The organism is Sphingopyxis italica, from assembly GCF_011926545.1.
GTDB classification, from domain to species: domain Bacteria; phylum Pseudomonadota; class Alphaproteobacteria; order Sphingomonadales; family Sphingomonadaceae; genus Sphingopyxis; species Sphingopyxis italica.
On sequence record NZ_JAATIT010000004.1, the window covers coordinates 224560 to 337167 of the forward strand.

Annotated in this window: 109 protein-coding genes and 1 pseudogene (2 of these 110 cut by a window edge); 48 read left to right on the forward strand and 62 right to left on the reverse strand. The window is 66.5% G+C overall.

Annotated elements, in window-relative coordinates:
- Together GGR90_RS15465 and GGR90_RS15470 are read right to left on the reverse strand one after the other, a co-directional pair.
- Window positions 1-549, reverse strand: partial view of a Ppx/GppA phosphatase family protein gene (locus tag GGR90_RS15465; RefSeq protein WP_381448616.1) — the 5' portion only. The gene continues 540 nt to the left of window position 1, outside the view; only the first 549 of its 1089 coding nucleotides appear in the window; the start codon lies at window positions 547-549; the stop codon falls past the left edge of the window.
- 188 nt (window positions 550-737) lie between these two features.
- A complete protein-coding gene (locus tag GGR90_RS15470) occupies window positions 738-1139 on the reverse strand; it encodes a glycine zipper 2TM domain-containing protein (RefSeq protein WP_209023802.1) in 402 nt (133 codons plus the stop codon).
- 163 nt (window positions 1140-1302) lie between these two features.
- Here GGR90_RS15470 and GGR90_RS15475 point away from each other — a divergent pair, with 163 nt between their 5' ends.
- Window positions 1303-2316 carry an esterase-like activity of phytase family protein gene (locus GGR90_RS15475; protein ID WP_167922294.1) on the forward strand — a complete coding sequence of 338 codons (1014 nt, stop codon included), beginning with the start codon at window positions 1303-1305 and terminating at the stop codon, window positions 2314-2316.
- 24 nt (window positions 2317-2340) lie between these two features.
- On the opposite strand, the gene rpmB is transcribed toward GGR90_RS15475, so the two are convergent.
- Window positions 2341-2634 (reverse strand): 50S ribosomal protein L28, encoded by a 294-nt coding sequence (rpmB, locus tag GGR90_RS15480; RefSeq protein WP_167922295.1) that lies wholly within the window; start codon window positions 2632-2634, stop codon window positions 2341-2343.
- Between the two features lie 154 nt (window positions 2635-2788).
- Here rpmB and tadA point away from each other — a divergent pair, with 154 nt between their 5' ends.
- Window positions 2789-3244 carry a tRNA adenosine(34) deaminase TadA gene (gene tadA, locus GGR90_RS15485; RefSeq protein ID WP_167922296.1) on the forward strand — a complete coding sequence of 152 codons (456 nt, stop codon included), beginning with the start codon at window positions 2789-2791 and terminating at the stop codon, window positions 3242-3244.
- A 186-nt stretch (window positions 3245-3430) separates the two neighbouring features.
- Here tadA and GGR90_RS15490 read toward each other — a convergent pair whose 3' ends face one another.
- The gene (locus GGR90_RS15490; RefSeq protein ID WP_167922297.1) at window positions 3431-4135 is read right to left on the reverse strand and encodes an NAD-dependent deacylase; all 705 of its coding nucleotides are present in this window, start codon (window positions 4133-4135) and stop codon (window positions 3431-3433) included.
- Window positions 4136-4261: 126 nt separating this feature from the next.
- Here GGR90_RS15490 and dapB point away from each other — a divergent pair, with 126 nt between their 5' ends.
- The 3 genes from dapB to GGR90_RS15505 all read left to right on the forward strand — a co-directional run bounded on the left by dapB (window position 4262) and on the right by GGR90_RS15505 (window position 7182).
- Window positions 4262-4996 (forward strand): 4-hydroxy-tetrahydrodipicolinate reductase, encoded by a 735-nt coding sequence (gene dapB / locus GGR90_RS15495; protein WP_167922298.1) that lies wholly within the window; start codon window positions 4262-4264, stop codon window positions 4994-4996.
- A complete protein-coding gene (nth, locus tag GGR90_RS15500; protein WP_167922299.1) occupies window positions 4993-5649 on the forward strand; it encodes an endonuclease III in 657 nt (218 codons plus the stop codon). The genes dapB and nth overlap by 4 nt, the downstream gene beginning before the upstream one ends.
- A gap of 159 nt (window positions 5650-5808) precedes the next feature.
- Window positions 5809-7182 (forward strand): M20/M25/M40 family metallo-hydrolase, encoded by a 1374-nt coding sequence (locus tag GGR90_RS15505; protein ID WP_167922300.1) that lies wholly within the window; start codon window positions 5809-5811, stop codon window positions 7180-7182.
- A gap of 111 nt (window positions 7183-7293) precedes the next feature.
- Here GGR90_RS15505 and GGR90_RS15510 read toward each other — a convergent pair whose 3' ends face one another.
- Window positions 7294-7890 carry a TetR family transcriptional regulator C-terminal domain-containing protein gene (locus GGR90_RS15510; RefSeq protein ID WP_245198720.1) on the reverse strand — a complete coding sequence of 199 codons (597 nt, stop codon included), beginning with the start codon at window positions 7888-7890 and terminating at the stop codon, window positions 7294-7296.
- Window positions 7891-7923: 33 nt separating this feature from the next.
- Between GGR90_RS15510 and GGR90_RS15515 the strand changes: the two genes are divergently transcribed.
- From GGR90_RS15515 to GGR90_RS15525, 3 genes are all read left to right on the forward strand, one after another.
- Complete coding sequence (locus GGR90_RS15515) at window positions 7924-9105, forward strand: aromatic ring-hydroxylating oxygenase subunit alpha (protein ID WP_167922302.1); 1182 nt, start codon at window positions 7924-7926, stop codon at window positions 9103-9105.
- Window positions 9106-9204: 99 nt separating this feature from the next.
- Entirely contained in the window at window positions 9205-10425 is a 1221-nt protein-coding gene (locus tag GGR90_RS15520) for an FAD-dependent oxidoreductase (RefSeq protein ID WP_167922303.1), read from the forward strand.
- Window positions 10422-12026 carry a phytoene desaturase family protein gene (locus GGR90_RS15525; protein ID WP_167922304.1) on the forward strand — a complete coding sequence of 535 codons (1605 nt, stop codon included), beginning with the start codon at window positions 10422-10424 and terminating at the stop codon, window positions 12024-12026. Before GGR90_RS15520 ends, GGR90_RS15525 begins: the two co-directional genes overlap by 4 nt.
- Here the strand turns inward: GGR90_RS15525 and GGR90_RS15530 are convergent.
- The 6 genes from GGR90_RS15530 to GGR90_RS15555 form a co-directional block, all read right to left on the reverse strand.
- Window positions 11988-13244, reverse strand: coding sequence for an amino acid permease (locus GGR90_RS15530; RefSeq protein ID WP_167922576.1), 1257 nt, complete (start codon window positions 13242-13244; stop codon window positions 11988-11990). The two genes, GGR90_RS15525 and GGR90_RS15530, sit on opposite strands and share 39 nt — an antisense overlap.
- Before the next feature lie 58 nt (window positions 13245-13302).
- Window positions 13303-15729, reverse strand: coding sequence for a TonB-dependent receptor (locus tag GGR90_RS15535; protein WP_167922305.1), 2427 nt, complete (start codon window positions 15727-15729; stop codon window positions 13303-13305).
- 141 nt (window positions 15730-15870) lie between these two features.
- Complete coding sequence (locus GGR90_RS15540; RefSeq protein ID WP_167922306.1) at window positions 15871-17712, reverse strand: tetratricopeptide repeat-containing sulfotransferase family protein; 1842 nt, start codon at window positions 17710-17712, stop codon at window positions 15871-15873.
- 10 nt (window positions 17713-17722) lie between these two features.
- Window positions 17723-19336, reverse strand: coding sequence for a thioredoxin domain-containing protein (locus GGR90_RS15545; RefSeq protein WP_167922307.1), 1614 nt, complete (start codon window positions 19334-19336; stop codon window positions 17723-17725).
- Window positions 19337-19391: 55 nt separating this feature from the next.
- Window positions 19392-20795, reverse strand: coding sequence for a M48 family metalloprotease (locus GGR90_RS15550; protein ID WP_209023803.1), 1404 nt, complete (start codon window positions 20793-20795; stop codon window positions 19392-19394).
- 116 nt (window positions 20796-20911) lie between these two features.
- Entirely contained in the window at window positions 20912-23569 is a 2658-nt protein-coding gene (locus GGR90_RS15555; protein ID WP_209023804.1) for an Rne/Rng family ribonuclease, read from the reverse strand.
- Between the two features lie 559 nt (window positions 23570-24128).
- Here GGR90_RS15555 and GGR90_RS15560 point away from each other — a divergent pair.
- From GGR90_RS15560 to GGR90_RS15590, 7 genes are all read left to right on the forward strand, one after another.
- Window positions 24129-25082 carry an N-acetylmuramoyl-L-alanine amidase family protein gene (locus tag GGR90_RS15560; protein WP_167922308.1) on the forward strand — a complete coding sequence of 318 codons (954 nt, stop codon included), beginning with the start codon at window positions 24129-24131 and terminating at the stop codon, window positions 25080-25082.
- Between the two features lie 80 nt (window positions 25083-25162).
- Window positions 25163-26416, forward strand: a complete 1254-nt coding sequence (locus GGR90_RS15565) for a D-arabinono-1,4-lactone oxidase (RefSeq protein ID WP_167922309.1) — start codon at window positions 25163-25165, stop codon at window positions 26414-26416.
- Window positions 26413-27558, forward strand: coding sequence for a DSD1 family PLP-dependent enzyme (locus GGR90_RS15570; RefSeq protein WP_167922310.1), 1146 nt, complete (start codon window positions 26413-26415; stop codon window positions 27556-27558). Before GGR90_RS15565 ends, GGR90_RS15570 begins: the two co-directional genes overlap by 4 nt.
- A complete protein-coding gene (locus GGR90_RS15575) occupies window positions 27555-28181 on the forward strand; it encodes a TetR/AcrR family transcriptional regulator (RefSeq protein ID WP_167922311.1) in 627 nt (208 codons plus the stop codon). The genes GGR90_RS15570 and GGR90_RS15575 overlap by 4 nt, the downstream gene beginning before the upstream one ends.
- A gap of 59 nt (window positions 28182-28240) precedes the next feature.
- Window positions 28241-30757, forward strand: coding sequence for a penicillin-binding protein 1A (locus GGR90_RS15580; RefSeq protein WP_167922312.1), 2517 nt, complete (start codon window positions 28241-28243; stop codon window positions 30755-30757).
- Between the two features lie 84 nt (window positions 30758-30841).
- Window positions 30842-31969 carry a peptide chain release factor 2 gene (gene prfB, locus GGR90_RS15585; RefSeq protein ID WP_167922313.1) on the forward strand — a complete coding sequence of 376 codons (1128 nt, stop codon included), beginning with the start codon at window positions 30842-30844 and terminating at the stop codon, window positions 31967-31969.
- Window positions 31969-32691 carry a class I SAM-dependent methyltransferase gene (locus GGR90_RS15590; protein ID WP_167922314.1) on the forward strand — a complete coding sequence of 241 codons (723 nt, stop codon included), beginning with the start codon at window positions 31969-31971 and terminating at the stop codon, window positions 32689-32691. The genes prfB and GGR90_RS15590 overlap by 1 nt, the downstream gene beginning before the upstream one ends.
- A gap of 145 nt (window positions 32692-32836) precedes the next feature.
- Here the strand turns inward: GGR90_RS15590 and GGR90_RS15595 are convergent, their stop codons facing one another.
- From GGR90_RS15595 to GGR90_RS15630, 8 genes and pseudogenes are all read right to left on the reverse strand, one after another.
- Window positions 32837-33211 (reverse strand): DsrE family protein, encoded by a 375-nt coding sequence (locus GGR90_RS15595; RefSeq protein WP_245198721.1) that lies wholly within the window; start codon window positions 33209-33211, stop codon window positions 32837-32839.
- Complete coding sequence (locus tag GGR90_RS15600) at window positions 33190-33942, reverse strand: molybdopterin-synthase adenylyltransferase MoeB (RefSeq protein ID WP_167922579.1); 753 nt, start codon at window positions 33940-33942, stop codon at window positions 33190-33192. Before GGR90_RS15600 ends, GGR90_RS15595 begins: the two co-directional genes overlap by 22 nt.
- Window positions 33939-34487, reverse strand: a complete 549-nt coding sequence (gene dut / locus GGR90_RS15605) for a dUTP diphosphatase (RefSeq protein WP_167922315.1) — start codon at window positions 34485-34487, stop codon at window positions 33939-33941. Before dut ends, GGR90_RS15600 begins: the two co-directional genes overlap by 4 nt.
- Window positions 34450-35817 carry a bifunctional phosphopantothenoylcysteine decarboxylase/phosphopantothenate synthase gene (locus GGR90_RS15610; protein WP_167922316.1) on the reverse strand — a complete coding sequence of 456 codons (1368 nt, stop codon included), beginning with the start codon at window positions 35815-35817 and terminating at the stop codon, window positions 34450-34452. The genes dut and GGR90_RS15610 overlap by 38 nt, the downstream gene beginning before the upstream one ends.
- 97 nt (window positions 35818-35914) lie before the next feature.
- Complete coding sequence (locus GGR90_RS15615; protein WP_167922317.1) at window positions 35915-37027, reverse strand: hypothetical protein; 1113 nt, start codon at window positions 37025-37027, stop codon at window positions 35915-35917.
- Window positions 37024-37293 (reverse strand): annotated as a pseudogene (locus tag GGR90_RS15620) (GtrA family protein); the annotation flags it as partial. The gene GGR90_RS15615 and the pseudogene GGR90_RS15620, both read right to left, overlap by 4 nt.
- Window positions 37294-37394: 101 nt before the next feature.
- Window positions 37395-38939, reverse strand: coding sequence for a 2-polyprenylphenol 6-hydroxylase (gene ubiB / locus GGR90_RS15625; protein WP_167922318.1), 1545 nt, complete (start codon window positions 38937-38939; stop codon window positions 37395-37397).
- A complete protein-coding gene (locus GGR90_RS15630; protein WP_167922319.1) occupies window positions 38936-39673 on the reverse strand; it encodes a class I SAM-dependent methyltransferase in 738 nt (245 codons plus the stop codon). The genes ubiB and GGR90_RS15630 overlap by 4 nt, the downstream gene beginning before the upstream one ends.
- Before the next feature lie 92 nt (window positions 39674-39765).
- Between GGR90_RS15630 and mutM the strand changes: the two genes are divergently transcribed.
- The 4 genes from mutM to GGR90_RS15650 all read left to right on the forward strand — a co-directional run bounded on the left by mutM (window position 39766) and on the right by GGR90_RS15650 (window position 43284).
- Window positions 39766-40578, forward strand: coding sequence for a bifunctional DNA-formamidopyrimidine glycosylase/DNA-(apurinic or apyrimidinic site) lyase (gene mutM, locus GGR90_RS15635; protein WP_167922320.1), 813 nt, complete (start codon window positions 39766-39768; stop codon window positions 40576-40578).
- A gap of 189 nt (window positions 40579-40767) precedes the next feature.
- Entirely contained in the window at window positions 40768-41031 is a 264-nt protein-coding gene (gene rpsT, locus GGR90_RS15640; protein WP_056344834.1) for a 30S ribosomal protein S20, read from the forward strand.
- Between the two features lie 502 nt (window positions 41032-41533).
- Entirely contained in the window at window positions 41534-42895 is a 1362-nt protein-coding gene (gene dnaA, locus GGR90_RS15645; RefSeq protein ID WP_167922321.1) for a chromosomal replication initiator protein DnaA, read from the forward strand.
- Window positions 42896-42957: 62 nt separating this feature from the next.
- On the forward strand, window positions 42958-43284 hold the full coding sequence (locus GGR90_RS15650) for a hypothetical protein (RefSeq protein WP_245198725.1): 327 nt from the start codon (window positions 42958-42960) through the stop codon (window positions 43282-43284).
- Window positions 43285-43379: 95 nt separating this feature from the next.
- Here GGR90_RS15650 and GGR90_RS15655 read toward each other — a convergent pair whose 3' ends face one another.
- From GGR90_RS15655 to secB, 4 genes are all read right to left on the reverse strand, one after another.
- Window positions 43380-44069: a DUF4136 domain-containing protein gene (locus tag GGR90_RS15655; protein ID WP_167922323.1), complete on the reverse strand. Its 690-nt coding sequence runs from the start codon at window positions 44067-44069 to the stop codon at window positions 43380-43382.
- 172 nt (window positions 44070-44241) lie between these two features.
- Window positions 44242-45249, reverse strand: a complete 1008-nt coding sequence (trpS, locus tag GGR90_RS15660; RefSeq protein ID WP_167922324.1) for a tryptophan--tRNA ligase — start codon at window positions 45247-45249, stop codon at window positions 44242-44244.
- 13 nt (window positions 45250-45262) lie between these two features.
- The gene (gene murJ, locus GGR90_RS15665; protein WP_167922325.1) at window positions 45263-46840 is read right to left on the reverse strand and encodes a murein biosynthesis integral membrane protein MurJ; all 1578 of its coding nucleotides are present in this window, start codon (window positions 46838-46840) and stop codon (window positions 45263-45265) included.
- Window positions 46841-46867: 27 nt separating this feature from the next.
- Entirely contained in the window at window positions 46868-47383 is a 516-nt protein-coding gene (secB, locus tag GGR90_RS15670; RefSeq protein ID WP_167922326.1) for a protein-export chaperone SecB, read from the reverse strand.
- Between the two features lie 248 nt (window positions 47384-47631).
- Here secB and GGR90_RS15675 point away from each other — a divergent pair, with 248 nt between their 5' ends.
- Genes GGR90_RS15675 through GGR90_RS15685 form a run of 3 tightly spaced genes read left to right on the forward strand, consistent with a single transcriptional unit; the run spans window position 47632 to window position 50201 of the window.
- Window positions 47632-48294, forward strand: coding sequence for a Tim44/TimA family putative adaptor protein (locus tag GGR90_RS15675; RefSeq protein ID WP_167922327.1), 663 nt, complete (start codon window positions 47632-47634; stop codon window positions 48292-48294).
- Between the two features lie 4 nt (window positions 48295-48298).
- Complete coding sequence (gene mltA / locus GGR90_RS15680; protein ID WP_342449953.1) at window positions 48299-49624, forward strand: murein transglycosylase A; 1326 nt, start codon at window positions 48299-48301, stop codon at window positions 49622-49624.
- 1 nt (window position 49625) lies between these two features.
- Window positions 49626-50201 (forward strand): Smr/MutS family protein, encoded by a 576-nt coding sequence (locus GGR90_RS15685; protein ID WP_167922328.1) that lies wholly within the window; start codon window positions 49626-49628, stop codon window positions 50199-50201.
- On the opposite strand, the gene dapE is transcribed toward GGR90_RS15685, so the two are convergent.
- Window positions 50198-51331 carry a succinyl-diaminopimelate desuccinylase gene (dapE, locus tag GGR90_RS15690; protein WP_167922329.1) on the reverse strand — a complete coding sequence of 378 codons (1134 nt, stop codon included), beginning with the start codon at window positions 51329-51331 and terminating at the stop codon, window positions 50198-50200. The genes GGR90_RS15685 and dapE overlap by 4 nt on opposite strands.
- 96 nt (window positions 51332-51427) lie before the next feature.
- Between dapE and GGR90_RS15695 the strand changes: the two genes are divergently transcribed.
- From GGR90_RS15695 to sdhA, 4 genes are all read left to right on the forward strand, one after another.
- Window positions 51428-51895, forward strand: a complete 468-nt coding sequence (locus GGR90_RS15695; protein ID WP_167922330.1) for a cupin domain-containing protein — start codon at window positions 51428-51430, stop codon at window positions 51893-51895.
- A gap of 301 nt (window positions 51896-52196) precedes the next feature.
- Complete coding sequence (gene sdhC / locus GGR90_RS15700) at window positions 52197-52646, forward strand: succinate dehydrogenase, cytochrome b556 subunit (RefSeq protein ID WP_167922331.1); 450 nt, start codon at window positions 52197-52199, stop codon at window positions 52644-52646.
- A complete protein-coding gene (sdhD, locus tag GGR90_RS15705; RefSeq protein WP_167922332.1) occupies window positions 52639-53043 on the forward strand; it encodes a succinate dehydrogenase, hydrophobic membrane anchor protein in 405 nt (134 codons plus the stop codon). Before sdhC ends, sdhD begins: the two co-directional genes overlap by 8 nt.
- A gap of 1 nt (window position 53044) precedes the next feature.
- Window positions 53045-54847 carry a succinate dehydrogenase flavoprotein subunit gene (sdhA, locus tag GGR90_RS15710; protein ID WP_167922333.1) on the forward strand — a complete coding sequence of 601 codons (1803 nt, stop codon included), beginning with the start codon at window positions 53045-53047 and terminating at the stop codon, window positions 54845-54847.
- A 24-nt stretch (window positions 54848-54871) separates the two neighbouring features.
- Here the strand turns inward: sdhA and GGR90_RS15715 are convergent, their stop codons facing one another.
- From GGR90_RS15715 to leuC, 5 genes are all read right to left on the reverse strand, one after another.
- Window positions 54872-55165 (reverse strand): hypothetical protein, encoded by a 294-nt coding sequence (locus GGR90_RS15715; protein ID WP_167922334.1) that lies wholly within the window; start codon window positions 55163-55165, stop codon window positions 54872-54874.
- A gap of 60 nt (window positions 55166-55225) precedes the next feature.
- Window positions 55226-55450: a DUF167 domain-containing protein gene (locus tag GGR90_RS15720; RefSeq protein WP_342449954.1), complete on the reverse strand. Its 225-nt coding sequence runs from the start codon at window positions 55448-55450 to the stop codon at window positions 55226-55228.
- A gap of 65 nt (window positions 55451-55515) precedes the next feature.
- A complete protein-coding gene (locus GGR90_RS15725) occupies window positions 55516-56511 on the reverse strand; it encodes an NADPH:quinone oxidoreductase family protein (RefSeq protein ID WP_167922335.1) in 996 nt (331 codons plus the stop codon).
- Between the two features lie 31 nt (window positions 56512-56542).
- Complete coding sequence (leuD, locus tag GGR90_RS15730; RefSeq protein WP_167922336.1) at window positions 56543-57133, reverse strand: 3-isopropylmalate dehydratase small subunit; 591 nt, start codon at window positions 57131-57133, stop codon at window positions 56543-56545.
- The gene (gene leuC / locus GGR90_RS15735; protein ID WP_167922337.1) at window positions 57130-58560 is read right to left on the reverse strand and encodes a 3-isopropylmalate dehydratase large subunit; all 1431 of its coding nucleotides are present in this window, start codon (window positions 58558-58560) and stop codon (window positions 57130-57132) included. The genes leuD and leuC overlap by 4 nt, the downstream gene beginning before the upstream one ends.
- Window positions 58561-58729: 169 nt before the next feature.
- Here leuC and GGR90_RS15740 point away from each other — a divergent pair, with 169 nt between their 5' ends.
- Complete coding sequence (locus GGR90_RS15740; RefSeq protein WP_167922338.1) at window positions 58730-59248, forward strand: sterol desaturase family protein; 519 nt, start codon at window positions 58730-58732, stop codon at window positions 59246-59248.
- Here GGR90_RS15740 and GGR90_RS15745 read toward each other — a convergent pair.
- The 7 genes from GGR90_RS15745 to GGR90_RS15775 all read right to left on the reverse strand — a co-directional run bounded on the left by GGR90_RS15745 (window position 59245) and on the right by GGR90_RS15775 (window position 64972).
- Window positions 59245-59925, reverse strand: a complete 681-nt coding sequence (locus GGR90_RS15745) for a glutathione S-transferase family protein (protein WP_167922339.1) — start codon at window positions 59923-59925, stop codon at window positions 59245-59247. The two genes, GGR90_RS15740 and GGR90_RS15745, sit on opposite strands and share 4 nt — an antisense overlap.
- Window positions 59913-60893: an NAD-dependent epimerase/dehydratase family protein gene (locus GGR90_RS15750; protein WP_167922340.1), complete on the reverse strand. Its 981-nt coding sequence runs from the start codon at window positions 60891-60893 to the stop codon at window positions 59913-59915. Before GGR90_RS15750 ends, GGR90_RS15745 begins: the two co-directional genes overlap by 13 nt.
- Window positions 60894-60961: 68 nt before the next feature.
- Window positions 60962-62242 carry a serine hydrolase domain-containing protein gene (locus GGR90_RS15755; protein ID WP_167922341.1) on the reverse strand — a complete coding sequence of 427 codons (1281 nt, stop codon included), beginning with the start codon at window positions 62240-62242 and terminating at the stop codon, window positions 60962-60964.
- A 79-nt stretch (window positions 62243-62321) separates the two neighbouring features.
- Window positions 62322-62771, reverse strand: a complete 450-nt coding sequence (locus tag GGR90_RS15760; RefSeq protein ID WP_167922342.1) for a hypothetical protein — start codon at window positions 62769-62771, stop codon at window positions 62322-62324.
- Window positions 62764-63399, reverse strand: coding sequence for a CoA transferase subunit B (locus tag GGR90_RS15765; protein WP_167922343.1), 636 nt, complete (start codon window positions 63397-63399; stop codon window positions 62764-62766). Before GGR90_RS15765 ends, GGR90_RS15760 begins: the two co-directional genes overlap by 8 nt.
- A complete protein-coding gene (locus GGR90_RS15770; protein WP_167922344.1) occupies window positions 63399-64262 on the reverse strand; it encodes an HAD family acid phosphatase in 864 nt (287 codons plus the stop codon). The genes GGR90_RS15765 and GGR90_RS15770 overlap by 1 nt, the downstream gene beginning before the upstream one ends.
- Entirely contained in the window at window positions 64262-64972 is a 711-nt protein-coding gene (locus GGR90_RS15775) for a CoA transferase subunit A (RefSeq protein ID WP_167922345.1), read from the reverse strand. The genes GGR90_RS15770 and GGR90_RS15775 overlap by 1 nt, the downstream gene beginning before the upstream one ends.
- Before the next feature lie 90 nt (window positions 64973-65062).
- On the opposite strand from GGR90_RS15775, the gene GGR90_RS15780 reads away from it, so the two are divergent.
- Window positions 65063-65956: a LysR family transcriptional regulator gene (locus GGR90_RS15780; protein WP_167922346.1), complete on the forward strand. Its 894-nt coding sequence runs from the start codon at window positions 65063-65065 to the stop codon at window positions 65954-65956.
- Here the strand turns inward: GGR90_RS15780 and GGR90_RS15785 are convergent.
- Together GGR90_RS15785 and GGR90_RS15790 are read right to left on the reverse strand one after the other, a co-directional pair.
- A complete protein-coding gene (locus tag GGR90_RS15785; protein WP_167922347.1) occupies window positions 65948-66598 on the reverse strand; it encodes an HAD-IA family hydrolase in 651 nt (216 codons plus the stop codon). The genes GGR90_RS15780 and GGR90_RS15785 overlap by 9 nt on opposite strands.
- A gap of 198 nt (window positions 66599-66796) precedes the next feature.
- Window positions 66797-67903: a DUF2855 family protein gene (locus tag GGR90_RS15790; RefSeq protein ID WP_167922348.1), complete on the reverse strand. Its 1107-nt coding sequence runs from the start codon at window positions 67901-67903 to the stop codon at window positions 66797-66799.
- Window positions 67904-67959: 56 nt separating this feature from the next.
- On the opposite strand from GGR90_RS15790, the gene GGR90_RS15795 reads away from it, so the two are divergent.
- Window positions 67960-68343 (forward strand): DUF488 domain-containing protein, encoded by a 384-nt coding sequence (locus tag GGR90_RS15795; RefSeq protein WP_167922349.1) that lies wholly within the window; start codon window positions 67960-67962, stop codon window positions 68341-68343.
- A gap of 33 nt (window positions 68344-68376) precedes the next feature.
- Here GGR90_RS15795 and GGR90_RS15800 read toward each other — a convergent pair whose 3' ends face one another.
- Together GGR90_RS15800 and GGR90_RS15805 are read right to left on the reverse strand one after the other, a co-directional pair.
- The gene (locus GGR90_RS15800; protein WP_167922350.1) at window positions 68377-69066 is read right to left on the reverse strand and encodes a VIT1/CCC1 transporter family protein; all 690 of its coding nucleotides are present in this window, start codon (window positions 69064-69066) and stop codon (window positions 68377-68379) included.
- Between the two features lie 9 nt (window positions 69067-69075).
- Window positions 69076-69996: an SMP-30/gluconolactonase/LRE family protein gene (locus tag GGR90_RS15805; RefSeq protein WP_167922351.1), complete on the reverse strand. Its 921-nt coding sequence runs from the start codon at window positions 69994-69996 to the stop codon at window positions 69076-69078.
- A gap of 46 nt (window positions 69997-70042) precedes the next feature.
- On the opposite strand from GGR90_RS15805, the gene GGR90_RS15810 reads away from it, so the two are divergent.
- On the forward strand, window positions 70043-70642 hold the full coding sequence (locus GGR90_RS15810) for a TIGR02466 family protein (protein ID WP_167922352.1): 600 nt from the start codon (window positions 70043-70045) through the stop codon (window positions 70640-70642).
- Window positions 70643-70779: 137 nt separating this feature from the next.
- The gene (locus GGR90_RS15815; RefSeq protein WP_167922353.1) at window positions 70780-72213 is read left to right on the forward strand and encodes an NAD-dependent succinate-semialdehyde dehydrogenase; all 1434 of its coding nucleotides are present in this window, start codon (window positions 70780-70782) and stop codon (window positions 72211-72213) included.
- 24 nt (window positions 72214-72237) lie between these two features.
- On the opposite strand, the gene GGR90_RS15820 is transcribed toward GGR90_RS15815, so the two are convergent.
- The 3 genes from GGR90_RS15820 to GGR90_RS15830 form a co-directional block, all read right to left on the reverse strand.
- Complete coding sequence (locus tag GGR90_RS15820; protein WP_167922354.1) at window positions 72238-73608, reverse strand: hypothetical protein; 1371 nt, start codon at window positions 73606-73608, stop codon at window positions 72238-72240.
- A 67-nt stretch (window positions 73609-73675) separates the two neighbouring features.
- Complete coding sequence (locus tag GGR90_RS15825) at window positions 73676-74440, reverse strand: SDR family oxidoreductase (RefSeq protein WP_167922355.1); 765 nt, start codon at window positions 74438-74440, stop codon at window positions 73676-73678.
- Window positions 74437-74820 (reverse strand): dihydroneopterin aldolase, encoded by a 384-nt coding sequence (locus GGR90_RS15830; protein WP_167922356.1) that lies wholly within the window; start codon window positions 74818-74820, stop codon window positions 74437-74439. The genes GGR90_RS15825 and GGR90_RS15830 overlap by 4 nt, the downstream gene beginning before the upstream one ends.
- A 90-nt stretch (window positions 74821-74910) precedes the next feature.
- On the opposite strand from GGR90_RS15830, the gene GGR90_RS15835 reads away from it, so the two are divergent.
- From GGR90_RS15835 to GGR90_RS15850, 4 genes are read left to right on the forward strand one after another with little or no spacing between them, the layout of a single operon-like run.
- Window positions 74911-75414, forward strand: coding sequence for a GNAT family N-acetyltransferase (locus GGR90_RS15835; protein ID WP_167922357.1), 504 nt, complete (start codon window positions 74911-74913; stop codon window positions 75412-75414).
- A gap of 44 nt (window positions 75415-75458) precedes the next feature.
- Window positions 75459-76043 carry a DUF1285 domain-containing protein gene (locus GGR90_RS15840; protein ID WP_167922358.1) on the forward strand — a complete coding sequence of 195 codons (585 nt, stop codon included), beginning with the start codon at window positions 75459-75461 and terminating at the stop codon, window positions 76041-76043.
- A complete protein-coding gene (locus tag GGR90_RS15845; protein ID WP_167922359.1) occupies window positions 76043-76627 on the forward strand; it encodes a CoA pyrophosphatase in 585 nt (194 codons plus the stop codon). Before GGR90_RS15840 ends, GGR90_RS15845 begins: the two co-directional genes overlap by 1 nt.
- A complete protein-coding gene (locus tag GGR90_RS15850; RefSeq protein WP_167922360.1) occupies window positions 76624-77820 on the forward strand; it encodes a CCA tRNA nucleotidyltransferase in 1197 nt (398 codons plus the stop codon). The genes GGR90_RS15845 and GGR90_RS15850 overlap by 4 nt, the downstream gene beginning before the upstream one ends.
- On the opposite strand, the gene GGR90_RS15855 is transcribed toward GGR90_RS15850, so the two are convergent.
- The 4 genes from GGR90_RS15855 to GGR90_RS15870 form a co-directional block, all read right to left on the reverse strand.
- Window positions 77793-79472 (reverse strand): putative bifunctional diguanylate cyclase/phosphodiesterase, encoded by a 1680-nt coding sequence (locus GGR90_RS15855; protein ID WP_245198727.1) that lies wholly within the window; start codon window positions 79470-79472, stop codon window positions 77793-77795. The genes GGR90_RS15850 and GGR90_RS15855 overlap by 28 nt on opposite strands.
- Window positions 79473-79561: 89 nt before the next feature.
- The gene (gene parC, locus GGR90_RS15860; protein ID WP_167922362.1) at window positions 79562-81865 is read right to left on the reverse strand and encodes a DNA topoisomerase IV subunit A; all 2304 of its coding nucleotides are present in this window, start codon (window positions 81863-81865) and stop codon (window positions 79562-79564) included.
- Window positions 81866-82025: 160 nt separating this feature from the next.
- A complete protein-coding gene (locus tag GGR90_RS15865) occupies window positions 82026-82205 on the reverse strand; it encodes a PspC domain-containing protein (protein ID WP_167922363.1) in 180 nt (59 codons plus the stop codon).
- 55 nt (window positions 82206-82260) lie between these two features.
- Window positions 82261-82425: a hypothetical protein gene (locus tag GGR90_RS15870; protein ID WP_167922364.1), complete on the reverse strand. Its 165-nt coding sequence runs from the start codon at window positions 82423-82425 to the stop codon at window positions 82261-82263.
- A 205-nt stretch (window positions 82426-82630) separates the two neighbouring features.
- Between GGR90_RS15870 and recF the strand changes: the two genes are divergently transcribed.
- Window positions 82631-83740 carry a DNA replication/repair protein RecF gene (recF, locus tag GGR90_RS15875; RefSeq protein ID WP_167922365.1) on the forward strand — a complete coding sequence of 370 codons (1110 nt, stop codon included), beginning with the start codon at window positions 82631-82633 and terminating at the stop codon, window positions 83738-83740.
- A gap of 54 nt (window positions 83741-83794) precedes the next feature.
- On the opposite strand, the gene arsC is transcribed toward recF, so the two are convergent.
- Window positions 83795-84139 (reverse strand): arsenate reductase (glutaredoxin), encoded by a 345-nt coding sequence (gene arsC / locus GGR90_RS15880; RefSeq protein ID WP_167922366.1) that lies wholly within the window; start codon window positions 84137-84139, stop codon window positions 83795-83797.
- Window positions 84140-84367: 228 nt separating this feature from the next.
- On the opposite strand from arsC, the gene GGR90_RS15885 reads away from it, so the two are divergent.
- Window positions 84368-85057, forward strand: a complete 690-nt coding sequence (locus GGR90_RS15885) for a murein L,D-transpeptidase catalytic domain-containing protein (RefSeq protein WP_245198729.1) — start codon at window positions 84368-84370, stop codon at window positions 85055-85057.
- A 172-nt stretch (window positions 85058-85229) separates the two neighbouring features.
- Here the strand turns inward: GGR90_RS15885 and GGR90_RS15890 are convergent, their stop codons facing one another.
- The 4 genes from GGR90_RS15890 to GGR90_RS15905 form a co-directional block, all read right to left on the reverse strand.
- The gene (locus GGR90_RS15890; protein ID WP_167922367.1) at window positions 85230-86588 is read right to left on the reverse strand and encodes a L,D-transpeptidase family protein; all 1359 of its coding nucleotides are present in this window, start codon (window positions 86586-86588) and stop codon (window positions 85230-85232) included.
- Window positions 86589-86733: 145 nt separating this feature from the next.
- Window positions 86734-88095, reverse strand: coding sequence for an acetyl-CoA carboxylase biotin carboxylase subunit (accC, locus tag GGR90_RS15895; protein ID WP_167922368.1), 1362 nt, complete (start codon window positions 88093-88095; stop codon window positions 86734-86736).
- 9 nt (window positions 88096-88104) lie between these two features.
- The gene (accB, locus tag GGR90_RS15900; RefSeq protein WP_167922369.1) at window positions 88105-88584 is read right to left on the reverse strand and encodes an acetyl-CoA carboxylase biotin carboxyl carrier protein; all 480 of its coding nucleotides are present in this window, start codon (window positions 88582-88584) and stop codon (window positions 88105-88107) included.
- Between the two features lie 68 nt (window positions 88585-88652).
- Window positions 88653-89093 (reverse strand): type II 3-dehydroquinate dehydratase, encoded by a 441-nt coding sequence (locus tag GGR90_RS15905; protein ID WP_209023805.1) that lies wholly within the window; start codon window positions 89091-89093, stop codon window positions 88653-88655.
- 79 nt (window positions 89094-89172) lie between these two features.
- Between GGR90_RS15905 and thiS the strand changes: the two genes are divergently transcribed.
- On the forward strand, window positions 89173-89373 hold the full coding sequence (gene thiS, locus GGR90_RS15910) for a sulfur carrier protein ThiS (RefSeq protein ID WP_342449955.1): 201 nt from the start codon (window positions 89173-89175) through the stop codon (window positions 89371-89373).
- Window position 89374: 1 nt separating this feature from the next.
- Window positions 89375-90148 carry a bifunctional sulfur carrier protein/thiazole synthase protein gene (locus tag GGR90_RS15915; RefSeq protein ID WP_167922371.1) on the forward strand — a complete coding sequence of 258 codons (774 nt, stop codon included), beginning with the start codon at window positions 89375-89377 and terminating at the stop codon, window positions 90146-90148.
- A gap of 48 nt (window positions 90149-90196) precedes the next feature.
- Here GGR90_RS15915 and GGR90_RS15920 read toward each other — a convergent pair whose 3' ends face one another.
- From GGR90_RS15920 to hflK, 5 genes are all read right to left on the reverse strand, one after another.
- Complete coding sequence (locus GGR90_RS15920; RefSeq protein ID WP_167922372.1) at window positions 90197-90805, reverse strand: class I SAM-dependent methyltransferase; 609 nt, start codon at window positions 90803-90805, stop codon at window positions 90197-90199.
- 91 nt (window positions 90806-90896) lie between these two features.
- Complete coding sequence (locus GGR90_RS15925) at window positions 90897-91265, reverse strand: VOC family protein (RefSeq protein WP_167922373.1); 369 nt, start codon at window positions 91263-91265, stop codon at window positions 90897-90899.
- 116 nt (window positions 91266-91381) lie between these two features.
- Window positions 91382-92881 carry a trypsin-like peptidase domain-containing protein gene (locus GGR90_RS15930; protein WP_167922374.1) on the reverse strand — a complete coding sequence of 500 codons (1500 nt, stop codon included), beginning with the start codon at window positions 92879-92881 and terminating at the stop codon, window positions 91382-91384.
- 139 nt (window positions 92882-93020) lie between these two features.
- Entirely contained in the window at window positions 93021-93872 is an 852-nt protein-coding gene (hflC, locus tag GGR90_RS15935) for a protease modulator HflC (protein ID WP_209023806.1), read from the reverse strand.
- On the reverse strand, window positions 93872-95038 hold the full coding sequence (gene hflK / locus GGR90_RS15940) for a protease modulator HflK (RefSeq protein ID WP_167922375.1): 1167 nt from the start codon (window positions 95036-95038) through the stop codon (window positions 93872-93874). Before hflK ends, hflC begins: the two co-directional genes overlap by 1 nt.
- A gap of 91 nt (window positions 95039-95129) precedes the next feature.
- Here hflK and GGR90_RS15945 point away from each other — a divergent pair, with 91 nt between their 5' ends.
- From GGR90_RS15945 to phbB, 8 genes are all read left to right on the forward strand, one after another.
- The gene (locus tag GGR90_RS15945; RefSeq protein WP_167922376.1) at window positions 95130-96110 is read left to right on the forward strand and encodes an Mrp/NBP35 family ATP-binding protein; all 981 of its coding nucleotides are present in this window, start codon (window positions 95130-95132) and stop codon (window positions 96108-96110) included.
- 1 nt (window position 96111) lies between these two features.
- Entirely contained in the window at window positions 96112-96534 is a 423-nt protein-coding gene (locus GGR90_RS15950; protein WP_167922377.1) for a CoA-binding protein, read from the forward strand.
- Window positions 96531-97130, forward strand: coding sequence for a hypothetical protein (locus GGR90_RS15955; protein ID WP_167922378.1), 600 nt, complete (start codon window positions 96531-96533; stop codon window positions 97128-97130). Before GGR90_RS15950 ends, GGR90_RS15955 begins: the two co-directional genes overlap by 4 nt.
- Window positions 97131-97184: 54 nt before the next feature.
- Window positions 97185-97898 carry an SIMPL domain-containing protein gene (locus tag GGR90_RS15960; RefSeq protein ID WP_167922379.1) on the forward strand — a complete coding sequence of 238 codons (714 nt, stop codon included), beginning with the start codon at window positions 97185-97187 and terminating at the stop codon, window positions 97896-97898.
- Window positions 97899-97971: 73 nt separating this feature from the next.
- Entirely contained in the window at window positions 97972-100260 is a 2289-nt protein-coding gene (locus tag GGR90_RS15965; protein ID WP_167922380.1) for a xanthine dehydrogenase family protein molybdopterin-binding subunit, read from the forward strand.
- Complete coding sequence (gene hemH / locus GGR90_RS15970) at window positions 100257-101252, forward strand: ferrochelatase (RefSeq protein WP_167922381.1); 996 nt, start codon at window positions 100257-100259, stop codon at window positions 101250-101252. The genes GGR90_RS15965 and hemH overlap by 4 nt, the downstream gene beginning before the upstream one ends.
- Before the next feature lie 105 nt (window positions 101253-101357).
- On the forward strand, window positions 101358-102893 hold the full coding sequence (locus tag GGR90_RS15975; RefSeq protein ID WP_167922382.1) for a DUF1963 domain-containing protein: 1536 nt from the start codon (window positions 101358-101360) through the stop codon (window positions 102891-102893).
- 120 nt (window positions 102894-103013) lie between these two features.
- Window positions 103014-103736, forward strand: a complete 723-nt coding sequence (gene phbB, locus GGR90_RS15980) for an acetoacetyl-CoA reductase (protein WP_167922383.1) — start codon at window positions 103014-103016, stop codon at window positions 103734-103736.
- A 164-nt stretch (window positions 103737-103900) separates the two neighbouring features.
- Here phbB and GGR90_RS15985 read toward each other — a convergent pair whose 3' ends face one another.
- A complete protein-coding gene (locus tag GGR90_RS15985) occupies window positions 103901-104644 on the reverse strand; it encodes a helix-turn-helix domain-containing protein (RefSeq protein ID WP_167922384.1) in 744 nt (247 codons plus the stop codon).
- A gap of 116 nt (window positions 104645-104760) precedes the next feature.
- Between GGR90_RS15985 and GGR90_RS15990 the strand changes: the two genes are divergently transcribed.
- Window positions 104761-105006 carry a ribbon-helix-helix domain-containing protein gene (locus tag GGR90_RS15990; RefSeq protein WP_167922385.1) on the forward strand — a complete coding sequence of 82 codons (246 nt, stop codon included), beginning with the start codon at window positions 104761-104763 and terminating at the stop codon, window positions 105004-105006.
- On the opposite strand, the gene GGR90_RS15995 is transcribed toward GGR90_RS15990, so the two are convergent.
- From GGR90_RS15995 to GGR90_RS16010, 4 genes are all read right to left on the reverse strand, one after another.
- Complete coding sequence (locus GGR90_RS15995) at window positions 104991-105848, reverse strand: ATP-grasp domain-containing protein (RefSeq protein ID WP_167922386.1); 858 nt, start codon at window positions 105846-105848, stop codon at window positions 104991-104993. The two genes, GGR90_RS15990 and GGR90_RS15995, sit on opposite strands and share 16 nt — an antisense overlap.
- Before the next feature lie 103 nt (window positions 105849-105951).
- Complete coding sequence (locus GGR90_RS16000; RefSeq protein WP_209023807.1) at window positions 105952-110658, reverse strand: NAD-glutamate dehydrogenase; 4707 nt, start codon at window positions 110656-110658, stop codon at window positions 105952-105954.
- A gap of 178 nt (window positions 110659-110836) precedes the next feature.
- Window positions 110837-112159: a PAS domain-containing protein gene (locus GGR90_RS16005; protein ID WP_167922387.1), complete on the reverse strand. Its 1323-nt coding sequence runs from the start codon at window positions 112157-112159 to the stop codon at window positions 110837-110839.
- A gap of 89 nt (window positions 112160-112248) precedes the next feature.
- Window positions 112249-112608, reverse strand: partial view of an efflux transporter outer membrane subunit gene (locus GGR90_RS16010; RefSeq protein ID WP_167922388.1) — the final stretch only. 1050 nt of this gene lie beyond the right edge of the window; only the last 360 of its 1410 coding nucleotides appear in the window; its start codon lies off the right edge, out of view; its stop codon occupies window positions 112249-112251.

The window sequence follows — 112608 nt, forward strand, 5'->3', positions numbered from 1 at the left end:
GGACACATCGACGTGCATCAGCTCGGTCGAGCCGCCGCCGATGTCGAAGATCAGCGCCGGGCCTTCGCCGGGTTCCATCAGATTGTGGCAGCCGAGGACCGCCAGCTTCGCTTCCTCGGCGGCCGAGATGATGTCGAGCACGATGCCCGTCTCGCGCCGGACGCGTTCGGCCAGCTCCGCGCCGTTGCTCGCGCGGCGGCACGCCTCGGTCGCGACCGCGCGCGACAGCGAGACATGGCGGCGCCGCAGCTTGTCGGCGCAGATCGTCAGCGCGGCGACGGTGCGGTCCATCGCGGCGTCGCTGATCCGCCCGCTGCCGTGAAGCCCTTCGCCCAGCCGCACGATGCGCGAAAAGGCATCGATCACGACCAACTCGCCATTTTGCGGGCGCGCAATGAGGAGCCGGCAATTGTTCGTGCCAAGGTCGATCGCGGCATAGCTGCGCGGCCGCGTCACCGGCATCGGGCGCACGTCGCCGCCCGTTTTTCGTCCTTGACCCGCCGGGCCGGGCCGCGGCGGTCGCCCTGATGGCGCTGCCATTTGCCGCATGGCTATTATACCTGTCTGCTCACGCGTCCGCAAAACCGCGGACGTGCACTTGCGGCAAACCTAGGCTTCCCGCGCCGTCATGGCAAGGCCTCCGCCCCCGGATCCTCGGCGCAAAGAAAAACCCCGCCCGGCGAAAGCCGGACGGGGCGAAAGGGGGAGAGGAAATTATTGGGGGTCGGGACAGCCTCTTAACGGCAGCCGTCATTCCCCTTGTCGATCGCGCGGCCGGCGAGGGCGCCGACGGCGCCGCCGATGATCGTGCCGACCGTGCGGTCGCCGCGACCCGCGATTTCGTGGCCGGCGAGGCCACCCGCGATCGCGCCGATAATGGTGCCGCCGGTGCCCTTGTCGCACTGGCGATAGTTGCGGCGGTCGCCGCGGTAATAATTGCGGTTCGAACGATAATCGCGGCGGTTGTCGCGGCGATAGTCGCGGCGGTCGTAACGGCGGTCGTCGCGGCCATAGCGGGCATCATAGCTCGAATAGCCGTCGCGGTCGTACCAGCCGTTCTGCGCCGCGGCGGGAGTTGCCAAGCCCAGCGTCGCGGTGGACATCAGGGCGGCGATCGAGAGAGTCACCATCTTTTTCATCGTCATTCTCCTTTTTCGTCGTTTGGCCCTTCGGGGCTGTGGTCGATGAAGATGTTTTGCCCGATTCGCATTGAGCGAAGCCTGAACATCATTGTTGGCTGCCGTTCAGCTTCCGGCGCCGAAACGCTTTCCTTTCGCATCCGCGCACCCTAACCCCGCCGCGATGCGCCGCCGCCTCCTCACCGCCGCCCTGATCTTTGCCCTCCTCGGGCCGATGCCCGGCACCGTCCTGCGCTTTACCGAAATCGACCTGACCCAAAGCATCGCCGCGCGCCCGATCGCCTTCGCGCCGGAAAAGGAGGGTGCGGTCCGCTTCGTGCGCGGCTGGCACCTCGTCAGCCCGAACAGCCGCTTCGGCGGCTTCTCGGCGCTCGCGCGGATCGGGGCGGACCGATTTCAGCTCGTCGGCGACAATGGCTATGGGACGCGCCTGACGCTCGATTTGCGGGGAGCGGTTTCCGATGTCCGGATTCGGCCGCTGCCGACCCCCGACGGGCGCCCGGCGCGCAAGTCGATGATCGATGCCGAGGCGATGTTCGTCGATCCCGCCAGCGGCAAAAGCTGGATCGCGCTCGAGGGGATCAACCAGATCTGGCGGCTCGACGCCGACCTCGCGGCCATCGAAGCGCGCCGCAAGCTGCCCCGGCCGCGCTGGCCCTCGAATCGCGGCCCCGAAGCGATGGTGCGGCTCACCGACGGCCGCACGCTCGTTCTTTCGGAAGACGCCGACGATGATCCGCGCGGGCGCGAGGCGCTGCTCTATATCGGCGATCCGGCCGAGCCCGGCCCGGCCCCGACCCGCTTCTTCTACGCATCGGACGGCCGCGGTGCCGTCAGCGATGCCGCGTCGCTGCCCGACGGGCGCATCCTCCTCGTCCACCGGCGGCTCGGTTTCGATCCGGTGTTCACGACGATCCTGTCGGTCGCCGATCCCGCCGACATTGGTAAAGATGCCATCCTGCGATCGCGGACGATCGGCCGCGTGCCCCGGCCGCTCGCCGAAAATTACGAGGGCGCGGCCGTGTCGGTCGAAAACGGACACACCTTCCTCTGGCTCGTCGCCGACAATAATTTCAACGTCTGGCAGCGCAGCCTGCTGCTGCAGTTCGAGCTGGTAGATTTGCCGCCGAAAGGACGCCAGACAGCAAAAAGGCCGCGCGGTAATCCGGCGGCCTGATTGCATCGGCAATTCGAAGGAGCGTTAAGCGGCCTTTTCGGCCAGCTTCTTCGTCACTTCCTTCTTCACCTTGCGGGCGTTCGACGACAGCTGGTCGTCGCCGGCCTTCAGCAGCCAGTTGTCGAGGCCGCCATTATGCTCGACCGAACGCAGGCCGTGCGTCGACACGCGCAGCTTGACGCCCTTGCCGAGCGCGTCCGACAGCAACGTCACATTCTGCAGGTTCGGCAGGAAGGTGCGCTTGGTCTTGTTGTTGGCGTGGCTGACATTGTGGCCAACCTGGCGGCCCTTGCCGGTCAGTTCGCAGATGCGCGACATGGTCTTCGTCCTCGTCTAAAAAACTGGGTCAAAAAAATTTCAGGTCGGCGTCCGGACACTTCCCGTAAAACGGGGAGCACAAGACCGGAGTGAGCCGGGAAAGGCGCGCGCTTATCGGCTTGCCGGAGATTCGTCAAGCGAATAGGGCGCTTTTATGCCCTCGTTTCCGCTCCCCGAACCGATGCGCCGCGCGCTCGATCTCGCCCGCATCGCCGCCGAATGGGGCGAAGTGCCCGTCGGCGCGGTGATCGTCAAGGACGGTGCCGTCATCGCCGAGGGCCACAACCGCCCGCGAGAATCGCATGATCCGACCGCACACGCCGAAATCGTCGCGATTCGCATGGCGGCGGCGAAGCTCGGCAACGAACGCCTCGACGGCTGCGACCTCTATGTGACGCTCGAACCCTGCGCGATGTGCGCGGGCGCGATCGCCCACGCGCGAATCGCGCGCCTCTATTACGGTGCCGATGATCCAAAGGGCGGCGCGGTCGTCCACGGCCCCCGCACCTTCGCGCAGCCGACGATCCACCACCGGCCGGAGATTTACGACGGGATCGGCGAAGCGGAGGCGGCGGCGCTGCTCAGGGATTTCTTCGCCGCGCGGCGTTGATCAGATCTCACATAAAGACACAAAGAGAGCATCTTGTCCCCCGTTCGCCCTGAGCTTGTCGAAGGGCTGTTCTTTCTTTTGAGGCCCAAGGAGAACGGTGCTTCGACAAGCTCAGCACGAACGGTGTTGGGAGCAATGACCTCTTTGTGTCTTTGTGTGAGAAAAATTTGAGGAAACTGCGCTCGGCTATTGTTCCAACACCTCTTCCACCCACGCCGGCACCAGCGCCGTCGCCGGCCCGTGCCGCGCCTCGTCGAACCAGTAGCTCCCCTGGCTCGGCTCCATATTGAGCTCAAGCGTCCTCGCCCCCGCCGCGCGCGCCTCGCGCACGAACCCCGCGGCGGGATAAACCGCGCCCGACGTCCCGATCGACACGAACAGGTCGGCGCGATTGAGCGCATGGTAAATCTCGTCCATCCGGTACGGCATCTCGCCAAACCAGACGATGTCGGGGCGAAGATGCCCGGCCACGCCGCACGCGCTGCACGCGGGGCGATCCAGCAGCGGCCCCGTCCACAGGCTGCGCACGTCGCATCCGGTGCACCAGGCATTGAGATGCTCGCCGTGCATGTGGAGCAGCCGCTTCGCCCCCGCACGCTCGTGCAGATCGTCGACATTCTGCGTGATGATCAGCAGTTCGCCTGGCCATTCGGCGTCGAGCCGCGCCAGCGCGCGGTGCGCCGCATTGGGCTCCTTGGTCTGGATCGCCTCGCGCCGCATGTCGTAAAAGCGCAGCACCAGGTCGGGATCGCGCGCAAAGGCCTCGGGGGTCGCGACATCCTCGACGCGGTGCTGTTCCCACAGGCCGCCGGCGTCGCGAAACGTGTCGATGCCGCTTTCGGCGGACACGCCCGCGCCGGTCAGGATGACGATATTCTGGATAGGGCTCATGCGCCCTCTCTATCCGCTCGTGTCGAGCGAAGTCGAGACACCCACCGAAATGGCGTGAGGCGAGGGGCATCTCGACTTCGCTCGATGCGAACGGCTAAGGGGGGAGCGAAGGATAGGGGACGCACCATGACCAGCATCGGCATTATCGGCAGCGAAGGGCGGATGGGCGTCGCGCTCGCCGCCGCGATCTCCGAGGCGGGACAGCGCAGCTGCGGCGTCGATCGCGGCGGCAATATCGTCCGGCTCGCAAGCGAAAGCGACGTGCTCGTCGATTTCTCCTCGCCCGCCGCGCTCGAAGCGACGCTCGACGCATGCGTCGCGGCAAAGAAGCCGATCGTTATCGGCACGACGGGGCTTGAGGAGCGCCACCATTATCTGATCGACGATGCCGCGCAGGATATTGCGGTGCTCCAGACCGGCAACACCTCGCTCGGTGTCACTTTGCTCGCACATCTGGTGCGCGAGGCGGCGGCGCGGCTCGATCCCGAATATGATATCGAGATCGTCGAGATGCACCACAGGAACAAGGTCGACGCGCCCAGCGGCACCGCGCTGCTGCTCGGGCAGGCGGCGGCCGAAGGGCGGCGCATCGACCTCGCCAAATGTTCGGAACGCGGCCGCGACGGCGTCACCGGCGTGCGCGGTCACGGCAAGATCGGCTTCGCGAGCCTGCGCGGCGGCACCGTCGCGGGCGACCATGACGTGATCTTCGCGGGCCCCGAGGAGATGATCACGCTTTCCCATCGCGCCGAAAACCGCATGATCTTCGCGCGCGGCGCGGTCCGCGCGGCGCTGTGGCTGATGAACCAGAAGCCCGATCGCTACACGATGCCGCAGGTGCTGGGGCTGTCCGAAAGGTGAAGAAAGCCGATATTTTCGAATTCTACCGCCGCCTCGCCGAGCTCAACCCCAGCCCCGAGACCGAGCTGGAGTTCGGCAACACCTATCAACTGCTCGTCGCGGTCGTGCTCTCGGCGCAGGCGACCGACGTCGGGGTGAACAAGGCGACGCGGCGGCTGTTTCAGGAGGTGAAGACACCCCGGCAAATGGTCGATCTCGGCGAAGATGGTCTCAAACAGCACATCAAGACGATCGGGCTGTTCAATGCGAAGGCGAAGAATGTCATCGGCCTCAGCGAAATCCTCGTCCGCGACTTCGGCGGCGAAGTCCCCGCCGACCGCGACACGCTCGTCGAGCTTCCCGGCGTCGGGCGCAAGACCGCCAATGTCGTGATGAACTGCGCCTTCGGGGCGGAGACTTTCGCGGTCGACACGCATATTTTCCGCGTCGGCAACCGCACCGGCCTCGCGCCGGGCAAGACGGTGCTCGCGGTCGAAAAAAAGCTCGACAAGGAAACCCCGGCGCCCTTCCGCGTCGGCGCGCACCACTGGCTGATCCTCCACGGCCGCTACATCTGCAAGGCGCGCACCCCCGAATGCTGGCGCTGCCCGGTGATCGACCTCTGCCGCTACAAGCCGAAAACGCCGCCGCCGAAGGGGTGGAAGGCGGCCTAGCCTTGTGCTCCTGCGAAGGCAGGGGCCCATCTTCCGGCCGTGAGTTGCTGAACCGATGGGCGCTGAGTTCGGACGGTCGATGATGGGCCCCTGCCTTCGCAGGGGCACAGCAAATTCTGATGCTTGCGCAACCTAGCGGACTCGCCATAGTCGGTTGCCATGCGCAACCTTACCGCTCCGCTCGCCCTCGCCGCCGCCCTGCTCGCCGCCGCGCCCGTCCACGCCAAGCCCGCCGATCCCGACGTGGCGAAGAAGATTCTCAAGGACAGCGTCGCGATCCCGACCGTCGAGGGCCGTGGCAAGGTGCCCGAACTCGCGGCCTATTATGCGGGGGTGCTCAAGGCGGCGGGCTATGCCGACAGCGACATCGAAATCACCCCGATGGGGGAGACCGCGACCTTCGCCGCGACGCTCGCCGGCACGACGAAGCAAAAGCCGATCGTGCTGCTCGGCCATATGGACGTCGTCGAGGCCGACCCCAAGGACTGGACGCGCGACCCCTTCGTGCCGGTCGAGGAGAATGGCTATATTTTCGGGCGCGGGTCGGAGGACAACAAGTTTGACATCGCGATGATGGTCGCGACGATGGCGCAGCTGAAACAGGACGGCTTCAAGCCGAAGCGGTCGATCATCCTGCTTTTGTCGGGCGACGAGGAAACCTCGATGACGACGACGCGCGCGCTTGCCGCCAAATATAAGAATGCCGAATTTGCATTGAACGGCGATGGTGGCGGCGGGCTGATCGCCGAGGACGGCAAGCCGCAATATTACGGGCTGCAGGCGGGCGAAAAGACCTATGCCGACTTCACGCTCGAAGTCACCAATCCCGGCGGCCACAGCTCGCGTCCTTCGGACGTCAATGCGATCGTCCAGCTCGCGAATGCGCTCGCCAAGGTCGGCGCCTATCGCTTCGCGCCGCAGCAGAATGAGCTGACCAAGGTCGGCATGCCGATCGTCGCCGATCAGGTCGGCGGCGAGATCGGCGCGGCATTGAAGGCCTTCGCCGCCAACCCCGCCGACGCGGCGGCCATCGCGAAGATCCGCGCCGAGCCCGAATATGTCGGCCAGATCGGCACCACTTGCGTGCCGACGCTGGTCAAGGGCGGCCATGCCGAAAATGCGCTGCCCCAGCGCGCCACCGCGAACATCAACTGCCGCATTTTTCCGGGTGTCGCGGTCGAAGCGGTTCGCGCCGAGCTCGAAAAGATCATCGCCGACCCCGCGGTCAAGGTGAACACCGATCCCGACGCCAGCGCCAGCGACGCCTCGCCGCTGCGCCCCGACGTCATGGCGGCGGTGACGAAGGCGGTGCACGCCCGCGCGCCCGGCCTGCCGATCATCCCGTCGATGAGTGCGGGCGCGACCGATAGCTATCATTTCCGCGCGCAAGGCGTGCCGAGCTACGGCGTCGCGGGGCTCTTCTCGAAAGCGAGCGACAGCTTCGCCCACGGCCTCAACGAGCGCGTCCCCGTCGCCGCGATCGCCCCCGCGCTCGCGCATTGGGATAGCCTGCTGCGCGATTTGTCGAAATGATCGCGTGTCCCTGCGAAGGCAGGGGCCCATCACCCGAGATGGCGTCCTAAACAGCCGCTTTGCGAAAGGACGCATCGGCCGATGATGGGCCCCTGCCTTCGCAGGGGCCGGCTAGCGAGGCAGCAATGCCGCGACCGCCCGCTCGACCATCTCGACCGCCGCCTCGGCGCCAAAGCTCGCCGCGTCGAGCGACAATTCGAGCCACAGCCCGTCGACCATCGCGGTCAGCATGATCGCGAGCCGTTCGGCATCGCGCGCACCGCACGCTCGCAGCAATTCGCAAAGCCGGGCGCGATAGCCCGCGTAACTTGTCGCATGGATCGCCGACATGCGCGTATCGCTGCGCGCGAGCGCCCAGAAGGCGGTCCACGCGCCGAGCAGTTCGGGGTCGGTCACCGGCGGGCGGAAGCTGGCGGTGAGGTAGGCGGTCAGCCGCGCACGCGGGTCGCTGCCTGCGCTTTCGACCGCGTCGGCGAAAATCGCGTCCATCCGGTCGCTCGTCGCCTGATAGGTCGCGGCGACCAGATCGCCGATACCGCTGAAATAATGACGCAAAAGGCCGGGCGACACCCCCGCTTTCGCACAGATCGCACGGACGTTCGTCCCCACCAGCCCATGTTCGGCGAGCACCGCAGCGGTCGCCTCGATCAGGTCCGCCCGGCGGGCACCGGCGCTTTCGCGCGTAAAGGCTTGGCGAGCGGCGGTCATATTGTTATACATATGTATAATAAGGAACGATACATGGCAACTGCGCCCCTTCGCGATTCGAATATCGACCCGCTCGACGGTTGGTCGCTGCCCGCCTGGACCTATAGCGACCCAGATTTCCATGCGGTGGAAATGAAACGGATTTTCCGCCCGAGCTGGCAGGTCGTGTGCCACGACAGCGACATTCCGAACGTCGGCGACTGGCACAGCATCGATTATTGCGGCGAGAGCGTCATCGTCGTGCGCGGCGCCGACCGCATCGTCCGCGCCTTCACCAACGTCTGCCGCCACCGCGGCTCGCGCCTCGTCGATGGCGCGGCGGGTTGCGCGAAAAAGCTCGTTTGCCCCTATCACGCGTGGACCTATGAACTTGATGGCCGCTTGGCGGGCGTCCCCGATTCGGCGAGCTATCCGACGCTCGACAAGGGCAAGGCGGGGCTCGTCCCCGTCGGGCTGGAGCAATGGCGCGGCTTCTGGTTCGTGCGGCTCGCCGACGATGGCGGCCCTTCGGTCGCCGCCATGATGGCGCCCTATGAAGCGCAGATCGCGCCCTATCGCTTCGAGGAGCTCGGCGCGCTCGGCCGCGTCACGCTCCGTCCGCGCGAGGTGAACTGGAAGAATGTCGGCGACAATTATTCGGACGGCCTCCACATCCCCGTCGCGCACCCCGGCCTCACCCGCCTGTTCGGCAAAAGCTATGGTGTCGAGGCCGAGGATAATGTCGACCGCATGTGGGGCGATCTGATCGACCGGCCGTCGGCGAACTGGTCCGAACGCATGTACCAGCGGCTGCTGCCGCCGGTCCCGCACTTGCCGCAAGCGAACCAGCGCCACTGGCTCTATTTCAAGCTGTGGCCCAATGTCGCCTTCGACATCTATCCCGACCAGATCGACTTCATGCAGTGGCTGCCGACCGGGCCGACGACGTGCCTGATCCGCGAGATCAGCTATGTCCTCCCCGATGCCTATTCCCAGGAGCAGCGCCGCGAGATGAAGGCGGCGCGCTACCTCAACTGGCGCATCAACCGCCAGGTCAACGCCGAGGACACCGAACTGATCACGCGCGTGCAGTTGGGCATGGCGTCGAAGAGCTTCACCATGGGGCCGCTCAGCGACAAGGAAGTGTGCCTCAAGCATTTCTGTTCGCGGATGCGCGAGATCATTCCCGAGGCGCGGCTGGAGAGGGCGCCGGCCGCAGGGTGGAGCAGGGCATGACAATAATATCCCCGTTCGCATCGAGCGAAGTCGAGATGCCCATCGGTGGCGCGCGCCTTCGGGGTGTCTCGACTTCGCTCGACACGAACGGAGGTTAGCGTGGCAGATTCCCCACCAGTCATCATCGTCGGCGGCGGTCCCGCCGGTATGGTCGCGGGCCTGTTGCTCGCGCGCGCCGGTGTGCCCGTCACCGTCCTCGAAAAACACGCCGATTTCCTCCGCGACTTTCGCGGCGACACCGTGCACCCCTCGACGCTCGAGCTGTTCAACGAGATCGGATTGCTCGATGAATTGCTGAAGGAACCGCACGCCGCGATCGACACGATGACGCTCAATCTTCTGGGGGGCCAATATACGATCGCGACGATGAAGCATCTGCCCGTCGCGGCCCGCTTCGTCGCGATGATGCCGCAATGGGACCTGCTCGATTTCATCGCCGGGCAGGGCAGGCGTTACCCGACCTTCGACCTCCGCATGTCGACCGAGGCGACCGGGCTGACCTATAACGCCGCCGGGCGCGTCAGCGGCGTGACGCTGGCGGGCGGCGAGACCTTGTCCGCCCGACTCGTCATCGCCGCCGACGGGCGCCGTTCGGTGCTGCGCGACGCCGCCGAACTGCCGCTTGAGGATCTGGGTGCGCCGATGGACGTGCTGTGGTTCCGCGTGCCGGTGCCCGCGGGCATGGATATGTCGGAGGTCGCACTCGGCACGATCGACCGGCGCGGCATGGTCGTCGCGATCCCGCGCGGCGATTATTGGCAATGCGCGCAGGTGATCGAAAAGGGCGGCTTCGCGGCGATCGAGGCAAAGGGCATTGCCGCCTTCCGCGACAATATAGTCGGCCTCGTCCCCGGCCTTGGCGCCGGGATCGATGCGATCGCCAGCTTTGACGACGTGAAATTGCTTACGGTCGCGCTCGACCGGCTGACGCGCTGGTCGCGCCCCGGCCTGCTCGCGATCGGCGACGCCGCGCACGCGATGTCACCCGTCGGCGGCGTCGGGATCAACCTCGCGGTGCAGGATGCGGTCGCGGCCGCGAACATTCTCGCCGCGCCGCTCGCCGCCGGCGCCGATCCCGACCCGTTGCTGACGAAGGTGCAGGAGCGCCGCTGGAAACCCACCACGCGGATGCAGGCGCTCCAGCGTTTCGCGCATCGGAATATCATCGAACCGATGCTGCGCGGTGAAATCACGCGCGTCCCGCTCGCGGTCCGCCTGCTCGACCGCATTCCGCTGCTTCGCCGTATCCCGGGCCGCATCCTCGGCCTCGGCTTCGGACGCCAGCATGTCCAATCCCCGCTCGCGAAAGAATTTCCATGACCAAAGCCTATGACGCGCTGATCATCGGCGCTGGCCACAACGGCCTCGTCTGCGCCTTCTATCTCGCCCAGGCGGGGCTGAAGGTCCGCATCGTCGAGGCGCGCGACGTCGTCGGCGGCGCCGCGGTGACCGAGGAATTCGCGCCGGGGTTCCGCAATTCGGTCGCGAGCTACACCGTCAGCCTGCTCCAGCCGAAGGTGATCGCCGACATGAAGCTCGCGGACCATGGCTATCGCGTCATCGAACGCCCGATCAGCAACTTCCTGCCGCAGGAGGATGGAACCTATCTGAAGCTCGGCGGCGGGCTCGAACGCACGCAGGCCGAATTCCGCAAATTCTCGGTCCGCGATGCCGAGATGCTGCCGCAATATTATGACGCGCTCGAAAATGTCGCCGAACTGCTCCGCGACCTCGCGCTCCGCGTCCCGCCCAATGTCGGCGAAGGGCTGCGGACGCTGCTCGACGGCGCGCGGCAGGGGCGGCGCTTCGCAGGGCTCAGCCTCGAACAGCAGCGCGACGTGCTCGACCTGTTCACGAAATCGGCGCGCACGATGCTGGGCAGCTGGTTCGAAAGCGAGGCGGTCAAGGCCGCCTTCGGCTTCGACGCGGTGGTCGGCAATTACGCCAGCCCCGACACGCCGGGCAGCGCCTATGTCCTCCTCCACCACGTCTTCGGCGAGGTGAATGGCAAGAAGGGTGCATGGGGCCACAGCGTCGGCGGCATGGGCAAGATCACCGAGATCATGGCGAAGGTCTGCCGCGACATGGGTGTCGAGATCAGCCTCGAAAGCCCGGTCGACAAGGTCCTCGTCGACGGCGGCAAGGCGGTCGGGGTCAAGCTCGTGGGCGGCGAAGAGATCGCCGCAGCGCGCGTGATCGCCAACGTCGGACCGAAATTGCTCTACGAACGGATGATCGACGCGGCCGACTTGCCACAGGACTTCCAGCGCCGGATCAGGGGCTTCAAGGCGGGCAGCGGCACCTTCCGTATGAATGTCGCGCTGTCCGAGCTGCCGAAGTTCACCTGCCTTCCCGAACCCGGCGAGCACCACCAGTCGGGGATCATTCTCGCGCCGACGCTCGACTATATGGACCGCGCCTTCCTCGACGCGAAGCAGTTCGGCTGGTCGAAGGCGCCGATCGTCGAGATGCTGATCCCCTCGACCGTCGACGACAGCCTTGCGCCTCCGGGTTGCCACGTCGCCAGCCTTTTCTGCCAGCAGTTCGCGCCTGAATTGCCGGGCGGCCGCGACTGGGATGACGAGGAAGAAGCCGCGGCCGACTGCATCATCGATACGGTCGAAAAACACGCCCCGGGTTTCCGCGCCAGCATCATCGCCCAGACGCGCCTGTCGCCCAAGGGGCTCGAACGCAAATTCGGCCTCGTCGGCGGCGACATCATGCACGGAAATATGAGCCTCGATCAGCTATGGGCCGCGCGCCCCGTGCTCGGCAACGGCGGCTATCGCGGGCCGGTGAAGAGCCTCTATATGTGCGGCGCGGGCACGCATCCGGGCGGCGGCGTCACCGGCGCGCCGGGGCATAATGCGGCGCAGGTCATCCTACGCGACCGGGGTTTCTTCGCGCCGCGCTGGCGCTGACCATCGCGTCCAGATGTAGAGCGGCAGCCCCGCGACCATCAGGATCAGGCTCATCGCGCTGACCCCGATCCCGGCGCCCCACAGCGTCCATATCGCATAGGCGAGCCCCGCGAGCGCCACCGGGATCGCGACGCGCAAGCGCAGCGCCGCCGCGGCGCAGGCGAGGTAGAGCCACAAGGTCACCGAGGTCGAGAGGATCGCCATGAAGGTGAACATCTCGCTGGTCGACTTGCTGTTGTTCAGGATGACGCAGCCGGTCGCGATCGCGCTCGATACGAGCAGCGCCGCGGCGGGGGTGCCGTGGCGGTTCGTCTTCGCGAACCAGGCGGGAAGCAGCCCCTGTTCGGCAAGGCGCGCGGGTTGTTCGGCCTGGATTAGCGTCCAGCCGTTGAGCGCGCCGAGCGCGCTCACCGCGGCAAAGGCGGCGATCCACACCGCTGGGCCGTGCCCCCAATAGGTTTCGGCGAACAGCGCGAAGGGCGCTTCCGACGTCGCGACCGCCGCGGCAGGGAGCATCAGCGCGATCGCCGAACAGACGATCAGGTAGAGGACGCCGGTCGCGAGGGTGCCGATGATCGTCGCGCGCGGGATGGTGACCGTGGGGTTTGCCACCTTGTCGGCGGCGACGCTCGCCGATTCGAAACCGAGCAGCGCCCATAAAGTCAGGATCGCCGAGCCGCTGACCGCTGTGAGCGACAGGCCTTCGGCGGGGAAGGGGGTGATCGCCACGGGCTCGCCGCGTCCGAAAGCAATGGGGATCAGCACGACGATGGTGACGAGCGGGATCAGCTTGATCGCGAGCGTGACGATCTGGAAGCGCCCCGCCGCGCGCGCGCCCTGCCAGTTGATCGCGGTGACGAGCCAGATGAGCGCGATCGTCGAGATTGCCATATGATCGCCGAGCGCCGGCGCGAAGAGGCTGAGGAAGCTGACCGCCGCGACGGCAAGCGTCACATTGGCGGTCCACACCGACACCCAATAGGCCCAGCCGATCATAAAGCTGGGAACGCGCCCGAAGGCGCGCTCGACGAAGCCCGTCGGCCCGCTTGCGGCAGGAAAGGCGACGGTCAACCGGGCGATGACGAAAGCGAGCGCGAGCGCCCCCGCGATCGTGATCGCCCACCCGGCGACGCCGTTCCAGCCGAAGGGCGCGAGGCTGGCGGGGAGCAGGAACACCCCCGACCCGATCATATTGCCCATGACGAGCGCGATGCACATCGTAAGGCCGAGCTTGCGGCCCGGCCTTTCGCTGCCGGTCGAAAGTTCGGTCACCCGGTCAGAATTCCTTGCTGACCTTGATCCCGATCAGGCGCGGGCGAACCACCGTGTCGTAAAAGACGCCGCCATTGTCGGTCAGCCCGTCGGGGTCGCCGCAGGTGGTTTCGAGACACTGGACGCCGGCGTTGATGACGCCGTTGCTGTCGAACAGGTTCGTTGCGAAGAGCTCGGCCTTCCAGCTCTCGCCCTTCACCCCGACGCTGACGTCGGCGGTCGTATAGGCGTCGAACATGCCTTTGATGCCGTTTTCGAGCGTGCGAACGTCGCTGCGTCTCTTGCCGATATGGTTGACCGCGAACTGGACATGCGCGCCGAGATCGCCGACCGGAAATTCGTAGCGCGCGACGATATTGCCCTTGAACTTTGGCGTGATGGGCAGGCCGGCGCCCTTCGGCGCGAGCAACGCATTGTCGGCGCCGTCGGCACCCGGCAGCGTGCAGTCGAAGGCGTCATTGGCGATCGCACAGAAATCGCGGCGGATTTCGGCGTCGTTATAGCTCATCCCCGCGTTGATCGAGAAACCATTCTGCCGGTAACCGAGGTCGAGTTCGATCCCGCGAATCCGCGCGACGCCCGCATTGCGGATTTCGCTAAGGCCATTGAGCCCGAGGAACGACAGCTGGATGTCGTTCCAGTCCTGCTGGTAGATCGCGCCGTTGAAACGCACCGGACCCCAGCTCGTCTTCCACCCGAATTCATAATTGTCGAGCGTGTCCGACCCATAGGGCGGCAGCGAACCGCGCCGGTTGATGCCGCCGGGACGGAAACCGCGCGACCAGGTCGCATAGACGAGCGCATCGTCGCTGAACTTGTAGGTCAGGTTCAGCTTGTGGATGAAGTCGGTCTTTTTCGTCCTTTTGTCGAGATTGGTGCAGGGCGACCCGTCGACCACCGCCGGCGCCTGGCACGCATAGACCGGATTGCCGCTGAAACCGGGATTGTTGTAGCCGAAGAAGCCGACGAGGCTGTTGTCATATTTATACACGCGGCCGCCGCCGGTCAGCGTCAGCCGGTCGGTAATGTCGAAGCTGATCTCGCCGAACGCGGCATAGTCGCGGTCGACGCGGATCTGCTTGGTCAGCCAGATATTGTCGACCGTGCCCGGGACCTCGAGATCGTCGGACAGGCCGTCGATAATATAATGCTGCTCGATATTATGCTTCTGCCGCTGCCAGAAGACGCCACCGATGAAACGGATGCGCGCGTCGGCGGGCGACGCGACGCGGGCTTCGAAGAAATTGCGCCGGTAGCGGTCGATGCCCTCGATATACTGGTTCGGGCTGATCTGGTCGCCGGCATTGTCGTAAAGATAGACCGCCGATCCATAGAGCGCGTCATAGAAATAGGCATAGTCCGAATAATCGCTTTCGACATCGGTCTTGCGGCGCAAATGCCCGCCGGTGACGGTCAGGTCCCAATTGCCCAGCTTGCCCTCGATCGTCAGCGCCGCCTGCAGCCATTTATCCTTCGACGATTCGGGGTTGTATTGGACCGTCTGGAGCTTGCCGGTGACCGCGTTCGATCGTTCCTGCGCATAGCTGCCGTTGGTTTTCTGGATCTGGCCCATGATCGTCGGGCGCAACGTCCAGTCGTCGTCGAGATCGATGCCGAGCGCGAGGCGCGCGCCATAGGTGTCGGCGTCGTTGTAATTCTTCTCGGCCAGCCCCGCATTGGTCTGGACGATGTCGTCGCCGGGCAGGTCGACGAGGTCGTCGCCGACATAGCGTTTGATCGGATAGGTGCGGCTGCCCGCGATATTGTCGATATAGCCGGCGTCATGGCGATACCAGCCGACGAGGCGCAGCGCCGCGCGCTCGCCGAGCGGGGCGTTGATGAAGCCTTCGACGACGCCGCCGAAATCGCCGTGCGCGACATTGTTGAGCTCGACCCCGACTTCGCCATAGGTGCCGCTGGTGTCGGGCCGGTTGGTGACGAGCTTGATCGTGCCCGCCATCGAACTCGCGCCGTAAAGCGTGCCCTGCGGCCCGGCGAGCGCCTCGACGCGCGCGAGGTCATAGGCATGGATGTCGAGCGCGCCCTGAATCGTCGTGATCGGCATTTCGTCGAGGTAAGTGCCGACCGTCGGCAGCGACGCCGAATGATTGGCATTCTCGCCCGACGCGACGCCGCGGAAATAGACCTGGCTGAACCCGGGCGCGGCGGTCTGGATCGTTACCGACGGCAGGAATTTGACGAGGTCCTGGAATTCCTTGACCTGCAGTTCGTCGAGCCGTTCGGTGCCGATCGCGGTGATCGCGAGCGGCACGTCCTGCAAATTCTGTTCGCGCTTCGACGCGGTGACCACGATGTCGCGGTCGTCGTTGGTGTTGGTTTGCTGTGCGAGCGCGGTCCCCGACGAGCACAGGATCGTGCTGCCGAGCAGAAAAGCGCCGCTGGTCGTGAATACTGTCGATAGCTTCCGCATGAGATCCCCCTCAAATGACAGTCATGTGACGGAGAATGACGCAGCACGGCGCAAGCGCAAGCATTGTTGCGCGGCGCGGCGGTCGTTGGTCGAAAATGTCGCGGGCTGTTGCCGAAAGGCAACGTTTTGTCGCGGGATCGCTTAACGGAAATCGGCGGGCACGGCCGGGTAGGCGGTGAGCACGGGTCCCAATGCGTCTTTCAGCGGGTCGAGCCATTTTTCATAGGGTTGCCATTGCCCGACGCCGTCGCGGTTGATCGGGCGGCGCACCTGCTCGCTCGATGCGGTGCGCACGGCGCGCGCATTGGCGTGGAAGCTCAGGCAAGCCTCCTCGAACGGCTGGTCCAGAAAGGCGAGCATCGCGCGGACTTCGGCCTCGGGGTCGTCGAGCAAGGTTTCGTGGATCACGCGATGGACGCGGCCGGGCTGGACTGCATCGATATGCGCCATCAACCGCACATAGTCGCGGTAATAGGCACCGACATCGCCAAGGCCGTAGCTGAACGCCTGCCCCCTGGCGAAATGCTGGCGGAAGTTGGAAAAGCAGCAGTCGAGCGGATGGCGCCGTGCGTCGATGATCTTCGCGTTAGGCAGGATCAGCCGGATGAAGGCGGTGTAGAGCCAATTGTTCGGCAGCTTGTCGATATAGAAGGGCTTGTCCGTCTTGCGCTGCACCGCGGTGCGTTCGAGGAAGGCGGCGCCAAGGTCGGCAAGCGGCGCTTCGGCCAGCGCCTCGATCCAGCGGCGGCCGTCCTGCTTCGTCTCGCGGCCGAGCCCGAGGGCGAGCGCCGGAATGTCGGGCAGCTCCATCGTGCCCTCGATCGCCGAATGGCAGCTAAGAATCTGTTCGATCAGCGTCGATCCCGCGCGCGGCATGCCGAGGATGAAGAGGGGGTCGGGCGCCGGATTGCCAGCGCCCGCGCGCGCCGCGAAGAATTCGGGGGTGCAGGCGGCGATGATCGCGTCGACCGCCGCGCTGGTTTCGGCGGCGCGATAGCCGAGCTGGTCCGATCGAATGGCGTTGCCCGCGGCATAGTGGCGGAACGCCGGTCCATGCTCGCCGGCATCGTCATAGGCCTTGCCGAGCGCGAAATGCAGGTGGAGCCGGTCGTCGGCGCGCGCATCGCTGTCGGGTTCGGCGGCAACAAGTGCTGTCTGCGTCCTTGTCGGGTCAGCGGCGGCAAGCGCCGCTTCCATGGCCGCGCGCTCTTCCGCTCCGAAGCGGATCGTCTTGAGGTTCGCGAGGCTCCACCAGATTTCGCCGAGCCCCGGATCGGCGGCGAGTGCGTGGCGATAGGCGGCGATGCCGTCGTCCTGCCGTCCGACCGTCTTCAGCATATGACCGTAGCTCATCCACAGCTTGGCATGATCGGGGAAACGGCGGGTCAATTCCGCATAGAGCGCCAGCGCCTCGTCATAGCCGCCGATGCGGCCAAGCGCAGCGGCGCGGAGGTTTGCGTGCGCCGGATTGTCGGGATCGTCGCCGAGCACGGCTTCGAGGGTTTCGGCCGCCTTGGCAAAGCGGTTCTGCTTGTAATGGACCGTGGCGAGATTGGCGCGCGCCGCGCCGAAGCCGGGCGCGAGCTGCAGGGCGCGCGACAGCAGTTTTTCGGCGTCCTCATAACGCCCGAGCCGCCCCGCGACTTCGGCGAGCATGCGGATCGCCGCGACGTCGGTCGCATCCTCGCGCAGCCGCCCGCGCAGCGCGCCCTCGGCATCGGGGAGGCGGTTTTCGGCCAGCGCGAGCGCCGCGGCGACCATCGCCTCGTCGTGCACCGCTGCCGAAACTGCGGCGAGCGAAGCCGCCTCTGCCTCTTCCTCACGACCCAGCGCGCGCAGCGCCTGCGCGGCAAGCCGGTGCGCCGCCGATGATGTCGGCACTTCGTCGATGATCGCCCGCGCCTGCGCCAGCGCCGCGTCGGGCTGGCCGTTCAGAAGCTGGCGGGCGTTGGCGAGCGCCTGGTCGAGCGTGACGGTCGCCAAATCCGTCAGCTCAGCTTTTTGCCGCGCGGGCTTTCGCGACCGCCTGCCGCAGCGCGTCGTAACCGATCTGCCCCTGGAACAGCTGGTTGCCGACGACCCACGTCGGGGTGGCGTTGAGCTGGAGCTGGGTCGCGATCGCGAGGTTGCTGTCGAGTTCGCGCTGGAACAATGCCTCGTTCGCGGTCGCATCGGCGCTGCCGTCGGTGACGACGCCGGCCTTTGCAGCCGCTGCAGCGATGGCGGCGGGTTGGAGCGAGGACGCCTGGAACATCGCATGGTGGAAGGCGTCATATTTGCCCTGCCGCGCGGCGGCGAGCGCCATGATCGCGGCGTCGCGGCTCTGCGGCGCGATGATCGGCAGCTCGCGGAACACGACCTTCAGCCTTTTGTCCTCGCGGATCAGCCGGTCGACGTCGGGCACGCTCGCGCGGCAGAAACCGCAGGCATAGTCGGTGAACACCACCAGCGTGACGTCGCCGTCGGCATTCCCCGCCCACGCGCCGGCATAGGGTTTTTCGAGCGCCGGGCGGATCGCGTCGATCGCCTTGGCGATTTCGCCCTTGCGCTGCGCTTCGAGCGCCTCGGGAATGATCTGCGGGTTCGCTTTGATGTAGTCGGCGACGATGGTCCCGACCTCGCTCTTGCTCATCCCGCCGCCGAAACGCCCGCCGAGCCAGAAGACGAGCGCGAGCAGCAACAGACCGCCGATCGCCAGACCCCATATGCGCGTGGAAACGCCTTCCATCCCGGTCCCCTTGATTTGCGGCAAATACGGCGACGCCATCGCTTTGGCGGTCGCGGGCTTTTTCGCCGGTGGGGCGATCGGCGATCGGTCGTCGCCTTCCATCATGCTCGCCATGTTTTCCGGAGCGGGCTTCGCCATGGCCGGAATCGCGGCGTCGCCCGCGAACAGCGGCAGGTCGGGCGCGGCGGCCGCGGTCGTGGCGGCTTTCGCTTCGGCTTCCTCGCGCGCGAGCAATTGTTCGAGCCCCGATGGCGGTGGCGCAAGTTCCTCGCGCGGCGCGGGGCGCAACTTGGTCGCGGCGTCGCCAATCTGCTCGCGAAGGCTGTCGCTGCCGGCCTTGGCGATATCGACGACCCCGGCCTTGGTCTTACCCGCGACCTCACCGAGCCCGCGCCCGGCGTCGCTCGACAGCTTCCGGGCCTTGTCGCCGAGCGCCATCTTCTCCCAGGCTTCGCCGCCCGCCTTGGCCGCGGCGCGGCCCGCCTGTGACGATCCGCGCCCGGCGGCGCGGGCGGCGCTTGCGGTTGCTGCCCCGGTTTTCGCGGCGAGTTCGCGTGAACGGCGCGGGATTTCCATCGCCTCGACGCGTGCGGGGATGTCGGCGCGTTCGCCGATGCGGATCGTCCAGCCGGCAAAAGCCCCGGCGCCGCTCTTGATGCGGGCCCACAGGCTCGCGGCGCCCGCCTTGATCGCCTCGGGCTTCACCAGCGGTTCGCCGCGCGGCTTCTCGGGCTTGCTATATCGCGTCAGATCGATGCCGACGGGCGGCTCTTCCTTCGGCTTCGCCAATCCTTCATCACGCGTCGGCGCGCCCATGCCCGGCGTCGGCGCGGGATCGCGCAGCCATGGCTGATAATAATCGTCTTTTTTGTCGGTCACGTATCGCCCTCGAGCATCACATCATTGCGACGCATCGCCCCTTGTCTTTCCTAAACTAACGCCGTTTGCGCTCGCGTTCCACCTCGGCGCGAGCCACCATCGAAATATCCTGTGCACGGATCCAGTCGGGGGAGCCCTGGGGCAGTCCCTGCATCGCCATTTCGGCATTACGCAGCGCGAGCCCCGCCTGTCCACCCTCAAGACTATAGCGTTCGGCCGAGGCGAGCGCCGCGCGCGCCTGATCGCCCTTGTTCGCATAGACGATGCCGAGCTGATACCAGGCGAACGGATTCTGGTTGTCGAGCGCGACCGCCGTTTTCAATACCCGTTCGGCCTCCGGGAAATTGGCGGGATCCTCGGTGGCGATGAGCGCATGGCCAAGCGTCGCGCTGATCAGCGGCTGCGACCGCGAATTGGTGACCGCTTTGCGCAGCGGCGGAATCGCTTCCTCGGGGCGCCCCGATTCGAGCAGCACCTGGCCCTCGAGTTCGAGGAAATAGGGGTCGTTCGGGTCAGTGGCGAGCAACCCCTCGACTTCCGCGAGCGCTTTTTGCGGATAGGCGCTCTTGTGCCAGGCATAGGCGCGGGCATAGCGTGCGGGGATGCTGCTGTTGCTCTCGGGAAATTTGCGCAGTGTCCGCTCGGGCTCGGACATATAGCCCGACAGCTTGGCCTTGATCCGCTGGAATCTTTTTTCGATCGCGGGGTCGGCGGGCTTGTTCCACGCGGGATCGATGACATAGACCTCGCGCAGCGTCTGGATGCGGTCGCCCGACATCGGATGGGTGCGGCCATAGGCCTGATCATCGTCCTGCTTCACCGCATAGCGGAATTCGAGATTCTGCAATTTCTTGAAGAAGGCGAGGCTGCCGCGGCCGCTGATCCCGGCCTTCGACAGATATTGCGCGCCCGCCGCATCGGCGGTCGATTCCTGGACGCGGCTGAAAGCGAGAAACTTGCCCATCGCGGCCTGCTGTCCCGCCATCATGACGCCCATGCCGGCTTCGCCCGCGCCGGCGGCGATCGCCGCGGCGCCGAGCAGCAGGCTGAGCAGCGAAATATTGGTCGCCGCCTTGGCGCCGTCGTTCACACGAATGGCATGGCCGCCCATGACGTGGCCCAGTTCGTGCGCGAGCACGCCTTGTACCTCTTCGGCGGTGTCGGCCGCCTCGATCAACCCGCTGAAGACATAGATGTCCTGGCTGCCCGCGACAAAGGCGTTGATGCTGCGGTCGCCGAGCAGGTGGACGCGCACCTGCCCCGGCTGAAGCCCCGCCGCGACGAGCAGCGGGTCCATCATGTCCTGAAACAGCGCCTCGGTCTCGGCATCGCGCAGGATCGACTGCGCCATCGCGGGGCGCATCGCGACCGCAAGCATCGCGAGCAAGGTCAGCAGGATACGGAAAACGGGGCGCGGCCCTGGCGCCCCGGGCACAGGTTGCGGCGGGAAAGCGGTCATCCCCGCCTCTCTTGCGCCGCGCGCCTGAACCCCGAGTGAAGCCATAAAGGCTTATTGGGGTTCAGCGCGCGCGGACGCAAGGTCAGCGTGCGATTTCCGCGATCAGTTGCCGCCGTTCAATTGCCGAACGTGCGTTGCCACCAGCCGCGACGCGGTTCGCCGTCGGGACCTACGCCTTCGCCATCCTCGTCGCCATTGGCGGCGACCGGTTCGGCCTCGCGCGTCGTGGTAGCTTCGGGAGCGGCTTCGGCGGCGACGGCCTTTTTGGCGCGGCTCGCGCGTTTCTTTGGCGCCGGCTTGACGGGTTCGGCTTCGACGGCGGCTTCGGCCGGAACGTCGGCGACCGGTGCCGCGGCTTCTGCGGCTTCGGCCTCGGCAGCCGCAGCGGCCTTCGTCTTGCGCGGCGCGCGCTTGCGCTTCGGCTTTTCCTCGGCGACCGGTGCTTCTGCGGCTTCGGCCTCGGCGACTTCGACGACCTCTACGGGTGCCGCTTCCGCCTCGACCATGGCTTCATCGGCGGTTTCCGCCGTATCGGCCTTTTTGCGACCGCGGCCCCCACGGCGGCGGCGCGGCTTGGCTTCGGCTTCTTCGGCCTCCACATCGGCAGCAACCTCGACGATTTCGGCCGGCGCGACGTCGGCTTCTTCGGTCTCGGCGGTATCGTCGGCGCGATCTTCACCGTTCTCGCCGCCTTCGGCAATCTCATTGCCTTCCTCGTCGCGGCGTCCACGGCGGCCGCGACGACGGCGGCGGCGGCGCTTGCGGCCCTCGCCGTCGGTGTCGCTATCACCATCTTCGCCAGCGCGTTCGCGCGACCGCGCGGGCCGTTCGTCGGCGGTCTCTTCTTCGGCTTCTTCTTCCTCGTCCTCGGGATAATCGTCGTCGTCGTCATCCTCGATCGGCGCGATCGGGGCAAAGCTGCGGCGCTGGGTCGGCGGCGGGCCGCTCACCTCGACCGCCATGCGCGCACCCTCGGTCTCGCCGTCGGGCAGGATTTCGACCGTGACGCCGTAGAGTTCTTCGATCTCGCGCAGTTCGCGGCGCTTTTCGTTGAGGAGGTAGAAGGTCGCTTCCTGGCTGGCGCGCAGGGTGATCTTGTTGCCCTTGCCGCGTGCGGCTTCCTCTTCGATCAGGCGCAGCGCGCTGAGGCCCGCCGACGAGGCGGTGCGGACGAGGCCGGTGCCCTCGCAATGCGGGCATGGGCGCGTCGAGGCTTCGAGCACCCCGGTGCGCAGGCGCTGGCGGCTCATTTCCATCAAGCCAAAGCCCGAGATGCGGCCGACCTGGATGCGTGCGCGATCGTTCTTCAGCGCATCCTTCATCGCGCGTTCGACCTTGCGGACGTTCGAGCCATGATCCATGTCGATGAAGTCGATCACGACGAGCCCGGCCATGTCGCGCAGGCGCAGCTGGCGGGCGATTTCGGCCGCCGCTTCAAGGTTGGTGCTGAGCGCGGTCTGCTCGATATTATGTTCGCGCGTCGACCGGCCCGAGTTGATGTCGATCGACACCAGGGCCTCGGTCGGGTTGATCACCAGATAGCCGCCCGATTTCAGCTGGACGACGGGGTTGAGCATCCCCGCGAGCTGATCCTCGACGCCGTAGCGTTGATAGAGCGAGACGGGGTCGGCATATTGCTTCACGCGCCGCGCATGGCTCGGCATCAGCAGCTTCATGAACTGCTTCGCGGCCTTGTAGCCCTCGTCGCCTTCGACGAGCACTTCCTCGATGTCTTTATGATAAATATCGCGGATCGCGCGCTTCACCAGGTCGCTGTCCGAATGGACCAGCGCCGGTGCGCTCGATTCGAGCGTCTTTTGGCGAATCTCGTCCCACAGGCGCGCGAGATAATCGAAGTCGCGCTTGATCTCGACCTTGGTGCGGCTCATCCCCGCGGTGCGGACGATACAGCCCATCGTCGGCGGCAGGTTGAGCTCGTCGATCATGGCTTTGAGCTTGCGGCGGTCGGCGCCGTTCGAAATCTTGCGGCTGATCCCGCCGCCGTGCATCGTGTTCGGCATCAGCACGCAATAGCGGCCGGCGAGCGACAGATAGGTGGTGAGCGCAGCGCCCTTGTTGCCGCGTTCTTCCTTGACGACCTGGACCAGCATCACCTGACGGCGACGGATGACGTCCTGAATCTTGTAGCGGCGGCGCAGCGACATGCGGTTTTCACCGTCTTCGTCGTCGCCCCGGCGGCTGCGTCCGCGGCCGCCCTTGCGATTGTTGTTGCCGCGCCCGCGGCCCCGACCCCGGCGATCGCCGCGGCCGTCCCCGGCCCCTTCTGCGCCCTCTTCGCTTTCGCCTTCCTCGGCGTCGCCATTGTCTTCGTCGGAATCATCGTCCTCGCCCGAATCATCGTCCTCGCCGACGGTTTCGGGCGCCGGGGCGTCGCCATTCTCGTCTTCGTCGTGATATTCGACGTCGGCAACATCGCCTTCGAGTTCGTCGAGGTCTTCCTCGGCGCGCTGCGCGGCGGCGGCGGCATGTTCGGCCTCTTCGCGCAGCAGCGCGTCGCGGTCTTCCTTCGGAATCTGGTAATAGTCGGGGTGGATTTCGCTAAAGGCGAGGAAGCCGTGGCGATTGCCGCCATATTCGACGAACGCCGCCTGAAGCGACGGTTCGACACGGGTAACCTTGGCCAGATAGATGTTGCCCTTGAGCTGCTTGTGCTCGGCGGACTCGAAATCAAACTCCTCGATTCGGTTGCCCTTGGTGACGGCGACCCGGGTTTCTTCCCGGTGCCGCGCGTCGATCAACATGCGCGTGGTCATTAGATACACTCCAAGCGCGCCTCGGCGCGCCCTCAAAAAATCCCGCTAACTCTCCTTGCGGACAGCCGCGGCGGATACGGGTGAAAGAAAAAAAGACGTTATTGCCGAAAGGAGCCTGCGTCCGGTCCTGGACGCGCATGCGGTCTTCAAATCCGGCGACGACCGGGGCGAAAGCGCCCGCGTCGGGATTTAAAGAGGGCATGGCAAGCCTCATACGGCATCAACCTGTTACGGGATGAGCGGGCGGGCAGGGCGGGCGTGTGGCTAACGCCCCGACTGTCCGGTCAACCGGGTGGACTGGCGGCAGGCATGTCCTTCCCAATATGTCCGGCGCCAAGGCGGCCATGATCCGCATATTCGCGGAGCAGGCCTTCCCCTCAAAAGGCCGGACGGCACCGGGAACGACGCCGTCAGTGATGGCGTGCTAGCATCGGCACAGGCCGACGGCAACCACAACCACCCCAGAAAGATAGGATGGCGCGGAGGTGTTGCAAGAAAACCATCGCGTTCACGCCGATAAGGCTGGACCATCGCGCGCCTTGGACGGCATAGACGCGCCATGAGCCCGCTGCTCGTCCTGATTGGCCTGATCTCAGCCCCCTCGGCAGCCTTGCCGGGCTCCGCCGGCGCGATCCATGTCGACCCGCGTCCGGTCGCCGCAGGCAAATTCGACCCGGCATCGCGGGCCCGGCACGGCGAATTGCAGCCGTTCACCGGCTTTCGCGCCAGACGCCCCGAAAAACGCTACAGCGTGACGGTCCCGATCGGAAAGCCCAAGCCCGCGGTGGCGCTGCCGCGCATCGAAGGCCCCGCCGACGCCCGCCTGCCGCTGGTCGTGATCGACGCGGGGCACGGCGGGCACGACCCCGGCGCGGTCTCGCCGCACGATGGCAGCCGCGAAAAGGACATCACATTGGCGCTCGCTCGTGCGATCCGCAAAGATCTGCTCGCCTCGGGCCGGGTGCGCGTCGCGCTCACACGCGCGGACGATCGCTTCCTCGTGCTCGAGGAGCGTTACGGTATCGCGCGGCGATTGAAGGCCGATTTGTTCATCTCCGTTCACGCCGACGCCGCCGAGAATCAGGATGCCAGCGGCGCATCGATCTATACGCTGGCCGAAGTCGCCTCCGACCGCGAGGCGGCGCGGCTTGCGGCGCGCGAAAACAAGGCGAATATCATCAATGGCGTCGACCTCGGCGCGCACAGCGGCGATGTATCGGCGATCCTGCTCGACCTCACCCAGCGTGAGACGATGAACCTTGCCTCCGACTTCGCGCGGCTGCTCCAGCGCGAGGCGTCCGACGAGGTCGAATTCCGCACCACCGCGCACCGCTTCGCCTCCTTCATCGTGCTGAAGGCGCCCGATACCCCGTCGGTGTTGTTCGAAACCGGCTTCGTCTCGAACAAGGACGACGTCGCATTCCTCGTCTCGCCCGCCGGGCAGAAGAAGATCGCGCGCGGCGTCCGCGAGGCGGTACAGGTCCACTTCGCGCGGCAGATCGCCGAGCGTTGAGCGCCGCTTCCCAAAAAAGTTAGTCTTGACTAACTTTCTGTGTCGCGACAGCTTCACGGGGCTGGCTGCGGGAGAGGCATATGGCGTGGAACAACTGGTCGGGCAGCGTCAGCGCGAGCGCCGCGGTCGCGCGTCCGGAGAGCGAGGACGAACTGGCCGCGCTCGTCCGCAGCGCCACCAAGCTGCGCGTCACCGGCGCCGGCCACAGCTTCATGCCTTTGTGCGAATCGGACGAGCTGATCGTCAGCCTCGACGCCATGGCGGGCGCGATCCGCATTGCCGCCGATCGCCGGACCGCCCGCATTCCCGCGGGCTGGAGCATCCGCCGCTTGACCGCGGCGCTGTGGGAGGAGGGGCTGGCGCTCGCCAATCAGGGCGACGTCGATCCGCAGTCGATCGCCGGCGCGATGGCGACGGGGACGCATGGCACCGGCGTCGGCCTCGGCTCGCTATCGACCTTTGCGCGCGGTTACCGGCTCGTCGATGCCGAGGGCGAGGCGCATTGGTGCGATGCCGACACCAACGCCGACCTCTATCAGGCGCAGCGCCTGTCGCTCGGGCTGTTCGGGGTCGCGACCGAAATCGAGGTCGCGGTCGTTCCCGCCTTTCATCTCGCCGAACGGATCGAAAAGCGCCGCTGGGCTGAAATCCGCGAAAGCTATGACGAACTGGCGCGGCAGCATCGCCATATCGAATTCTGGTTCTTCCCGCACAGCGACGATGTGATTCTGAAGACGCTCGATCTCTGCGATCCGTGCGACCCGCCGCCGAGCACGACCGACATGGAGGAAGCGACCTTCCGCCGCATTCTCGACATTTCGGCGCGGCTGCCGTTTCTGACCCCCTTTCTCCAGCGCCTGATGATGAAAAGCGGCATTTCGGGCCGCCGCCGCGGGCCCGCGCACAACATCTTCCCCTCCGACCGCACGATCCGCTTCGAGGAGATGGAGTATGAGATGCCGCGCGCGGTCGGGCTCGAGGCATTGGACGAGGTCGTCGGCTGGATTCGCAGGAAACGGCTGCCCGTCACCTTTCCGTTCGAATATCGCACCGTCGCCGCCGACGATATATGGATGAGCCCGATGAATGCCGGCCCGGTCGCCGCGATCTCGATGCACCAATATGCGAAAATGCCCTGGGCCGCGCTGTTCGCTGAGGCCGAGGCGATCTTTCGCGGCGCGGGCGGGCGGCCGCATTGGGCGAAGCGCCACACGCTGAGCCGCGCCGACGTCGCCGCGCTCTATCCGATGGCGAGCCGCTATATCGCGGTGCGCCGCGCTGCGGATCCGCACGGAAAATATCTGAACCCGCATCTGGAGGCCCTGTTTGCATGAGTGACGACCGGACGCTGCACGCCCATCTGATCGGCCGCCAAGGCTCGCGCGCCGACCTCAACACCCCCGCGCTTATCCTCGACGTCGATGTGCTCGACCGCAATATCGGGTGCATGGCGGCGCTCGCGGGCGAGCGCGGCGTCGCGCTCCGTCCCCACGCCAAAACGCACAAGAGCGTCGACATCGCCAAGCGCCAGATCGCGGCGGGGGCAGTCGGCGTCTGCTGCGCGAAGATCGGTGAGGCCGAGGTTCTCGCCGGGGGCGGGGTAACCGGCATCCTCATCACCTCGCCCGTCGCCGCACCGGCCGCGATCGAGCGGCTGGCGAAGCTCGCGGCAAGTGCCGACGGGTTGATGGCGGTGGTCGACCATCCGGATATCGCGGAGCGCATCGACGCGGCGCTGGCCGAGACCGAAGCAAAGCTCGACGTCGTTATAGACATCGACCCCGGCATCGCGCGCACCGGCGTCGCGTCGGCCGAGGCCGCGATCGCGTTGGCTCGCGCGATCGATCGGTCGCCCAACCTTCAATATCGCGGCGTGCAGTTTTACTGCGGGTCGCAGCAGCATATCGAAAGCTACGCCGACCGCCGCGCCGCGATCGTCGAGCGCACCGCCTATTTGCAGGAGATGATCGCGGCGCTCGCCGATGCGGGGTTCGCGCCCAGCCTCGTCACCGGGTCGGGCACCGGCACGCACCGGATCGACCTCGACCTCGGCGTCTTCACCGAGTTGCAGGCGGGATCCTATGTCTTCATGGACAAGCAATATCTCGATTGCGACCTGACCGGAGACAGTGAGCCACCGTTCGAGGTTTCGCTGTCGGTCGACGCGCGCGTCGTCAGCGCGAACCACAGCGGTCTCGTCACGATCGACGCCGGATACAAGTCGCTTTCGACCGATGGCGGCGTCGCGGTGGTCCGGCGCGGCGCGCCCGAAACCGCCTTCTTCGCTTTCATGGGCGACGAGCATGCCGCGCTTATCGCGCCCGAAATCGGGAAGGCATTGCAGCCCGGCGATCCCGTCAGCCTGACCGTGCCGCACTGCGACCCGACGGTGAATCTCTATGATTTCTACCATGTCGTCTCCGGCGATACGCTGATCGACATCTGGCCGGTCAGCGCGCGCGGCCGGGCGCGATGACGCTCGCGGAGCGCCGTCCGCCGCAGCAGGACCGCGCGCGCCAGACGCGCGAACGGCTGCTCGACGTCGCGGGCGAATTGCTCGCAGAGGTTGGAATCGAGCGGATTTCGACCAACATGATCGCGGCGCGCGCCGGGCTGACGCCGCCCGCGCTCTACCGCTATTTCGGCGACAAATACGCCGTGCTCGAAGCCCTCGGCCGGCGGTTGATGGAGCGCCAGAACGCCGTGCTCGACGCCTGGCTCGCGCGCCACGGGCCGGCGGGAATCGCCGGCATCGCCGACCATATCGACGAACTTCTGTCCGAAAATGCCGCGGTGACGCGCGCCGAGCCGGGGGCGGTGTGGATCCTGCGGTCGCTCCACGCCTCGCCGCAACTCGTCCATGTCCGGCTCGAATCGCATCGGCATGTCGCCGGCCGGCTGACGGACGCGTGCCTTCCATATCTTCCCGGCATCGACCGCGACACGCTGTGGCCGCGGCTGCGGCTCGCGGTCGAGATCGGCTTCGCGGTCGATGAGATGCTTTACGAAGAAGATCGTGTTTCAGCGGGCGCGGCGTCCGCCCAAGTGGCCGCGATGCTTCGCACCGCGCTGCTCGACCTCACCGAAAACGCGTCATAGCCCGCCTCGCCGCAACCATGCTTTCCTTTCCGCGACACAGGCTTTAGAGGCGGGGACATATGGCCGCCGACAGTCCGCCCGATTTCCGCCTTCGCCTCCGCCGCGACGGCAATGCCGTCATCGCCTGGCTGCGCGACATGTGGACGCGGCGCTGGTTCCGCTGGCTCGGCTATCTCGCGCTCGCCGGGCTGCTTGGCATCGCGTTGATCTGGGCGGTCTTCGCGCGCGACCTGCCCTCCGTCGACCAGCTTCGCGATTATGAGCCGCCGCTGCCGACGATGGTCCGCGACGGCGAGGGCAAACCGGTTCACGCCTATGCCCGCGAACGCCGCGTCCAACTCGATTATAGCGAATATCCCCAGCTCCTGGTGCGCTCCTTCCTTGCCGCCGAGGACAAGACCTTCTTCAGCCACGGCGGCATCGATTATCCGGGCATCGCCTCGGCGATCGTCACCAATTTGACCAGCAGCGGGCGTCCGATCGGCGCCTCGACGATCACCCAGCAGGTCGCGAAGAATCTGCTGCTTACCAACGAGCTCAGCTATCGCCGCAAGGTGCGCGAGGCGATCCTCGCGATGCGCATCGAGGATGCGCTGACCAAGGAACAGATTCTCGAACTTTATCTCAACGAAATCCCGCTCGGCCGCCGCAGTTTCGGCGTGCAGGCGGCGAGCCGCGCCTATTTCGACAAGGATGTCGACCAGCTTGCGCTCCACGAAATGGCCTTCCTCGCGATCCTGCCCAAAGCGCCCGAGAAATACGGCCGCACGCGCTTCGAAAGCGAAGCGCTTGCGCGGCGCAATTTCGTGCTCGGGTCGATGGAGGATAATGGCTGGATCACCGCGGCGCAGCGCGACGCGGCGCGTGCGATGCCGCTCGGCCTGACCGACAGCGGCAACCGCGCGGTCGCGCAGGTCGGCGGCTATTATATGGAAGAGGTCCGGCGCCAGCTGATCGCCGAATTCGGCGAAACCGCCGAGGACGGCCCCCACAGCGTCTATGCCGGCGGGCTCTGGGTGCGCACACCCTATGACGGCGCGATGCAAGAGGCCGCGGCGATGGCGCTGCGCAAGGGGCTCCAGCGTTATGACGCGGGCAAGGGCTGGTCGGGGCCGATCGCAACGATCGAGACCGACGACCAGTGGCAGAGCCGCCTCGCATCGAGCTTCATCGGCATCGATTACGACAATTGGCGCGTTGCCGCGGTGCTCTCGAAATCGGGGAGCGAGGCGCGGATCGGCTTTTCGAACGGCGAGACCGGGCGCCTGCCCGCGAGCGCCGCGGGGATGCGCTATCGCAAGACCGGCGGCAGCGCCTTTTCGGCGATGCGCCCCGGCCAATTAATCGTCGTCAAATCGACCGGGGGCGACCGCTACGCGCTGCGCAATATTCCCGAGGTATCGGGCGGCATGATCGTCGAAAGCCCGCATTCGGGTCGGATCTATGCGATGCAGGGCGGCTTCGACGTCCGCCTGTCGTCCTTCAATCGCGCGACGCAGGCCGAACGCCAGCCGGGCTCGACGATCAAACCCTTCGTCTATGCCGCCGCGCTCGACAACGGCATGACCCCCGCGACGATGATCGTCGACGGGCCCTTCTGCGTCTATCAGGGCGCGGCGCTGGGCAATAAATGCTTCCGCAACTTCGGCGGCAGCGGCGGCAGCGGCGAACATACGATGCGCTGGGGCCTCGAACAGTCGCGCAACCTGATGACGGTGCGCACGGCAAGCCTCGTCGGCATGGAACCGGTCGTCGAGATGATCAGCCGGATGGGCATCGGCAAGCATGAACCCTATCTTTCGACCGCGCTCGGCGCCGGATCGACGACGGTCGAAAAGATCACCAACGCCTATGCGATGCTCGCCAATCACGGGCGCGAACTGAAGCCGCGCGTGATCGATTATGCGCAGGACCGCCGCGGCAAGGTGATCTTTCCGAAGAACTGGAAACCTTGCGACGGCTGCAACATGAAGGATTGGGACGGTCGGCCGATGCCGCGCTTCGCCAAGTCCGGCAAGCAGCTGATGGACCCGATTACCGCCTATCAGGTCGTCCATATGCTCGAAGGCGTCGTCCAGCGCGGCACCGCGGTGCGGCTGCGCGACCTCGATGTCCCGCTGTTCGGCAAGACCGGGACGACCTCGGGCCCGAACGACGTCTGGTTCGTCGGCGGCACGCCCGACGTGGTTGCGGGCATGTATATCGGTTTCGACCAGCCGCGCAGCATGGGCGGCTATGCCCAGGGCGGCAGCTACGCCGCGCCGATCTTCAAGGATTTCGCGCACGCGGCGCTCGCCGATCGCCAGCCGATCCCGTTCTCCGCGCCAAAGGGTGTGCGCATGGTGCGCATCGATCGCCAGTCGGGCCGGCGCGTCTATGGCGCCTGGCCGGGCACCGATCCCAAGGCCTCGATCATCTGGGAGGCCTTCAAGCCCGAAAGCGAGCCGCGGCGGACGATTCGCGAAGAAGAGATCAAGCCGGCCAAGGCACCGCAGCGGCAGGACGTGCCCGTCCAGCAAAGTCCGGGCCGGCGCAGCGATAGCGAATTCCTGGAGGATCGCGGCGGCATCATCTGACGCGCCGCCGCTCCTTCCGAGCCTCCTTTCCTTGGGGGCCCGGAGGCCCTAAGGGCGGGATCAACATATTTCAGGAGCAAGGACATGCGCGCCGAAGCGCAGGATCATATCGACAAGATTGGCGCCGCGCTGGCGCTGCTGCGGCGTTTCCTCGACTGGGACCGCGCGGTGCGGCGGCTCGACGAACTCAATGCGAAGGTCGAGGACCCGGCACTGTGGAACGACGCCAAGGCGGCGCAAGAGGTCATGCGCGAACGCCGCCGGCTCGACGAGGCGATCACCGCGACGCGCGCGATCGAAACCGAATGCGCCGATACGGCGGAGTTGATCGAACTCGCCGAAATGGAAGGCGACGAGGCGATGGTCGACGAAGCCGTCGCGTCGCTCGGCGTCCTCGCGGCGCGCGCCGAAGAGGACAAGATCAAGGCGCTGCTCGCGGGCGAGGCCGACGCCAACGACGCCTATATCGAGGTCCATGCCGGTGCCGGCGGCACAGAGAGCCAGGACTGGGCCGAGATGCTCCAGCGCATGTATATGCGCTGGGCCGAAAAGCGCGGGATGAAGGTCGAGCTCGTCGAATATCAGGCGGGCGAACAGGCGGGCATCAAGTCGGCGACGATGCTGGTGAAGGGCGAGAACGCCTATGGCTATGCCAAGACCGAAAGCGGCGTCCACCGCCTCGTCCGCATCTCGCCCTACGACAGTTCGGCGCGCCGCCATACCAGCTTTTCGAGCGTTTGGGTCTATCCGGTGATCGACGACAATATCGAGATCGAGATCAACGAGGGCGACCTCAAGATCGACACCTATCGTGCGTCGGGCGCGGGCGGCCAGCACGTCAACACGACCGATTCGGCGGTGCGCATCACCCACATTCCGACCGGGATCGTCGTCGCGTCGCAGAACGACCGTTCGCAGCACAAGAACCGCGCGACCGCGATGGGGATGCTGAAGGCGCGGATGTACGAGGCCGAGCTTCAGAAGCGTGAGGCCGCGGCATCGGGTGAATATCAGGCGAAGACCGAAATCGGCTGGGGCCATCAGATCCGCTCCTATGTCCTTCAACCCTATCAGTTGGTGAAAGATCTGCGCACCGGGGTCACCTCGACCGCTCCCGGCGACGTGCTCGACGGCGCGCTCGATCCCTTCATGGCAGCGGCGCTGTCGCAGAAGGTGACGGGCGAAAAGGTCGAGGTGGAGGACATCGACTGATGAAGCGCGCGGCGCTCGTCCTCGCCCTTGCGCTCATGCCGCTGCTCGGCGGCTGCGACGCGCCATGGGGTGACGACAGCGACCGCGCGACAAGCGCGCGCGACTTTCCGCCCGCCGACCGGCCGGTGGCGCCGACGGTCTCGACCAAATGGTCGACCGAGGAAGCGCGCGACCGCGTCAACGAGGCCGAGGACGTCATGGATTCGGCCGATGTCCGCCCCGGCATGACCGTCGCCGACATCGGTGCCGGCGACGGCTATTATACCGTGCGCCTCGCGCAGCGCGTCGGCGCCAATGGCCGTGTGCTCGCGCAGGACATCATGCCCGAGGTGATCGAGCGGCTCGCCGACCGCGTCGCGCGCGAACGGCTCGACAATGTTTCGCTGAAACTCGGCGCGGTCGACGATCCGCGCCTGCCCGCGGCGAGCTTCGACCGCGTCTTCATGGTCCATATGTATCACGAGATCGGCGAACCCTACGCTTTCTTGTGGCGGCTGCGCCCGGCGCTGCGCAAGGGCGGACAGGTGATCGTCGTCGACGGCGACCGCCCGATCGCGCAGCACGGCACGCCTTTCCGCCTGCTCGTCTGCGAATTTCAGGCGGTGGGCTACAAGCTCGTCTCCTACGACGACAAGCAGCACGCCGGCGGCTATCTCGCGCGTTTCGTGCCCGCGGGCAAACGCCCCGAGCCCGAGGCGATCAAGGTCTGCGACAATCCGTGACGAAGTGGCCCCTCCCGCAAGCGGGAGGGGCAGCGAAACTTGCGAACTTGTTCGCTAGTTGCAGCGGGGTGGGCAATCGACACCTCGGGAGTTCGCTGCGCTCACGCCCACCCCCAACCCCTTCCGCGTGCGGGAGGGGAGGTATTCAATAAACGATCAGCCGATCCTCGACACCGACTTCGGCCATAAAGCTGACCAGCCCCGCGGCGCGGACGTGCGGCACCAGTTCGGTCGCCGCCATGCCGACGAGCGCCATGCCCGACTGGCAGACGAAGAGCGCGACCTCCATCGCGACCGCTTCCTCGATCAGCCAGGCGAGGTCGGGCTGCCCCGCCGCGCGGCGCGTCTCGTCGCCGGCGAAACGCACCGGATCGCGGAGCAACGCCGCGGCTTCGCCCTGCAGGAAAATCCGCACCGGGCGCCCGAGCGCCGCCGCGGCCACCCCGGCTTCGAGCGCCGCATAGAGCCGCCGCCCTTCGGCGACCGCGACGATGATGTTCAGGCTTGGCATATCGGGCATTCGGCGTCCTCGGGCACGCCGACTTCGCGCCAGCGGCGATCGAGCATGTCGACGATCGCGAGCCGGCCCAAAAGCGGCTGTCCCCAGCCGGAAAGCGCACGCACCGCTTCCAGCGCCGCCACCGTGCCGATCATCCCCGCGAGCGCGCCCATCACGCCGGTTTCGGCGCAGTTGATCCCTGGCCGGTCGGGGTCGTTGCCGACGAGGCAGGCGTAGCAGGCGTCCCCCGCGCGCCAGCCCTCATAGAGCGCGACCTGCCCCTCGAAGGCGCCGATCGCGGCGCTGAGCAGCGGGATTTCGAGCGCGACCGCGGCGCGATTGACCGCGAGCCGCGTGGTGAAATTGTCGCAGCCGTCGAGGATCAGGCTCGCGCCCGTCAGCAGCGCCTCGGCATTGGCTTCATCGAGCCGCTCGGCAACCGCGACGGCCGCGACATGCGGGTTGATCCGCCGCGCCGCCTCGGCCGCGACCTCGGCCTTCAGCGCGCCGATATCGGCGTCGGTGAACAGCGGCTGGCGGTGGAGGTTCGACAGCTCGACGACGTCGTGATCGATGATCGTCAACTTGCCGACGCCCGCCGCCGCGAGATACGTGATCGCGGGACAGCCGATTCCGCCAGCCCCGATGAGGGCGACATGCGCGGCTTTCAGCTTCGCCTGTCCCGCACCGCCAAAGGCCGGAAGAATGATCTGGCGCGCATAGCGGTCGAGTTCGGCGTCGCTTAGCACTATTCGCCCGGACGGCGCAGCTTGATGCCCGACAGCGAGGCGAGGCCCGCCATGTCCGCGGTCTCGTCGACCGCATCGCTTTCGACCCCGGTCGATCCGAAACCGCCCGCGCCGCGCGTCGTCTCGTCGAGCGTCTCGACTTCGGCAAAGGCCGCGCGCTGGACCGGGGCGGGCACAAGCTGGGCGATGCGATCGCCGCGTTGGATCTCGAACGGCTCGTCGCCCAGATTGGCGAGGATGACCTTCACTTCGCCGCGATAGTCGCTGTCGATCGTGCCCGGCGTGTTGAGGCAGGTGACGCCATGCTTGAGCGCGAGGCCCGAGCGCGGGCGCACCTGAACCTCATAGCCTGCCGGGATCGCCATCGCGAAGCCCGTCGCGACCGCTTGGCGCGCGCCGGGGCGGAGTGTCAGCGTTTCGGCCGCGACGACGTCCATTCCCGCCGCGCCGTCCGACGCATAGGCGGGAAGAGGCAGGCCGCCGCCGTTCGGCAGCCGCTGGATGGCGATTTCAATCGCGTTCAAGGGGGGCGCGTTTTTCGAGTTCATCGGCGATCTTTTCCATCAATTTTCGGGCGACGGCCGCTTTGGGCAGCCGATCCCAGCTGTCCACGCCGTCTTGGCTGACGATATGCACTTGGTTGCTTTCGCCGCCCATCGGGTCGGCCGAAACATCATTCGCGACGATCCAGTCGCATCCCTTGCGCGCGAGCTTTGCCTGCGCATGGGCAATGAGGTCGTTCGTCTCGGCGGCAAAGCCGATCAGCAGCGGCGGGCGCTGCGGGCTCTTGGCCAGCCCTGCCAGGATGTCGGGGTTCTCGGCAAGCGCGAGCGGCGGAACCTGCCCGCTGCCGTCCTTCTTGATCTTTTGCGGCGCGGTGTCGGCGGCGCGCCAGTCGGCGACCGCGGCGACCATGATCGCGGCATCGACGGGCAGGCCCTGTTCCACTTCGGCCGCCATCTCGTTCGCGGTCTCGACATCGATACGGATCACGCCGGGCGGCGTCGGCAGCGGCACCGGTCCCGCGATCAGCAGCACCTCGGCGCCTGCTTCGGCGGCGGCGGCGGCGATCGCGAAGCCTTGCTTGCCGCTCGACCGGTTGGCGATGTAGCGCACCGGGTCGATCGGCTCGTGCGTCGGGCCGGCGGTGATCAGGATGCGCCGCCCGAACAGCGGGCGATGGTTCGCGGGCGCGAAATCGGACTGGCCATCCAAGTCCCCCTCCCGCTTGCGGGAGGGGCTAGGGGAGGGCATGTCGGCAGACGAACGAAAGTCGTCTAATGGTAAGACTAACGACGAAACAGGCCCTCCCCCGACCCCTCCCGCAAGCGGGAGGGGAGAAGAAAACGCCGCGTCGATCGCCGCCTTGATCGCCACCGGCTCGGGCAGGCGGCCGGGGCCATATTCGCCGCACGCCATCTCGCCCTCGTCGGGCTCCATCACCGTCACGCCGTCGCCGCGCAGCGTGGCGACATTGCGTCGCGTCGCGGCGTGCAGCCACATGCGCACATTCATCGCGGGTGCGGCGAGCACCGGCTTGTCGGTCGCAAGCAGCAATGTCGTCGCAAGGTCGTTGGCGATTCCTGCGGCCATCTTCGCCATCAAATCGGCGGTCGCGGGCGCGACGACGACCAGGTCGGCTTCGCGGCTCAATTGGATATGCCCCATCTCGACCTCGTCCTTCAGGTCGAAGAGGCTGGTGTAGACCTTGTTTTCGGAGAGCGCGGCGAGCGTCAGCGGCGTGACGAACTGCTCGCCCGCGCGGGTAATCACGCAGCGCACGACATAACCCGCCTTGCGGAGCAGACGAACGAGTTCGATGCTCTTATACGCGGCAATGCCGCCGCCGATGATCAGCAGGATGCGCGGGGCGGCCATCAGCGGTGGCAAGCCTGCCCGGTGCGGGCGGCGATCGACAGGGGGTGATTCATCGCCGTCTCCTTCGCCATCCAGTTATGCGCTTCGGCTCTCCAGTTCAAGGAGAGGCCGGAATCGGGGCGGCAACGGGTTGCGCCGGCTGTCGCAGCGCGCGGGCGAGACCGGCTAGCGCGGCGGGCGCAAAGGCGAGGCCGATGAACAGCGTCGGCGTCACGAGCATCGCCCAATAGAAGTTGGCGGGACGCGCAAAGAGCATCAGCAGCGCGGCGTAGCCAAGCTGGATCAGCAACACTGCCAGCCCCAGCCGCGACCGCCACGCCGCCCAGCCGAGCAGCGCGAGCGGGACGAGCAGGGCGGCCACCCAGCCTTCGAAAAAGCGTAGCAGCGAGGATGTCTGAACGAAGGATAGATAGGCGATCCAGCCGCCCTGTCCGTGCCAGCCCTGACTTGCCGGGTCGGCGGGAGTGATGACTGCCGAGAGCGTCGTGACATGCGCCGCAAGGCCCCCGGCGAAACATAGGCCGATCGCCAGCCATCCGGCGGCCGCGCGCCAGTCGCGGTCGATCAGCGCGAACAATCCGAACAGCATCGCGACGGGCACGATCGTCTCGCGGATCGCCAGCGCGGCGGCGATGATGACCATCGCGAGCCACGGGCGGGCGGGGCGATAGAGCGCCAGCGCGAGCGCGAGGAGCGCACCCGCCGCGACTTCGTGGATAAACAGCCATTCGCGCGCCGCGAGCTGCGTCAGGTTCGCCGCGACGAACAGCGCGCCGATCGGGGCATAGCGGGGGATCCCGGCTTCGGTCCGCAATCGTCGATACCAGGCGACAATCGCCGCCCCGCCGACAAGGAGGAAAAGAAACATCGTCTTTTGCTCACCCAGCGCGGCGACGATGTGGGCCAGCGTCGGCAGGCGCACGGTGACGAAGGGGCGCAGCGGATAATGTCCACTGCGATGTTCGGCCGCCGCCGCCGTATAATAGGATTCGCCCGCCGCGACACGCTGCGCGATGCGGGCATAGAGCGCATGATCGCCGACGAGGCCGTCGAAATGCGCCGCCGAAGGGCTCGCAACCGCGACATGATTGCGGCCGACGCCGCCCGCCGCGCCCCACGCCATCAGCAGCGCCATCAAGCTGAGCACGGCCGCCGCGACCGGGCGCGAAACGCGCGCGAAGCGGTTCCAGCCGGGCGCGGCGCGCGTCATTTGCGCCAGGTCAGCGCCGACGACATGGCGAAGTTCCAGATCGCGCCGACGACGACGCCCGCGACGCCCGCGACCCACCAGCGTTCGTTATGCCCCGCCATCCACGTGCCGATGCCGATGTTGGCGACCGCGCCGAGCGCCGAAATCGCATAGAAGCTCGCAAGTCCGCCGATAAGGCGCCAGCCCTTCAACTTGCGGTCGGCATAGGTGAAGCTGTTGTTGAGGAAGAAGTTGAAGGCGATCGCGGTCATCACCGCCGCCGTCTGCGCGGTGACGAAGGCGGATTTCGCGTCCGGGTTCGGTCGAGGTCAGGCCTTAATGATTTAGGGTAAATGTCTGGTAACCAAGCGCGCCCGGTGTGCGGCGTTCAGCCGAGCCAGGTCAGGATGCCGGCGCCCGCCGCCGCGCCGGCGAGCGCGGTCAGCGCGTAACGCCACCATCGTTTTCTTTCACCCTTGTCCCACATCAACGGAATGTCGGGCAGCGGCGGTGCGGGCGGAGCGGCGCCCTTCCTCGGCAATTGGGCGTCGAGGCGGCGGATGATGTCGGGGATCAGCGCGAGCGTCTTGCCCTGTTCGCGCAGGCCATCGGCCAGCGCGGCTTCGGGGCCGAGTTCGTCGCGGATCCATTCGCTGACGAAGGGGCCCGACACGTCCCACATGTTGATCTTGGGATCGAGCATCGTCGCGACGCCCTCGACCATCACCATCGTTTTCTGAAGCAGCAGCAGGTGCGGCTGCGTCTGCATGTCGAAATCGCGCGTGATCGCGAACAGACCATCGAGCATCTGCCCGACCGAAAGCTCGCTCACCGGCTTGCCGCGCATCGGCTCGCCGACCGCGCGCAGCGCCGTCGCGAATTCCTCGACGCTGTGATAGTCGGGCACATATTGCGCCTCGAAATGAATCTCGGCGACGCGGCGGTAATTGCCCGTGGTCAGCCCATAGAGGATTTCGGCGAGCCAGTAGCGCGCCTGGCGGTTGATCCGCCCCATGATCCCGAAATCGACCGCGGCGATCGTCCCGTCGGCCGTCACGAACAAATTGCCCTGGTGCATGTCGGCGTGGAAAAAGCCTTCCGCAATGGCTTGCCGCAGGAAGGCGTTGACGAGGTTCGCCGACAAGGCCTCCATGTCGTGCCCCGCGGCGATGAGCGCGTCGCGGTGCGAAATCTTGATGCCGTCGATCCAGTCGAGCGTCATCACGCGGCTCGCGGTGCGGTCCCAGTCGATCGCGGGGACTTCATAGGTCGGCACCCCGACCATCGCGTCGGCAAGCTCGGACGCCGAGGCGGCCTCGCGGCGGAGATCGAGCTCGCGCAAGGTCCAGCGCCGGAAATTCGCGATGACCTCGCGCGGGCGCAGCCGCGTCGCTTCGCCGCCGAGCGCCTCAAGATGCGCGGCCGCCCATTCATAGGTGTCGATGTCGCGCGCGAATTGCTTGTCGATGCCGGGGCGGCGCACTTTGACAGCCACCTTGCGGCCTTCGGTCGTCACGGCGCGATGAACCTGCGCGATCGAGGCCGAGCCGACGGGCTCGGGGTCGAACTCGCTATAGAGGCTTTCGAGCGGCACCTCGAAGGTCGCCTCGATTTCCTGCCGGATGCGTTCGAACGCGACGGGCGCAAGCGCGTCCTGCAGCGTGAGCAGATTATGCGCCGCGTCCTCCCCGACGAGGTCGGGGCGCGTCGCGAGCGTTTGCCCGAGTTTGACCGCCGCGGGGCCGATCGCCTGGAAAGCGGCGGCATAGTCGGGCGTTTTCGGCTGGATCGTACCAAAGCGCGCGATGCGGCAGAGGCGCTTGACCCCCGGCGGCGTCTGCGGCGCGGTTTCGATCCCGCGCAAAGCGCCGTGGCGCGCCAGAATGCGCCCCCACTTCAGCAGCCGGACGATATGGATGACGGGTCGGGTCAAGCTTTCCACCCACTATGGATCGCCACCAGCCCGCCCAAAATCGGTTCGACCTTGACCGCGGTGAAGCCCGCCTCGCGGATCATCTGCGCGAATTTGGGCATCGGCGGAAAACGGCGGATCGATTCGATCAAATAGCGATAGCTGTCCTCGTCGTCGGCGATCAGCTTGCCGAGCTTGGGGACGAGGTGATGCGAATAAGCGTCATAAGCTTGCGCGAAACCGGGCCATTCGTTGGTCGAAAATTCGAGACAGAAGAAACGCCCGCCATAGCGCAGCACGCGATGCGCTTCCCGCAGCGCGGCCGGAATGTCGGTGACGTTGCGAATGCCGAAGGCGATCGTATAGGCATCGAAAAACTGGTCGGGGAACGACAGCTTCTCGGCATTTTGCTCGGACCAGACGAGGCTGTCGATGCCGCGCTCGGCGGCGCGTTCCACACCGACGCCGAGCATGTCGGGGTTGATGTCGGCAACAGTGATGCTCGCGCCGAAGCGCTCCATGCGGAACGCGATGTCGCCGGTGCCGCCCGCCATGTCGAGGATCGTCTCGCCCTCGCGCGGTTTGACGCGGCGTACGAAGCGGTCCTTCCACAGGCGGTGCATGCCCCCCGACATCGCGTCGTTCATAATGTCGTATTTGCGCGCGACGCGGCTGAACACTTCACCAACCATCGCGGTCTTCGCGCCCGCGGGGACCTGTTCATAGCCGAAGCTGACGGTGTCGGGAGTGGCCATGGAGCGTGCGCCTTTGCGGGGAGAAATTCTGTTGCGACGGCCTTTAGCCGGGCCTTGTCGCGCAAGCAAATGCCAGTTACCGCGATGTCGAAATGCCCGAACTACCCGAAGTCGAAACCACCGTGCGCGGTCTTGCCCCCTTCCTCGAAGGCCAGCGGCTGACCTCGGTCATCACCTTTCGCCCCGACCTGCGCCGTCCCTTTCCCGCCGATCTCGCGCAGCGCCTGACCGGCGCGACGGTCACGACCCTGTCGCGCCGCGCCAAATATGGCGTGATCTCGACCGACCGCGACGATCATATGATCTTCCACCTCGGCATGTCGGGACGCTGGCGCACCGAGGGTGGCGAGGCGGGCAAGCATGACCATCTGCTGCTCGAAACGGGGGCGGGACACCGGCTTTTCCTCCACGATCCGCGCCGCTTCGGTTCGGTCGATCTGGTGAGCGGCGATCCGCTGACGCGCTTTGCATCCTTCGTGACGCTGGGTCCTGAGCCGCTGTCGGACGCCTTCGACGCCGCCTATCTGGCCAGCGCGCTCGCCGGGCGCCGCGCGCCGGTCAAGGCGATGCTGCTCGATCAGACGATCGTCGCGGGGCTCGGCAACATCTATGTCTGCGAGGCGCTCAACATGGCGCGTATTGCGCCGACGAAGCCCGCCGCCGACGTATCGAAGGCCAGGCTGGCGGCGCTGGTGCCCGCGATCAAGGATGTGCTGGCGGCGGCGATCGCGGCGGGCGGATCGACCTTGCGCGACTTCCTTGGCCCGGAAGGCGATCTCGGCTATTTCGCGAAGGACTGGCGCGTCTATGGCCGCGAGGGCGAGGCTTGCGAATGCGGCGGCACGATCGCGCGGATCGTGCAATCGGGCCGGTCGACCTTCTTTTGCCCAAAATGCCAACGATAATGCGGGATATTGCCCGCAAAGCCATTGACCAAATCGCCCTTCATCGCTATGCGCGCACCCTTCGAGCAGGGTCCGGGCGTCCGGAACCGGCCGCATCCGGACATTGATTCGCTGCAACTCGCGCGATTCGGCTGCTCCGTTTAGGCTGTGCTCCGACCATGTAGACCGTTTGAAAGACTAGAGGAATTTATGGCCAATACGCCGCAGGCAAAAAAGCGCATCCGCCGCAACACCGCGCGCACCATCGTGAACAAGAATCGCGTTTCGCGCATTCGCACGCTGGTGAAGAAGGTCGAAAACGCCGTCGCCGCCGGTGACAAGGACGGCGCTGCCGCCGCGCTGAAGGCGGCGCAGCCCGAAATGGCGCGCGGCGTTGCCAAGGGCGTGCTCCATAAGAACACCGTGGCCCGCAAATATTCGCGCCTGACCAAGAGCGTGAACGCGATCGCCTGATCTCTCGCGTCCCGAAAGGGAACAAAAAGGACCCGCCGGCATCTTGCCTGCGGGTCCTTTTTTGCGTCGGATATTATGACAGCGCGGTGGCAATAGTGTTGCAGCGCGGTAAGTGACGGAATTGCTGCGATTCGTTGCTTTGTCTCCGGAATGTCATAAATAAACTACTGATAATAAAAGATAAAATGACGCTTTGACGCGTTTCCGGTAGCCCCGGCGAGTCAAGATTTTTATTTCAGTATTTTTACAGGGCCAGCCCTTGATCGACTCGCCGCGCCCTGACTAGACAGGGGGGTCGCCGGCTTTCGCCAGCGGCCGTTACATCGACATGATTCGCATCTTCTCGGGCCGCTTGTCCCGGACAGGAAAGCTGTGCCTGGCGCAGACGATGAATCGCGATGTGGCTGGCCGCCCGATCATCCGGCGCAGAGGGGACCTGAGGGGGCGGCACGGCGTGATAGAGAGCGGCAATCGGCATGGGCATGACGCAAAGGGTGGAGCCGTGAGCAGCGATGCCGCTACGCTTTGGCCGCGCGTCGCCGAGGGGCTGCGCCGCGACCTTGGCGTGCGCACCTTCGACCATTGGCTGAAGCCCGTGCGCTTTGCCGATTATTGCGCGCTGTCGGGCGTCGTGACGCTCGAAACCGTCAGCCGCTTTTCGGCCAACTGGATCAACGAACGCTTCGGCGACCGGCTCGAACTCGCGTGGCGGCAGCAATTGCCCGCGGTGCGCAGCGTCATGGTGCGCGGCGGCGCCGCCGCGGACGACCGCGCGGCGAGCCTCGCGGCGGCGCCGCTGCCGAATTTCGAGGTGCCGAAACCCGTCGCCGCCAATCCCGCGCTGCTCGGTTTCGATCCGCGCCTGTCGTTCGACCGCTTCGTCGTCGCGCGCAGCAATATCCTCGCCGCCAACGCCGCGCGCCGGATGGCGATGGTCGAGGCGCCGCAGTTCAACCCGCTCTATCTTTGCTCGGGCACCGGGCAGGGCAAGACGCACCTCTTGCAGGCGATCGCGCAGGATTATGCCGCGGCGCACCCGACCGCGAACATCATCCTGATGTCGGCCGAAAAATTCATGCTCGAATTCGTCGGCGCGATGCGCGGCGGCGACATGATGGCGTTCAAGGCGCGGCTGCGCGCCGCCGACCTGCTGCTGCTCGACGATTTGCAATTCGTGATCGGCAAGAATTCGACGCAGGAGGAACTGCTCCACACGATCGACGACCTGATGACCGCGGGCAAGCGCCTCGTCGTCACCGCCGACCGCCCGCCGGCGATGCTCGACGGGGTCGAGGCGCGGCTGCTGTCGCGGCTGTCGGGCGGCCTCGTCGCCGATATCGAGGCGCCCGAGGACGACCTGCGCGAGCGCATCATCCGCCAGCGGCTCGCCGCGATGCCGATGGTCGAGGTGCCCGATGCGGTCGTCGCCTATCTGGTCAAGCATTTCACCCGCAACATCCGCGAGCTCGAAGGCGCGCTCAACAAGCTGCTCGCCTATGCCGCGCTCACCGGCACGACGGTCGATCTCACGCTCGCCGAGGACCGGCTCGCCGAAAATGTCCGCTGCGCCCGCCCGCGCATCACGATCGACGAGATTCAGCGCGCGGTGTGCGCGCACTACCGGCTCGACAAGTCCGAAATGGCGTCGAAGCGCCGCGTCCGCGCGATCGCCCGCCCGCGGCAAGTCGCGATGTATCTCGCGAAAGAACTGACGCCGCGCTCCTATCCCGAGATCGGGCGCCGCTTCGGCGGCCGCGACCATTCGACGGTGATCCACGCGGTGCGCACGGTCGAGGCGCTGCGCGTCAACGACAGCGAACTCGATGCCGAGATCGCCGCGATCCGGCGCAGTCTCAACAGCTGATCCACAGGGTTTGCCGGGGTTATCCCCGGAGATATCCACATCGTTCGAAAGTCGGCTTTGGGGTGGAAAGCGGTCTTTGGCCTGTCTATCGTTGCCTCATGCCGTTTGCCCGAAAGATTATTCTGCACGTCCCAGTATCGGATGAAGCCCTACTAGACGGATTCGTCGAGCAGTGCCTCATCGACGACGTTTCACTCGTAGCTGTTGTTGGCCCCGGTTGTGAAAAAATTGAGGAAATTATTGACGAAATCGTAGTGGGCGAAGGCAACGATCAGAATCGCTTCCTGTGCACGACTTCGCATCCGAACGATCCATTTGATGACGTGTTGAATATGGCAGAGACTTGGGAGTTTGAACGCGGCGATCCTGTGCAACAGGTCCGACTTTAGACGTCCGCTACCGGCCGAAAACTGCCATTCCCATTGTAAGAAAAAGGCCCGCCGTCCGTGTGGAGGGCGGGCCTTTATTTGGCTCCGAAGGTAATTCAGCCCTTTTCAGGCGGTGCGACGGTGATCCTTACCCGCTCGCCCGAATTGCCCGGGAAACCCGTGAACATCGCCTCGACGAGGTTCGGGACCAGCGTTTGCAGATTATTGTCGCGCGACTGCGCCTCGGCATGGCCTTCGAACAGCCGCGAGCCGTCGGCGGCGCGGTCGATCTCCAGTTTCAGGCCGCTGGTGTAGACGGTATAGCTCGACACGTCGTTATAGCCCCAGCCGGGCCCGAAACCGCCCCACAGGAAGGGGTCGCGATAGCCATAGACATAGCGGCGCCCGCCGCGCCCGGTGACGATCACGGGGCGATAGAAGCCGCGGCGGTAAAAGCCGCCGTACCAGGGATCGCCGAAGCCGGGGCTCGACACGACGCGTTCGCGGCCCTTGTCGACGCCATAGTCCATGCGGACGACCAGATCGGCGCTTTCGCGGTTCGCGGCGGGGCGATAGCCATAGCGGGTCAGTTCGCCCGCGACGATATTCGCATATTGGCGAAACTCGATGCCGCCCTGCAGCGCGGGGTCGCTCGCCTCGACGACGAAGCTCTGGCCCTGCGGCGCGGGAAGCTGCGACTGGAAGCGCGCGACATCGGCCTTGAAAGGGGTCGCGCAGCCAGCCAGCGCCAGCGCCGCGCCCGTCATGGCGGCAAGGCCCAGCCGCCGGAAATTGATCTTGTTCATCGTCCTGGCTCCGTGATTCGGGGGTGCGCTAAAGTCGCGCTCTCAATACCATAGACTATGCCGATGCGACTTAACCTTGGTTGAACTCGTTTCGTCGCACGGTGGTTCCGCCGTCTGATATGGGGGCATCGAACGCAAAAACAAGGATTTTCGCTGGCAGGGCGACGCTGTGTCAGCGGCAGAGCCCCAGCGCGGCATAGGCGGCGTCGAGCGTCGGCTTGGCGAGTGCGCGCGCCTTATCGGCGCCCTTGTCGAGGATCGCGTCGAGCGCCGCGGCATCGTCCTTCAGCGCGACGAAGCGCGCGTTGATCGGGCCGAGCTTTCCGATCAGCAATTCGCCAAGCGCGGGCTTGAATGCCCCGAAGCCTTGCCCTGCGTGGTCGCGCAGCACCGCATCGACGCTGGTGTCGGCGAGCGCGGCATAAATGCCGACGAGGTTGCGCGCCTCTGCGCGCCCTTCGAGCCCTTCGGCTTCGGACGGCAGCACCTCGGGATCGGTCTTCGCCTTCCGCACCTTCTGCATCATCGTGTCGGCGTCGTCGGTCAGGTTGATGCGGCTCATGTCCGACGGGTCGGACTTGGACATTTTCGCAGCGCCGTCGCGCAGGCTCATAATGCGCGCGAGGCCCGCCGGGATGATCGGCTCGGGCAGCGTGAACACCGGCGCGTCTTCGCTCGCATAATCATTGTTGAATTTCTGCGCGACGTCGCGCGCAAGCTCGAGATGCTGCTTCTGGTCCTCGCCCACGGGGACGTGCGTCGTCTGATAGAGCAGCACGTCGGCCGCCTGCAGCACGGGATAGGTATAGAGCGCCGCCGATGCGCTTTCGCGGTTCTTGCCCGACTTGTCCTTGAACTGCGTCATGCGGTTGAGCCAGCCGAGCCGCGCGGTGCCGTTGAGCAGCCATTGCAGCTCGGCGTGGGCGGGAACGCGCGCCTGGTTGAACAGGATCGAGCGGTCGGTGTCGATCCCGCAGGCGACGAGCGCGGCGGTCATCGCGCGCGTGTTGGCGGTCAATTCGGCGGGGACGTGCGGCATCGAGATCGCGTGCAGATCGGCGAGGAAATAGAGCTTGTCGCCCGCCATCTCGTCCTGCATGCGCACCCAGTTGCGGATCGCGCCCAGATAATTGCCGAGGTGCAAATTTCCGGTGGGCTGAATGCCCGATAGCGTCCGCATGATGTCCGTCCTGTTAGAGTGTGCGCCGGCGCAGCTGGCCGATGGTGTCGCGATTGACCACGCCGAACAGGAAGGCGCAACCAAAGAATATGATCGCGCCCGCCGCCACCAGCGCGCCGAGCGCGACGATCCGTTCGAACACGCCGCCGATGAAGGCGTCGCCCGCCAGCGGGATCGCATAGTGGAGCGCCGCCGCCATCGCCGCCGCGGCGAGGATGATGCGCACGATTCGCCCGGCGACCTGGCCGGTGAGGCGGAAATGCCCCTTGTGGTGGAGGAGCGCGTAGAGCATCGCCACATTGCACCAGGCGGCGATCGAGCCCGCGAGCGCGAGCCCGACGATGCCGAGCCGCGGGATCAGCAACAGGTTGAGCGCGATGTTGACCGCCAGCGAAATCGCCGCGGTCCACACCGGTGTGCGCGTGTCCTTGCGCGCGAAGAAATTGGGGACGAGCACCTTGACCAGCACATAGGCGGGAAGTCCGACGACGAGCCCGCCGACGACCGCGCCGGTCGCGCGCCCGTCGGCGACGCTATATTGCCCGCCGACGTAGAAGGCGCTGGTGATCGCGGGCCCCGCGACGAACAGCGCGACGGCGGCGGGGACGGTGAGCAGCATCGCGAGTTCGACCGCGTTGCTCTGGAGCCGGAACGCCCCGTCGCGATCGTCCTGTGCGACGAAGCGCGATAGCGCGGGCAGGATCGCGGTGCCGAGCGCGATGCCGATGATGCCGAGCGGCAGCTGGTTGAGCCGGTCGGCCATCGCGAGATAGGTGATGCTCTTGTCGGGCAGCGTCGCGATGAAGAAAAGGTCGATGAAGCGGCTGATCTGATAGACGCCGGCGCCGAACACCGCGGGCAGGATCAGCACCCCCATCTCGCGCACCCCCGCGGTCAGCCGGGGGCGGCGCAGCGCCGGGCGAAATCCCGATCGCCGGATCCAGTGATAAAGCCAGGCGAGCTGGAACAGGCCCGAAAGCGAGACCGAGATCGCGAGATAAAGCCCCGTCGCGGCCTTTGATGCTTCGCCTCCATCGCCCGTGAACAGCCCGAGGAGCAGCGCGCCGATCAGGCAGATGTTGAGCAGGATCGGCGCGGCGGCGGCGGCGGCGAAGCGCGACAGGCTGTTGAGGATCGCCGCGAACAAAGTCGCGGCGCTCATAAAGGCCAGATAGGGAAAGGCGATGCGCGCCATCAGCACGGCGAGGTCGAAGGTCTCGCTATCGGCCTGCAACGCGTCGCTCGCGAACAACCCCATAATCCATGGCATGACGATCAGCAGCAGCGCCGAAAAAACGATCAGGACCGGAATCAGCACCGCGAGCACGGCGTCGGCGAAGGCGCGCGCCTCGCCATGATCGCCGTCCTGCGTCATCCGCTGGTTGAACAGCGGAATGAAGGCGGCGGCGAACGCGCCCTCGGCGAACAGGCGGCGGAATATGTTGGGCAGCTGGAAGGCGAGCTGCCAGGCATCGGCGACGCCGCCGGCGCCGAGAATGCGGCTGAGCAGCATGTCGCGCGCGAAGCCGAAAATGCGGCTGACCATCGTCAGGCCGCCGATCGTCCCCACGCTTTTGACGAGGCTGCTCAAGCCCTCAGCTCGCCCCCGTTACGGGGTTCAGGCCTGGCCGACCGCGACTTCGCCGGCCGCTTCGGCCTGCGCCGCCTGGACCTGCTGCGCGAACAGGCCGTGGAAATCGATCGGTTCGAGCAGCAGCGGCGGGAAGCCCCCATCCTGCACGGCATCGGCGACGACGCGGCGCGCGAAGGGGAACAGGATGCGCGGCGCTTCGGCAAGGAAGAAGGGCTGCAACTGGTCGTCGGGGACGTGACGCACGCCGAACAGGCCGGCATATTTCAGGTCGATCACGAAGCTCGTGCCCGCGTCGGTCTTCGACGTGACGTCGATCTTCAGCGTCACTTCATACAGATTCTCGCCGACATTGTCGGCGGCGATGTTGAACTGGACGTCGATCTGCGGCGCTTCCTGCCACTGATAGACGGCGGGCGCGTTCGGATTTTCGAACGACAGATCCTTCACATATTGCGAAATCAGGCCGATCGCCGGACTCGTGTCCTCGCCATTGGGTTGCAGGGCGGGGTTGTTGAGGTCGGGGCTCGTTTCGTCGGCCATGATGATCAAGCTTTCACTGAAAAGATGGAAACAATTCGCATCCGCGGACCGTGTCGGAACCGCGGCGGACGGTTGCCGCGGCGCTTAGCAGCGCCCGGCGGCAAGCACAATGGGCCGATGCCGAGCCGGGGTGGCGGGGCGAATCGTTGACCTGCCGCCGGCCGGCGGCCATGGCTATTTGAAACCGGGGCCCGTATCGCCTATGTATCAGCTAAGATGTTTTGTTCTTCCGCATTGGATTTTTGCCCGTGACCGCTTTTTCGATCGTCCTGCTCGCCATGATCGCCGCCTTCCTCGGGATGCGGCTCTACTCGGTGCTCGGCAAGCGCACGGGGCATGAGCAGGAACCCGTGCTGCCGCGCGAGCGCGCCGCCGCGCCGCCGGCCCGGCTCGACGAGGGCGATGGCGCGTCGGCCGCGGCGCCCGCACCCGCCGACACGTCGGGGCTGGTCTATGAACCTTCCGCCGAGGCCGGGCTTCGCCAATTGCTCTCGGCCGACCGCAATTTCGACGCCGGCCGCTTCATGGAAGGCGCCGGAGCGGCGTATCGCATGATCCTCGAGGCCTATTGGAAGGACGACCGCGACACGCTGCGCGACCTTTGCGACGACGACAGCTACGAAGCCTTCGTCGAAGCGATAACGGCGCGCGCGGCGCGCGGCGAAACGCTCGACAACCGCTTGATCGGCATCGATTCGGCGAAGATCACCGCGGTCGAGATGAGCCGCGGCGAAGCGCGGATCACCGTGCGCTATCATGCCGACATCAGCGCGATCACCCGCGATGCCGACGGCAAGCTGATCGCCGGGTCGATGAGCGACGCGGAGCAGGCCGACGACCTCTGGACCTTCCGCCGCCAGATCGGCAGCAACGACCCCAATTGGGTGCTCGACGAAGCCGAATCGGCCTGATCGCGTGAATCAGACGGTGGGGGCGCCGCGCGCGCGGGCTTTCGGATTCGCGCTGCTCGCCGCCCTGCCGCTGCTGTCGGGCTGCGCGTCGGTCGTTCCCGCGGGCACCGGCAGCCGCCCGGCGACCGTCACCCCCGCCCCATCGTCGCCGCTCGGCACCCCGCGCCCCTATGTGCCGCGCCCGTCCGAGCGCCCCGGCGCCGCCGCGCAGCCGATCCCGGCCACCCCGCTTGCACCGCTTCCCGCCGCCGCGCCCCCCGCCGAGGCGACGACCGCCGCCGCCAGCGGAGTGATCGCCGGCCCCGAATTCGCGACGCTCGGCGTGAGTGCCGAGCAGGCGGCTGCCGCGCTCGCCGCCTTCCGCATCAGCTGCCCTTCGGTGCAGCGGCGCACCGATGCGAGCGGCCTCACGTTCGGCGCCGACTGGGCCGAAAGCTGCACCGCGGCGAAAAACTGGGCCGACAAGGACGCGCTCGCCTTCTTCACGCGCTATTTCGGCACAGTGCAGATCGGCGCGGGCACCGCCTTCGTCACCGGTTATTACGAACCCGAGATTGCCGCCGCGCGCACGAAGCGGCCGGGTTATGACATTCCCATCTATCGCCGCCCCGCCGACCTCGTCGAAGTCGACCTCGGCGAGTTCGCCGACGATTTGAAGGGCCGCAAGATTCGTGGCCGCGTCGAGGATGGCAATTTCGTCCGTTACTACGACCGCACGGCGATCGAGAGCGGGGCGCTCGAAGGACGCGGGCTCGAAATCGCCTGGGCGGCCGACGCCGCCGAATTCTTCTTCCTGCAGGTGCAGGGCTCGGGCCGCCTGCGCCTCCCCGACGGCGGCATCATGCGCATCGGCTACGACACGCAGAACGGCCGCGGCTATGTCGGTATCGGCAAGCTTCTGCGCGATCGGGGCGAACTCCAGCCGGGGCAGGCGTCGATGCAGGGCATCCTCGATTATCTGCGCGCCGATCCGGTGCGCGGCGCCGCGGTGATGAACGAGAATCCGAGCTGGGTCTTCTTCCGCGAACTGACCGGTCCCGGCCCGCTAGGCGCCTTGGGTCTCCCGGTGACCGGCCGCGCGAGCGTCGCCGCCGATCCCAAATATGTGCCGCTCGGTGCCCCCGTCTTCCTGTCGCTCGATCGCGCCGAACCCAATGGTCTGTGGATCGCGCAGGATACCGGCGGCGCGATCAAGGGCGCCAACCGCTTTGACAGCTTCTGGGGTGCGGGCGAGGAAGCGCGCGCGATCGCCGGCGGCATGGCGGCGCGGGGCTCGGCGCTGCTCCTGCTCCCCCGCGCGAGCACCGCGCGGCTGATCCCGGCGCCTTGATGTGCCGCGGCGCCTTGCCCCCGACGAAAGCGCGCTGTGGAAAAAGGTCGCAGCGACGGTAAAGCCGCTCGCCAAGGCGAAGGCGCCGCTCGCGCCAGCCGCCCCGCCGACCGTCAGTCCGCCGAAACCGACTCCGCGCAGCACTGCGGCCCCCGCAGCCGCACCGCGTCCCGCGACGAAACTTCCGCCGCCGCGCCGCACGCATCAGGCGGCGACGCTCGACGGTCATTGGGACCGGCGGCTGCGCAAGGGGCTCGTCCGCCCCGATATGAGCATTGATCTCCACGGCCATACGCTGGCCTCGGCGCAGGCGCTGCTCGACGAGGCGATCGGCCGCGGCCTGATGCGCGGCGCGCGCGTGCTGCTCGTCGTCGCGGGGCGGCTGCGTCCGGGTGCCGACCGCCTGCCGATCATGCACGGCGACCCGCGCCCGCGCGGCGCGATCCGCGCCTCGCTCCCCGACTGGCTTGGCTTTTCGCCCCACGCCGACCAGATCGTCGCGCTCCGCCCCGCGCACATCAGCCATGGCGGTGCGGGAGCGGTTTATGTGATTTTGCGCCGCGCCAGAGAAGATTAGGCGAAGGCGCGCACCAATATCCCGCGATAAATGGCGGTCAGCGTGCGCAAATCCTCCACCGCCACCGCCTCGTCGAGCTTGTGCATCGTCGCATTGGTCAGCCCGAATTCGACCACCGGGCACAGCGCGTGGAGGAAACGCGCGTCCGACGTGCCGCCCGTCGTCGACATTTCGGCACAAACGTCGGTCTCGGCATGGATCGCCTCGGCGACCAGTTCGGATAATTCACCCGGCGGGGTCAGAAAGGCCTCGCCCGAAATCTTGCCTAATATCTTGGCGTTCGGTTCGACGTCATGCGCGATCCGCTCGATCATCGCGACGAGGTCGGCACCGCGATGCTGGTCGTTGAAGCGGATCGACAGCCGCGCGCGCGCCGAGGCGGGGATGACGTTGGTCGCGCCGTTTCCGACCTCGACATCGGTGAATTCGATGTTCGACGGCTGGAACCAGTCATTGCCCGTATCGAGCGTCACCGCGTCGATCGCCGCCAATATCCTGACCAGCCTGGGGATCGGATTGTCGGCGAGGTGCGGGTAGGCGACATGTCCCTGCGTGCCGCCCACGTCGATCCAGATATTGACCGACCCGCGGCGGCCGATCTTCACCATATCGCCGAGCCGGTTCACCGACGTCGGCTCGCCGACGACGATCATGTCGGGCTTCACCCCGCGCGCGTCCATATGTTCCATCAGCGCGCGCGTGCCGAAGATCGCGGGCCCCTCCTCGTCGCCGGTGATGATCAGGCTGATCGTGCCCGCATCGACCGGCGTCGCGGCGGCGGCGGCAACGAACGCCGCGATCGAACCCTTCATGTCGACCGCGCCGCGGCCATAGAGCAAATCGCCGCGCACTTCGGGGGCGAACGCGTCGCCCGTCCAGCCTACGCCCGGCGGCACGACGTCGAGGTGGCCCGCGAACGCGAAATGCTTCGGGCCCTTGCCCGCGCGCACCGCAAGCAGATTTTCGACCGGCCCGTCGGGCTCGATCCCGTCGATGAACCGCTCGACCGTAAAGCCCAGCGGCGTCAGCGCCGCCTCGAGCGCATCGAACACGGCGCCGGTGGCGGGGGTGACGCTCGGCGCGGCGATCAGCGTCTTGGCGAGTTCGACGGGGTCGATGGCATGGGTCATGCCGCCCCCTTACTCCTTCGCGGCGCGCCAAGTCGAGGCTTTGCATCGCGCGCCCTTTATGCGAAACAAAGGAGGAACAAGCTCACGAGGACCGCCATGCCCAAGCTCGATCTCGATGCGATCCCGCAAACCAACACGACGGGCTATCCCGCGCCCTATGATGCGCCCGTGCAGGGCCGCTGGTATCGCCGTCTCGCGCCGGCGACAGGCCTCAGCGATTTCGCCGCCAGTCACGTGGTGCTCAAACCCGGCGCTTGGTCGTCGCAGCGCCACTGGCACGACGGCGAGGACGAGATGCTCGTGATGATATCGGGCGAGGCGGTGCTCGTCGAGGATGACAGCCGCTGGCCGATGCGCGCGGGCGATATCGCGGTGTGGCCGAAGGGCAGTACCAACGGCCATCATCTGATCAACGAATCGGACGCCGACTGCGTCTTCGTCGCGCTTGGCGGCGGCAAGGCGCACGATACCGGCGGCGGCTATTCGGACATCGACATGCTCTTCACGCCCGACGGTTATTTCCACAAGGATGGCACGCCTTATCCGACGTCGCGGATACCTTGATTGGGGAGGCTGCGGTGGAGGGCAGCCGTTACCGATCCTCCCTGTGGCGAAGCCATGGGGAGGTGGCAGCGCGAAGCGCTGACGAAGGGGCTATGACGCGAGGTTGCTGCCCCTCCACCATCGCCTGCGGCGACGGTGCCCCTCCCCATCGCTTCGCGACAGGGAGGATCAAGTGAATTGCCGGTCGGATACGCCGCCCAACCCAAGCTTTTATTCCCCCATGCTCCTAAGCAATTGCATATCGCGGCGGGAAGGCTTAACCGGCGGCGCATCGACCGTTTAGAGTCAAGACAGGGCTGATATGGCTGGCAATGAACCAAGCGCGCGTCCGCGCTCCCCGCATCTGCAGGTGTATAAATGGACCCCCGCGATGGCGGTTTCCATCTTCCACCGCGTCACCGGCGACGGCCTCGCGATCGTCGGCGGACTGATGTTCCTCTGGTGGCTCGGCGCGCTCGCCGCGGGGCCTGACGCCTATGCGGCTTTCCTCGCCTGCGTGTGGCACGATCCCAGCCCCGAAATCAGCACCTTGCACCAAGTCACCAATGTCCTTGGCAAGGTCGTGCTGATCGGGCTGAGCTGGGCTTTTTTCCAGCATCTCTTCTCGGGCCTGCGTCACCTCGTGCTCGACACCGGCGCGGGTTATGAGCTCAAGACCAACAAGCTCTGGTCGATCCTCGTTTTCGTCGGCTCGCTGACCGCGACCGCCGCCGTCTGGCTCACTGTCTTTGCGGAGACGCTCAATGGGTAATGGAACGCGTCTCGGCCGCGTGCGCGGGCTTGGCTCGTCGCAGCACGGCTCGCACCACTGGATCCAGCAGCGCCTGACCGCGCTCGGCAACGTCCTGCTCGTCACCTGGTTCGTCGTCTCGATGTTCCGCCTGCCGCTCGGCGATCACGCCGCGGTGCTGAGCTGGGCATCGAACCCGACGGTCGCGCTCGCGCTGATCCTGATGGTCGCCAACGTCTTCTGGCACCTGCGCCTCGGCCTGCAGGTGATGATCGAGGACTATGTCCATGGCGAGGCGACGAAGATTCTCGCGCTCGTCCTTCTCAACTTCTACGCGATCGGCGGCGCCGCCTACGGCATCTTCGCCATCATCCGCATCGCGCTCGCGCCCACCGCGCTCGGCCCGGGGGGCATGTAAGATGACCGAAGCCTACAAGATCATCGACCATAGCTATGACACCGTCGTCGTCGGCGCCGGCGGATCGGGCCTGCGCGCCACGATGGGCAGCGCCGAAGCGGGGCTGAAGACCGCCTGCATCACCAAGGTGTTCCCGACGCGCAGCCACACCGTCGCGGCGCAGGGCGGCATCGCCGCCAGCCTCGGCAACAATTCGCCCGACCATTGGCAATGGCATATGTACGACACCGTCAAGGGCTCCGACTGGCTCGGCGACCAGGACGCGATCGAATATATGGTGCGCGAGGCGCCGGCCGCGGTCTACGAACTCGAACATGCCGGCGTGCCGTTCAGCCGCAACGCCGACGGCACCATCTATCAGCGCCCGTTCGGCGGCCACATGCAGAATATGGGCGAAGGCCCGCCGGTGCAGCGCACCGCCGCTGCGGCCGACCGCACCGGCCACGCGATGCTGCACGCGCTCTATCAGCAGTCGCTGAAATATGACGCCGACTTCTTCGTCGAATATTTCGCGCTCGACCTGATCATGGAAGACGGGGCCTGCCGCGGCGTCATCGCGATGTGCCTCGAAGACGGCAGCATTCACCGCTTCCGCAGCCAGGCCGTTGTGCTGGCGACGGGCGGCTACGGCCGCACCTATTTCACCGCGACCTCGGCGCACACCTGCACCGGCGACGGCGGCGGCATGGTGCTGCGCGCCGGCCTGCCGCTGCAGGACATGGAATTCGTCCAGTTCCACCCGACCGGCATCTATGGCGCGGGCGTGCTGATCACCGAAGGCGCGCGCGGCGAGGGCGGTTACCTCACCAACTCCGAAGGCGAGCGGTTCATGGAACGCTATGCCCCGTCGGCGAAGGATCTCGCATCGCGCGACGTCGTCTCGCGCTCGATGGCGCTCGAAATCCGCGAAGGCCGCGGCGTCGGCCCGGACAAAGACCATATCTTCCTGCACCTCGACCATATCGATCCCGCGGTGCTGGCCGAGCGTCTGCCCGGTATCACCGAGAGCGGCAAGATTTTTGCGGGCGTCGACCTGACGCGCCAGCCGCTCCCGGTCGTGCCGACGGTGCATTACAATATGGGGGGCATCCCCTGTAACTATCATGGCGAAGTCGTCACGCTCGGCAAGGACGGTCCCGACACCGTCGTCCCCGGCCTGTTCGCGGTCGGCGAAGCGGCGTGCGTGTCGGTGCACGGGGCGAACCGTCTCGGCTCGAACAGCCTGATCGACCTCGTCGTCTTCGGCCGCGCGACCGGCCATCGCCTCAAGGAAATCCTGACCCCCGGCGCGGCGCAGCAGCCGCTGCCCAAGGACAGCGCCGACCTCGCGCTCGCGCGCCTCGACCATTTCCGGGGCGCCAATGGCGGCTCGCCGACCGCGGAAATCCGCACCGAGATGCAGCGCGCGATGTCGCAGCACGCCGCGGTGTTCCGCACCGACGAACTGATGGCCGAGGGCAAGGAAAAGCTGACCAAGACCTATCAGCGGATGAACGACATTCACGTCACCGACCGCAGCCTGATCTGGAACACCGACCTCATCGAAACGCTCGAGCTCGACAATTTGATCAGCCAGGCGACGGTGACGATGCACTCGGCCTTCAACCGCAAGGAAAGCCGCGGCGCCCACGCGCACGAGGATTTCCCCAATCGCGACGATGCGAACTGGATGAAGCACACGATCAGCTGGTTCGACGGCTGGGGTGGAAAGGGCGGCGGCGTCCGCCTCGATTACCGCCCGGTCCACGAATATACGCTGTCCGACGACGTCGAATATATCAAGCCGAAGGCGCGGGTTTATTGATCCGCGCCGGGCGGCCGTTCGGGCTCAGTCCCCGAACAGGCTGCGCACCGGGTTGATGTCGGAAAAGGGCACGTCGACGTCGTTGCCCATGATCCACAATTTCTGGCACGCGATGGCAAAGAACATCACCGCGATCGTCCACACGATGAAGGTCTTGCGCGCGATCCAGCGGCGTTCGGCCTCTTCGGCCGCGGCGCGGGCCTTGTAGTCGATGCCAAGCTCGCCTTCGAATTCGGCGACGAGCTGCGCGCGCCGGGTACGCGAAATATTCGCGATACTCGCGCCCCCCTCACCGCTTGTCGATCGGCCTTTTGCCATGATCCACCCTGGCCCAGCTAGTCCTGGGCCGGGCTATAACGCCGAGCCCCTGCCAATTGGTTAACCCGGCGCTATCGGCCCGCCCGCAATTCCGATCAGCTTGATGCGTACCGTCGCGCCGCGAAGCAGCGTCAGGTCGCGCGGCGGGCGGCCGAGCGCGGCGGCGAGCAGGCGCAGCACGGCGCCGTTCGCAGCGCCGTCGGCGGGCGGTGCGGTCACGCGAATTTGCACGCTTTCGCCATCGACGCGGATTTCGTCGCGGCGCGCGCCGGGCGTCACCCGCACCTCGATCCGTCCCGACGCGGCGAGCGCGCGCAGCGCCTCGGTCAGCGCCGGATCGGGCCGATATTTCAGAGCGTGACGACCAGCTTGCCGACCGCGGTGCGGTCGCCGAGCTTGGCGATCGCCTTGCCGCCGTCGGCGAGGGCAAAGCTTTCGGTGACGCGCGGCTTGATCTTGCCCTGTTCCCACAGCTGGAACAGCCGCGCGATATTGGCGCGATTGCGCACCGGCTCGCGTGCGACGAAAGCGCCCCAGAAGACGCCCGCGACGTCGCAGCTTTTGAGCAAGGTCAGGTTGAGCGGCAGGCGCGGGATGCCCGCGGGGAAGCCGACGACGAGATAGCGGCCCTCCCATGCGATCGAGCGCAGCGCGGGCTCGGCATAGTCGCCGCCGACCGCGTCGTAGACGAGGTTCGCGCCATTCGGGCCGACAGCCTCTTTGAACTTGTTCGCGAGCTCCTTCGACTGATCCTTGTCGAACGGCTGGCGGCCGTAAACCACGACCTCGTCGGCGCCTGCCGCCCGTGCGATCCCGGCCTTTTCCTCGCTCGACACGCCAGCGACGACGCGCGCGCCGAACGCCTTGCCCAATTCGACCGCCGCGATGCCGACGCCGCCCGATGCGCCGAGCACGAGCAACGTGTCGCCCTCGCCGATATGGCCGCGATCGACGAGCGCGTGGATGCTGGTGCCATAGGTCATCAGCAGCGACGCGCCCTCGGCGAAATCATGCGCTTCGGGCAAATGATAGACATTGTGCACCGACACGGCGACGGCTTCGGACATGCCGCCATTGCCGCAGCCCGCGATCACGCGGTCGCCGACCTTGAATTCGGTCACGCCCTCGCCGACTTCGGCCACCAGGCCGGCGACCTCGCCGCCGGGGGCAAAGGGGCGTTCGGGGCGGAACTGATATTTATCCTCGATGATCAGCACGTCGGGGAAGTTGACCGCGCAGGCCTTCACGTCGATCACGATCTGGCCCTTGCCCGCACTCGGGCGCGGCAGTTCGCCCAGCTGGAGCGTTTCGGGGCCGCCGGTGGCGGTCGACAAGAGAGCCTTCATCATCTTCTCCTCTGTGGTGTTCGTTGAGCCCTTAAGCCGCCGGGCGCATCCACGGCCGATCCGCATCGAGCTGCCGCTCATAGGCGCCGATCGCCGCGTCGCTCTTTTCGGTCAGCGAAATCTCGTCGAGCCCTTCGAGCAGGCACATCTTGCGGAACGGGTCGATCTCGAAGGTGAAGCGGTCCTGGAACTGCGTCGTTACCGTCTGATGCTCGAGGTCGACGAACACCGGGTCGGTCGCCGCGACCTCCATCAACCGGTCGATCGCCGCCTGCGGCAGCACCACCGGGAGGATGCCGTTCTTCACCGCATTGCCCGAGAAAATGTCCGAGTAGGAAGGCGCGATGACGACGCGGATGCCGAGGTCGCCGAGCGCCCACGCCGCATGCTCGCGGCTCGACCCGCAACCGAAATTGTCGCCCGCGATCAGGATCGGCGCGCCTTTATACTCGGCGCTGTCGAACAGATTGTCGGGATCGGCGCGGATCGCTTCGAACGCGCCGCGTCCCATGCCCTCGCGCGTCGTCGTCTTCAGCCAGTGCGCGGGGATGATCACGTCGGTGTCGACATTCTTGAGCCCGAACGGGATCGCGCGGCCTTCCACCTTGTCGAGCGGGGTCATGCCATCAGCTCCCGCACGTCGGTGAGCTTGCCGGTGACCGCCGCCGCAGCCGCCATCGCCGGGCTGACGAGGTGGGTGCGCGAACCGGGACCCTGACGGCCGACGAAATTGCGGTTGCTCGTCGACGCGCAGCGTTCGCCCGCGGGCACCTTGTCGGGGTTCATCGCGAGACACGCCGAACAGCCCGGCTCACGCCATTCGAGGCCCGCGTCGGTGAAGATGCGGTCGAGTCCCTCGGCCTCGGCCTGCGCTTTCACCAGCCCCGATCCGGGGACGACGATCGCCCATTTGACGTTATCGGCCTTGTGACGGCCCTTGATCACCGCCGCGGCGGCGCGCAGATCCTCGATCCGGCTGTTTGTGCAGCTGCCGATGAAGATATTCTCGATCGGTACGTCCTGCATCCGCGTGCCGGGTTCAAGGCCCATATAGGCGAGCGACTTGGCGGCCGCGGTCTGCTTCGACGGATCGGCGAAGCTGCCGGGCGCAGGCACAACGCCGGTGATCGGAACGACATCCTCGGGGCTGGTGCCCCAGGTGACGCTCGGCGCGATGGCGGCGGCGTCGATGAGGACGATCTTGTCATAGGTGGCGCCCGGATCGGTCGCGAGGCTTTTCCAGTAAGCAACCGCGGCGTCCCAGTCGGCGCCCTTCGGTGCGTAGGGGCGGCCCTTGATGTAATCGAACGTCACCTCGTCGGGCGCGATCAATCCCGCGCGCGCGCCGCCCTCGATCGCCATATTGCTGACGGTCAGCCGGCCTTCGACCGACAGCGCGCGGATCGCGCTGCCCGTATATTCGATGACATGGCCGGTGCCCCCGGCCGCGCCGATGACGCCGGTGATGTGGAGGATGATGTCCTTCGCCGACACGCCGGGGCCGACTTCGCCCTCGACGCGCACTTCCATCGTCTTTGCGGGCTGGAGCAGCAGGGTCTGCGTCGCGAGCACATGCTCGACCTCGCTCGTCCCGATCCCGAAGGCGAGCGCGCCGATGCCGCCATGGCAGGCGGTGTGGCTGTCGCCGCAGACGATCGTCGTGCCGGGCAGCGAAAAGCCCTGCTCGGGACCGACGACATGGACGATACCCTGCTCGGGCGCGACCGCGTCGATGTAGCGGATGCCATATTCGGGCGCGTTCTTCTCGAGCGCCGCCAATTGCGCGGCGCTTTCGGCGTCGGCGATCGGCAGGCGGTTGCCCGCCGCGTCGAGCCGCGCCGTCGTCGGCACATTATGGTCGGGCACCGCGAGCGTCAGGTCGGGGCGGCGCACCGTGCGGCCGCTCGCGCGAAGCCCGGCGAACGCCTGCGGGCTGGTGACTTCATGGACGAGGTGGCGGTCGATGAAGATCAGGGCGGTGCCGTCGGGGCGCTGTTCGACGACATGCGCGTCCCAGATTTTCTCGTAAAGGGTGCGGGGCCGAGTCATGCGGTCCACTTACGCCAGTCGCATAACAATGCAAGCGAGTGGGACACGAAAACGCAATTTTCGGTCGCGTGGGCTTTCGCTGTTCTGGCCCTTCGTCACCCCGGACTTGATCCGGGATGACGAAGGAGGAGTGGTGGCATCGCTAGCGCAACAAGCCTATAATCCCCCCATGTCGACGCCCGCCATCCTCGCGCTCATCCTTGCCACCGTCGTGGCGATGGAGGGCGTCGCCTGGGCGAGCCACAAATATATCATGCACGGCTTCGGCTGGGCGTGGCACCGCGACCATCACGAGCCGCACGATCATATGTTCGAAAAGAACGACCTGTTCGCCATCGTCGGCGCCGCGATGAGCATCTCGATGTTCGTCATCGGCAGTCCGATGATCCTCGGCGCCTCGGCGTGGGAGCCGGGGACGTGGATCGGGCTCGGCATCCTCCTTTACGGCATCATCTATACGCTGGTGCACGACGGGCTCGTCCATCAGCGTTACTTCCGCTGGGTGCCGCGACGCGGCTATGCGAAGCGGCTGGTGCAGGCGCACAAGCTCCACCATGCGACGCTCGGCAAGGAAGGCGGGGTGAGTTTCGGCTTCGTCTTCGCGCGCGATCCGGCGAAGCTGAAAGCCGAACTCAAGGCGCAGCGCGAAGCGGGGATCGCGGTGGTGCGCGAGGCGCTCGCCGATTAAGCGGTGCGGTAATCCGCCGTGATCGCGCCGGCGGCCATCAACTCGGCTTCATGGCTTTCCTCGCGCCAGCTTTCGGCCAGCGCCTGCCGTTCCCAGTCCTGCATCGCCGGATGCGTCAGCATATGGTCGACCCACGCCTGCCCGGCGCCGACGTCGAGGCCATAGGTGCGGATGCGGAAGGCGACGGGCGCAAAGAAGGCATCGGCCGCGGTGAAGCTCGCGCCCGCGAGATAGGGGCCGCCGAACCGCGACAGTCCTTCGGCGAACAGCTCGCGGATACGCGCGATGTCGAGCCGGAGTGCGCCCGACGGCGGCTTCGGCGTCACGCGGACGCCGACATTCATCGTGCAATCATTCCGGAGGGCCGAAAAGCCGCTGTGCATCTCGGCGACGGCGCACTGCGCCCAGGCGCGCGCTTCGGTTTCTGTCGGCCACACGCCGTCGTGCCGGTCGGCGAGATAGAGGGTGATGCCGAGCGAATCGTAAACCGTCCGGCCCTCGTCGAGCAGTGCGGGCACCTGCCCGGTCGGCGAAAAGCTGCGGAATTCGTCATAGTTGACCGGATTGGTGAAGGGTTCGATCTGGTCCTCGAAAGGAATGGCGAGGCCCTTCATCAGCATCCACGGGCGGAGCGACCAGCTCGAATAATTGCGGTTGGCGGTGATCAGCACATACATGCGTCGCGCTCCTGTGCGATGATGGGGGAGGTGTAATCGGGGTCGTGGGCGAAGGGCAGGGGCGTCCGGTCGCAAAGCGCCGCGAGCACGCTGCCGAAGTCGGTCTGCGCGCGCCAGCCGAAGCGGCGTTCGGCGCGCGACGGATCATAGACGCGGTCGATTCTCTCGGGGAGTATCCAGCCTTCGGCTGCGTAGAGCTCGGCGGCGTCGGGATAGTGGCGTGCGATTACCACACGCGCGTCGCGGGCCATCTCTTCGGCCTCCTCGCGCGCGAAGGGCGGCGGTGCCGAGAGGATGAATGTGTCGCAACCGATCTGTGGCGCAGCCTCGAGCGCCGCGAGATGCGCGGCGGCGGCATCCTCGACCGTCAGGCGGCGATTGAGCAGTTCGTTCGCCTTGAGGTTCGGGCCGCTCGGAACCGCATGCGTGTCGTCATCCTCGGGGAAGAAGCGCCCGGTGCGCAGGATCGCGACGTTGATCCCGTGCTCGCGGTGCACCAGCTTCACCGCCTGTTCGGCGGCGAGCTTGGTGATGCCATAGATGTTGCGCGGTTCGATGATCGGACCGAAGTCCTCATCCATCCACCACGCGCCCGCTTCGCCCGCGCCCTCGCGCACGTCGGCGCGTACCATCAGCGAGGTGGTCGAGGTGAAGAGAAAGCGATCGTTGCGCGCCGCGACCGCCGCTTCGATCAAGTTGAGCGTGCCCGTCACATTGACGTCGACGAAGGCCTGGCGCGGATAGCGGACGATGTCGGGCTTGTGCAGCGCGCCGCCGTGAATGATCGCCTCGATCCCGTGCGCGCCCATCGTGCGGTCGACCAGCGCGCGGTCGGCGACGGTTCCGATCACCCCTGTATGCGCGCCGGGCACGACGTCGAGTCCGGTGACCTGATGGCCGTTTTGGGTGAGCAACGGAGCGAGCGTGCGCCCGAGCCAGCCCGACGATCCGGTCAGCAGCACGCGCATCGATGATTCTCCTCCCGGCCGTCGACGCGCGCCTGATACACAGGCGATGAACGCCGGGGCAAGGGACCTTACCCCTTCGGAGGCCCGACGATCGCTTTGACCGCGGTTCGTGCGCCCGTCACCGGAGGCAACTCGCCAAGATCGAGCCAGCGCGCGTCTTCGCGCTGGTGATAGCTGTCGATCGCCGCGAACGGGATGCGAAACGGAAAGCCCCAATCGCTGTTCCACAGCGCGACGACGCCCGTTCGCGTCGCCGGTTCGAAAATCATTGTCGCGCGATAGCCCTCGACCGCGCCCGAATGGCCTTCGAGCCGCCGCCCGCCATAGGTGAAGCTCCGCCAGCCGAGGCCATAGGCCGCGTCGCTGGTGGCCTGACGCAACGGTCCGCCATAGAGCCGCCCCGTTCCGACCCGCGGACGATGGGCGAGCTGCAACGCAGAGGCCGGCAGAACATCGGGGCGGCTGCCCATCATCGCCTGCATCCATGTCGCGAAATCGACGATGTCGCTTTCGACGCCCGCGGCGGCGGGAACGCGCCAATAGGCTTCCTTGACCGGATGGACATGCGCGCCGCGGTGCGGTTTGGCCCAATCCTTGGCGCCCGTCAGCCGCGCCATCCCGTATCCCGCGCTGACCATGCCGAGCGGGCGGAAAAATCGGTTCTCGACCACATCGGCGAAAGGCTCGTTCGCCGCCGCACCCAATATCTCGCTCGCGGCGTCGAAGGCGACATTCTGATAGCTGTGACAAGTGCCGGGGTCGCATTGCAGCGGCGCGGCGGCAAGGCTCGTGCGCAGCAGGGCGGGATCGCGCCCTTCCTCCAGCTTTTCGTCATAGGCATGCCGGGTCAGGCCGGTGCGCTGCGCCAGCAAATCGTCCAGCGTGACGCGCGCTTCGGCGCCCCCCGGCAAGCGCAGCGACGTGCGCCAGGCGGCGATCGGGCGGTCGAGATCGACCGCGCCGTCGGCAGCGAGCGCGCCCGCCAGCGCGCCGGCCGCGGTTTTCGAAACCGAGGCCCAGCGGAACAAAGTATGCGGCGTCACCGGCACGCCGGTCGCGGCGTCGGCGACGCCATAGGTGCGCACGAAGCTGAGTTTGCCGTCTTCGACCACCGCCACCGCCAGTCCCGCCATTTCGGGCCGCTGCGCCAGGTCGGCGAGTTGCCGGTCAAGCGCAGAATAGTCGATGCGGCCGCGCCATTCGGCGGGCGTGTCGGGCAGATTCTCGGCCGCCTTGATCGGGATCGGGACGCTGGCAAGGGGCTCGCTGCCGCCGAGGACATATATGCCGAACCAGCCGGCCGATCCCAGTGCGGCGACAGCGATCAAAATGGTAAAAACGCGCTTCATGGACTCGAGACTATATTGCGACCTTTATTATGGCCGCTGTCTTAGCCGCGACTTCCGCCGCCGTCACCCCCGGCGCGGTTCAGGGCGCCAGATGGCGCCACGCCTTGAATGTCCCGACCGCATAAACCGCGCCATAGACAAGAACGATCAGCGACGACCAGATCGCGAAACTGTCGCTATGCTGCGGTCGCCAGAAATGAAGCGGCACAAACAGGAGCGCGCGCAGCAGATAGATCGCGGTAATGATGATCAGCCCTGTCCGCAGCAGCGGCAGGCGCGGAAGCGAACCGGCCCCCGAAAAGGCATAGGCAGCCCAGACCAGCAGGACCGCGCCGATCGCGAGCGTGATCAGCGTCGGCCTGAGGTCGCCGCGCGCCGCCGCGCGCGCCATGCCTTCGCCGGCGCCGAAGAAGCGATACCAGTCGGGTCCGCCGAAGATGCAGGCGATATGGAGCAGCGCGGCCACGACTGATAGCCACCCGCCGACGATCAGCCAGTGGCAACCGGGATTGGCCGCAACGTCAGGCAATATAATGCGCCGTCGTCTTTTCGGCGACTTCCTCCGCCGTCACCCCCGGCGCGAGTTCGATCAGCCGGAACGGGCCCGCATGATCGTCGCGCTTGAACACCGCGAGGTCGGTGATGATCATGTCGACGACATTCTTGCCGGTCAGCGGCAGCGTGCATGCGGGGATGAACTTCGGGCTGCCGTCCTTGGCGACATGCTCCATCACGACGATGATCTTCTTGACCCCGGCGACGAGATCCATCGCGCCGCCCATGCCCTTGATCATCTTGCCGGGCACCATCCAGTTGGCGAGGTCGCCATTTTCGGCGACTTCCATGCCGCCCAGCACGGCCAGGTCGATGTGGCCGCCGCGGATCATCGCAAAACTCTGTTCCGACCCGAAATAGGCGGTCTGCGGCAGTTCGCTGATCGTCTGCTTGCCCGCGTTGATCAGGTCGGGGTCTTCGTCGCCCTCGAAGGGAAAGGGACCGATGCCGAGCATTCCGTTCTCGGACTGCAGCGTGACCGTCATTCCTGTCGGCACATGGTTCGCGACGAGCGTCGGAATGCCGATCCCGAGGTTGACATAATAGCCATCCTCCAGTTCCTTCGCGGCGCGCGCCGCCATGTCATCACGCGTCCAGGCCATTATTTCGGCTCCCATTGCTTGTCGGAGGGGAAGGCATCGTCCCAGCCCAGCTTTTCCCACGGGCCATAGACGGGGTTGGGAAAAAGGAACCAGCCCTTGTCCCAGAGTGCGGTGGCAGCGGCGCTCGTGGCGAGCGCCATGCGCTGCGCGGCGGGCAGGTCCTTGACGTTGAACTGCTGGCTGAAATCGCCGAGCTGGTCGCCGCCCAGGATGATCACGCAATATTTCGATGCGATCGTGGCGCGGCGTCCATCCTTGCTCGACCCGCCGGCATCGTCGCCCATCAGGAACAAAGTCTCGCCATGCTTGAATTCGCCAAGCCCCGCGGCGCGCAGCGTATCCTCGCTGCCCTTGGCATTGGCGGCGCTGCGGTTGGTGTTGGCGATAACGGTGATTCCCGCGGCGCGGAGCCGGTTCACCATCTCGACACTGCCGGGCATCGCGATCGCCTTGCCCGCGCCACTCTTTTCCCACTGGTCCCAGATCTTGAGATCGAAGCCGGTGCCTTTTTCGGCGAAATGCCGCATCGGGCCGAGGTTCCAGATCAATGTCTCGTCGGCATCGAACACTGCCGCGAAAGGCTTGTCGCCGCACGGCGCGAACGCCGGTGCGTCCATCGTCGCGCCGGGCGCGAGCACCACGCTGTCGGTCGGCCGCTCCCTGATCCGCCACACGCCATAGTCGGCGATCCGCGCATTGACCGCGCGCACCCCGACGGCGGCCTCGGGCGAGCCGTAGAGATATTGCAGCTGGACCGGCGGCTTGGCGGCTTCGGACGGCGCGGAGGGGGTCGTCACCACCTCTGCGGGCGCGTTTGCGCAACCGGCCAGCAGCAGCGACGCCGTGAGGGCGACGCACCGCATCACGCCGCCTCGCGCGGGCGCGTCGTGCGGAATTCGATCTTTTTGTCATAGGGCGCGCCGAGGACGAGGCGCTTCACATATATGCCGGGGAGGTGGATGCAGTCGGGGTCGAGGCTGCCGACCGGCACGATTTCCTCGACCTCGGCGACGCAGATCTTCGCGGCGGTCGCCATCGGCTGGTTGAAGTTGCGCGCGGTCTTGCGGAAGATGAGGTTGCCGCTCTCGTCAGCCTTCCACCCCTTGATAATCGCGAGGTCGGCGAAGATGCCGCGTTCGAGGATATAATCCTGTCCGTCGAAGCTCTTCACTTCCTTGCCGTCGGCGACGAGCGTGCCGACGCCGGTCTTCGTATAGAAGCCCGGTATGCCCGCGCCGCCGGCGCGGCAGCGTTCGGCGAGCGTGCCCTGCGGGCAGAATTCGACCTCGAGTTCGCCCGCGAGATATTGCCGCTCGAACTCCTTGTTCTCGCCGACGTAAGATGAGATCATCTTCCTGACCTGCTTGGTGCGGAGCAGCTTGCCGAGCCCTTCGCCGTCGATCCCGGCATTGTTGCTCGCGATCGTCAGCTCCTTGGTGCCCGCGTCGCAGATCGCATCGATCAGCCGCTCGGGAATGCCGCACAGGCCGAAGCCGCCCGCACAAATCTGCATGCCGTCGAAGAGGAGGCCTTCGAGGGCGGCGGCGGCGTCGGGATATTGCTTCTTCCCCATGGGACGGCTCTCCTGAATGGTGTCGGGCGCGACCTTGGCGCATTTGATCCATCAATTCTAATTGTTCGATTTTTGGATTATACATAGACGATGTCTATCAATCGCGTCTCGCTCTATCATCTCGAAACCCTGCTCTGGATCGACCGGCTCGGCACCTTTTCGGCCGCGGCCGAGCGGCTCAATACGACCCAGCCGACGGTGTCGGCGCGGATGCGCGAACTCGAACAGCGCCTCGGCACCGCGCTGTTCCGCCGCGAAGGCCGCGCGATGTCGCTCACCGCGGCGGGACGCAAGCTGGTGCGCGATTGCGACCCGCTGCTCCGCGACATGCAATATGCGCTGCTCGGCAGCGGTGGATATGGCGAGGCGAGCGGGGTGGTCCGCATCGGTGCTGGCGAGATCGCGGCGGCGAGCTGCCTTCCCGCCTTCGTCGCGGAGCTCAAGGCTGACATGCCCAATGTCGGGCTCGAGATCGAAATCGACCTCACCGCCAACCTGATCCAGCAGCTTTTGACCGGACGCACCGACATGGCTTTCGCCGCGGGGCCGATCGCACACCCGGCATTGAAGACCAGTCCGATCGGCGAGGTCGAACTCGTCTGGCTCGCGAGCCCCGCGGTCGCATCGGCCTTCGCGGGGGGCGAGGCGATGCTGCCCGTCTGGTCGCTCGCCAGCCATTCGCCGATCCACGGCCGGATGCGCGAGGCGATCGCGGCATCGCGCATCGCCCAGAAATCGCTCAACCTCTGCAACAACGCCCGCACGATGATCGACATCGCCAAGGCGGGCGGCGGCATCGGCATCTTTCCGCAGCCGATGGTGCGCGGCGAAGTCGCCAGCGGCGCGCTCGCCCCGATCGACGGCATGCCCGCGCTCGCGCCGGTGGAATTCCATGTCGCGATGCGCGTCGCCGACACCGAGCCGGTGCTGACGCAAATCTTCGAGCGTGCGGCGAAGCTCAACCTCGCCGACGTGTCAGGGTAGGCGGATTTCCAAGGCGGCCGACAGGTCAGCGAGCGCCTGTTCGCCGCTCGTCACCTTGATCGCGTGCATGCCGAGCTGAGCGGCCGGCTTGCAGTTGATGCCCAGGTCGTCGAGATAGATGCACGCGCCGGGCTCGACGCCGAGCGTCTCGCACATCATTTCGTAAATCCGCGGGTCGGGCTTGCGCACGCCGACCTTGCTCGATTCGATCACATGGTCGAAGCGCGCCATGATCGCCGCGACCTCGGCCGCGAGTTCCTCGCTCCGCGCCATGCCCGCGCCTTTGCCGCTGGGGACATTGTTGGTGATGCACGCGACGCCGAAGCCTTTCGCCTTCAGCGTATCGAGCGCCGCGACCATCGCCGGGCGCACCGCGCCGGCCAGCACCGCCAGCACCGCTTCGCCCTCCAGATCATGACCCAGCGCCTTCGCCTCGGCCGCGAACAGCGTGTCGAACGCCGCCGCGTCGATTTCGGCGCGTTCGAATTTTGCCCAGGCGTTGCCGTCGGGATCGGCGGCGTTGATGCGGCGAACCAGATCGCGCGGCAGCCCGCGTTCTTCCTCCAGCCGGTTGAAGGCTTCGAAGGGCGATGCGGTGATGACGCCGCCGAAATCGAAGATGACATGCGTATATTGAGACATGGCGCGGCTAGAGCGCAGATTGACGTTAACGTCAACCGGCGCACGCTCTCCGCTATTTCACGCGCGCGGCCTTGGGCGTTGCGGCCAGCACCGCTCCCACCGGAAACAGCATCGCGAGTGAGACGGCGAATACAGAGGCATGACGCATGGCTTATCCTTTCCGGCGGCCGGGAAAGGGGGCTGCTCCCACGCGGGCCCTCAGGGGGCGACGACGATCCCCTTTTGGGGGTCAGCCTGTCCCGAGAGCATCTCCCGATAGGCGGCGAGCGCCGCGTCGCCGCCGCTATGCTTATCGATCGAAGTCAGCCGCGGCGCAACGTCCATGAAAGCGAGCCAGGCCTCGGCGATCTTCTGCCCGAACGCCGCGCCGCCCCAGTCGGCGATGCGTTTCTGGCTGCGGCCCGGCGCGAAAAAGCCCTGCCGTTCGGGACCGGGCAGTCCTTCGACGTCGGCCTGCGCATCCCAATGCGACTTGCCGACGACGATCGACGACTTGAGATTGTTCCCGAAATGGCTGTGCACCACGCGCGTCACCGCGCCATTGCCCGCCATGTCGACCAGTGCGGCGGGGGTTGCGGCACTGAGCGTCATGATCTGGTCATAGCTGATCACCCGGTCGTAGATGCCTTGCGCGGCGAGCGTGTCGACATTGGCCGCGCTGGTCAGGCCGACCGTTTCGGGGCGAGGCTCCGGGCGCCGTTTAAGCGTGAAGCCGAGCCCGATCGCGGTCTTGCTCGACGCGCTCGCGATCAGGATCTGGGCGGCCCCATAATCGCCTTCATCCTCGAACTGGTCGGCGATCAGCCAGCCGGTCAGGAACAGCGGGCGGAACACCGGCCAATAATCATGATCGGCGGCGCGATAGCCCTCGAGCGCCTCGATCCGCTGATAATTGTTATAAATCGGGGGTAGGGTGGTACGCCGCGGCGTCACATCGGTGAAGCCGCCCGGGCCGGCCTTGCCGACGGTCAGCACCGCACTCTCCGCCATCGGATAATAGCCATAGAAGCGGTCGCCGGGTGCGACACCCTCGGCATGGCTTTCGGTGACGGTCGCGAAGCCCCAGACGGGCAGGCGGCCGGGCGTGTCGCGTGTCGCGAAGAAATCCCAATAGCCCTGGTCGCTTCCGAACAGGCCCGCGGGTTTGCCGAACACCGCGTAAGTGATGTTGTTCGCGGTCATCGCATAGCTGTCGAGATGCACGCGCACCTGTCCGGGCGCGAGCGGTGCATCCTGATCGTCGACCAGAATAGCTTGCGTGATATCGTCGCGATCGATGTCGATCGCCCAGCGTGCTGCGCTCATTCCGGACCCCTCCGATGGACTTGCCCGCGGCCGCGGGATGATCGATAGTCATACAGATGACGCCGCCCCTGACAATCGCGGTCAAACGCATCCACGAACCGGCCGGTCCCGAGGACGGCACGCGCTTCCTCGTCGATCGGCTGTGGCCGCGCGGCGTATCGAAGGAGAAAGCGGCGCTGACCGCGTGGCTCAAGCCGCTGTCGCCGAGTGATGGGCTGCGGGCGGAATTTCATCACGCGGCGGCGCATTCGGATGCGGCTTGGGATGATTTTCGCAAGGAATATTTCGCGGCGCTCGATGCCGGCGGCGACGAGGTCGCGGCGGCGCTCGCCGAACTCGATGCGGCGATGAAGCCGGGACCGGTGACCTTGGTCTATGCCGCGAAGGACGAGGAGCGAAACAACGCCGTCGCGCTCCGCGAATGGCTGGAACGGCGCTAACTTCCTACTTCGTCATTGCGAGATTATGGATACTCAACCCGCGACCGTCCCGAGCAGCGATCCGATCGCGATCGTCGCCGCCATCGCCATCGCGCCCCAGAAGGTGACGCGGACGACCGGGCGCAGCATCGGCGCATTGCCTCCCCATGCGCCGAGCGCGCCGAGGATGGCGAGAAAGACGAGCGACGCCGCCGCGACGGTCCAGGGCAGCGACGGGCCCTGATCGATCAGCACCGTCGCAAGCGGCAGCGCCGCGCCGACCGCGAAACTCGCCGCCGACGCCGCGGCCGCCTGCACCGGCCGCGCCGCCATCTCGCTGGTCAATCCCAGCTCGTCGCGCAAATGCGTGTCGAGCGCATCGTGCGCGGTCAACTGCGCGGCGACCTGTTCGGCGAGCGCGCGATCGAGCCCGCGATCCTGATAGATGAGCGTCAGCTCCTCAAGCTCGAATTCGGGATCGGCCGCGAGATGCTGTTTCTCCAGCTCGACGTCGGCCCTTTCGGCGTCCTTCTGCGAGCTGACCGACACATATTCGCCCGCCGCCATCGACATCGCGCCCGCGACAAGGCCCGCCGTGCCGGTGACGAGGATCGACGCCTCCGGCGCGCCCGCCGCCGCGACCCCCGCGATCAGGCTGGCGGTCGAGACGATCCCGTCATTGGCGCCAAGGATCGCGGCGCGCAGCCAGCCGATCCGCTCGATCGAATGATTCTCGTCGTGCATCGGCCGCGCTCAATATTGCAGTTGCAGCCCGGGCCGCGCCCAGCGCGTCTTCACCAGCCGCCCCGTGCCCGACAGGGTGATATAGGCGTCCTGCCGGTCCGGCCCGCCAAAAGCGATATTCGTGGTGAAGATATCGTCGGTCGCGACGAACTCGACCAGCTCGCCCGCTGGCGAAACGACGCTGATCCCGCACTCGCCGATCGTCGCGACGCAGATATTGCCGCTTGCCTCCATCGCCAGGCTGTCGAAGAATTTATAGCCCGCGGGACGATAGAGCGGGATTCCGGGGCCGCCGGGTCCCGCGGCGTCGTCGACTTTGCCGGGCGCAACGATGTTGAACTGGGTCAGGCGGCAGGTGTAGGTTTCGGCGGCGTAGAGCTTCGTCCCGTCGGGCGAGAGGCCGATGCCATTGGGGTTGTAGCTCGGAAAGATCACTTCCTCGATAAAGCTGCCGTCGGCCTTGGCATAGAAGATGCCGACGATGTCGTGGCAGCGCGCGGCATAATCGACCTTGCCATGGTCGGTGAACCAGAAGCCGCCGTGGGCGTCGAACATGATGTCGTTGGGGCCGCGCAGCGTCACGCCATGATCGCCCGATTTGTAGAGTATCTCGACTTCGCCGGTGTCGATGTCGATGCGCTCGATCCGCCCGCCCGAATAATCTTCGGCGATACCGTGCGGCGCCAGATAACCATTCGATTCGACATAGTTGAACCCGCCGTTGTTGCAGCAATAAAGCTTGCCGTCGGGGCCGATCGCGAGGCCGTTGGGGCCGCCGCCGGGGACCGCGATGACCTCCTTCTTCCCGCCGGGCCAGCAGCGCGTGATCCGCTTCGCCTCGATCTCGACGACGATGACGCTGCCGTCGTCCATCACCACCGGCGCCTCGGGAAAGCGCAATCCGTCGGCGATCAGTTCAAACTCGGCCATCCCCATCTCCCTTGCGTGTCCGCACTTGCTGTGCTTTGCGGCCATCATGCCCGTTCGCACGCTCTTCGCCACCAATTTTTACGAGGCCGACATCGGCACGCCCGACCTGCTCGAAGAGCTGGAAGAAAGCAGCCGTCTGTTCGCCGAAGAGGATGGTGCCGGGCGGCGCTGGAGCCGCGAGCATGGCTATAAGGGCTACACCAGCTACGCGAGCCTCGGCGACCTGCCCGAGCGCGATCCCGCCTTCCACGATTTGAAGCGCCTGCTCGACAAGCAAGTGAAGGCCTTTGCCAAGGCGTGCCACTTCGACCTCGCCAAACCGCTGAAGCTCGACAGCTTGTGGGTCAATATCCTGAAACCCGGCGGTACGCACAGCGGTCATATCCATCCGCACAGCATCGTGTCGGGCACCTTCTATGTCGCCGTCCCGCCGGGATCGGGCGCGCTCAAGCTCGAAGACCCGCGCCTGCCGATGCTGATGGCGGCGCCCGGCCGCACCGACGAGGCACCCGAGCATCAGCGCCCCTTCGTCTACGCCGAACCCGCCGCGGGCCGCGTCTTTCTGTGGGAAAGCTGGCTGCGGCATGAGGTGATGCCGCACAGCGGCAAGGGCGAGCGGATCAGCATCAGCTTTAACTATCGCTGAGCTGTCCTATATGGGCGCTATCTGACCAACCTCATTCCCGTTCGTGTCGAGCGAAGTCGAGACACCCATCGGCGTGGAGCAAGGTCGAGGGGCATCTCGACTTCGCTCGATGCGAACGGATCGGATAGGAAATGCACATGACCGCGACCTACGACGCCGACCTCCAACTCTTCATCAACGGCGCCTGGCGGAGCGGTGAGGGGCGCGACGAGCGGCCGGTCTATAACCCCGCGACCGCGGGCACGATCGCCGAACTGCCGGTCGCCACCATCGCCGACCTCGACGAAGCACTCGCCGCCGCCGAGCGTGGCTGGCCGGCGTGGCGCGCCAAGACTCCCGACGAGCGCGCCGCGCTGATGCACAAGGCCGCGGGCATCATTCGCGAACGCGTCGATCATATCGCGACCCTCCTGACGCTCGAACAGGGCAAGCCGATCGGCGAGGCGCGCGGCGAGGTGCTGTCGGCGGCGGGGCTGTTCGACTATTTCGCCGAGCAGGGCAAACGCATCGAGGGTCGCGTGCTCCAGCGTCCGCTCGGCCAGCGCGCTATGGTGACCAAGCATCCGGTCGGCCCCGTCGCGGGCTTCAGCCCGTGGAACTTCCCGGTCAATCTGATGGTCAAGAAGATCGCCCCCGCGCTTGCTGCGGGCTGTGTCGTGATCGCCAAGGCGCCCGAGGAAACGCCGGGCTGCACCAGCGCGGTGATGCGCTGCATCGCCGATGCCGGCATTCCCGGTGATGTTGTGCAACTCGTCTATGGCGATCCCGACATGATCAGCCGGCATTTGCTCGGAAGCCCCGTGATCCGCAAGGTCAGCTTCACCGGTTCGACCGCGGTCGGCAAACATCTGATGAAGCTCGCCGCCGACGGGGTGAAAAGGATCACGATGGAACTCGGCGGCCATGCCCCGGTGCTGATCTTCGACGATTGCGACCTCGAAGCGACGCTCGACAAGGTCGTGTGGCAGAAGTTCCGTAACGCGGGGCAGGTCTGCATCTCGCCGACGCGCTTCTATGTCCAGCAGGGCATCTACGACGCGTTCGTGAAGGGTTTTGCGACACGCACCGCCAAGGTGAAGATCGGCAGCGGGCTCGACGCCGATACCCAAATGGGTCCGCTCGCCAACGCACGCCGCATCCCCGCATTGGAAGCGCTGGTCGCCGACGCCAAGGCGAAGGGCGCGCGCGTCATCGCGGGCGGCGAGGCGACCGGAAACGGCTATTTCTTCCAGCCGACCGCGATCGCCGACGTGCCGGTCGAGGCCGACGCGATGGTGAATGAACCCTTCGGCCCGATGGCACTGATCCGCCCGTTCGGGACCGAAGAAGAGGCGCTCGAACAGGCGAACCGGCTACCCTACGGCCTCGCCGCCTTCGCCTTCACCGAGAACGGCCGCCGCATCAACCGCATCGTTGACACCATCGAAAGCGGCATGGTCGGGGTGAACAGCTTCGTCATCTCGGCGCTCGACACGCCGTTCGGCGGGATCAAGGAATCGGGCTTCGGCAGCGAAAGCGGCCCCGAGGGATTGGACGGATATCTGGTGACGAAGGCGGTGCATATTTACTGACCGGCATCGCGCCCGGCCCCGCGTTCAGAGCGGCGGAACCTGGCTGATATGCGCTTCGATTTTTGTCCGATCGAATGCGACGGATGAAAATTTCGGCCGTAGCGCGCGGTGGCGCTGGACGATTTCGGCCGGGCTGAACTTGTAATAATCATTGGGTCTGAGCGGTTCGATGTCGCCGCGCATCGCCGTATCGATCTCGCGGATTCGCATCTTGCGAAGCAAGAATTCGGCGGGCGACAATTTGTTGTTGAGCAATTCGATCGCGATACCTCCGAGGCCGCCGGTGGCGACGTCGCCCAGCTTGCCGATGCCGATGCTGATGCCCGAGGAAAAGACGGCTTCGTCGAAATCGCCTTTGGGAAACTTGCCGAAATGTTCGGCGATGCGCTCGCGATAGGCGTGCGTCGCATCGGCAAATCCGCGTTTGGCATCGACCAGCCCCTCGCCGGGCCCGGCGGCGGAACGGTGAAAAACCTCTTCCAGCGCCGCGAGATAGGTCATTTTTGCCTGTCCGATATGCGTCGAGGCATCGAGCAGATCGTCGAATTTCCGGCCTTCGTGAAAGGGCAGATATTTGGGAACGCGCAGGATCGAGATGTCGTCGAGCATCCCGTCATAAACCTCGTCGAGTTGAAGCAGTTCGTCGAAAGCATGACCGGCGCTGGTGTCGACGGCGATCGGTTCGGCCGCCTCTTCGTTCAGGCAGAGGCCGAAATTATAATGATAGGCCTGATTCGCTATGGTCATCAGCTCGTGCATCGCCAGCCCCATGTGCGCGCGTTCGATCTTTCCGGTATTGGCGAGCGTGGCGATGATGGCGAGCGCGGCTTGTTCGAAATGGTGGCGCGCGTTGCCCTGATACGGATCGCGGGCGAGGAAATCGTCGCGCAGCCGGTCCAGCTCGACAGGCAGGGCGGCCGTCAGGCCGATCTGTTCCGGCGTCGCGGCCAGCGCCCGAAGGATCAGCATCGTAAAACCCGCGTGCATCTGGCGCGAAGGCCACACCATCCGGTTGCCGCGGTCCCAGACCGACGAAAGGCGGTGGAGCAGCGGGCGCAGGCTTTCCCATTCCTCGCTGCGGATCAGTGCGTCAAAGCTGGCATTGCCCGACTCGGCCATCTGCACCGGCATGTCCGCGATGCTCGATCCAAGGGGCGATCGCGTCAGCACCCGGACGAAATTCTGCGTCCGCATCATCACGCGGAGCAAGCTATCCTCGCGCATCAACTCGCGTCGCGCGGCGGGGTGGTTCACCAGATATCCGTCGTTGAGGAAAATACCGCCCGAAAAGAATATGTTCTTGGCGATCATCCGGCGAAAAAACGCTTCGCCAACCGGATCGACTTCGGGATCATATCGGCGCCCGGCGTCGTCCAGCAATCCTGAATAGGTCATCGGCGCCAACGGCGGATTTTCGAACTGCATATCGATCGCCCCCTATGCCATCCTGATCAGCCTGTTTTCAGGTGTCGCGCTCCAATGCCACGAAATCGCGGCCCAGCGGCGCCAGATGCGCGCCGCCGTCGACGAAGATCGTCTGCCCGGTCACCGCCTCGGCGCGCGCCAGATAGACGACCGCGTCGGCGATCTGCGCGGGCGTTGGCAGCGCGCCCAGCGGCATAAGCTTTGCCAGCCGCTCGACCTGCGCCGCCGAATAATCGTCGGTCGCCATCGTCAGCCCCGGCGCCACCGCATTGACCCGCGCGCGGTCACCGAATGCGACGGCAAGCGTTTGCGTCGCCTGCCACAGCGCCGATTTCGACAGGCTATAGGCGATCTGGTCGGGCACCGGATGGACCACGCGCTGGTCCACGATATTGACGATCGCGGGGCGCTTGCCTTCGCTCGCCGCGACCAGCGCCTTCGCCAGCATCACCGGCGCGGACAAATTGACCTGCATCATCCCGGCGAGCGCCGCGGCGGACAGGTCGGCCCATTCGCCCTCGGCGAATAGCGCCGCATTGTTGACGAGCAGGTCGGGCGCGCGGCCGAATTTTTCGATCACCGCGGGGATCAGCGCATCGACCTGAGCCGGATCGGCGAGGTCGGCGGCGAAGCGATGGCTGATCGCGCCGGTTTCCGCGAGCGCCTCGGCGAGCACCGGATCGGCCTCGCCCGGGCTGCGCTTGTGGATCGCCAGCGCATAGCCTTCGCGCGCGAGCCGCGCCGAAATCGCGGCGCCGACGCGGTGGAGCCCGCCCGTGACGAGAGCGAGCTTCTGCGTCATTTGCGCGCGCCCAAACGACTTCGGCGCATCGTGATGCCAATCTCTTCGCCTTCCTCGGCGATCGCGAGCTTGACGATCTTCACTTCCACCTCCTCGACCTTCTCGTCCTGCAGGAACAAGGTGTCGATGATATGGTCGGCGACGCTTTCGATCAGCACGAAATGGACATCCTTGGGGATGCCCTCGGTCGCCGCGAATTTGAGGTGCATATAATTTTTCGAGCGGCTGAGCGGTGTGGTCGGATCATAATGATCGGCCATCGCCAGCTTCGCGCGCACCGATATGCGCAGCGGCTGCGGCAAATGCGTTTCTTCGGAATAGATGCCGGTCAAAACATCGACGGTCAGTCCGGTCACTTCCAGCCACAATGTATCGGTCACAAGAAAATCCTGTCGAACGGGCGCGACATTCGGCTTTCCATTGCCGTGCCCTCACCCTAAAGCGCCGCCGCATTAGCGAAAGGGTACGCGTTGGTCGAGCTACTTCCATTGTCCGATATCGAGCCGCAGGCGGTCGAGGCGCTCCTCGACGCCGCTTTCGGAACGGATCGCTTTGGACGAACCGCCTACCGCATCCGCGAAGGCGTGGATGCGGTGCCGGCGTTGAGCTTCGCGCTTGTCGAGGATAGCGCGCTGATCGCGACGATTCAGTGCTGGCCCGTCGTGCACCGTAAGGCGGACGGCGCCGAAACCCCGCTCGTCATGGTCGGTCCGGTCGCGGTGCGGCCCGACGTCCAGCGCGGCGGGCACGGCCGCACGCTGATGGCGCATATGCTGGCAGCCTCCGAGACGAAGGCCGACGGGGCGCTGATGATGATCGGCGACCCCGAATATTATGACCGCTTCTTCGGCTTCGACGCCGCCGCGACGGGCGCCTGGGACTTGCCCGGGCCGTTCGAGCGCCGGCGCCTGCTCGCACGGGCGGTGAACGGACACGATCTGCCGCGCGGAGCGGGGATGATCGGGCCGCGCTGATTCCGCGGGGTTGCGCCCGCCGCGCGTCCGCCTATGTCGGATGGATGGTCACCCCCGCGCCTTCGCTTCCCAAGGACTTTTCGCAGCTCTCGCTCGCCGAGGCGGCCGAACTTCTCGCGGCGCGCAAGCTGCCGCCAGTCGAGGAATGGCACCCCGAACGCACCGGTGACAGCGCGATGGAGATTCGCGCCGACGGTAGCTGGTATCACGAGGGCGGGCGGATCAACCGCCCCGCGATGGTCAGGCTCTTCTCGACGATCCTGCGCCGTGAAGCCGATGGCAGCCACGTCCTCGTCACCCCGGCCGAGAAGCTGGCGATCGCGGTCGAGGACACGCCCTTTCGCGCGGTCGAGATGAAGAGCGAAGGCCAGGGCGAAGCGCGCCAACTCGTCTTTCGCCTCGACACCGACGATCTCGTCATGGCCGGGCCCGATCATCCGCTGAGCTTCGGCAGCGACACCGATAACCCCGACCCGCGGCTGCACGTCCGCGGCGCCATCGGCAATGGGCTCGAAGCGCGGATCGACCGCGCGCTCTATTACGAGATCGTCGAGATGGCGCTGGCCGAAGGCGCCGAACCGCCCGCGATATGGTCGAACGGCGCTCGTTTTCCGCTGGTGGGCGCCTGATGCTCTCCGAAAAATTGCGCGATGCGCTGGGCAGTCTGCTCCCCGACGCCGGCGAGGACGAGGCCTATCTCGGCACGCCGACCTTGCGCGACGCCGCGGTGCTGATCGCCTTCACTGACCGCCCTGATCCGGGCGTCATCCTGACCCAGCGCCCGCAATGGCTGCGCAGCCACGCGGGGCAGGTCGCTTTTCCGGGCGGCAAGATCGATCCGGGCGACCGCGACGCGATCGACGCGGCGCTGCGCGAAGCCGAAGAGGAGATCGGGCTCAACCGCCGCGACGTGATGGTCGCGGGCGCGACCGAACCCTATCAGTCGGGCAGCGGCTATCGCATCACCCCGGTGCTCGGCGTGATCCCGCCCGACCTCGCCTTCGATCCCAATCCGGAAGAGGTCGAGGACTGGTTCGAGGTGCCGCTCGACACCTTGTTCGACCCCGACAATTATGCCCGCCAACATGCCAATTGGCAGGGGCACGACCGCCATTATTATGACATGGATTGGCAGGGACGGCGGATCTGGGGCGTGACGGCGGGAATCATCATCAATCTGGCGCGGCGCTTGCCGGCAGGCTGGCACCGATGACGCGGCTCCCCGCGGCCGAATGGCGCGAGCGGCCCGGGCTGCGCCGGATCGTCGCCGCGCTGACCGCGGGCGGCGGCGCGGTCAAGGCGGTCGGCGGCGCGGTGCGCGACACGCTGCTCGGCCTGCCCGTTGCCGACATCGACCTCGCGACCCCGCTGCTTCCCGAAGAGGTCACGCGGCGGCTCGCGGCTGCCGATATCAAGGTGATCCCGACGGGCATCGCGCACGGCACCGTCACCGCGATCGCCAGCGGCGACCGTCACGAGATCACGACGCTGCGCCGCGATGTCGAAACCGACGGCCGCCGCGCGACGGTCGCCTTCGCCGACGATTGGCAGGGCGACGCCGCGCGCCGCGACTTCACGATCAACGCGCTCTATGCCGATCCCGACACGGGGGAAATCGACGACTGGTTCGGCGGGCTCGCCGATCTGGACGCCGGCCGCGTCGCCTTCATCGGCGACGCCGCGACGCGGATCGCCGAGGATCATCTGCGCATCCTGCGCTTCTATCGCTTCGCGGCGCGTTTCGGGCGCGGCGAACTCGACCCCGTCAGCCACGCCGCGGTGGTGACCGCGCGCCAGTCGCTCAAAAGCCTGTCGCGCGAGCGGATCGCCGACGAACTGCTCAAGATCCTCGCCTTGCCCGACCCGCGCGCGATCGTCGGCCGGATGGCGGCCGACGGCATTTTCGCGGTGCTGCTCCCCGAACTCGATGCGGGTTTCGCGGCCGCGTTCGACCGGCTCGTCGCCAATGAAAGGACGGCCGCCGCCGCCGTCACCCCGCTCCGCCGCCTCGCGGCGCTACTGCCGGGCGACCCCGCGGTTGCCGAACAGGTCGCGAGCCGGCTCCGCCTTTCGACGCGGCAGCGCAAGCATCTCGCCGCACTCGGCCGGCACCGCGCCGACGTCGAGCGCCCGATTCGCCAGCTCGCGCACGCGATCGGCGCCGACGCCGCGCGCGACGTCCACCTGCTCGCCGGCGATCCCGCCGCGATCGAAGCCTTGTCGGACTGGGCGGTTCCGCAGCTACCCCTGAAGGGCGGCGACATCGTCGCGCGCGGCGTCGCCGCCGGACCCGAGGTCGCGCGCATTCTGAAGGCGGTCGAAGCCCAATGGGTCGCGGAGGATTTTCCCGGCGCGCCGCGCGTCGCCGAGCTCGTCGATCAGAAGATCGGCCGCACCAGCGACTGACGCCAATATTCGAGCGCCGGCTTGCTCGCCATCGGCCGCGCGAACAGGAAACCCTGCCCGAAATCGCAGCCGAGCGCCGATAGCAGCCGCGCCTGGTCGGTGGTCTCGACGCCCTCGGCGGTCGTTTTCATCCCCAGCACTTCGGCGAGGCTCTGGATCGTGCGGACGATCGCGACCTTGTCGCGGTCGTCGACCATATGCTCGACGAAGCTGCGGTCGATCTTGAGCACGTCGATCGGCAGGCGTTGCAGGTAAGCGAGGTTCGAATAGCCGGTGCCGAAATCGTCCATCGCGACGCGCGCATCGAGCGCCTTCAGCTCGCTCAGCACCGACAGCGCCAGATCGGGGTCGCCGATGATCGCGCTTTCGGTGAGTTCGATCATCAGCCGTTCGCCGCCGATCTTGTGCTTTTCGAGCGCTTGGCGGACGACCCCGGCGACATCGTCGCGGACCAACTGGATCGCCGAGACATTGACCGAGAAATAGGCGTCGACGACGGCGCCATTCTGCTTGTCCCATTCGGCGAGCACTTCGGCCGCCTTGCCGATCGCCCATTGGCCGAGCGGGACGATGAGCCCCGAATCCTCGGCGATCGGGATGAATTCGGTCGGCGAGACCGCATGGCCGCTGCTGTTGTCCCAGCGCGCGAGCGCCTCGAATCCGGCGACCCGGCCGCTCGACAATTCGATCAGCGGTTGAAAGGCGAGGTGCAGCCGGTCTTCCTCGATCGCGCCGCGCAATTCGGTCTCGAGCCCGAAGCGATTGTCCGACAGCATCGCGGCTTCGGGTTCGTAGATTTCGATGCGGTCGGTCTGCTTCGCCCGCTTGAGCGCGATCTGCGCGTGGCGGATCTGGTCCGCGATATCGGTATCGATCGAGGGCTGGATCGCGCAGCCGAGCGCGCAGTCGACGCTGACCTTGAGTTCGCCGATGCGGAACGGGTGGTCGAAGCAGCCGCGGATACGCCGCGCCATTTCGCGGACATCGGCGCGGCCGCCCGCGATGCGCGACGAGATGGCGAATTCGTCGCCGCCGGTGCGTGCCAATATGTCGCCGCTGCGCAGGCTGGATTTCAGGCGCCGCGCGACGGTGATGATCAGCTCGTCGCCCGCCATCGGGCCGATATGTTCGTTGATGCGCGAAAAGCGCGCGAGGTCGAGCAGCAGGATCGCATGGTCGCCGCTCGCGCCCTCGGTGCGCGCGCGCTGTTCGACCAGTTCCTCGAATCCGGCGCGATTGGGAAGCCCGGTCAGGCTGTCGGAGACGAGTTCGCGGCGCAAATTGCGCTCGGTCATCATCTCCTGCGTCCGGTCGATCAGCGTCAGCAGGAACAGCCCGTCGTCGCCCGATTCGGTGGGCAGCGGGCCGATCGATCCGCGCAGGTCGCGCGCCGCCAGGCCTTCGCCGAGCTGGCACGAGAATTCCTGCGTTTCGTCGGGATATTGCGAAGTGCGCTCGATCGCGCGCAGCAGTTCGATCGGCGCATCGACGCCGACGGGCGACAGGCCGAGCCGATCAAAGGCGGCGTTGCTCGCATGAAGCCGGAAATTGCCGCGCGCCATCGGTCTGATCAGCGCGGCCGGGACGGGCAACGCGTCGATCCAGCCGACGAACAACAAGGGCCGGTCTTCGCCGGTTCTATCAATAGGCATAACAGAGGGTTTTGTGCGACCTTTCCCCATTGCCCAATGCCTAGGTCACGGGAAGTAAAGAAGGGATTTACGGCTACATATAAATACGTTCAGCCGAAGCGATTGTTCCGCGGGAAACCCGTGGGTGGCATCCGGCCCGCCGCGCCGCGCGCGACGCGCCAGGGGACGAGGTCGGTTTCGGTGCGGGTGCGGCCGGTTTCGCCGCCCATCGCCCAGCTCAATCCGTCGGCAAAGGCGAAGCTCACCGCATCGGAAAGCCCCCCGTCGCGATAGCGTTGCAGCATCACGCCCTGGCCGCGCGCCATCACCGGCACTTCGGCGAGCGGGAAGACGACGAGCTTACGGTTCTCGCCCACCGCCGCGACGCTGTCGTCGGCCGTCCCGATCGGGCGGACGACGGCGAGCACGGCCTTGGGCTTCAAATTGACGACATTGCGTCCCTTGCGCGTCTCGGCGACGACTTCGCTCATCGGCGCGACGAAGCCGTGGCCGCTCGTCGAGGCGAGCAGCAGCCGGCCGTCGGCGCTCGCCGGGATCATCGCGACGATCCGCGCCTCGGGATCGATGTCGACCATCAAACGCAAAGGCTCGCCGAACCCGCGACCGCCGGGCAGCTTGTCGGCGCCGACGGTGAAGAAACGTCCATCGCTTGCGGCGATCAACAGCTTGTCGGTCGTCTGCGCATGCGCGGCGAACAGCAGTTCGTCGCCATCCTTGAATTTGAATTCGCCCCACTGGTCCGCCGCGACATGGCCGCGCTGGGCGCGAATCCAGCCGCGTTTCGAGAGGATCACCGTCACCGGTTCCTTCTCGATCATCGCGTCGAGCGGGATGTCGCGCGTCGGTGCCGCCTCGGCGATCGTCGTGCGCCGCGCACCGAGCAGGGTCTCAAGCCCGTAAACCGCGCGCAATTTCTCCAGATCCTTGCGCAGCCGCGTCTTCTGCCGCGCCGGGCTTTCGACGAGCTTCGCCAACTCCTCGCGCTCGGCGGTCAGATCGGCCTGTTCGCGCTTCAGCTCCATTTCCTCGAGCCGGCGCAAGCTGCGCAAACGCATGTTGAGGATCGCCTCGGCCTGGCGGTCGGTCAGGATGAATTCGGCGATCATTACCGGCTTCGGCTCGTCCTCGGTCCGGATGATTTCGATGATCCGGTCGAGGTTGAGGAAAGCGATGATGTAACCCGCGACGAGTTCGAGCCGGTCGTCGATCTTTGCGATCCGGTGCTGCGCGCGGCGGACGAGGACGATGATCTGGTGCTGCAGCCATTCGGTGAGCAGCTGTTTCAGCCCCATCACCTTCGGCGTGCGCGTGGCATCGAGCACGTTGAGGTTGAGCGCGAAACGGCTTTCGAGGTCGGTCAGCCGGAACAGGCTTTCCTTCAGCACATCGGGATCGACATTGCGGCTCTTGGGTTCGAGTATGATGCGCAGATCCTCGGCGCTTTCGTCGCGGACATCCTCGAGGATCGGCAATTTCTTGTCGGCGATCAACTGCGCGATCTGCTCGATCAGCTTGCCCTTGGCGACGCCATAGGGGATTTCGCTGATGACAAGCTGCCAGGTGCCGCCCGACAATTTCTCGATGCCGCTTTCTTCCCAGCCACCGTCCGCCAGCCGGCCGGTCGAAAAACGCGCGCGGACGCGGAAACCGCCGCGGCCGGTTTCATAGGCGTGCGCGATCGTCTCGGCACTGTCGACGACGATGCCGCCGGTCGGGAAATCGGGGCCTTTGACGTGGTCGAGCAGCTCGGAAAGCTCGGCATTCTGGTTTTCGATCAGCAGCAGCGCGGCGCCGATCACTTCGGCGGCATTGTGCGGCGGGATGTTCGTCGCCATGCCGACCGCGATCCCGCTCGCGCCATTGGCGAGCAGGTTCGGGAACAGTCCCGGCATGATCTCGGGCTCTTCATCCTCGCCATTATAGGTCGGGCGGAAGTCGACCGTGCCCTCGTCGAGCCCCTGCATCAGGTCGATCGCGACGCGCGTCAGCCGCGCCTCGGTATAGCGGTACGCCGCGGCGTTATCGCCGTCGATATTGCCGAAATTGCCCTGGCCGTCGACGAGCGGATAGCGCAGCGAGAAATCCTGCGCGAGGCGGACCATCGCGTCATAGACCGCGGTGTCGCCGTGCGGGTGGAATTTGCCGATGACGTCGCCGACGACGCGTGCCGATTTCTTATAGCCTTGGCTCGGGTCGAGCCGCATCGCGCGCATCGCCCACAGCAGGCGGCGGTGGACCGGCTTCAGCCCGTCGCGAAGATCGGGGAGCGAGCGCGCGGTGATCGTCGACAGCGCATAGACGAGATAACGTTCGGACAGCGCGCTGTCGAACGGGGTATCGATCATGCCGGGAATGGGGTCGGTGCTGTCGGGATCGTCGGTGGTACTGGCCATTGTCCGCAGCCGATAGCAAGGCTGACGCGCCAAGGCAAAGGCTTGCGTCGACGTTTCGCGATATGAAAAGGGCCCACCGGTTCGGCCGGTGAGCCCTTGGTCTTGGGAATATGCGGGCCGGTGCGACTGCGCGCTTCGAAAGCGTCCGGCCCGGGCTGTCCTATGGCGCGAGGATCGCGACGGCGAGGTACAGCAGCAGAGGCAGGCCGAAGCCCAAAAGCGTCAGGGCGACAAAGGCGACGCGCGTCCACAAGACATTGATGCCGAACTGGTCCGCCATTCCGGCGCACACGCCGAAGACCATCCCGTTGCGGCGATTCTTGCGAAAACCCTGGTTCATTTCTTTCCTTTCGATCCCGGCCTTCGGGCCGGCGTTTTGGGGGTGGGGCGGCTGGTCAGGCGACCAGCCCGCCGAAATGCGCAGCGTTCGGGCCGACAGCGGCCAGGAACATGAACGAGCAGTAAAGCGAGGCAGCGGCGGCGATCGCGTAGCTCTTGAACGATTCGACGTTGAAATGGGCCATGATATTTTCCTTCCTTGAACCTTCCATCCGGGCCATCCGGTGGATGTCGGCACTATTGCAGGGACCGTGCCAATTTCATTCATTGGCGGTTAAGCGGGGTTTTCTGGTTCCCGACATATTATTTCAGCGCGAAAAATGCGCGAAGATGGCAAAAATTCCCGATTGGCGGAAAAATTTCTATCGCCATTGGGGATGCGCCGGGCTGGCATCGCCGAAGGGGCTGCGGTAGGCGCGGTGCAGGATGACGCTGACCCGCCTTTCGCTGACCGATTTTCGCAATCATGCCGGGGCGGACATGGCGGCCGGGCCGGGGCTGGTCGCGCTGCATGGCGACAATGGCGCGGGCAAGACCAATATATTGGAGGCGATCTCGCTGCTCGCGCCCGGGCGCGGGCTGCGCCGCGCCGCGCTGCCCGACATGGTGCGCGACGGCGCGAGCGGGGGTTTCGCCGTCTTTGCCGAGGTCCAGGCGGGCGCCGATCTGCCTCCGGTCGCGCTGGGAACCGGGATGGAGCCCGCACAGCCGGGACGGCGGATCGTGCGCATCAATGGCGCCCCCGCCGCGGCGACCGCGCTCGGAGAATGGCTGGCGATACTGTGGCTGACCCCCGCGATGGACCGGCTGTTCGTCGAGACCGCGGGCAACCGGCGCCGCTTCCTCGACCGGCTCGTCCTCGCGCTCGACCCGCGCCACGCGCAGCACGGCAACCGCTATGAAGCGGCGCTGCGCGCGCGCGGCAAGCTGCTCGCCGACCCCGCCGGCGCCGACCCCCATTGGCTCGCCAGCCTCGAGGCGCAGCTCGCCGAGCATGGCGCGGCGATCGACGCCGCGCGGCAGGCGATGCTCGCGGGGTTGTCGGCCGAGCTCGCGGGGCAGCCCGACGCACCCTTCGCGCGCCCGCTGCTGACGCTCGTCGACAGCGACGGCAAGGCGCGCGAGGCGCCGCACGCGGTCGACGCGTTGAAGGCGCTCTTCGCGTCGCGCCGCCGGATCGATGCCGCGGCGGGCCGTGCGACCGCCGGGCCGCATCGCGACGATCTCTCGGCCGTCCATGCCGCGACGGGCCGCGCGGCGGCGCGCTGCTCGACCGGCGAGCAAAAGGCGATGCTGCTCTCGCTCGTCCTCGCGCACAGCGACTGCGTCGCGCGCGCCAGAGACAGGCGCCCGCTACTGTTGCTGGACGAGGTCGCCGCGCATCTCGACCCGCTGCGCCGCGCGTCGCTATACGAACGGCTCGCGGGGCAGGGCGGTCAGGCTTGGCTCACGGGGACCGAGGCGGCGCTGTTCGACGATATGCCGGGGCCGGTGACGCGCTTCCGGATCGCGGGCGGGCGGATCGTGGCGGATTAGTATTCGCCTGTCGGCCGGTTGCCGACGGACAGCTTGCCACCCCAAAGCGGCCGTTCAAAGGATCTCGCGCACCACATCCTGCGGACGGCACAGCCGCACCCCCTTGTCGGTCTCGACGATCGGGCGCTCGACATAGGCGGGGTTCGCCGCCATCGCGGCGACGATATCGTCCTCGCTCGCATCCTTCAGGCCGCGCTCTTCCGCATCGGTGCCGCGCAGGCGCAGCGCATCGCGCGCGCCGATACCCGCGTCGCGGAACAGCTGGCGCAGCTTGTCGGCGCTATACGGTTTTTTGAGATATTCGACGACCGTCAGCTCGACGCCCGGCGTCTCCTGAAGAATCGCCAGCGTCTTGCGCGAGGTGCCGCACGCGGGGTTGTGCCAGATGGTCGCTTTCATGGGAACGCGTCCTAACTCAGCCTTGCCGCGGCGTAAACGCGCTATTCATGGCATATATGGCACATCTTCCCGCATGAAGGGGAACCACCAGCTTGCCTTTCGCGGCCCGAACACGACTTATGCAAGGTCGAGGGACCGTCAAAGGGCGGCTTATGCGGGGTTGTTGTTTAAGTGAATGAATTGATCGATCGCAGGGCGTTGCTCGCCGGGATCGCGGGAATGGGGGCCATGGCCGCCACGCCGGCGGGCGGGCAACTGCCGAACTGGATCCAGCAGCCGGTGGGGCCCTTGCCGCCGCCGGTCGACTATCTTGCCGTCGCCCGGAAACAGCTCGCGATGCAGGCGCGCAATATCCCGCAGACCGACCGCGTCGGCGTCGTCGATTTCGGCCTGCCGTCGTCGCGCCCGCGTTTCGCTTTGGTCGACATGGTCGCGGGCAGGATCGAGATGTTCCCGGTGACGCACGGCCGCGGATCGGACCCGCAGCACGACGGCTGGCTCAAAAGCTTTTCGAGCCGCGTCGGCAGCCTCGCGACCTCGCGCGGCGCCTATCGCACCAGCGACTATTATTGGGGCGCCAACGGATCGTCGATGCGGCTCGCCGGGCTCGAACCCGACAATTATACCGCCGACCAGCGCGCGATCGTCGTGCACGGCGCCTGGTACGCCGACCCGGCGCTGATCGCGACGCAGGGCAAGCTCGGACGCAGCGAAGGCTGCTTCGTCTTCGGCGAAGAGTTGCTGCCGATGATCCTCTACAAGCTCGGGCCCGGCCGGCTGCTGTTCGCCGACCGGCTGAGCGCGCATCCGCCGACGCCGGCGCCCTTCCAGCTGCCGCCGACCGATCCGCTGCCGGGGATGGAAAATCTGCGCCGCGCGAGTTCGATCAGCGGGCCGTTGCCGAAGACGGCGGATTAAGCGGCGAAAATCCGCTTAGGGGTATTTTCAGACGCCCCCAGTTTCCGTTCGTGTCGAGCGAAGTCGAGACACCCATCGATGTAGCGCCTAGCCCGAGGAGCATCTCGACTTCGCTCGATGCGAACGGGTTGGGAAAAGCGCGCGACAGCTACCGTTCGAACCCGCCTGCCGCTCAATAAATCCCGCTCGTCGCCGGCGTCGTCACGCGCGCGGCGGTGGGGATCGTCGGGACGACCGGCGGCGGTTCGGGCGCGATGATCGTCGCGGTCGGGCGGCCGGGCTTGGCGAAGCTCGCCACCACCGGCGCGTCGCGGCCATAGAGGTCGGCGAGTTTCTTCACCCCGCCCCTGCCGTCGGGAACCATAGTCCAATAGGCGACATAGACGGGGAACGGCTCGTCGAAGCCGAAGCGCGTCGTCTTGCCGCTCGCGATCGCCTCGCCGAATTCCTCGGGGCTTTTGCCCGCGAACATCACCGCCATCAGGCCCGAGAAGTGCAGCGCGCGCTCGGTGCGGATGCAGCCATGGCTGAACGCGCGCGCGGCGGCGTTGAACGCGCCTTTCGACGGGGTGTCGTGAAGATAGATCGCATGCTCGTTGAGCATTTCCATCTTCATCACGCCCAGCGCGTTGTTCGCCCCCGGCAGCTGCACCACCGACAAATTCTTGCCGCTGCCCGTCCAGGTATAGCCCTGGCGGCGCGCCGATGCGGGGTTGTTGGCGATCGTCGCGCCAATGCCTTCGTTGATGATGCTGCGCGGCAGCGTCCAGTTCGGGTTGACGATGATGCCCGTCGCCATCGGGTTCAATTGCGGCGTCGGGGTCGAACTCTTGCCGACGACGGCCTTGTGCGTGGCGATGATCGTGCCGCCGTGGACGACGCGGGTCAGATATTCGGGGACGTTGCTGACGACATAGCGTTCGCCGAGGCTGCGCGGCATCCAGCGCCAGCGTTCCATGTTGACGCGGATCGCATTGGCCGCGGCGGGGGTCTTCGCCGTCTGGAGCGACGCCTTGAGTAGCGCGAAATCGGGATGCACCGGGTCGAGGCTGGCGAGCGTTTCGGGCACCGTTCCGGCGCCGAGCGCGGCGGTCAGCAGCGACAGCAAGGGTTCGCTGTCGCCGTCGCTGTCCACCATGAACCATTGTTTGCGCGCGGCATTGGGCGTGCGCCCATCGCGCAGGTGGGTCGCGAGCAGCAGGAAGCGGTCGGTCGCCGCCTTGTCGAGCGCCGCCTGGTCGCCGCCGAGGATCGCCGCGGCGAGGCCGTCGGGATAATAATCCCTGGCGAACAGGCCTTCGTCGCCGACCTTTTCGATGAAGCTCAACAGCGCGGTCGCATTGTCCTCCGACCAGCTCGGCATCTCGATTCGCACCGCGACGACCGGTGCGTCATCCCTGATCTTGTCGGGCTGGAGGATGACCGAATCCTCCTTCACCTCGGTTTGCGCGAAAGCCGGAGCCGCGAGCAGCGTCAGCGGGAGGAGAAGCGCCGCAGCGGGACGTGCGGAAAAGGAAGCGTTTTTGGCCATGGTTAAAGCCCATAGCCAAAAAATAGGGCTAGCGAAAGTGAAGCGGAGCACAGCTCGGCGCAGGTTGAAACGTCCTTTGTCATTCCGGCGAAGGCCGGAATCTCGACGGCGAGACCCCGGCCTTCGCCGGGGTGACGGGATGTGGCTAAGCGGCGCCTTCCTCATCCTGCCGCGCCAGCCATTCCTCGAGCCACTTGATCGTATAGTCGCCGTGGATCACGTCGGGGTCGGCAAGCAGCGCCTGATGCAGCGGAATGTTCGTCTTGACCCCGCCGATCACCATTTCCTCGAGCGCGCGGCGCATCCGCATCATGCAGCTTTCGCGGCTGCGACCATAGACGATCAGCTTGCCGATCATGCTGTCATAATAGGGCGGGATCGAATAGCCGGCGTAAAGCCCGCTATCGACGCGCACGTGCATGCCGCCCGCGGCGTGATAGCTCGTCACCTTGCCGGGCGAGGGCAGGAAGCTGCGCGGATCCTCGGCATTGATGCGGCATTCCATCGAATGGCCGCGGAATTCGAGGTCTTCCTGTTTGACCGAAAGCCCCGCACCGCCGGCGATGCGGATCTGTTCGCGGACGAGGTCGAAGCCGGTGATCATCTCGGTCACCGGATGTTCGACCTGGATGCGCGTGTTCATCTCGATGAAGAAAAATTCGCCATTTTCCCACAGGAATTCGATCGTGCCGGCGCCGCGATAGCCCATCGCGGCCATCGCGTCGGCGCAGACCTTGCCCATGCGCGCGCGTTCTTCGGCCGAGATGATCGGCGAGGGGGCTTCTTCGAGCACTTTCTGGTGGCGGCGCTGGAGCGAGCAGTCGCGCTCGCCCAGATGGATCGCATGGCCCTTGCCGTCGCCGAAGACCTGGAATTCGATATGGCGCGGATTGCCGAGATATTTTTCCATATAAACGGTCGGATCGCCGAAGGCGGCCGCCGCTTCGGATGAGGCCTGACCCATCAGGCTTTCGAGGCCGTCTTCGCCCGGAACGACCTTCATGCCGCGCCCGCCGCCGCCCGATGCGGCCTTGATCAGCACCGGATAGCCGATGTCCTTCGCCAGGCTTTTGGTCTCTTCGCTGAAGGTCACTGCGCCCGGCGAGCCCGGAACGACGGGGAGGCCGAGCTTGACCGCGGTGCGCTTCGCCTCGACCTTGTCGCCCATCGTGCGGATATGCTCGGGCTTGGGCCCGACGAAGATCATGTCGTGCGCTTCGATGATCTCGGCGAAACGCTCGTTTTCCGACAGAAAGCCGTAGCCCGGATGGATCGCGTCGGCGCCGGTGATCTCGGCCGCCGAAATGATCGCGGGGATGTTGAGATAACTGTCCTTCGCGGCGGGCGGGCCGATGCACACCGCCTCGTCGGCCAGGCGGACGTGCATCGCGTCGGTGTCGGCAGTCGAATGGACCGCGACCGTCTTGATGCCCATTTCATGGCACGCGCGGTGGATGCGCAGCGCGATCTCGCCGCGGTTGGCGATCAGGAGCTTTTCAATGGCCATGGGCTGAATTTACCCGATGGTGAACAGCGGCTGGTCGAACTCGACCGGCTGGCTGTTCTCGACATGCACGGCCTTCAGCGTGCCCGACGCGGTGGCGGTGATCGGGTTCATCACCTTCATCGCCTCGATGATCAGGATCGTGTCGCCGGCTTTCACCGCCGAGCCGACGGCCGCGAAATTGGGCGCGCTCGGCTCGGGCGCAAGATAGACGGTGCCGACCATCGGCGATTTCACGGCATCGGCGAAATGATCGGCGGCGGGTGCGGCGGCGGCGGGTGCCGCTGCCGCTGCCGGCGCGGCGGGTGCTGCGACCGGCGCGGGCGCATAAGCGAGGGGCGCGGCGGCGGCGGTCAGCGTGCGCGCGACGCGTATCTTGCGTGTCCCGTCCTCGACCTCGATTTCCGAAAGCTGCGTATCGTCGAGCAGTTCGGCAAGCGCGCGAACGAACGCCGGATCGATGTTGATGCCATTGTCTTTATGGTCACCCATGAGAATTTTCCTGTTGTTGCGGCGTCGCTATCGCGGCGCCCTGACCCGTTTTTTGATGCGCCCTATTGTCAGAGACGCGCGGCGGCGTCCAGCGCCAGCGTATAGCTGTCCGCGCCATGCCCTGCAAAATGCGCCGCCGCCGCCATGCCGACATAACTGATGTGGCGGAAGGTTTCGCGCGTCGTCGGATCCGACAGATGAACCTCGATCACCGGCACCTTGATCGATTTGATCGCGTCGTGGATCGCGATCGACGTGTGCGTATAGCCCCCCGCATTGAGCAGCACCGCCTTCGCGCCCGCCACATAGGCTTCGTGCAGCCAGTCGATCAGCACGCCCTCATGGTTCGTCTGGCGGCATTCGAGGCGCAGGCCGAGCCCCTCCGCCTGCGCCTCCAGTCGTGCATGAATATCGTTCAGCGTGTCGTGGCCATAGATTTCGGGCTCGCGGGTGCCGAGCAGGTTGAGATTGGGGCCGGAGAGAACGAAGACGGTCGGCAAGTCGGGCAAAGGCTTGGCTTTCGGTTGCGACGGAGGGCGCTCCCCCTATATGGGCTGCTCGGCAAAAGGCAAAGCGAGGCGAATTGACGTGATTTCGGTCATTCTCAACGGCGAACCCCGGCAGGTGCGCGAAGGCAGCATCGCCGATCTCGTCGCGTCGCTCGGCCTCGACGTCAAGAAGGTCGCGGTCGAGCGCAACCGCGACATCGTGCCGCGTTCGACGCTCGCCGACGTGGAACTCGCCGAGGGCGATGCGCTCGAAATCGTTCATTTTGTAGGAGGCGGTTGAGTTGTCAGCGGATCAATGGAGCGTCGCCGGCCGGACATTTACGTCGCGGCTGATCGTCGGCACCGGCAAATACAGGGATTTCGAACAGAACGCCGCCGCGGTCGAAGCTTCGGGGGCCGAGATTGTCACCGTCGCGGTGCGGCGGGTCAATGTGTCGGATCCGGCGGCGCCGATGCTCACCGACTATATAGATCCGAAGAAGATCACCTATCTGCCCAACACCGCGGGTTGCTTCAACGCCGACGACGCGATCCGCACGCTGCGGCTCGCGCGCGAGGCGGGGGGCTGGGACCTCGTGAAGCTCGAGGTGCTCGGCGAGGCGAAGACGCTCTATCCGAACATGCGCGAAACGCTCGAGGCGACCGAGGTGCTTGCGAAAGAGGGCTTCCTGCCGATGGTCTATTGCGTCGACGATCCGATCGCCGCGAAGCAGCTCGAGGATGCCGGCGCGGTCGCGATCATGCCCCTGGGCGCGCCGATCGGGTCGGGGCTGGGCATCCAGAACCGCGTGACGATCCGCCTGATCGTCGAGGGCGCGTCGGTGCCGGTGCTCGTCGATGCCGGCGTCGGCACCGCGAGCGACGCCGCGGTCGCGATGGAACTCGGCTGCGACGGCGTGCTGATGAACACCGCGATCGCCGAAGCGAAGGACCCCATTCTTATGGCGCGTGCGATGAAGCGCGCGGTCGAGGCGGGGCGCGATGCCTATCTGGCCGGGCGCATGGGATTGCGGCGTTATGCCGATCCGTCGAGTCCCTTGGCGGGATTGATTTAGGACGATTTCGACTGAAATGCGCCAATCGACGTCGCAGTGCAGCCCGGATTAGCGGACTTTTTCGAAAGCAAGCCAAGTCCAGAAAACGCCCATGGACAGATTGACCTTTTGAACGGAGTCGGCGTCCTGCCTGCGTAGGAGGTGCAGTCCACAAGCATGTGCCATTTCGATTGTCATGTCGGATGACACCGGAAACACCCTCCGACCTTTGGCGCCGGGGCCGTGCCGAAGCGACATGATGAGGATACCGCTCGGCGCGATCAACGTCGCAAGACGAGGCATGGCTATTGCCCGATTTGCGTCGGAAAGATGCTGCCACACTGCGCACAATGTCACGAGATCGAACGAGACACCGGTCGGCACCGCCCGGAGATGTGGCAAGCGATCATCCAACCACTTGATATTGGCTGCGGGGTGAAGCGTCTGGCCAGCCTCGCGAAGTTCACGCACTGGTTCGATGGCGAGTGCGTCGTGTCCCTTGGCAGCGAACCATGCCGCGTCTCGCCCCGTTCCGGCTCCAATGTCCGCAATCGTGATACTGTGGTTTGGGATTAAATCGACGACGTGCTCGTATATGCTTTCTGGTGACAACCCATCATATGCAGCAATAAAATCTGCGGTGGCAACGGCGGCGTATCCCTCCAGAACGTCCTGCATTGGTCTTCCACGAATGACTGAAAACTGTTGGTATGCCCCTCGGAAGGGGACGGACAAGAATCCACCCCAAAACCTCCCTCGGCGGGCGCGCTCACCCCATGATGAAGGCGTTGAGCTTATTGCCGTCGGGGTCGCGGAAATAGCCCGCATAAAAACCTTCGCCGCGCAGTCCCGGGGGGCCTTCGCAGGTGCCGCCGTTCGCCAGCGCGATGTCATAGAGGCGCTGGACCTGTTCCTGATCCTTCGCCGCGAGCGCGACCATCACGCCATTGCCGACCGACGCGGCATTGCCGTCGAACGGCTTGGTCAGGCCGATGCCCGCGCCGCCGCCGTCCTTGCCCCAGGCGATGAAGCTTTCATATTCCATCATCCGCGGCGTTTCGAGTTCGGCGGCGATCGCATCGTAAAAGGCGGCCGCGCGCGCCAGATCGTTCGTCCCCAGTGTCACATATCCGATCATGTTCTTTCTCCCGACTCGTTGGTGTGAACATAATAAGAACATATGCTGATCCAGGCAAATGAAAAGGGCGCCGCGACCACGTCGCGACGCCCCTGTCGATTCGGCTCGCGCCCGCTCTATTCGGCGATGCGGATCGCGATGAACGCCGGCGACTGGCCGCGGCGCAGGATTTCGAGCAGCACCGCGTTGCGGCCCGCCTTCTTCGCCGCCGCGAGGACGCCCGAGAGCGCCTCGCTGCTCGTCACCGCGCTGCGGTTGGCGCTGAGGATGATGTCGCCGCGGCGCAGACCCTTGCGGCCGGCATCGCTGTTGCCGCCGACGGCGCCGATCACCAGCCCCTTGGTGTCGGCATCGACGCCGATCGAGCGCGCGATGGCGCTCGTCAACGGCTGGACCGCCATGCCGAGCTGGTCCTGGATCGCCTGATTGGCGGTTCCCGTCGGATCTTCGGGCAGCGTCTGTTCCGCCTCGGGATCGAAATTCTCGCCGGTCAGTTCGCTTTCGGGGGGCCGTGTGCCGATGACCGCCGACAGCGACAGCGCCTTGCCTTCGCGGATGACCTCGATCGGAACGCGCGTGCCCGGTTTGATGTTGGCGACGATATAGGACAGCGTCTGTTGCGGCGTGATTTCCTTGCCGTTGATCTTCGTCACGACGTCGCCGCGCTTCAGTCCCGCCTTCGCTGCCGCCTGGCCGTCCTCGACGCGCTGAATGATCTCGCCGCGATCCTTGGGCAGGCCGAGCGCCGCCGCCATATCCTCGCTGACCGGCACGATGCCGATGCCGAGATAACCGCGCTGCGGCGTTTCGCCGGCGCGCAGCGCCTCGATCACCGGGATCGCGGCTTCGGCCGGAATCGCGAAGTTGACGCCGATGTTCGCGCCGACGGGCGAGATCAGCATATTGTTGATGCCGACGACATTGCCCTGCAGGTCGAACAAGGGACCGCCCGAATTGCCGCGGTTGATCGCGGTATCGGTCTGGATATAGCGGTCATAGGCGCCCCCCTGGCCGATGTTGCGCTGGACCGCCGAGATGATCCCCGCGGTCACGGTCGAGCCGAGACCGAGCGGGTTGCCGATCGCGACGACCCAGTCGCCGACGCGCGCCGGACTGCCGTCGGCGAATTTCACGAAGGGCAGGCCCGTCGCGTCGATCTTGAGCAGCGCGAGGTCCGACGCGGCATCGCGCCCGACGATCTTCGCCGTATATTCCTTCTGGTTCGTGAAAGTCACGGTGACCTGATCGACCGTCTGATCGCCGCGCGGGCCGCCGGCGATCACATGGTTGTTGGTGACGATATAGCCGTCGGACGAGATCAGGAAGCCCGAGCCGCCGCCCTGCTGTTCCTGCGTGATCGGCTCGCGCGTCCCGGCAAAGGGATTGAGCCGGACGCCGAGCGTCACTTCCTGCTTGGTCGAGATGTTGACCACCGCGGGCTGCAATTGCTCGACGAGGTCGGCAAAGCTTTCGGGGGCGCCGGCGCGGGGAACCGCCTTGGCGATCTCGCTCTCCTCGTTCTGCGCGACCTGCGCGCCGACGGGGGACTGGGTGACCAGCGCCAGCGCGGTGCCACCCGCCAGCAAGGCCGAAGTGATGCCATAAACATAACGCACGATCGGAAATCCTCTTCGTTCTTAAAGAAACTCAATAACCCCGGCTGCGGCGGTCTGCGGCGGGCCGGCTGAACGCTGTTTGAACATGAACGGACCATGTCGGTTCCATTCATCGCGCCGTCCATCCGTCGCAGATGCGTCAACCGCCGCTGAAACGCTTCAGATATTCATTGTCGGGCGACATGATGATCGACGTTCCGCCGGTGTTGTTTTCACCGAGGAAGGTCTGCCGATAGCTCTGCATCGCGCGATAGAAATCATAGAATTCGGGGTCCTTGCCATAGCTCGCGGCATAGATGCGCGCCGCTTCGCCATCGGCGGCGCCGCGGATGATCTGCGCTTCCTTCTGTCCTTCGGCGCGGATCGAGATCGCCTCCTGCTGCCGCGCGGTGCGCATCCGGTTATACGCCGCCTCAAGCGTCGCACCCTCGGGCAGGTCGGCGCGCTTGATCCGGACGTCGATGATCTCGGCGCCATATTTCTGCGCCTCGCGATTGAGCGCGACCTGGATATTGTCCATCACCGCGCCGCGCTCGGGCGACAGCAGGGTCGCGAAGGTGCGCTTGCCGAGCTCGTTGCGCAGCGACGAACCGAGGATCGTCGCAAGCTGCGTCTGCAATTTCTCTTCGGTGCGGATCGCGGTGTACATGCGCACCGGATTGGTAATGCGAAAACGCGCGAAGGCGTCGACCTGCAGCCGCTGCTGGTCGGTCGACAGCACCTGCTGGCGCTCCATGTTCACGCCGAGGATGCGCTTGTCGATATATTGGATGCCGTCGGTGAAGGGAACGCGCAGGACGAGCCCGGCGCCCGAGCGCCCGAAATCCTCGTTCGGCTTGTAACGGTTCACCGTCCGTTCGATTTCGCCGAAGCGCAGGATCAGCGCCTGCTTGTCCTCGGGCACGATCGCCAGCGACTGCGACAGGATGACGAGCAGCGCGACCGCGACGACGAGCAGGCGCAGCGGGTTCTGGAACAGCGAACGGATCATCATTCGCCTCCCTTCTGGGCGGCTTCGGGGGCCTTCAGCCGCTTCTGCACTTCGTTGAGCGGCAAATAGGGGGTCACCCCGCGCGCTTCGACAATCGTCTTGTCGACGTTCGACAACACCGTCTCCATCGTTTCATAATAAAGGCGTTTGCGGGTCACTTCGGGCGACAGCTCATATTGGGCGTAAATCTGGTCGAACGCCGAGGTGTCGCCGCGTGCGCGCTCGAGCACCTGCTGTTCATAGGCGCGCGCGAGGTTGATCGCCGATTCACGTTCCTGGCGCGCCGCCGTGACCTCCTTGAACGCCTCGTCGACCTGGCTCGGCGGGTCGACCTGGCGGATCGCGATGCCCTGGATCAGAACGCCGGCGCGATACTGGTCGAGCAGTTCCTGCATGCGCTGCTGGACCTGCGCCTCGATCTCGACGCGGCCCGGGCCGATCGCCTGGACGAGGTCGAAATTGGCGACCGTCGCGCGCATCGAGCTTTCGGCGACTTCGCGGATCGTCCCTTCGGGATCGGCGAGCTGGAAAAAGAACAGCTCGGGATCGCGCACCGACCAGCGGACCTCATAGGCGAGGTCGACGATGCTCTGGTCGCGCGTCAGCACGAAATTCTCGTCGGTGGCGTTGGGCGAGCCGACCGGCATCGTGCGGATCGCGCGGACGTCTTCCATCCGGATGCGCTCGATCGGCGCCGGCCAGGTGAATTTTACGCCCGGCCCGACGGTGCGTGAATAGCTGCCGAGGCGCGTCACCACGCCTTCCTTTTCGGGCGGAACGATATGGAAGGAGGAGAAGACGACCCACGCGACCACCAGCGCGAGGACGATCCATTTCCAGAACTTCGCCGAATCGCCCAGATTGAACTGGCCGCCGCTGCCGCCCGAACCGCCGCCGAAACCGCCGCGCCCCTTGCGCAGCAGCTCGTCGAGCGCCGAGGGGCCGCGCGGCTTTGCCCCGCGCCGCTGGTCGGCGGGATCGGGGGTCACCCACGGGTTGCGCGGGCCGGGACGCTTGCCGTCGCCGCCGCTTCCCTTGCCGCCGTCGTCGCCGTCTTTGGGGCCATTGCCCCACGGGCTGTTCGCCATCTGGCTGATCTGCTGGAGAAGGTGGCGCAATCCCCCCGGACGGCGGCCGGCCATGCTGGCGTCGTTTTCGTTGCTCATACTGCTTTTATAGGGGCGGCGGGCGCGATTAACAGGGGGTGCGCGCGAAAATGGCTGGCAATCGGCTTCGTCATGCCTATCTGCCGCGGACATGACCGATACCGCTCCCCTCGCCAGCATCGCGGCCGACCTCTCCGGCGGCCGCACCTCGGGCCTCCGCTTTCTCGACGACAAGGGGGCGCTTGCTATCGTCCTCGACGTCACCGGGATCGCCGCCGACGATCGCAAACCGCTCGAGGACAAGCTGCGCGCGGGCCTGCTCGAACAGCCGGGCGTGAACGAGGTGCGCATCGCGATGACCGCCGAGAAAAAGGCGATGACGATCATCGCGGTCGGCAGCGGCAAGGGCGGGGTCGGCAAATCGACGCTCGCCGCGAACCTCGCGGTCGCGCTCCGCCGGCTGGGGGTCAAGGTCGGGCTGGTCGACGCCGATATCTATGGCCCGTCGCAGCCCCGCCTGATGGACAGTGAGGGCGTGAAGCCCGAAGCGCGCGGCTCGAAACTGGCCCCCGTTCCCAACGCCTATGGCGTGCCGATGCTGTCGACAGGACAGATCGCGGCGCCCGGGCAGGCGATCGCCTGGCGCGGCCCGATGGCGGGCAAGGCGCTCGAGCAGCTCGTCGATGCGAGCTGGGGTGACATCGACACGCTCGTCGTCGATCTGCCGCCGGGGACCGGCGACGTCCAGCTGACGATGATCCAGAAGCACAAGCCCGCGGGCGCGGTGATCATCTCGACCCCGCAGGACCTCGCGCTGATGGACGCGACGCGCGCGGTCAGCCTGTTCGAACAGGCCGATGTGCCGATCATCGGGCTGGTCGAGAATATGGCGGGCTACGCCTGCCCGCATTGCGGGGAGGTCAGCGACCCGTTCGGCAGCGGCGGCGCCGAGGCCGCGGCGGGGACGATGGGGCTCGACTTCCTCGGCCGCGTGCCGCTGTCGATGGGCATCCGCCTCGCCAGCGACGGCGGCGTCCCGCCCGCCGCGGGAACCGATCCCGCCGGCGAACCATTCCACGCGATAGCGGCGAAGGTCGCCGACTGGCTGAACGCGCGCAAGAAGGGAAGCTGACATGGCGATCAACGACGAAGGCGAAATCCGCGAGCTTCTGGGCCAGCCGCGCCGCATCGCGGTGGTCGGCGCCTCGCCCAACCCGGCGCGCCCGTCGAACGGCGTCCTCGCCTTCCTGATCGCGCAGGGGCACAATGTGATCGCAGTCAACCCCGGCCAGGCGGGTAAGACGATCCACGGCGCCCCCGTCGTCGCGACGCTCGCCGATGTCGAGCCGCCGGCCGAGATCGTCGATATCTTCCGCAACAGCGAAGACGCCGGCGCCGCGGTCGACGAGGCGATCGTCCATGGCGCGAAGGCGGTGTGGCTGCAGATGGGCGTCATCAACGAAGCCGCCGCGAAGCGCGCCGAAGCCGCGGGGCTGGTCGTGGTGATGGACCGCTGCCCCAAGGTCGAGATTCCTCGCCTCGGCCTGCTCAAGTGAAGGTCGCGCTATCGCTGCTCGCCGCGGCCACGCTTGCCGGATGCGCGACGACGGCGGCCCCGACCGAAAACCCGCAGGAGGCTTTCTTCGACGCGCTTTCGGCGCGGTGCGGCAAGGCTTATGCCGGCCGTCTCGCGAGTGACGAGGACGCCGACGCCGAGATGCGCGGCAAGGCGATGGTGATGCACATCCGCCATTGCACCGCCGACCGGATCGAAATCCCTTTTCACATCGACGGACCCGGCCCCGACGGCGGCTGGGATCGCTCGCGCACCTGGATCGTCACCCGCACCGGGGCGAGCTTGCGCCTCAAGCATGATCATCGGCACGCCGACGGCACGCCCGATGCGGTGACGCTCTATGGCGGCGACACCGCCGACGCGGGAACCGCGACGCGGCAGACCTTCCCGGTCGACGCCGAATCGATCGCGATGTTCGCACGCACCGGCCGCGGCGTTTCGACGACCAACATCTGGTCGGTCGAAACGACCGACGCGGGCTTCACCTATGGCCTCAACCGCGAGGGACGCCATTTCCGCGTCGCGTTCGATTGCGCGAAGCCGGTGCCGCCGCCGCCCGCGCCGTGGGGCTGGTAGGGGGAACCCTTCCGCCCGTCATGCGCTAGCCCGGCACCGGACGGGAGAAAATATATGCGCACCCAGACCCTTATGCTGATCCCGCTGTTCGCACTCGGCGCGTGCAGCGAAAAAACACCCGACCCGCGCGGCGTCGAGCATGACGAGACCTTGCTGTCGGTATCGGCGACCGGTCGCTCCGAAACGCGGCCCGACGAGGCGCGCTTCACCGCCGGGGTCAGCACGATCGCCGCCTCGGCCGAGGATGCGACGCGCCGCAACAATGAAGCCATGACCAAGGTGACCGAGGCGCTCAAGACCTTCGGCGTCGCCGCGAAGGATCTCCAGACGCGCCAGCTCACCGTCAACCGGATCGACTGGGGCGCCAACAAGGGCAAATATGAAGCGGTCAATCAGGTCGAAGTCCGCATGCGCGCGGTCGACAAGGCGGGCGAGGCGGTCGCCGCTACGACGCAGGCGGGGGCGAATGTCCTGTCGGGCCCGACGCTGCGCGTGTCGGATCGGGAAGCCGCGACCAAATCGGCCTATGCCGCCGCCTATCGCGCCGCGCGGGCGCGCGCCGAGGCCTATGCCGGCGCGGCGGGGCTCAAGATCGACCGCGTACTGACGATCCGCGACGGCGGCGATAACCGCCCACCGATGCCTTATTACGAGATGGACGCCGCCGCCAATCAGGCTGCACCGCAGTCGGCCGCGCCGCCCTTCAACCCCGGCGTCAGCGAATCGCAGGTTTCGGTGCGCGTCGATTTCGCGCTGTCGGAAAAATAGCCGCGCCGCGCGTCCGGCGCGAAAGGCCGATTTTCTTTGCGCCGATTCGCCCCGCTGACTATCAGCGGCGGGCATGGCCGGCATTCGCGACACCGTGGGAAAAAACAAATCGCGCCGGCCGCAGGTCAGCCGCCGCCAGATACTCGTCGGCGCGACAGCCGCGGGCGGCCTCGCGATCGCATGGAGCCTGTGGCCGCGCGATTACCAACCGAACCTGACCGCCGCCCCCGACGAGCATATCTTCAACGCCTTCCTCAAGATCGGCGACGACGGCCATATCAGCGCGATCGTCCCGCAATGCGAAATGGGGCAGGGCGTCACGACGCTGTTGCCGCAAATCATGGCCGACGAACTCGGCGCCGACTGGCGGACGATCGCGGTCGAAACCGCGCCGATCAGCCCGCTCTATGCCAATACGCTGCTCGTCGACGAGGATAGCGCGGTCTTTACGCCGCGCGCCGGCGTCCCCGACTTCGTGTCCGAGGTACGCAGCTGGGCGCGCCGCGAGTGGGCGGTGCGGAATGCGGTGATGCTGACCGCGAACAGCTCGTCGGTGCGCATGTTCGAGGGGCCGTGCCGCGCCGCGGCGGCGCAGGCGCGCGCGCTCTTGATGATGGCGGCGGCCGATCGCTGGGATGCCGACTGGCAGGCATGCGATACGCAAGACGGTTTCGTCCTGCACGGCAAGCAGCGGCTGCGTTTCGGCGAGGTCGCGGCGGCGGCGGCGCTGCTCGATCCGCCCGCCGAGCCCGTCTATCGCGCGTCGAGCGCCGACCCGCTCTACGGCAAGGAACTGACCCGCCTCGACCTGCCGGCCAAGATCGACGGCTCGGCCAATTATGCCGGCGACATTCGCCTGCCCGACATGGTCTTCGCCGCGATCCGCCAGGGGCCGCTCGGCGCGACGCGGCTCAAGACCATCGACCGCAAGCGCGGGATGGCCTCGCCCGGTCTGCTGCATGTCGTCACGCACGACCGCTGGGTCGCGACGGTCGCGCGCAACTGGTGGGCGGCGAATGGCGCCCTCGACCGCTTCGCGCCGGTGTTCGAGACCGCAGGCATCCCGATTTCGAGCGACAGCATCGACGCAGCGCTCAAGGCGGCGTTGAAAGACGACGGCTATCGTATCGCGAGCGAAGGCGACGTTGGCGAGGCGATGGACGGACGCACGCGGATCGCCGCCGAATATGCCGTTGCCCCGGCGCTCCACGCGGCCGTGGAGACGCGCACCGCGACCGCCGCGCCCGACCGCGACGGCCTGCGCCTCTGGGTCGCGACGCAGGCGCCCGCTCAGTGCCGCGATGCGGTCGCGCGCGCGACCGGCCTCGCCCCCGCCAACGTCACTTTGTTCCCGATGATGGCGGGCGGCTCGTTCGACGCCTGCCTCGACCACAGCGTCGCGGTGCAGGCGGGGATTATTGCGCTTCAGGTGAAGCGTCCGGTCCAGCTCGCCTGGTCGCGCGCCGAGGAGATCATGCGCCTGCCGCCGCGCGCGCCCGCACGCGCAAAGCTCACCGCGACGCTCAACGCCGCCGGCGGGATCGACGCGCTGGTGACGCGCATCGCGGTGCCCGCGACCAATCACGAGGTCCGCGCGCGGCTGTTCGATAATCAGCCCGCCGACGAGGCGCAGCGCGCCGCCACGGGCCGCGCCGACGCCGCCGCGGTCGAAGGGGCGATGCCCCGCTATGCGATCCCGCACCACGCGGTCGACCATTGCCCCGCCGACATCGGGCTGCCGACCGGGCGCTGGCGCGGCAATGCCGACAGCTACACCGCCTTCTTCACCGAATGCTTCATCGACGAGATGGCGGCGCGGGCGGGAAGCGACGCGCTCTCCTATCGCATGGCGATGCTCGGCGATGCGCCGCTGCTCGCGCGCTGCCTGCTCACCGCGACCAGCCTCGGCGGCTGGGAGGGCGGCTTGGCGGGGAGCGCGCAGGGCCTCGCCTGCCATGCCATGCGCGGCAGCCATATCGCGCTGATGGCGACCGCGCGGCAAAGCGACAAGGGGCTGCAGGTCGAACAGTTGGTCGCGGTCGTCGATGCGGGGCGGCTCGTCAATCCGGCGATCGCGCGCCAGCAGGTCGAGGGCGGGCTGATCTTCGGGCTCGCCGCCGCGGTCGGCGCGACCACCGATTATGAAGGCGGCCTCGCGACCGCGCGCAAGCTCGGCCAGCTCGGCCTGCCGCGCCTGTCGCAGACGCCGCGAATCCTGGTCGAGTTCGTCGAGAGCGACCGCGAACCCGGCGGGCTCGGCGAGATCGGCGTCCCCGTCGTCGCCCCCGCGATCGCCAACGCGATGTTCGCCGCGACCGGGCGCCGCATCCGCCGCATCCCGCTGTCGGCGCATCCGCTATGATCCTGCCGGCCGATCATCCCCCCGTCGCGGCGCCGCGCATCGGCGTGCTGCTCGTCAACCTCGGCACCCCCGATGCGCCCGACGCGCGCTCGGTTCGGCGCTACCTCGCCCAATTCCTGTCGGATCGCCGCGTCGTCGAGATTCCGCAAATCCTGTGGCAGCCGATCCTGCGCGGCATCATCCTGACCACCCGGCCGAAGAAATCGGCGCACGCCTATGCGCAGGTGTGGACCGACGAAGGATCGCCGCTCGCCGCGATAACGCGCGCGCAGAGCGACGCCCTTCAGCGCGCCTTGGGCGGAGCGGCGGAGGTCGCTTATGCGATGCGCTATGGCGAGCCCGCGATCGGCCCCGCGATCGATGCGCTGGTCGCGGCGGGATGCCGCCGCATATTGGTCGCGCCGCTCTATCCCCAATATTGCGCCGCGACGACCGCCACCGTGGTCGACGCGGTGGGCGATCATTTGAAGACGCTACGCTGGCAACCCGCGCTGCGCTTCCTGCCGCCCTATCACGACGATCGCGCCTATCTGAACGCGCTCCGGGCATCGGTCGAAACGGGGCTGGCCGCGCTCGATTTCGTGCCCGACGTGCTGCTCGCGAGCTTCCACGGCATGCCGCAGCGCACGCTGGAACTCGGCGATCCCTATCATTGCCAGTGCCAAAAGACCGCGCGCCTGCTTTCCGATATGCTCGGGCGCCCGGTCGAGGTCGCTTTCCAGTCGCGCTTCGGCCGCGCCAAATGGCTCGAACCCGCGACCGATGGCCAGCTCGAAGCGCTTGGAAAGGCCGGAAAAAGCGTCGCGGTCTTCGCGCCCGGCTTCGCCGCCGACTGCCTCGAAACGCTCGAAGAACTGGCAATTCGGGGCCGGCAGCAATTTGCCGAAGCGGGGGGCGGGAATTTCGCCTATCTGCCCTGCCTCAACGCCGACGCGCCCGGCATGGCGATGATCGAGGCGCTGGTGCGGCGCGAACTCGCGGGATGGCTCTGACCGTCCCGCATTCCGGCGCCGCTTACCAACTGTTTAGGACCATGCGCTAAATTGATCCGACGCGGCGCCAAAAGGGCGCAATCCCCGCGGATATGGAGACAGGCGATGGACCAGATTCTGACGGCGGCGTTGACGCTGGCCGGAGTCACGCTGGCTTTCGCTGCCATCGCCTATGCCATCTGGCGGTCGCGGCATCCGCGCCCTGTTACGGCGGGGTCTGCCCCCGCGGCGCGCGAATATCGCCTGCCGAAACTGCCCCGCCGCGCCGCCCCCGAGCCCGACGATGTCGAAATTTCGCCGTCGCGGCTGGCGCGGATCAGCCGCCAGGCGCCGCCCGACATGCCGGACGAGGGCGAATATGACGCTGCGCCCGACGCCGCGCCACCCTCGGACACCGAACCGCCCGCCATGCTCGATACCGCGCTCGAAACGCTCGTGTCCGACGTCGAGGAACAGGCGCACCGGATCGATCGCGACGAGGCCGAGGCCGTCGCGCTTCGCCTGCTTCCCCAGATCCCGCCGCGCGACGCGATTTCGACCAACAGCTGGCTCGGCGGCCGCCCGCGCCTCGCCGCCGGCATGGAATGGCCGAGGATCGACGACCAGCCGGCCGACTTTCTGGCGCAGATCGATTGCAGCGACTTGCCGCCCGACCTGTGGGGCGGACTGGGGCCGCGCGAGGGCGCGCTCGCCTTCTTCCTTCATCGCCGCAGGCCCGAGGCGCGCGTCCTCCACCTTCGCGACCCCGACCACCCCGTGGCACCTCCCTTCGCGCTCAACGACGCCGAAGGCTGGTTCGGTCCGCATGGCGGCCTCGATCTCGGCGATTTCGCATCCTTCGCGATCCGCGCCTTTCCCGAATGGCCCGTCGACCTCCTCGCTATCCGCGCGGGCGACGCCGATCCGCGCGAGGCGGTCGCTGCCGATGCGGCGCAGGGCGGGCTCGCCGATCGCGGCTATGATATCGCCGACCCCGCCTTTCACCCCTTCGACTGGGGCAGCATGACCGCGATGGTCGCGCTGCTCGAAATGCGGCTGGGCGGGCTCGAAAGCGATGTCGAGGCGGGCGACGCGTCGGACCCGTGCGCCGCGATCAACCGCGACGCGTGCGAACGCGCGCGCGAAATCATCGCGATCGTCCACGACAGCGCGGCGCGCGACACCTTCTCGGCCGGCGATGCGACCGCGGTGATGGCGGCGCTGCACGCGATCCGCTGGGCCAGGGCGGTTCGCACCGTCGATCCCGAAACGGGCGCCGAGCAGGTCGAGACGATCACGCTGCCGCTGACGACGCATCGCCCGGGCGCCGACCTCTGGGTTCAGGATTATCAGACGATATTGTTCGACCGCGCGAAGCATGCCTGGTGCGCCAATCCCGACAATCTCTCGGCGCCGGCGCGCGCTTTTTACGAACCCCGGTGGCGCGCGATGGCGGCGTGCGAGATGGCGGCGATGGGCGGCGAACCGCTGCGCCACCTTCCCGATTTTGACGAAGACCGCGACATCGTCCTGCTCGAACTGCCGAGCAGCGGGCTGATGAGCCGGAATTTCGGCGACGGCGACATTCTGGTCGTGACGATCGACCGGACCGACCTTGCGATCGGAGATTTTTCGAAGGCGCGGGCACAACTCAGCAGCTAGGCTCCGATCCTGAGCCGGCGTGCCTCCCGAATAGCTTTGCGATTGACGTTCCGGTCAACTTGCGGGGCCCCGCGCCGCGGCCTAATCATCATGCGATAACCTAGTGGGAGAGCTTGATTTATGGCACGCATCGCAATCGTCACCGGCGGCAGCCGCGGCATCGGGGAAGCGATTTCGCTGAAACTGAAGGAACAGGGCGTCACCGTCGTCGCCAACTATGCCGGCAATGACGAAAAGGCGCGCGCGTTCACCGACCGGACCGGTATCGCCGCGCGCAAATGGGACGTCGGCGACCATCGGGCGTGCCTCGACAATTGCGCGCGCATCGCCGAAGAATTCGGCGCGGTCGACATCGTCGTCAACAACGCCGGCATCACCCGCGACGGCACGCTCGCGCGCATGAGCTATGACGATTGGGACGATGTCATGCGCGTCAACCTCGGCGGCTGCTTCAACATGGCGAAGGCCTGCTTTGGCGGCATGGTCGAGCGCGGCTGGGGCCGCATCGTCAACATCGGCTCGATCAACGGACAGGCGGGCCAGTACGGCCAGGTCAATTACGCCGCCGCCAAGTCGGGCATCCATGGCTTCACCAAGGCGCTGGCGCAGGAAGGCGCCAAAAAGGGCGTCACGGTGAACGCGATCGCGCCGGGCTATATCGACACCGACATGGTCGCCGCGGTCCCGGCGCCGGTGCTCGAAAAGATCGTCGCGAAAATCCCGGTCGGCCGGTTGGGCCAGGCCGACGAGATCGCACGCGGGGTCGCCTTCCTGTGCAGCGAGGACGCTGGGTTCGTGACGGGCTCGACGATGTCGATCAATGGCGGACAGCATATGTATTGACGGGCCGAGGGCGCTAGCGATGCCGTTCGCGCCAGCGAACGGCGAGCTGGCAACCGGTGGCGAAGCCACGGCCCGACACGGCCAGCGGGGCGGCCGGTCCTCAAGGCCGGCCGAACCCGTCTGACGGCAGGCGGCGGCTTTGCCGTCGCCCCACCAGGCTGCGCCTACTCCACCGTCACCCCCACCACCCGCCAGCTCCCGCCTTCGCGTACCAGAGACAGCGTCTCGATCGCCTCCGCCTTGTTCGCATAATCGGTGCGAAACTTGATCATCTGATAGCCATAGGGCGGCGCGGGCACCGTCTCTTCGCTGACCAGTACCCGCGACTTCACCGCCCCCAGCGGCCCCTGCACCTGCTGCGCCACCCGGCTCCAGGTCTGGGCCGTGTTGAGCGCCTTGAACGACTGTCCCGTCGCCTCCCAGCTCGCGTTCCAGTCGCCCTTGTCGACCAGCGCGAGCCAGTCGCGCGCCGCCGCGACCGCGGCGCTGTCCGCGGGGACGGTAGGGGGCGCCGCGGCGGGCGTATCGGCGCTTCCCGACATCGAAGCGAAAGCGAGCAGGGCAAGACTGAACGACATGAACAAACCTCCGGCAATCCAGCCGGACGGCCGCCCCATGCGGCGCGTCTCGGCGGGTGCCGTCATCTCTTCCATGCCGGGGGCGGCCGCGGCTTCCCCCAAAGCCTTGTCCCTCAATATTTCGGGGTGCGGACCCTCGATCGCGCGCAATTGCCGCGCCGCATCGCGGCTGCTGGAGGCCGACATCTTGCGCCGCGCATCGCGCAGCCGCTCGTTGATCGTATGCACCGAAAGGCCCAGGTGGCGCGCCATCGATTTCGCGTCATGGCCATCGACCAGCAGGCGCAGGCTTTCCTTTTCCTTTTCGGTGAGCGCCTGAATTCCTGTCATCTTGGCCTGCCTGCATTTGCGCCGGATCGGTCCGCCATATTTACGAAGCGCTCCGGCGGCGATCCACCCCAAATAAATCGTGTCGGCATCATGGAAAAAGCTTGTAAGCCGCCACGATGGGCCGATCCTATCATCCTCCGGTCAAACGTTCGGTGACGATCGCGGGCCATCCGACCTCGATCAGCCTCGAGCCGATGTTCTGGGACGCGCTCGAAGCCGAAGCCGCGCGGCAGGGCCTGCCTGTCAACGCGCTGGTCGCGCGGATCGACGTCGAGCGGATGGAGGCGGACGATCCGCCGAACCTTACATCGGCGATCCGGCAATGGCTGTGGCAGCACCGGCCCGATCAGATGGCGCCGTAGACCGCCGATCCGAACGCCGCGCCCTTGTCGGGCGCGTGGTGCAGGAACAGCGAGGGCTCGATCAGTTCGAGCTCCATGATGTGGAGGCTACCCACCGCATCGCCGACCATGTCGACGCGGGCATAGACCGGCGGCGCGGGCACGGCGCCCAGAGCCTGCGCCGCAAGGATCCGCGCGGCATCGCTCGCATCCCATGGTGTCTCGCGGCCGCCGAACTGCTCCTGCACGCGAAAATCGCCCGACGCCGGACGCTTGACGATCGCATGGCTGAACCGGCCGGCGAAGAAGAAGAGCGAATATTCGCCGTCGGTGAGGATGCCCGGCATCAGCGGCTGCACAAGCCGCCGCTGGCCGAGCGCATCGGCGGGGATCGCCGCGCCCGGCATGATGCGATGCGTCCCGTCGGCGCCGCCCGAGATCGCGGGCTTGATCACGACCTCGTCGGTAGCCAGCTCCGCCATCGCCTCGGCAAGGCTCGCGTCGTCGAGCGCCGCGACCTCGACCGTCGGCACGATCGCGACGCCCTTTGTGCCGAGTTCGGCCAGATAGGCTTTGTCGCTGTTCCAGCGCAGCACCGGCACCGGATTGACCACTGGCAGGGCGTCGGCCTCCAGCCGGCCCAGCAGCGCGTACCAGGCCGCGACATCGCGCTGATAGCCCCACGCGAAGAGCGGGAGGACAAGATCATAGCCCGACAGGTCGCCCGGATCGGTCCACACGCGCTGCTCGACGATCAGCCCGGCCGCGGTCAGCGCCGCCGCCTTGCGAGCAAAGGCGGGCTGCCACTTTTCATCATAATCGGGCGCCGGGACGAGGATCGCGACGCGCGGCTGAAAAGGCATTTTCGTCTCCGACCCGGCTCCGGCCCGCTCCCCCGCCCAGCCTCCCGATCCAGGATATTCTGTTGGGAGGCTGGGCGGGGGAGCGGGCCGGAGCCGTTTTAAATCAACGCCCCAGCAATCCGCGCGCCTGTCCCGCGATATGCGACAGCATCGCGCCATTGGGGTTCGGGATCATCCGCGCCCGGTCGACGGTGCTGCGGAACTGCTCGACCCGGGGCGCATGGTCGGCGAGCCACATGGTGACCGCCGCGTCGAGATCGCCCTTCGGCAACTGGCCGAGGAAGGCCAGCCGCATCTGCTGGAAATCGCGCGCCAGGCTGTTGACGAGCAGGCGTTCCCACGGGTCGGCGGGGCTCATATGCGCCGCCAGCGTCTGCGCCCAGTCGAGCCCCAGCGCTTCGCCCAGATGGGTGAAGGCGCGCGTCACCGCGACCTCGTCGTCGCCGCGCCGTTCGGCAAGGTCGACGATGCCGATCGCGCCGTCGGTCTTGAACAAGCGCACGACCGCGGCGGTCAGCGTCTCGGGCGCCCCGGCGTCGAGCAATTGCTGTGCGAGCATGTCCCACTGGCGCTTGACCGACGGGCTGAGCAGCGCGTCGACGCCGGCGGTCAGGCGATCGACCCCCGGCTCGAGCCGCGCGACGACAGGCCCCGGCTGCGAAAGGCTTTGGGTGACGCGCAGCAGGTCGGCCATCTGCGAGGTCATCGCCGACGACGCCTGTGCAAAGAGCGACAGGCGAACGCCTTCATCGATCTTCGCGGCGTCCAGCGCCTCCCAGATCGCCGGCATTTCGAGCAATCGCTCGACCGCGACGAACGCCGCGGCGATGTCGCCGAGCGCACAGCCTTCCTCTTCGACCAGCTCGAACGGATGGACGATGCCCATGCGGTTGATGATGCGGTTCGCGATCTTCGTCGCGATGATTTCGCGGCGCAGCTGATGATCGGCGATGGCAGTCGCGAAATCGCGCTGCATCTCGTCGGGGAAAGCCGCGGCGAGGTCGCTGCCAAGCGCCGGATCGTTCGGCAGGTCGCTATTCTCGATCGCATCCTGCAAGGCGAGCTTGGCGGTCGACAGCAGCACTGCGAGTTCGGGCCGCGTCAGCCCGCGTCCTTCGCCCGCGCGGCGCATCAGCTCGTCGTTCGCCGCCAGCCCCTCGACCTTGCGGTCGAGCCGGCCCGCGCCCTCGAACGTCTCCATGATCCGCACCAGCGACGGCACCGCGGCCGACCCGCCCTTTTCGGCGATCGACAGCGCGAGCGCCTGCAACCGATTATCCTCGAGCACCAGCTCCGCCACATTGTCGGTCATCCGCACGAGCAGCGCGTCGCGATCTTCCTGATTCAACCGCCCTTCGGTCATCTCGCGGTTCAATGCGATCTTGATGTTGACCTCGTTATCCGAGCAGTCGACGCCGGCGCTATTGTCGATGAAGTCGGCGTTGATCCGCCCGCCCTTCGCCGCGAAGGCGATGCGCGCCGCCTGCGTGACGCCCAGGTTCGCGCCCTCGCCGACCGCCTTGACGCGCAGATCCTCGGCATCGACGCGCAGCGCGTCGTTCGCGGGGTCGCCGACTTCGGCGTTATTCTGGCTCGCCGCCTTCACATAGGTGCCGATGCCGCCGAACCAGAGCAGGTCGACCGGCGCCTTCAGGATCGCCGAGATCAGCGAGCTCGGGTCGATTTCGGACACCGACAGGCCGAGCAGCGCCTGCACATCCGCGCTCAAGGGGATGCTCTTCTGGCTGCGCGGGAAGATGCCGCCGCCCTTCGAGATCAGCTTGGCGTCATAATCGGCCCAGGACGAGCGCGGCAGGTTGAACATCCGCTCGCGTTCCTTCCAGCTTTTCGCCGGATCGGGATCGGGGTCGAGGAAGATGTGGCGATGGTCGAACGCGGCGGTCAGCTGGATCGCCTTCGACAGCAGCATGCCGTTGCCGAACACGTCGCCCGACATATCGCCGCAGCCGACGACGCGGATGCTGTCGGTCTGCACGTCGACGCCCATTTCGGCGAAGTGGCGCTGGACCGAAAGCCACGCGCCCTTGGCGGTGATCCCCATCGCCTTGTGATCATAGCCGTTCGACCCGCCGCTCGCGAAGGCGTCGCCGAGCCAGAAGTCGCGCTCCATCGCCAATCCATTGGCGACGTCGGAGAAGGTCGCGGTGCCCTTGTCGGCGGCGACGACGAAATAAGGATCGTCGCCGTCGAGGATCGCCACGCCCTTCGGATGCACGACCTTGCCGCCGACCAGATTGTCGGTGATCGACAGCAAAGAGCGGATGAAGATGCGATAGCATTCGGTGCCTTCGGCGAACCAGGCATCGCGGTCGAGCGATACGTCGGGCAGCGCCTTGGGATAGAAACCGCCCTTCGCGCCGGTCGGCACGATGACGGCGTTCTTGACGCGCTGCGCCTTCATCAGCCCGAGGATTTCCGTACGGAAGTCGTCGCGGCGATCGGACCAGCGCAGCCCGCCGCGCGCGACCGGGCCGGCGCGCAGGTGAATGCCCTCGACGCGCGGCGAATAGACCCACACTTCGCGCCACGGCAGCGGCTTGGGCAGGCCGGGAACCTGGGCGCTGTCGATCTTGAACGCGAGTGCTTCCTCGGCGGCGGGCGCGAAGGCGTTGGTGCGCAGCGTCGCGCCGATCACCGCATGGAACAGGCGCAGGATCCGGTCTTCGTCGATCGATTTGATGTCGGCAAAGCCCGCGAGAATATCGGCTTCGAGCGCTTCGGCGCGCTTCGCGTCGCGCGCTTTGGGGTCGTGGAGCGCGCGGAACCGCTCGATGAGCGCGGCGGTGAGCGCGGGCGCGTGGCGCAGCGCGCTGACCACCGTGTCCATGCCATAGGCCGAGCCGCCCTGCCGCAGGTAACGGAACCAGGCGCGCAGCCACACGATCGCGCGCGGGTCGGTCTGGTTGGTGAGCACGAGTTCGTTGAACGCGTCATTCTCGGCGCGGCCATCGAGCACCGCGACGATCGCGGTTTCGAGCACCTCGGCATGGGGGAGCAGCGACAGCTCGTCGACATTGGCGGGCAGGCGCAGCGTGAAATCATGGATCACGATCGCCGGCTCGTCTTCGCCCTCGGCGCCGGGCGCGCGGGTCTGGCCGAGCGTGGTCGGGATTTCCTCGAGCACCTCGAAGCCGAAATGTTCGAGCGCGGGGACGACATCGGACAGCGCGAGCGGGCCGACGGCGCTATAGACCTTGAGCCGCAGCCGGTCGTCGCCGTCGAGGCTCTTGCGCGCGAGGCGGACGCTGCGCGGATTGTCGGCATCAAGATCGCGCAGCCGCAAAATGTCGCGCGCGGCTTCCTCGGGATTGTAGAGGTTGCGGTAGTTGGGCGGGAAAGTCGGCGCGAAGCGCGCCGCGAGCGCCGCCGCGCGCCCCGGGTCGCCGCGCTTGGCCAGCGCCGCCTCGACCTCGGGCTGCCAGCCGCGCACCATCTGTTCGAGCTGCGCGCCCAGCGTCTCGGTGTCCGGCACAACGCCACCGCTTCTGAGGTCGAGCGTATAGCGCAGCAGCGCCGCGCCGCCGTCTTCGAGCACCATCGTCCAGCCGATGACGCCCGCCTTCGCTTCGCGCACCAGCAGGCTTTCGACCGCCAGGCGGCGGCCGGTCGACACTTCGTCGCGCGGCAGCCAGACAAAGGCGAACAGGTGGCGGCCGAGCGCGCTCTGCACCGTCACCACCTTCGGCCGCGGCCGGTCGGTGATCGACATCGAGGTGAGCACCAGCTCTTCGAGCGACGCCGCATCGAACGCGATCAGCAGGTCGTGCGGCAGCGCGGTGAGCGCATGCGCGAGCGCCTTGCCCGCGTGGCCCGTCGGATCGAAGCCGAATTTCGCCATCAGGGCTGCAAGCTGCGCGCGCAGCACCGGCACCTTGGCGGGCGGGGTCGACAGCGCCTGGCTCGTCCACAGACCGGCGTGGATCGACAGGCGTTCGACCTTTTTGCCTTTGAGTTCAGGGACGACGACGAGGTCGAGCAGCACGCGGCGATGCACCGACGACAGCCGGTTCGACTTGATCAACAGCGGGGTGTGCCCGCCCTTGTCGAACCAGGCGAAGGCCGCTTCGAGCGCGGCGGGTGAGAGCAGCTGTCCGTCGGCGCTTTCGCTGATGCCCAGCGGATCCTGCACATCGCCGCCGCGCGTGCGCCATTCATGGCCGAGCTGGGTCATCGACCCGCCCTCGAACCAGCGCAGCAGCTCGGCGCCTTCGCCCTCGACGCGCATCGCGGCGTCGGCGAGCATCGCGGCGCGCATCGCCCGCCAGTCGCGCACCGCGGCGCGCACATCGCGCAGCGCCGCTTCGAGCCCGTCGAGCAGGCGCCGGCGCGCGCGCGCGTCGCCGCGCTCGAGCTCCATATAGATCACCGACTCGCGCGTTCCGCCTTCGCCCGCTTCCTGCAAATGTCCCTTCGCATCGCGCTTCACGGTCACGACGGGGTGGAGGATGCGGTGGACGGCCAGCCCTTGCGCCGCGACCGCCTGCGACGTCGAATCGACGAGGAAGGGCATATCGTCGTTGATGATGACCAGCCGCATCCGGCGGTCGGTGCCGTCGGCGGCGATCGGTTCGAGCAGCAGCGCCGGCGTCTCGGCGGTGCGGTCGAGCGCGGCGCGCGCGGCGAACTGGCCCGCGTCGGTCAGCGCCGCCTTGTCCATATCGTCGCCTTCGCCCGGCAGCGCACTGCCGGCGAGCGCGGCCAGATAGGCGGCGGCGACTTTCGGAGGAATTTTGACGGTGGAGGGGGTCGGCGTGTCCGTTTCCGGCGTGTCGGACAGTTTCTGAGACATAAAAGGCAGCATCCCGAACCAAAAGAGGGGGATCCCAGCCGACGATCGGCGGGGGTCCGTTCGCTGCCCTCCCTATGCGCCTGTGCAGCGCGCGGCTCAAGGCCTCGTTCGGGCCCCGCGTAAAAATATTTCAATTTTGGGGTTGTCTGTTGCGTGAACGCTCTCAGCCGTTCGGCGGTCAGGCGCCGGGCGTGATTGCGATCGCCTTCTTCGCGAGCTTCGCGACCAGCGCCGGATCGTCGGCCGCCTTGGCGACGATGCCGATATGGCCGCCGGGCATCGCGCGCGCGATCAGCACGACGAATTCGGCGTCGCCGGCATCATGCTCCAGGATCAGCGCGGGCTGCGCGCGGCGCAGCACTTCGAGCTTCTCGTCTTTGCGCTCGGAACCATCGACGGGCTTGCGGCGCGCGCGCGTATCCTTGACCAGACCCTTGAGCCCGCCCGGATAGCGATCGAGATAGCCGGCGAGGGCGCCGCGACGGAGGCCTTCCTCTTTGGCATGACCGAGGACGCAGGCATATTCGGCGAGACGCGTCTTGTCATAGGCGGCGCCGAAGACCAGTTTGACGACCGGCGTCATCGGCGCGCGATCCTGCACCGCCAGCCCGGCGTCGTCGAGCAGCGCGGCAAAGGCGTCGGGCTGTTCCTCGGCCGCCAGCGCGAAATCCCACGCCTTGCCGACCGCCTGATAGAGCGCGCCGCGGCTGCGGCTGTCGGCGGCGCTCGCCCGCTCGGCGGTTTCGCGCGCGAGCGCGAGCCAGTCGGCAAGCTCGGCATCCGCGCTTGGGTCGATCGGTGCTTCATCACCCGCAGAAATATCGGCAAAAGCACCGTCGCCGTCGCGCAGCGCGGCAAAGCCGGGAGCGACGTCGTCGTCCAGATGCTCCGAGTCGGGACCGTCGGCCCACACCGGCACCGGCGCGGTCAGCGGCGCGGCGCTGCGCAGCGCCTGTTCGACCGACAATTGCAGTTCCTCGGCCTGATCGGCGGGGGCCGCTTCCTTCCAGTTGATCACGCCCATGATGAAATCGATCGTGTCGTCGTCGGACGAAAAGGGCAGCAATATGCCGCGATACATGATCGTGACGCCGCGATCGCTCTCATACTCGGCCTCGAAGCCGATTGGGGCGCGGTTGGCGATGATCTGCAGATAATGGTCGGTCAGCCGCGACAGCAGCGAACGCCCGGGAATCTGGCTGATATAATGGACGTCCTCGTCGATCTGCGACTCGGCGCGAAGCGTATCGCCGATATAGGCGAGGCCCGGATTTTCGACCCCGGCGGTGAAATCGAGCAGAACCGAATAAGCTCCGAAATCGGCGCCCTCCAGGTCGAGATCCTCGACCGAGGGGTAAGCGCGGTCGGCGAGCAGCGAGGCCCAGTAATTATAGGCCCTGACCTGCATCCGCCGTTCGTCGACGCCGACCGACGCGGGCGCATCGATCGCCCCATCTTCCTGGTCGTGGCTGCCCGAAAGCAGTCCGCGCATGCTGTCCATCATTCATCCCCAGTCGCAAACTTAGGACGATGTCATGCACCCGGACTGGTAAAGGCGGCGTAAACGATGCTGAACGGCAGGGGGCCACCCTAACTCGACCAGCCCCCCGCGAGCGCGCGGAACAATGCGATCTGGCGGCGCGAAATCTGCCCGTCCTGCGCGGCGAGCACCGCTTCGGTCTCCGCAAACGTTCGTTCGGCGTCGAGCCATTCGAGCGAATCCGACGCGCCTTCCTGCCGCTTGGCGCGCACGATCCGCGCCGCACGCTCGGCCTGGTCACGCGCCGCGCGCAGCGCCTGACGCTGTTCGAGCGAGCGCGCATAGGAAGTGAGAGCGGTCTCGGTTTCCTCGAGCGCGCGCAGCACCGTGCCGTCGAATTCGGCAAGCGACGCCTGCGTATCGGCCTCGGCCGCGGCGATGCGGGCCCGCGCGGGTTCCTGATTGGGGAA

What these genes read in the sequence shown, in the direction of transcription:
- rpsT (WP_056344834.1), top strand. Translation starts at nt 40,768, where the DNA reads ATGGCCAATACGCCGCAGGCAAAAAAGCGCATCCGCCGCAACACCGCG.
- GGR90_RS15965 (WP_167922380.1), top strand. Translation starts at nt 97,972, where the DNA reads ATGGCCGGCATTCGCGACACCGTGGGAAAAAACAAATCGCGCCGGCCG.
- hflC (WP_209023806.1), bottom strand. Translation starts at nt 93,872, where the DNA reads ATGATCCGTTCGCTGTTCCAGAACCCGCTGCGCCTGCTCGTCGTCGCG.
- GGR90_RS15820 (WP_167922354.1), bottom strand. Translation starts at nt 73,608, where the DNA reads ATGACCTATTCAGGATTGCTGGACGACGCCGGGCGCCGATATGATCCC.
- GGR90_RS15950 (WP_167922377.1), top strand. Translation starts at nt 96,112, where the DNA reads ATGGCGATCAACGACGAAGGCGAAATCCGCGAGCTTCTGGGCCAGCCG.
- GGR90_RS15750 (WP_167922340.1), bottom strand. Translation starts at nt 60,893, where the DNA reads ATGCGCGTGCTGCTGACCGGATCGTCGGGCTGGCTCGGGCGCACGCTC.
- GGR90_RS15475 (WP_167922294.1), top strand. Translation starts at nt 1,303, where the DNA reads ATGCGCCGCCGCCTCCTCACCGCCGCCCTGATCTTTGCCCTCCTCGGG.
- leuC (WP_167922337.1), bottom strand. Translation starts at nt 58,560, where the DNA reads ATGACTCGGCCCCGCACCCTTTACGAGAAAATCTGGGACGCGCATGTC.
- GGR90_RS15885 (WP_245198729.1), top strand. Translation starts at nt 84,368, where the DNA reads ATGGCCGCCACGCCGGCGGGCGGGCAACTGCCGAACTGGATCCAGCAG.
- GGR90_RS16005 (WP_167922387.1), bottom strand. Translation starts at nt 112,159, where the DNA reads ATGGACAGCATGCGCGGACTGCTTTCGGGCAGCCACGACCAGGAAGAT.
- GGR90_RS15800 (WP_167922350.1), bottom strand. Translation starts at nt 69,066, where the DNA reads ATGCACGACGAGAATCATTCGATCGAGCGGATCGGCTGGCTGCGCGCC.
- GGR90_RS15610 (WP_167922316.1), bottom strand. Translation starts at nt 35,817, where the DNA reads ATGGCCGCCCCGCGCATCCTGCTGATCATCGGCGGCGGCATTGCCGCG.
- GGR90_RS15770 (WP_167922344.1), bottom strand. Translation starts at nt 64,262, where the DNA reads ATGCGGTGCGTCGCCCTCACGGCGTCGCTGCTGCTGGCCGGTTGCGCA.
- GGR90_RS15785 (WP_167922347.1), bottom strand. Translation starts at nt 66,598, where the DNA reads ATGTCTCAATATACGCATGTCATCTTCGATTTCGGCGGCGTCATCACC.
- GGR90_RS15715 (WP_167922334.1), bottom strand. Translation starts at nt 55,165, where the DNA reads ATGGCAAAAGGCCGATCGACAAGCGGTGAGGGGGGCGCGAGTATCGCG.
- dapB (WP_167922298.1), top strand. Translation starts at nt 4,262, where the DNA reads ATGACCAGCATCGGCATTATCGGCAGCGAAGGGCGGATGGGCGTCGCG.
- GGR90_RS15535 (WP_167922305.1), bottom strand. Translation starts at nt 15,729, where the DNA reads ATGCGGAAGCTATCGACAGTATTCACGACCAGCGGCGCTTTTCTGCTC.
- recF (WP_167922365.1), top strand. Translation starts at nt 82,631, where the DNA reads ATGACGCTGACCCGCCTTTCGCTGACCGATTTTCGCAATCATGCCGGG.
- tadA (WP_167922296.1), top strand. Translation starts at nt 2,789, where the DNA reads ATGCCCTCGTTTCCGCTCCCCGAACCGATGCGCCGCGCGCTCGATCTC.
- GGR90_RS15990 (WP_167922385.1), top strand. Translation starts at nt 104,761, where the DNA reads ATGGGCCGATCCTATCATCCTCCGGTCAAACGTTCGGTGACGATCGCG.
- GGR90_RS16000 (WP_209023807.1), bottom strand. Translation starts at nt 110,658, where the DNA reads ATGTCTCAGAAACTGTCCGACACGCCGGAAACGGACACGCCGACCCCC.
- GGR90_RS15525 (WP_167922304.1), top strand. Translation starts at nt 10,422, where the DNA reads ATGACCAAAGCCTATGACGCGCTGATCATCGGCGCTGGCCACAACGGC.
- GGR90_RS15840 (WP_167922358.1), top strand. Translation starts at nt 75,459, where the DNA reads ATGGTCACCCCCGCGCCTTCGCTTCCCAAGGACTTTTCGCAGCTCTCG.
- parC (WP_167922362.1), bottom strand. Translation starts at nt 81,865, where the DNA reads ATGGCCAGTACCACCGACGATCCCGACAGCACCGACCCCATTCCCGGC.
- GGR90_RS15775 (WP_167922345.1), bottom strand. Translation starts at nt 64,972, where the DNA reads ATGGGGAAGAAGCAATATCCCGACGCCGCCGCCGCCCTCGAAGGCCTC.
- secB (WP_167922326.1), bottom strand. Translation starts at nt 47,383, where the DNA reads ATGGCCGACGAAACGAGCCCCGACCTCAACAACCCCGCCCTGCAACCC.
- arsC (WP_167922366.1), bottom strand. Translation starts at nt 84,139, where the DNA reads ATGAAAGCGACCATCTGGCACAACCCCGCGTGCGGCACCTCGCGCAAG.
- GGR90_RS15765 (WP_167922343.1), bottom strand. Translation starts at nt 63,399, where the DNA reads ATGGCCTGGACGCGTGATGACATGGCGGCGCGCGCCGCGAAGGAACTG.
- sdhD (WP_167922332.1), top strand. Translation starts at nt 52,639, where the DNA reads ATGGGTAATGGAACGCGTCTCGGCCGCGTGCGCGGGCTTGGCTCGTCG.
- GGR90_RS15825 (WP_167922355.1), bottom strand. Translation starts at nt 74,440, where the DNA reads ATGACGCAGAAGCTCGCTCTCGTCACGGGCGGGCTCCACCGCGTCGGC.
- GGR90_RS15580 (WP_167922312.1), top strand. Translation starts at nt 28,241, where the DNA reads ATGGCCGCCGACAGTCCGCCCGATTTCCGCCTTCGCCTCCGCCGCGAC.
- GGR90_RS15590 (WP_167922314.1), top strand. Translation starts at nt 31,969, where the DNA reads ATGAAGCGCGCGGCGCTCGTCCTCGCCCTTGCGCTCATGCCGCTGCTC.
- trpS (WP_167922324.1), bottom strand. Translation starts at nt 45,249, where the DNA reads ATGCGGACGCTATCGGGCATTCAGCCCACCGGAAATTTGCACCTCGGC.
- GGR90_RS15925 (WP_167922373.1), bottom strand. Translation starts at nt 91,265, where the DNA reads ATGATCGGATATGTGACACTGGGGACGAACGATCTGGCGCGCGCGGCC.
- GGR90_RS15855 (WP_245198727.1), bottom strand. Translation starts at nt 79,472, where the DNA reads ATGCCTATTGATAGAACCGGCGAAGACCGGCCCTTGTTGTTCGTCGGC.
- GGR90_RS15985 (WP_167922384.1), bottom strand. Translation starts at nt 104,644, where the DNA reads ATGACAGGAATTCAGGCGCTCACCGAAAAGGAAAAGGAAAGCCTGCGC.
- mutM (WP_167922320.1), top strand. Translation starts at nt 39,766, where the DNA reads ATGCCCGAACTACCCGAAGTCGAAACCACCGTGCGCGGTCTTGCCCCC.
- GGR90_RS15725 (WP_167922335.1), bottom strand. Translation starts at nt 56,511, where the DNA reads ATGAAGGCTCTCTTGTCGACCGCCACCGGCGGCCCCGAAACGCTCCAG.
- GGR90_RS15890 (WP_167922367.1), bottom strand. Translation starts at nt 86,588, where the DNA reads ATGGCCAAAAACGCTTCCTTTTCCGCACGTCCCGCTGCGGCGCTTCTC.
- sdhC (WP_167922331.1), top strand. Translation starts at nt 52,197, where the DNA reads ATGGCTGGCAATGAACCAAGCGCGCGTCCGCGCTCCCCGCATCTGCAG.
- sdhA (WP_167922333.1), top strand. Translation starts at nt 53,045, where the DNA reads ATGACCGAAGCCTACAAGATCATCGACCATAGCTATGACACCGTCGTC.
- GGR90_RS15550 (WP_209023803.1), bottom strand. Translation starts at nt 20,795, where the DNA reads ATGACCGCTTTCCCGCCGCAACCTGTGCCCGGGGCGCCAGGGCCGCGC.
- GGR90_RS15570 (WP_167922310.1), top strand. Translation starts at nt 26,413, where the DNA reads ATGAGTGACGACCGGACGCTGCACGCCCATCTGATCGGCCGCCAAGGC.
- GGR90_RS15505 (WP_167922300.1), top strand. Translation starts at nt 5,809, where the DNA reads ATGCGCAACCTTACCGCTCCGCTCGCCCTCGCCGCCGCCCTGCTCGCC.
- leuD (WP_167922336.1), bottom strand. Translation starts at nt 57,133, where the DNA reads ATGACCCCGCTCGACAAGGTGGAAGGCCGCGCGATCCCGTTCGGGCTC.
- GGR90_RS15755 (WP_167922341.1), bottom strand. Translation starts at nt 62,242, where the DNA reads ATGAAGCGCGTTTTTACCATTTTGATCGCTGTCGCCGCACTGGGATCG.
- GGR90_RS15960 (WP_167922379.1), top strand. Translation starts at nt 97,185, where the DNA reads ATGCGCACCCAGACCCTTATGCTGATCCCGCTGTTCGCACTCGGCGCG.
- GGR90_RS15790 (WP_167922348.1), bottom strand. Translation starts at nt 67,903, where the DNA reads ATGAGCGCAGCACGCTGGGCGATCGACATCGATCGCGACGATATCACG.
- GGR90_RS15695 (WP_167922330.1), top strand. Translation starts at nt 51,428, where the DNA reads ATGCCCAAGCTCGATCTCGATGCGATCCCGCAAACCAACACGACGGGC.
- GGR90_RS15565 (WP_167922309.1), top strand. Translation starts at nt 25,163, where the DNA reads ATGGCGTGGAACAACTGGTCGGGCAGCGTCAGCGCGAGCGCCGCGGTC.
- GGR90_RS15870 (WP_167922364.1), bottom strand. Translation starts at nt 82,425, where the DNA reads ATGGCCCGGATGGAAGGTTCAAGGAAGGAAAATATCATGGCCCATTTC.
- GGR90_RS15510 (WP_245198720.1), bottom strand. Translation starts at nt 7,890, where the DNA reads ATGACCGCCGCTCGCCAAGCCTTTACGCGCGAAAGCGCCGGTGCCCGC.
- GGR90_RS15795 (WP_167922349.1), top strand. Translation starts at nt 67,960, where the DNA reads ATGACGCCGCCCCTGACAATCGCGGTCAAACGCATCCACGAACCGGCC.
- accC (WP_167922368.1), bottom strand. Translation starts at nt 88,095, where the DNA reads ATGGCCATTGAAAAGCTCCTGATCGCCAACCGCGGCGAGATCGCGCTG.
- GGR90_RS15815 (WP_167922353.1), top strand. Translation starts at nt 70,780, where the DNA reads ATGACCGCGACCTACGACGCCGACCTCCAACTCTTCATCAACGGCGCC.
- GGR90_RS15845 (WP_167922359.1), top strand. Translation starts at nt 76,043, where the DNA reads ATGCTCTCCGAAAAATTGCGCGATGCGCTGGGCAGTCTGCTCCCCGAC.
- GGR90_RS15530 (WP_167922576.1), bottom strand. Translation starts at nt 13,244, where the DNA reads ATGTGCATCGCGCTCGTCATGGGCAATATGATCGGGTCGGGGGTGTTC.
- GGR90_RS15555 (WP_209023804.1), bottom strand. Translation starts at nt 23,569, where the DNA reads ATGACCACGCGCATGTTGATCGACGCGCGGCACCGGGAAGAAACCCGG.
- GGR90_RS15595 (WP_245198721.1), bottom strand. Translation starts at nt 33,211, where the DNA reads ATGCCCGATATGCCAAGCCTGAACATCATCGTCGCGGTCGCCGAAGGG.
- GGR90_RS15560 (WP_167922308.1), top strand. Translation starts at nt 24,129, where the DNA reads ATGAGCCCGCTGCTCGTCCTGATTGGCCTGATCTCAGCCCCCTCGGCA.
- dut (WP_167922315.1), bottom strand. Translation starts at nt 34,487, where the DNA reads ATGAACTCGAAAAACGCGCCCCCCTTGAACGCGATTGAAATCGCCATC.
- hflK (WP_167922375.1), bottom strand. Translation starts at nt 95,038, where the DNA reads ATGAGCAACGAAAACGACGCCAGCATGGCCGGCCGCCGTCCGGGGGGA.
- GGR90_RS15995 (WP_167922386.1), bottom strand. Translation starts at nt 105,848, where the DNA reads ATGCCTTTTCAGCCGCGCGTCGCGATCCTCGTCCCGGCGCCCGATTAT.
- GGR90_RS15805 (WP_167922351.1), bottom strand. Translation starts at nt 69,996, where the DNA reads ATGGCCGAGTTTGAACTGATCGCCGACGGATTGCGCTTTCCCGAGGCG.
- GGR90_RS15615 (WP_167922317.1), bottom strand. Translation starts at nt 37,027, where the DNA reads ATGACGCGCGCCGCGCCCGGCTGGAACCGCTTCGCGCGCGTTTCGCGC.
- accB (WP_167922369.1), bottom strand. Translation starts at nt 88,584, where the DNA reads ATGGGTGACCATAAAGACAATGGCATCAACATCGATCCGGCGTTCGTT.
- GGR90_RS15975 (WP_167922382.1), top strand. Translation starts at nt 101,358, where the DNA reads ATGGACCAGATTCTGACGGCGGCGTTGACGCTGGCCGGAGTCACGCTG.
- dapE (WP_167922329.1), bottom strand. Translation starts at nt 51,331, where the DNA reads ATGACCCATGCCATCGACCCCGTCGAACTCGCCAAGACGCTGATCGCC.
- GGR90_RS15655 (WP_167922323.1), bottom strand. Translation starts at nt 44,069, where the DNA reads ATGAACAAGATCAATTTCCGGCGGCTGGGCCTTGCCGCCATGACGGGC.
- hemH (WP_167922381.1), top strand. Translation starts at nt 100,257, where the DNA reads ATGATCCTGCCGGCCGATCATCCCCCCGTCGCGGCGCCGCGCATCGGC.
- GGR90_RS15810 (WP_167922352.1), top strand. Translation starts at nt 70,043, where the DNA reads ATGCCCGTTCGCACGCTCTTCGCCACCAATTTTTACGAGGCCGACATC.
- GGR90_RS15575 (WP_167922311.1), top strand. Translation starts at nt 27,555, where the DNA reads ATGACGCTCGCGGAGCGCCGTCCGCCGCAGCAGGACCGCGCGCGCCAG.
- GGR90_RS15470 (WP_209023802.1), bottom strand. Translation starts at nt 1,139, where the DNA reads ATGAAAAAGATGGTGACTCTCTCGATCGCCGCCCTGATGTCCACCGCG.
- phbB (WP_167922383.1), top strand. Translation starts at nt 103,014, where the DNA reads ATGGCACGCATCGCAATCGTCACCGGCGGCAGCCGCGGCATCGGGGAA.
- GGR90_RS15780 (WP_167922346.1), top strand. Translation starts at nt 65,063, where the DNA reads ATGTCTATCAATCGCGTCTCGCTCTATCATCTCGAAACCCTGCTCTGG.
- GGR90_RS15630 (WP_167922319.1), bottom strand. Translation starts at nt 39,673, where the DNA reads ATGGCCACTCCCGACACCGTCAGCTTCGGCTATGAACAGGTCCCCGCG.
- rpmB (WP_167922295.1), bottom strand. Translation starts at nt 2,634, where the DNA reads ATGTCGCGCATCTGCGAACTGACCGGCAAGGGCCGCCAGGTTGGCCAC.
- GGR90_RS15945 (WP_167922376.1), top strand. Translation starts at nt 95,130, where the DNA reads ATGACCGATACCGCTCCCCTCGCCAGCATCGCGGCCGACCTCTCCGGC.
- prfB (WP_167922313.1), top strand. Translation starts at nt 30,842, where the DNA reads ATGCGCGCCGAAGCGCAGGATCATATCGACAAGATTGGCGCCGCGCTG.
- GGR90_RS15850 (WP_167922360.1), top strand. Translation starts at nt 76,624, where the DNA reads ATGACGCGGCTCCCCGCGGCCGAATGGCGCGAGCGGCCCGGGCTGCGC.
- GGR90_RS15745 (WP_167922339.1), bottom strand. Translation starts at nt 59,925, where the DNA reads ATGTATGTGCTGATCACCGCCAACCGCAATTATTCGAGCTGGTCGCTC.
- GGR90_RS15920 (WP_167922372.1), bottom strand. Translation starts at nt 90,805, where the DNA reads ATGCAGGACGTTCTGGAGGGATACGCCGCCGTTGCCACCGCAGATTTT.
- GGR90_RS15515 (WP_167922302.1), top strand. Translation starts at nt 7,924, where the DNA reads ATGGCAACTGCGCCCCTTCGCGATTCGAATATCGACCCGCTCGACGGT.
- GGR90_RS15490 (WP_167922297.1), bottom strand. Translation starts at nt 4,135, where the DNA reads ATGAGCCCTATCCAGAATATCGTCATCCTGACCGGCGCGGGCGTGTCC.
- GGR90_RS15865 (WP_167922363.1), bottom strand. Translation starts at nt 82,205, where the DNA reads ATGAACCAGGGTTTTCGCAAGAATCGCCGCAACGGGATGGTCTTCGGC.
- GGR90_RS15740 (WP_167922338.1), top strand. Translation starts at nt 58,730, where the DNA reads ATGTCGACGCCCGCCATCCTCGCGCTCATCCTTGCCACCGTCGTGGCG.